This window comes from Chryseobacterium rhizosphaerae, from assembly GCF_003385455.1.
GTDB classification, from domain to species: Bacteria; Bacteroidota; Bacteroidia; order Flavobacteriales; family Weeksellaceae; genus Chryseobacterium; species Chryseobacterium rhizosphaerae.
This window is the reverse complement of the sequence record NZ_QNUF01000024.1, coordinates 1-85,891: the sequence shown is the minus strand read 5'-3', so window position 1 is coordinate 85,891 and position 85,891 is coordinate 1. Positions and strand designations below refer to the sequence as shown.

Below are 85,891 nucleotides of genomic sequence, written 5' to 3'. Positions count from 1 at the left end.
ATAATAAATTCTATGTAAATTTTTTATAAGAACAATCAGTCAGATTACATTATTTATTGACAGCATTGAATACTCCTCTAAATAATGAGCCCTGATATTTTTATTATCAGGGCACTAACCAACTAATCAACCAACCTATTTAAACATTTGTGCTATTCAGGCATCTTTAATAATATAATTTATACTTGCTTACATCACTTATTGTGGCTAACTTTTATCTGATTCTAAAAGCTTTGCATAATAGGCATTTTTTTCAAGTAGCTCCTCATGAGTACCTTTCTCCACAACCCGTCCCCGGTTCATTACCACAATTTGGTCTGCATGGCGGACAGTGGATAATCGATGGGCAATTGTTATGGTAGTAACATTATTTATGGATTCATTTAAGGCGATTGAAAGATTACGTTCAGTAATTGTATCTAATGCACTTGTAGCTTCGTCCATAATGATAATAGAAGGTTTTCTTAACAAAGTTCTTGTCAGAGAAAGTCTTTGCTTTTCACCTCCTGAAAAACGATATCCATGCTCACCAATTGGTGTATCATACTGCAGTGGAAGACTAACAATAAAGTCATGCAGCTTAGTAATTTTAGCAGTAGTAACCAACTCCTGGTCAGTAGCCTGGGGATTGGCAAAAAGCAAATTTTCCTTTATCGTTCCATTAAGCAGATAAGGATCTTGTGATACTACACCCAGAATATCAGTACGTGAATGAGAACTTAACTTCCTTATATCAACACTATCAACATAAATAGCTCCTTTATCTACTTCATAAAGTCCTGCAATAAGATATCCCACCGTCGTCTTCCCGGAACCTGTCGCCCCAACAATAGCAACATGGCTGCCACCTGGAATGTCAATTGTTATATCCGACAACAGCAGGGATCCTCCCTCGTATGAAAAACTAACATTTTCAAGTTTTACCTGCCCTCTTACAGTTTTTTTATTTAAAACAATGGCTCCTGAGATCTTCTTAATCTGAGAAGGCATATCCAGATACTCAAATATACGGGAAAACAATACACGCGTCTTACGCACTTCAATACTTGTACGAAGTAATTCCTGCAACGGAAAAGTCAATTGTTCCTGCAATGCAATTAAAGCCATAAGCGTACCAATTGAAACCTGATTTCCGCCTTGTGTTCTAAGCCCCCCAGCAGTAAAGTCAATGCGGGAAGAATGGTCAACAATAAATAAATGATTTGCCACTGCCATTCATTGGAAGTATGTGATCGGATCTCCAAATTTGCAACATCTTTCGATGTTTTTGAAAATTTATTAATCAGAAATCCTGACTTCCCCATTGTACGGGCAAGGATCATACCTGGCACAGATAGTGTTTCATTTATTTCCGATGATAAATCAGCCAACCTCTGCTGCTGTTTATCAGCAATTTTTTCCCGTAATGCTCCCACCCAATTACTCAATAATAAAGTCAGGGGAACAACTGTTAATGAAAATAATGAAAGTTTCCAATCCAAAAGAAACATTGCGATAACCGTCATGAGTACTACACTGATATTCTTAGATGCTTCATGTGCTGTATTGGAGACCAATTCCTGAAGTGAGCCGATATCCTGCGTAATTCGGGATTGTATTTCACCACCACGGGTATCAGTGAAAAATTTTAGCGACAGTGTATGTAAATGTGAATACAGTTTAACCCGGAGATCATGAAGTACAGATTGCCCGATTTTAGCTGAAAATATGGTCTGAATCATATTGATAACTGCAGAAACGATGGTCACTAAAATCATGATAACAACTAAAGTAACCAATAACTGCATGTTAGCATGTGGAAGCGCATCATCAATAATGTGACGTAATAAAAATGGCATCGCCATACCTGCTCCTGCTCCAATAAGGATAAGCGCTATCGATCCAAGTAACTGCCATCTGTAGGGTTTAATAAATCCATAAATACGATATAATGAAACATGTTTTTCCACGTTTTTAGTTGTATTTTTTGTGCGTTTTTGAGCAAATATTCCCATCATTTTTTTTTATTTCATACATGGAGTAATTTCTAATATCACACTATTTAAATTATAGTTCTCCACTTCAATTTGAGAACAAAATTGAGGAAAAGGTCATCTCTAGGAAAAAAAATATGTCGAATGTGCGATAATCCATGACAAAAGCCGTTGATCCTCTTTAGACACAAATAAATAATGGCCGCTTCATTAAAGAACTGAAACGGCCACCTGTAAAAAATAATTGATACAAAGAACCTTCGCTATTCCATACATATCAATTTCGATTCAAAAAAAGGTAAAAGAAGAATGCATAGAAAAATAATATGACAAAAGCTCGATAATCCATGATAAAAGACTTTCGTCATCATCTTTGTGCCAGCAAGCATAAAAATGGCCGATCATTATAATGAAGCGGCCATAAATACAAATTGAATTGATATGAAGAATCTTCGTATTCTATAATTATAGTAAATCCAACTACTTCCACCTCTATCAAAACTATTCTAAACACGAAGGCTGTTAATCCTTATTTTTGCCTCAATTATTTCATACTTGAATAGCTTTTATGATTTATCTGCATGGAAAATTTCACTTTCTTCTCTTTCTTGGGGATTTGTCATCCGACTGATCAGAAAAATGACTTTCTTTTTCTCTAGAAGCGCGTAATCCGCCAAACTGCCAGCTAAATGTTAACGTGGCCGCTCTGTTATAAAATCTGTTGATCTGGGTACTTTGGAACGTCGGAGCAAAAGCATAAACCGTTTCCTTAAAATTGTTCTGGAATGGATTGATGACCGCTAAAGTAAGACTTGCCTTATTATTCATAAAATCCTTCTTCACCGCAAAACGGTAAGAATAATTCGCTGAATTTTTACCCTGTAATGTGATAAAACCATTCCCATAATCTCCTGAAGCACTGAACTGCAGCCCCTTCATCAGATTAATGGTATTGCTGATGCTTGAATTAAAAAACGTTCCATCGTTTTTCAGTCCTAATGAATTACTACGGAATTTTAAATGGAAAACCTCAGCACCCGCGTTGACAGTCCATATTTTAAAAGGATTAAACACCGCATTGACGTTCACACCCATTCGCGTACTTTCACCGATATTATCCGGCATGGTATAGGAGATTCCTTTTTCATTCACCCTGGCAATCTGTTCCACCGCATTCTTGTTCGAACTATAATAAATGCTGCTCGTCAACAATGTATTTTTGCTTCCAGTATAGGTATGGGACAGTTCCAGTTTTCTGGTAAGCTCAGGATTCAGATACGGATTACCCTGCGTAATATTCATTGGATCTGCAGCATTGGCATAGGGATTCAGGTCCATTATCCAGGGGCGGCGGATTCTTTCGTTATAATCTAATTTCACTTCATGGCGCTCACCTAATTTCTTTACAACGAGCAAATTGGGTACCCAGTTAGAAAACTTTCGTGTGTAAGGGGCATTATTCTGAAATGTCGCATTGATGTCTGTATTTTCAAAGCGGATCCCGGGACGTAATGTCCAGTCGTTTCCAAGATCAAAATTTAAGGTTGCGTATGCAGAAAAAATCTGCTGTCTGTACTGCATACTTCCCGAACGGCTAGGATCTACCGGCAGTGAACTGTTAAGAACTTCATATACGCTTTTGGAATTATTTCCCAGATATTTCACCCCCGTTTCCAGTGAGGTCTTTCCCTCCTGTCCAAAAGGATGTGAATAATCAGCCTGAACGCTCCACTCCTTTTCCTTACTGTTATTGGGTCCCCGTTCTGTAAAAGCGAGCTGACCATCCGGTTTGTACTGCTCAGTCAAATAATTGGAAACATCTGATGCCGTGGAAGCCAGCCCTATGATCTGCAACTCCTGTCCTTCACGGTGAAATTTTTTCTGATAATTCAATACCCATTCAGAGAAATTGAATTTACCACTTTGCTCAGTTTTTTGTCTGTATTCCTGATACTGGTCAGCATTCTTATATCGGTTAAACAATCCTCCCTTTTGCGGCCATGAACCGTTCCAGTAAGAATAACTTGCTTCAAGGGTCTGTAGGGAATCTATTTTATATTGAGCAGAAAGGCTTGCAGAACCACCCTTTGTGGTTTGCAGCATATCAGATTCCTGAAATAGCGATCCGGTCTGTTTTCCGTTATTAAGGTTGGTTCTGTTAAGAGAAGATGTCGTTCTTTCACGTTCTTCACTGTAGTTACCCATAGCGGAAATATTGAACTTTCCCGAACTCATATTAAGAGATAGATTTCCTGTATGCTCCAGATTTCCGCCGGTCATATCCAGAGTTCCGCTGGTTCCTTTTAATTTCTTTTTTGTAATGATGTTCACTACTCCTGCAGCACCTTCCGCTTCATATTTGGAGGACGGATTGGTAATCACTTCCACGGAAACAATGGAACTTGCAGGAATCATCTTTAAGGCTTCCTTCAGGTTTTTTGCCATGATACGGGATGGTATGCCGTTGATAAGTACCTTTATATTGGAGTTACCCCGCAGCTTTAGATCACCGTTTGCTCCTACAGTCAGCATGGGAGCTTTACGTAGTACATCTGCGGCATTTCCTGATTTATTGCTGATATCCGATGCTGCATTATAGATGAGCTTGTCTTTGGTACTTTGGACTAAAGGTTTTTTACGGCTTGCTACGATAGTGACCCCTTCAAGCATAGTGCTTTTTGTATCAAGATATATTCTTCCAAGATCAAGGTCTTCCTGTTTCAGGGTTATAGTACCGGAATTATAGTCATTAAAACCGATATAATTTACAAGAACAGTGATGGCCGTCGAGGACTTCACTTTTAACCTAAATGTCCCATCTTTTTGCGTGTTCGTTGAACCTACTGTTCGACCTCCAGCATCTTTGACTACAACTGTGCTCCCGGCCAAAAGTGCACTTTGGGATGCACTCACAACAGTTCCCTTAACATCAACTTCATTTCCTGCTGTCTGGGCCATGACCAGTGTTGTGCTTAACAATACCGCCAACACCATCATCTGCCTCCATAAGTTTTTCAATAATTCTTTCATTTGCAAAAATTTAGTACTGCAAAACAAGATGATCTATTACGGCATTAAAAATAAAACGGACGAACAGACCATATTAAATGTCAAAAACCGTTGGTCATTTTAATTTTCCGAATTACCTTTATTTTCTGAATTTTGAAAGATAAAAGTGATACAGGATATCTTTGCAATCAGCAATAATGATCAGTGATCTGAAAATGGACTTACATTATGAATACGACGACAATCAGTAGACAAAAAAGGTGGAGGCAGGAGATTATCATCTTCTGTGCAATGTATGTTCTTACGATGCTCCATGAGTGGTTGTTTATCAATTCGCTGGAAAATTTCTTAAAAGGCCTTGTCTTTTTTGTCATCCTTTATATACAGGCTCAAATCCATCGTTTTTTTATCTTCAGGTTTTATCTGCTCAAGAAATATTTCAGCTATATTTTTTATTCCTTAGCTGTTATCCTGGCAGGGGCATCTGTTCTTTTTATTGCGAACATCTACTGGATACAGCCTGATTTTTTTGAACCCGATGAGCTGGCACTCAGTTTCCTATACCATTTTGTAATATGTATCATAAGCACAGCAACCATCATGGCTCTGTCGCTGATGCAGAGTTACGCTTTGGAAGTACAGCGCAGAAGTATGGACCAGATCCTGCTCAATGAAATGAATCTAAAATTTCTCCATGCGCAGCTCAACCCACACTTCTTCTTCAATATGCTCAATAATCTGTATGGGGTAAGCTTAACCGAACCGGACCGTACTCCCGGACTTATTGTCAAACTATCTGAGCTGATGCGCTATCAGATAGAAAATGGTAATGTGCCGAAAGTTTCCCTAGCAGACGAGATTAATTTTATAAGGAATTACGTTGACCTGGAAAGGGAAAGGATCGGTAAAAGATGTGACATAAAGTTTATATGCAATCACTCATTAGAGGAAATGAATGTTTGGCAGATATCACCCCTGCTTCTTATTATCCTGGTTGAAAACAGCTTTAAACACAGTCAGAATCTATCCGATTGGTTTGTTCATATTCACATTGAGCTAAAATCAGATGAGTTACTAATGACCATTGCGAATTCGCTTGCAGATGATAAACTTAAAAAACCTTCTACTCAAGTAGGGCTAAACAATCTTAAACAGCGATTATCTTTTATTTATAATGGGAAGTTCAGACTTGATGAAAAGCAGTCTGAAATCAGCTATGAGACAACACTTTTAATCCCACTTCAAAAACAGATTATATGAATCAATTAAATTGTATTATTATTGATGATGAAGAAGGTGCCCACCGCGTACTTGAGCATTTTATCAGCCAGCTAAAACAACTTCATCTCAACGGATCGTTCTACACCGCTGTAGAGGCGATGGAATATGTGTATAACAATCAGGTGGATATTATGTTCCTTGATATTAACATGCCGGGCTTAACAGGGATGGAAATGCTGGAAGCGATGTCTAATAAACCTTTTGTTATTCTTACCACGGCCTACAAGGAGTATGCGCTGGAATCCTACAAATATGATGTGGTGGATTACCTGGTCAAGCCATTTGATTTTAAGACATTTCTTTCGTCAATTGATAAAGTAATTAACCGATTGGGAAGCTCCAAAAGAAATCTAGAGCAGAATAATTCCGATGCCTACCAGCCTATAGCAAAAACGGACCATCTTGTCTTAAAAGTCGACAATGAAATCGTAAAACTGGATTTCAAAACTATATACTATACGCAGAGCTATGGCAATTATGTGAAATTTTTCACGGCCGAGAAAATGTATATGAGCCAGATCACAACACAGGAAGTTGAAAACAAACTGGATCCCGAACTTTTTGTCAGGATTCATAAATCTTATCTGGTTGCATCGAAGGAAATTTCCAAAATTGCAGGTGGTGAACTCTCTTTAAAAAACGGAACGGTTCTTCCGATAGGAAAGTTCTACAAAAAGAATGTAATTGAGCGAATGAAAACTTAGTCCCATTCTTTTTTTAATATTGCAAACTACAGGGTATTCTCATATCTTGGCGTTCCGTCATCATTTCCAGCAAAAGAAATATACTCAAGAACAATCCTTCCTGACGCATGCCAAGGCGTTTACACAATTGCTGTGAACGTGTGTTGTAATCATCTACATAGCAATATATTCTTCTTGCATTTTTGCGATGAATGATAATCAAATAAACCTTTTGTTGCCTCAGTTGCATAATGGTTATTACATGAGGTTTTATTTCTAAAAATTTCCGTATTTATAACTTCGAAAATCTTTGAGATCTCCTATTAGACAGTTTGGCTGATCATCTTTCGATAGTGAAAAACAATCGAAGTAAATTGAAGACTAGCAAGGTCTATTTTGCTTGTTTCAGATGCTTAAAATTATATTGCAAAAAGTTAGCTTGTAATAAAACTTAAAGACAAGATAAGCTTTGCAATTCTTGTTTAATTTTACTCAATCTAATTAAATCAGCGATAAAAGTGTTTAAATATACGCTCGTTAAGGGTCACCAACAGCCAAATGGCGCCAACTAAAGACAGTTGGTGCCATTTTTTATTTTTTTCTGATTACTTAAGCTAGATTATCTTTTTATTTTCTTGAGCAAGAAAATAATGACATTCAAGAATAGAGAAAAGATGGTAAAAGTAAGGAAGTACCCCTTTAGAGTTGTAATAGATGAAGAAAAATAAATATTTTTTGAACCGATAACAGGATAAGTTAGTAGCAGCTTTATAACCGAAACATCTTCCAGACAATCAAATATTCCCGCTAAAAGCGGCAAAAAAACAATTAAGAATAAAATCCGGGATTTAAAATTATTTTTTTCAAGCAGCCTTACAATTAAAATTGTAAATGTGATGGCATAAAGAATGATAAAAGGCAAATCTCCGAAAAGCTCAAGATAAAGATAAGTAGATCTTCCTGACTCACCCAGCTGTTCCATTAAACTATTAACATCATTTAAGTTGTAACCGTTGAATCTTGTATCCAACAGCTCTCCTCCGCCTATTTGTTGTTGCAGATTCGGGATAATAAAAAAAGTCATGATGCTGAAGATGGACAACAACGGAATTAAAAATATCCAGAAATTAGTGGTAAGACAAAAGTTCACCAATTTTTGTTTCATATTGTTCATTGCTAAAAATTATAAGGATAAATAATTAAATTACCACAGATTTAGTAATTTTGACAAAGGTAAACAGACCTTAAACTTAAAAAAATAGTGAAAAATGACCATTTTTTCAGTAATTGATAATCAGGCTCCACATACTCTTCTTGACCAGACGTTTAAAGGAGAACTTGATCCGAAAATGTCATTGGAAAAATACAGACATGTTGCCTTTATATTTTCAGTACTGCAAAACTCTTTGGCAGTTCTTACTGATTTAAAATCAAAAGAAAAATATGTTTATCACGGAGGGCTGTCTTTATATTTTGGTATTGCTGAAGAAAAATCCAGTTCCATCCAAAGTTCAGTTGGAGCCGACAGTATTCTATCGCTTATTCATCCTGATGATCTTAGGACAAGACATCTTTTGGAGCTTAAATTATTCCATTTTATAAAGGATAAAAATTCAAAAGACAGACTGGATTTCCATATCATTCTCGGTATAAGAGTGTTAAATAAAGACCAACAGTATATTCCGATTGAACTGAAAATATTCTTCGGATCCTCTACAGACAGCATCCAACTCATTTTATATCAGTACAGTTTTAGCAGCGGTATGAATCATACTTCTGTACCTGTAATCATCAATTCAAGTAATGGTCAAATTCTTTCTGATCATAATTTCAATACCAAAAAGATCCTTACCAAAAGAGAGGTAGAAATTTTAAAAGAAATATCAGTCGGCAGGGCCAGCAAAGAAATTTCTCAAAGACTTTTTATTAGCAAAAACACCGTTGATCGTCACAGGCAGAACATTATGGAGAAACTTCGAGTAAAAAGTGCGCTTGAAGCATGTCATATAGCAAATATAATGGGGATTATTTAGAATTTCGTCTTCACAAATTAAATTCATCCAGATAAATACATTTCACACATGAGCCAGATAGAAAAGTAATTTTGAGCCGAATAGAAAACCAACTATTTAAAAATCCGACTAATTTTGCTTTATAATTTCAAGGAAATGGCAACAACCGAACAGGCTCAGGTATTCTTTTACTGTACTGAACAAAATAATTCAGCGATCGAATCTTTTATGGTAGAACATAAGATATGGCATATCCAAAAAGGATATATATTATTTTATGAAGATGGTAAGACATACCGGGCAGATGCGGGCCAAACCATCCTACTCCGAAGAAACCAGCTGGTAAAAGCTTCATTGATGGACAGTGAAAATGGGGAAAAGTTTGAGATGGTCAAAATTTTGCTTACACGCGATTTTTTAAATAGTCTTATACTGGAAGATCCACATGCAGCAAATACAGATTCAGACTCTTCCAAAGAATATATGGAAAGATTTCTTATAGCTAAAAATGATCTTATGTCAGGTTTTTTTGAGTCGCTAAAGCCTTATATCAATTCAGGGCAGAATATTCCAGGACAACTAAGTACTAACAAGACAAAAGAGATTTTTTTGTTGCTGGAAATACTTTGGCCCGGTATCAAAAAAAGTCTTTTTGATTTTACTGAACCGATAAAACTTGAATTGGGTGAGTTTATGAGCAAGAACTATATTTACAATATTACCTTAGAACGATTTGCTTACCTTTCTGGTCGGAGTTTAGCCACATTTAAAAGAGACTTTAAGAAAATCTATAATCTGCCTCCGCATAAATGGCTAATGAAAATGCGCCTTGAAGAAGCCAAAAGGCTTATTTTTGAAGAAAAGAAAGCCCCCTCTTCCATATACCTGCAGGTTGGCTTTGAAAATCTTTCACATTTTTCCACCGCATTTAAAAAATACTATGGCTTCAATGCCTCCTCTGAAAAGATTTCCACGTGAATTCAATTATCATTTACTTTATAAACAACCAAACAGATTACAATGAGAAAAGTACTTATTACAGGTGCCAATAAAGGCCTTGGCTTTGAGCTTGCCAAATATCTTCTTCAGAAAGGATATTTTGTTTACCTCGGATGCCGAAATATTGAAATAGGCCAGGAAGCAATTAATGATTTAAAAAGTTCAGGTTTAGAAAATTGCATGCTATTAGAAATCAACATATCAGATGAAGAATCTGTAAAGAAAGCTGCAAAGGAATTCGGAAAGGATAGCGATGTTCTTGATATCTTGATCAACAATGCCGGCATTCTAGGTAGAAGACAAAGTAAGGACAACCCTTTAAATCTTTCTGATGTGCGGGAAGTTTTTGAAACAAACTTTTTCGGGACCATTGCCGTAACAGAAGCATTCCTGCCATATTTAAAAAAATCACCTCTGCCTGTGATTGAAAATATTACAAGCGATCTATCGTCATTAACAAAGCACCAGGACCCGCAATGGCTTCTATATAATGCTAAATCTATCAGTTATGGTCCTTCTAAAACAGCTTTAAACGCTTATACGGTTGCCTTAGCATATGAATATAAAGATCTTGGTTTTAAAATAAATTGTGTTACTCCGGGATGGACTTCCACAGACTTTAATGGTAACAGTGGTGGAAAATCTGCAGCAGAAAACTGTATAAACCTTGCTAAATATGCAATGCTTGACAAGAATGGGCCTACTGGAAAGTTTTTTGGAGAAGAGGGTGAGTTACCGTGGTAATCGGAACAATGCAGACCGTTAAATGTTCTACACTATATCTTAGAATTTTAAGTGATTTTATTTTAAGCTTCTAACCTTGTGGAAAGTAAGGAATTTGTTAATGTCAATTTCAACTATGTATGCTTTCATAGAAACTGAATTTGCGCAAACATATTCTTCATCAAAAAGTAGGTATTCCATCTGCATTAGTAGTAAGAAGGCATACTTCATAGTAGTTGCTTTGTGTAATTTCTCTAAGTTTTACTATCATTTTGAGATTATTTAATAAATCATTCAAGCCATTGTTGATTTTTCTGGCAGCTATACTCCATAATATTTGCGACATATCTAAATAATTCTAGCTGGAGCCGTATAGTTGAAAAGAAATTTGTATTTCATTTTTCTGAAAAACATAATTAGTCATCGTATGTTCAAAAATTATAAATTAAAGTAATTTAACGCGCAATTTACAATGTAATGTTGTTATTACTCTAAAAATTTAATAAATAACATCCAGACATTAGTATTAGTTTTTAGTCACCAACGGCCATCAATCCTTGAGCAGACAGAATTTTAGACGCTTTAGAAATCATTAACACAAAATAAATTATGTTACTAGAGCCCAACGTCAGTTACTATAAAAAACACTTAAATAGTTCCAAAAAACAATGACAAATAACGCCAAAACAAGCTGATAAATCCAGTAAACAAAATATATTGAATAATCTGTACTAATTTGACATAATAAAATTGAATTCTATGGAAAATATAACAAAACAGGACTTAAACGATTTAAAGAATCAAATTATTTCGGAAATAAAATTTCTTATAACAAACAGTTCTATTCAAAATGAAAAAAAGAATATGAATGGGGAATGGTTACGAAGTAAAGCAGTTAGAAAAATTTTAGAAATCTCTCCTGCTACTTTGCAGAATTTACGAATAAGCAGTAAAATAAGATCAAAGAAAATAATGGGATCTTATTATTACAACAGTTCAGATCTAAAACACCTATTTGAAAACGATTGATTATGAATGAACACTGGATAAATTTAATTGAAAAAATTTCATCAGACGAGAGGTTGACTACTATTCACACAGCTCTACTGACAGCAATAATGTATCTCGGACTAGCACAAAGAAAGAAGAAAAAAATATTGGTTAGCAGAAGCAGACTAATGAGGTATTCCCATGTCAAAACTATTCCTACCTACCATAAGTATTTTAAAGAACTACAAGAATTTGGTTATTTCAAATATACTCCATCCTATCATCCTGGCGTTAAAAGTTATGTAATAATAAAGTGAAAGGAAATTATATATAATTTCCTTTCACTTTATTATTGTACTAGCTCATTACTCCCAAAATCTTATTTTTTAATTTTTCATAATCTTTCAATAATTGCATTTCACGGTCGTCAAGAATAGTTTTTAGATCAATATTGGGTAAACTATCTTCAGTATTATTCTGCAACTTAGCCTTAAGATTATTCATTTCACTATTAATTAACGCCTGAGTTGTTAAGGCATATTCTTCAGTTTGGGTTACCGAATGATGTCCCATTAATTCTTTAACCACGTTTATAGGAACACCATTCTTAAGGGTAACAGTACTCGCAAAAGTTCTTCTCGCCTTATGAGTATTAAGTTCAGAATTAATTCCACACAAGATAGCAATCTCTTTTAGATACTCATTCATTTTTTGATTTGAAAAGTATAAATGGATCTTTTGGAATAATATCTTTTGCAATAGCTCTAAGTACAATTTTCTTAAAATTGGCAATATATTTAAGTGTTGTATTATTTGAACATCTACGAATAGTCTTTAAATAAAATTCATAATCTGTTACAAAACTATAATTAAGTTCCCGAAACTCATAGTCATCACGATTATATTGAAATTGTATAAATTCTTCTACATGTGATCTTGCAGTCACATACCTCTCGTGAGTTCCTTTAGCAAAATCTCCTGTTGTGACCAAAGCAAGCATTTCGTCATTATGCTTTTGAAATTCTTCCAAAACTTTAGCTTTCTGAAAAGATTTACCTTGGATATATTCGATAAGTTTAAGAGCTGTTATAGACTCATAATTGTTACTTAATTTATTTTTAAAGTTATTCAATCCTACAATTAGAGAATCTAAAAAATGATTTAAGGACTTAGCATCTTCTTTTGTTCCTACAGCCCTTTCTATTTTCTGATTCCAACGTTCATCACTCCATTTTCTCTTGGTTGAAGTTTCCCTCGAAATACCATCTACAGTAATTCGCAAATAAACAAATCTAAGATGATCACCCTTCTTCCACGGCGTTTTTAAGAAAAAATTCACGCCAAAACTACTTTCTAACATAATTCGATTTTTAAGGTTAATAAATTTCGAATTAAATCACTCAAAAATCAAGATATAAACTCATTTTACATGTTAATAATCAAACCGTTAATCTTTTTTCATGGCAGTTATTTTTTTTAAAATAAAACTGCCACAATTCTGCCACAAAAATTATGAGCATTTTTGAAAATTTCACCACACGATAAAATGCAAAAAGAGCTGTAATTAATTAAATTACAGCTCTTTTAATAGATTTTAAGTGTTTTTGAAAACTTTACTTTTCATACTCTGCGGAGAGTGAGGGATTCGAACCCCCGGACCTGTTACAGTCAACAGTTTTCAAGACTGCCGCAATCGACCACTCTGCCAACTCTCCTTAAACTCCGGCTATGCCGTTGTTTTCAGTGGTGCAAATATAGAAAAATTTATATTAATTCACCAAATAAAAAATAGCCCATTGCCTATATAAAGGGCTATCAGTAGTTTTTTCCATCTTTAATGAATTGAATTTCAGTTTTCAGAGAATCTAACAAAATCTGCTTCCACAAACAATTTTAGCTTTATTAAAGTCATAGCAGGAAAAATTACCGGAATTCTCATTTAGTTTCTTAGTATGGAAATTTTCACAAAGCTGTCATTATGCCATTTCACTTTTAAGGGTTCCTTTGCATCTTGTATAGTTTCTTCAGAGACTGTTTTTCCTGTTCCATAATTTAATTCGGAAAATGGATTTTTATTAAATAGTGGATTGAAGTATGACCGGCTTAGGGGTTTCATCAAATGTCATTGGCTTCAGTTATTCTTTTACTTATGATGTAACTTGCTATCTATAGGTGCTTCCTCTCTATCAATCATTCCATAATCTCTGACAACTTGTGCTATTCGTAAATGATAATCTTTAAAAATATATGCTCTTCCCTTTGATTGGGCGACCCGATGAACTTCTAAAGCCCGCCACTCCAGTATCGCTTCTTCATTTTCCCAAAAGGATAATGATAATATTTTCTCCGGATCATAAATACTCTGAAACCGCTCTATCGAGATAAACCCCTTAATTTTATCCAGTTCTGATCTTAAACTTGAAGCAATGCTCAAATATTCATCTTTAAATCCTTTAGTGGGAATTACCTCAAATAGTACCGCAATAGCATGTTTATTTATTTCTTTCATATTTTATCTTAGATTTTAAAAAGTGTAGTGTTTCCTCATATAATTGGTAACGACTTTTTTCAAGGTGCATGACATGTGTAGCCTTTTCAATAACAACATATTTTTTGTATGGTGTGTTTTCCAATGATCTAAAGAGTTTTTCACTGTCAGTGTTATTTGGATAACCATCCCACTCACCTCTTATTATTAAAACAGGTACTTTTATAGCAGCAGGATTATAGTATGGCTTATTATGCAGCAGGTCTTCCATATCTGCGGCATAACCTTTGGGAAAGCGCACACTTTCTACTTTAAATTTTGCAGCCAGTGGATCCGATTGCAACCAAACACGCCCCCACGTTTTAAAGATCTCAGGGGCTAACTGGCAATCTTTACCTTCTGGAGTCAAGTTTTTCATTGAGGTAATTCTCTGCTCTGGTGTCATCTCCTCATATGAGCCTTCAATTTTTTCAATATCCGATGGATCCTGTCTCTGGGTAATTGTAGAAAATAAAATTAGTTTTTCAACCTTGTCGGAAAACTCAGATGCGTACAGAGCTGCAACTGTACCACCCCAGGAGTGCCCAACTAAATAAACCTTTGCTTTTCCCGTGGCTCGCATAATGAACTCAACAGCTTTATCCACATCTTTATAAACATCCAAAGCCCTCCCAATAGGCGCCCCTCCCTTTATAGCTGTTTCCATCTCAGGATAGCGGTCTGCATTTCCATAACCTAAAAAATCAAGTGCATATACATCGTATCCGTTTTCGGCAAGGTTATCCATCCACGAATAATTATTCATCTTGAAGCCAAAAGCTAATGCAGACGGAAATGAAGAACCATGCAGAAATAATATAGCATAATCTTCTGTGGTAATGATCGGCTTTTTATGTGTCAGTGCGATGCGTAGGCCAGAAATATGGCTCTCGGTTTTTATTATTTCGTAGTTATCCATCATGGTAAATTTTAAAGTATTATTGGCTGTTTGGCCATAGGCTGCTGTCACAAACAACAGGAAGAAAAAGAAATTTGGTACATGGTATTTCATTTGTAATGATTTTTTAGAAATACAAAGTTGGGGAATGATTATCTTTAACACTTCATTTTATACTTAACTATAAATGTCATCAAATGGAAAAAGAAATTGGATATATAACCTCACTCATTGGCGATCCTATCCGGACAACTATTTTGTGGTCGCTTCTTGACAACAAAGCCTATACCGCTACCGAATTGGCAATACACGCAGATACATCGCCTCAGAACATAAGTATGCATCTTAATAAATTGGTACAAGCAGATTTGCTGACCGTTGAACGACAGGGAAGGCATAAATATTATAGATTTTCAAAGCCCGAAGTTCCTTACGCTATAGAAGCCATAGGTAATCTTATTCCTAACGACAGACATAAAAAAATTGTCAGCAATACTGACAATTCTTCAATTAAATATTGCAGAACTTGCTACGACCATCTAGCTGGCAAGGTGGGTGTACTACTTACAGAGGCATTATTAACACACAAAATAATTGACTTCGATGTAAATACTTATATCGTGACCAAATCAGGAACAAGATTTTTTGCAGAACTTGAAGTAAATATTGAGGATCTTAAAAAGCAGCGCAGAGCCTTTGCCAGACCTTGCCTGGACTGGAGCGAAAGAAAGCATCACCTTGCAGGTTCCCTTGGCGCCGCCTTGCTTGACAAAATGTTATCCCTTGACTATGTCAGGAGGACAAAAAATTCAAGAGCAATACTCCTTACGTCAAAAGGAAAACAGTATCTGTATGAAAGGTTTAAAATTTCTGTTTGACTGTCGTATACTTTAAAATGAAGTACCCTATTTTATCACGCATGAAAATGAAGCCAAACTAACATAAAAACACCTTCTCTATCAATTGCTGAGTTCGCTTTTGAACTCTATTTTCATAGTATATTTATCGATTCCCTCAGCAAAGCCATCCGGTACAATATCCATTATGGTAAAACCATTCTTTTTATAAAATTCTGCCGTATGCTGTGAGGTTTCAATTTTTAAGTTTTTATCAGGGTACATTTTTTTCAATAGACCTAACCTAAACTGAGTTAATAACTTACCCATCCCCTGCCCATGGTATCCGGCATGTATCATACCCCAGGATAGCCCTGTCTCATTCTTCTTTTCATCTAAAAAAATCCCGCCACAGCCTACTAGTCTTAATTATATAGTAATTTTCTTCAGTCTCATGATCCAAAAAATGTTCAAAGAGCTGCAGTTCCTCAGCAGCAAAAAACTTAGGGAGATTACTTTTAAAGATTTCGATACAATTCTCTCTGAAAGAGGCTGTGTATTTGATGATTTGCATACCTGTTTCGTAATTGTCCCTAAGTTACAACAAAAATAACCTCCATAAAAAAGTACGAACCAGTTAAATATCGAATCTATTCCGATGGTTATTCAATAAGGGTTATCAGCCATACAGCAGCATTCATAGTCCTAGAAGAATATCTATTATTTACAACTTGGCACAATATTCTAATCAATTAAGAAAAAAAACATTATGAAAGCAATTAAAAAAATAGGACTTGCAATTCTTCTCGGATCGTTTGTTTTTTCATGCGCACCCAGACTGAAGCCCAATGGAAATCATGGACTTCCTCCTGGACAGGTAAAAAAGGTGACTGGTGCTAAATCAGCAAAACAATACGCTCCCGGACAATATAAAAAGTAATTTGATACATTTCAGCTTGCCCTAAAGTTTAATATATGGCCAGCTAAAAATTCAATCGGAGTTGATACGGAAAGTAAACAACATGATTACCATGACCAATAAAGAAATTTTAGAAAAAGCAAATTCTGCTATTGCTAAAGGAGATTATGAAGGTTTTTTGACTTTTTGTGCTGATGACGTGATATGGATTTTTGTCGGAGATCAGACTTTACATGGAAAAGAAGAAGTCCGGCAGTATATGGCAAAAGTCTATCTTGAACCCCCTAATTTCAGAGTGGAAACGATAGTGGCTGAAGGAGAATTTGTAACAGCGGTTGGGAAAATACAGATAAAAGATGAAGACGGTCAATCTTCAGATGGCTCTTATTGTGATGTCTGGAGATTTCAAAATCAAAAAATGGTGGAGCTCAAGGCCTTTGTCATCCCTGACTAATTGAATAGTTTAGCTTTCTTGAACGTGCTCTGACTCTTACTTCGGAAAACCAGTACACATTAGCAAAAGTTAATGCCGAATGGTGTAATACAATCCAGAATAAAGAAAGTTGGAGCTGATTTAATGCGGTTTAAAATAGGGTACATGACCGTTGTTTTAATAATAGATCTGCCGGTCTTTAATATCAACCAACTTATCTTTCTCCATTTTTTTCACTGCACGGATTACTGTTTCCACCCTCAATCCTGTCAGGTTTGCAATCTGCTGTCTGGTTAATGGGATTCTGTACCTGTCTTTATCTTTTCTGCAATGATATTCTTTATAATAATCCATCAAAGCTTTGATCTTGGCTTGTGGATCTATGGCTGAATTATTAAACAGCATGATATATTTATAGAAAAGCCTATCCGAAAGATGCTCAAATAGTTTAAACATCACTTCCTGGTTTTTAGACAGCAGCTGAAGGAAGCTGGATTTTTCCAACTTAAGCACCCTGGTATCAGTCTTTGCCACCGCATTCATCGGATACTTCTTATTACCAAAAAGTAAGGACTCCCCTATACTCTGCCCTTCGGAAAGAATGTTTAAGGTAAACTCTTTACCATCTTCGTGATAGTTATTCAATTCTACTGTCCCGTTTATGATCTGGAAATAATAATGCGGTGTACCTCCATTTTCGTAAATAGTTTCCCTTGCGGAATACTCCTCATATACTGCTCCATTGTCGAGCAAAAGATTTTCATCGATTATCATATCTTCAATTATATTTTGTTATGGTTACAATGTAGATCTTAGTAAAAATTGGAATGAAACCGAATGCAAAATTCAGACCACAGCTACTTAGCCGCTTGCTCTATAAAAAGAATAAGAACCAATATCTTTCAATGATTTATCCTAATCTTATAAGGAAATGCTTTTTTAAACATCCATAAAATAAAAGGTCTTACCTCTAAAATAAGGGACCTCAACAAAATTTTTGCATTGATATTTGGATATATAAAACATACATCGTAATATTGCAATATTAAAATACAACAGTATGGGACTTACCAAGACAGAAATTTTTGCAGATAAGCACAATAAGCTTGCTACGGCATTTAAAGTGTTGGGGCATCCTGCACGCGTCGCTATACTTCAATATATCATTGACAAAAAAGCCTGTATCTGTAATGATCTGGTTGATGAATTAGGCCTGGCACAGGCTACCATTTCACAACATCTTAAGGAGCTGAAAAATACCGGCATTATCCAGGGAACTATCGAAGGCAAATCAGTATGCTACTGTATTAATGAGGAAATCTGGAAACAGTTTCAAAGTGAATTCAATAGCTTTTTTAACCAGGATGTTAAAGTATCAAGTTGCTGTTCGTAACTCTTTTTTCGTCTTTTATAATCGTCATATTGCAATATATAATTATAACATTTAAAATTAAAAAATATGAAACTATCAGAAATCAAGGAAATTTTATCCACATTAGAAAATGTTGAATTTCAATTGGAAAACGGGACATTTGTTCCGGAACACTTCCATGTAACGGAAGTAGGACAGATCACGAAAAGCTTTATTGATTGTGGTGGTGTCATCCGTCATGAGAAAACAGTCAACTTTCAGCTGTGGAATGCAGATGATTATGAGCACCGCCTAAAACCCGGAAAACTGCTACATATTATCAGACTTTCCGAAGAAAAACTGGCAATTGAAGATGCTGAGATCGAAGTGGAGTATCAGAGCGATACAATCGGCAAATATGATCTGGCGTTCAATGGAAAGAATTTTATACTAAAAAACAAAACAACAGCTTGCCTTGCTCAGGACGCTTGTGGTATTCCATCTGAAAAACAAAAGAAAAATCTGTCCGAATTGGCAGCAAGCCAGACTTCTTGCTGTGCTCCAGATTCCGGATGCTGTTAACTATTTATCAGCTCAGTTATGTATAAGAAAATCAAAGAAACGGTCAGCACTCTCATTGATGTGCAGAATCTCACGGAGGAACGTAGAGCGGCATTAATTCCATTGATCCAATTTATTCAGGATAAAGTAAATAAGGGGCTGGATATTAATTTAAACTTCATCTGTACACACAATTCACGGAGAAGCCATCTTTCACAGATTTGGGCACAGACAGCTGCATCCTACTACAATATCACTCGTGTATACTGTTATTCGGGAGGTACAGAAGAAACAGCATTATTTCCCAAAGTGGCTGAAACACTGATTCATCAGGGATTTGAAGTTTTTAAGATTGCTGACACTGACAATCCGGTCTATGTGATAAAATATGACGACAATGCCTTACCTGTTATAGGCTTTTCAAAGAAATATGACAGTGCGTTCAACCCTGTTTCGGAATTTGCAGCGATCATGACCTGTTCGCAAGCAGATGAGGGATGCCCTTTTATTCCCGGTGCTGAAAAAAGGATACCGATCACATTTGAAGACCCTAAGGTTTCAGATGGTACACCGGAACAGACCTCTGTATATGCTGCAAGGAGTTTAGAGATAGCGGCTGCCCTATTTTATGTTTTTTCAACTATTAAAAAATAACCCATGCCATCTAAATTAAAATTTCTTGACCGATATCTCACCTTATGGATTTTTCTGGCAATGGTCCTTGGTATTTCATTAGGTAATTTCTTTCCTTCTTCTGCGGTATGGATTAATAGCTATAGCAGCGGTACAACCAATATACCGCTTGCTGCCGGGCTGATCCTGATGATGTATCCACCTTTAGCCAAGGTACGTTACGAACACGTTGGAAAGGTGTTTCGCAATATCAGGGTTCTGGGCACTTCACTGGTTCTGAACTGGATTATAGGACCCGTCTTAATGTTCATATTAGCGCTTTTATTTCTTAATGGCTATCCGGAGTATATGACAGGACTAATTCTGATAGGTCTTGCGCGATGTATTGCTATGGTCGTCGTATGGAATGAACTCGCAGATGGCAACAGAGAATATGCTGCAGGTTTAATTGCTTTGAATAGCATCTTCCAGGTTTTGCTTTATAGTCTGTATGCCTATGTATTTATTACGGTATTACCTCCTTTCTTTGGGGTGACCGGACTTTCAGTGGACATTTCTATTGGTGAGATTGCAAAAAGCGTCGCTATTTATCTTGGTATTCCTTTCCTTGCCGGTATAGTAAGCAGGTACGGATTGATCGCCATACAGGGTGAAAGCTGGTATCAGGATCGTTTTATTCCTTTAATTTCCCCTATTACTTTGATAGCCCTGTTGTTTACCATTGTGGTGATGTTTAGTCTCAAAGGAGAAATGATCCTGCAATTACCAATGGACGTATTCCGTATTGCAATCCCTCTGGTTATCTATTTTACACTGATGTTTATCGTAAGTTTTTTTGCCGGCAAGACTGTGGGTGCCGATTACTCACAAAGCACCGCCATCGCTTTTACAGCTGCAGGGAATAATTTTGAACTGGCAATTGCTGTGGCAATAGGTGTATTCGGTATTAATAGCGGGCAAGCCTTTGTCGGGGTAATCGGACCGTTGGTTGAAGTTCCTGCGCTGATTGCTCTGGTCAACCTTGCTTTCTGGTTCAGAAAGAAATACTTTACAAAAGAATTGACTGTTTAAAAAATCAATACCTCAAAACTCCAGGCCATGTTTCTTACATGTTTTTTTTTATGAAGTATTTACTTTATCATCTGGTGTTGTTTGATTGTTCATTATTACAATATTTGATTGTTGTTTAAGATGTTATGACAAGAAAAATGATCTCAAAAAATATTTTTTCACTCCTCCTATCATTTGGTTAAACTCTTGTTATCTGTACTTTATTTATTTCAGGACGGTATCATAAATTTTATTCAACAGGTCTTGTCTCATTTTTGAATTTCTCTGATCAAGCAATATGATAATCCCCCATTTCTTATTCCTGTTGTAGCATATGATGGAAGACTGTCCCATAGAATCTCCTGATTTCATATATATTGTATTTTTCTCATCGGTCACAATATTGAGACCTAATCCCATTTCTTTTTTTTCATCCTTATACACTATTTTCTCCGTAATAATGGCAGCTTTCCCAACTGTTGTGTCTTTATTTAAAACAGCTTTTAAAAAGGTAACCATATCAGTAGCATTAGATTTTACCAATCCGGCAGGTGCTGTAATATTCCATTTGAAGAATTCCTGAATACCCCCATCAGGATTGTGAGCCGTTGTTCTGTTTTTTACATTAAAATCCTTAGTTAACGTATTCCTCATATGCAAAGGCTTTATCATTCCGGCTCTTATAATGTCATCATAACTCTTACCATAGACCTTCTCCAATATTTGCCCTAATAAAGTGTATCCAATCGTAGAATAACGATATTTACCGTAATCTTTTAGTTCACTGCAATTATTAATTATAGCAGCTAATGTTTGTGCAGTCACGCTATTTACAGGTTGCTGCGGATCCTGTTCAATTAATTTTGCAAAATCTATATCAGGTAAACCTGATTGATGTGATGCCAGATCAGAAATTCTAATTTTATTTTTAAGATTTTCCTGAAGGATATATTCTTTGGGAAGGAAACCATCTATATAATCATCTAATTTTATTTTATGATCCATAACTGCCTGAGCAACTAAATTTGACGTTAAAATTTTAGTGATAGATGCAATTTCAAATATGGAATTCTCATTAATTTTCATCGGGCTTTCTGCATTCAAATTACCGTATGATGTATAAGATTCTTTATTATTATTGATAAAACCAACACTGATCCCTACCTCAGGATTTTTTTTATAATTATCATGTATGATGGAATCAATTTTTTGGGAAATGTCCTGTCCAAAAGAAAAGCTACTGATGAATAATAGGGCCGCTAAAAGTTTTGATGAAGTTTTCATTGTATCGTTATTTTATATTAAAAAATTATTTCAATACAAAGATGTGGGAGAAATCAAAATTAGGCGACCGAGTAAAAGTATTCGATCACATTTGTGTAGAAAAATAAGTACGAATCTTTACAAAAAAGAGTACGAATAATTACAAAATACTGACTTGCAGATTTTTACGATAATAAGTTGGAGTAGTACCCGTATGTTTTTTAAAGGCAGTATTAAAAGAAGATTTTGAATTAAAACCCACTTCATACAGGATTTCAAGAATAGTTACCTTCGTTTTTGTAGTATCTTTTAAAATATCCATAGCATTCTCTATACGATACGATACGTATTTACAAAATCATAAAAATGTTGCCCTAATTGATGGTTAATTAGTACGGATAATTCCCGGGTAGGAATTTCAATATCTTTAGAAATATCCTGAATCGTCAGCGAAGGATTAAGAAAGGGTTTTTCCTCGATCATATATTTCTTTAATTTTATAATCTCTGAGCTTAACGTCTCTTCGTTTTCAGTTGGTGACTCATTCTTTTTTTCTTCTGAAATAATATCAGAAACAAGTTTTAATTTCGAATCAACATTTCTAAATAAACCGGGATTGTTCAATGCTTTAAATAAATACCAGCAAACGATAAACAATACCAGTACCATAATACCAATTTTTATCCATTCAGAAATATAGGGATAGTCGGAAAATTTAAAAATATTTTTTAAAAAGACAAACAAATATAGAAAAGTCAGTACGCTTGTAAACTGAAACAACCAATTATACGAATTGATGCTGGCACCTGCATAATTTTCAAGATATAGTTTTTTTGTTTTTCTTAATATCCTAAAAACAGCAATAAGATAGACAACAATCTGAAGGTGAAAAAGAATATGGGTAAACTGCAGCTCTATCATATGCTGACGATTCACAAGAAAATCAATTTTAGAAGCACTATCAACCGCATAAAACCGAGGCAGTAAAACTAAATTGACAATTAAATAGGGAAGCACATGTAGTATATACTTGAATGTAAGCTTAAAATCGGAATAACAGACAGATAATACATACAGATAAAAAACAGGAATTTGTAAGAAAGCAAATGTATTTCTTAGCATTCCCAGGTTGGAAGGACTATCAACGGTTAGATTAAACAAAGGTTCACAACTATCTATTGCAGTGATGAGAAGAAAAGCAGCAAACAGAACATTGCTTATTTTATATTTTGTTTTAACGGTGAGCAAAAAGAATACAAGAAATAATGAAATAAACAAAGAGATTACAGTCACAACAATTAACAAGTCAATCTTACCCATTCTTTATTCTTTTGGTTTTCAGTTTTTTTAGTTTTTTAGCGATTGAAACAGTGTTTTGAGATTCAAACTGTCCCCTGCAAATATAAAAATTAGATTGGATTTGCCTCTGTTTTTCTTATGGAAAAGCTAAAACCTTATATTATTGTCTTAAAAATGGGCTCCAGGGTCTATAATGTTGATATTTTCAAGAAGCCTATCCATTTCCGTTCTCTACAATAAACAGAATATATGTGATCGCTGCATCGAAAACAGGTCTCCATACAATACGGATGAAGCTACCGGATTAATTTCTTTGGTAATGACTTTAGCATAAAGCGTAGTATTTTATACAAGTACTCTGCTTTCAAGCCTGATCCCAACTGATCATGAAGTGCTTAAAATAAAAAAGGGTTAAATCAATAGATTTAACCCTTTTTCTGCGGAGAGAGAGGGATTCGAACCCCCGGACCTGTTACAGTCAATAGTTTTCAAGACTATCGCAATCGACCACTCTGCCATCTCTCCTTAAACCCCGGCTATACCGTTGTTTTCAGTGGTGCAAATATAGAACGATTTTTAATTTCTGCAAAACTTTTACTGCACAAATTATAGCAAAAATGAATAAGAAGCTTAAAATCAGGTGAATTATTTTCACTCCCTGTATCTATAAATTCCCGTTCCTTACATTCTACCACTAAAAACATAGCCTTTAAAACGATTTTCAGACCTTATTTTGTATAGAGTGCCCCACCCTATTCACGGTCTACGATGGCGATGAAACTATTCTTGATAAAATCCGACGGATATACAAACTGATCTCCATCTTCCCCCTTTACGACAATTGCTGCCTGTTCATCATTTAGGCATTTATCCAGCTGGGCTTTCATTTCATTAAGTCTTCCTTCGGCAATCTTAATAATATACGTCCCTGTGACGTGGGTAATTTTTATAATCTTTTTGTCCATAGTTATATTTTAAAGTTTGAAAGCCAAATCTAGGTATTTTACTTTACGTAGGAAGTATTTTTACTCTTTATCATCATTATTTTGGCAGGTGGATAAAAACAGGAAGTCAGCAGTCTGATTACCGCTCCCGAGTCCTTGAAAATTCAGTACACAGAACTAAAAATGTACTTATGGGTTTATTATAGCTTTGCTGGAAGAATATATTATATTTGCAGAATTCATATATTTATGAAATCAGAACTAAAAAACAATAACCCTATTTTCAGATGTTTAATCAATCATTTATTAAAAAATCGGTTCTTACCGCATCCGTATTTCTATACTCATCTGTTATCTTAGCACAAAAAACGCCTCTCAACATATTACCTTCCGGACATCTTCTTGTACAGGCTGAAGTGGAAGGTAAGAAAGGAAATTTCATTTTTGATACCGGAGGAGGAATTAATCTGTTTTTGGGAAACTTTTCCAAAAACTTAGCCCCAAAAGAGTCTTATAATTTCTTAACAGCTTTTCGCGCTACGGGTGAAAAAATGACAGTCCCACTATTCAAATCAAAAGAGGTTATTGTTAACGGTAAAAAATTTAAAGATACCTGGTATGCCACTCATGACATGGAAATAAAGGGAATTGACGGTTTACTTTCTCTGCCCATGTTTTATGATACGGAATTCATTATAGATTTTACAAACAAAGAGCTTATATTCCCGAAGGAAAAATTAAGCGGTAATAAAGTATTGGATATCCAGCTTTCTACCAATGCTGATCAGTCACTGGACATTAGCACCTATGTACTTTTGAACAATACATATCGGATCAATGTTCTTTTAGACTCCGGAGCCGGTAATGATTCATTTTGGCTGAGCGATCGTTTGATGGGGACTTTAGGCATAAAAAAAGAAAGTCTGCAGCTAATTGAAAAGAAGAGCGAATTTGATCCTGCAATCATCAATAAGTTTTACAAAGGAAGTGTAGATGCTGTTTCCAATTCATTTGTAAAGGTGGATAAGCCTAATGTGCTTTTTGTGGAAGGATTGATTTACGAAGGTAAAACAAGTATCAACTGGCTGGGCAAAAAGCTGGGTTTTAATCTTAAAGAAAAGAAGATCTATATTTTAGACTAATTACTTTTCGCATATAAATAAGCGAAAACGGCTTCTTTGAGAAGCCGTTTTTTTATGTTGCAGAAGATCAATCAGACTTTATACTTTCACATCAATATTATTGATCCAAACCTAAGGCTGGAATACAATTACAACTCTATATACTTTCCCGGATTGTTTTACATGAAGAACTTTGTCCCGGATGGGCGTAAAAATCTGAAATGGTTTTGCCGTTTCATCATAAACCATCTCTCCGCTTTCTAATCGGATATGGGATTGGTAAAGAGAGATTACATTATTGAAGTGCGGAAAACATTTAAACTCATTACTGATATTGTCCATTTTAATATCCAGATAATAATAATCAACATATTTTCTGACAATAGAACTTGTTGGTCTGAATGTTTTAAAGATTTCCTGCATTATCTTTCTACAACGATTTTTTTCGTGAAATTTCACCTAACAACCCAATATACGTAATGGCTTTCTATTCAACAAACCTATTTAGAATATAAAAATAAAAGAAGCTGTATCAGATCAGGTAAAACCACCCCGTCAAAAATTCCTAGAATTTTCGCCACCCCTCCAGAGGAGGGGAATCATCACCCTTTTAATATGTAATTTGCCAATAAAACAGCATCAATCTCAAAATCCTAATCAATCAAACGGGATTCCTACGGAATGATAAATCAGAAAAGGCTACTCCCCTGCCGGTTCGAACAATTCAATTTTATTTCCTTCAGGATCCAGGATGTGTACAAATTTTCCATATTCATAGGTGGCCACCTCATCCAGAACAGTTACCCCTTCTTTTTTCAGCTCTTCTACCAATGCTTCAATATTTTCCACATGATAATTGATCATAAATTCTTTTGTTGAAGGCTCAAAATATTGGGTAGACTCTTTAAAAGGGCTCCATAGCGTATACCCTTTTTTATCCGAATCCACTTCTTTCCAGTCGAATTTGGTTCCGTAAGGGCTCGTTTCCAATCCCAGATGGGTCTTATACCATTCGTTTACTTGTTCCGGTTCTTTACATTTAAAGAAGATTCCTCCGATGGCTGTTACTCTTTTCATTTTTATTCGTTTTGTTAAGTACTATTCAATAGAATGCAAACTCAGGTCGTTTTGCAATTTCACAAATATATCAATGTTTTTATTACCTATTTCATTATTCAATTGATTTTTTGATATTAATTACAAAGTGATTATTAGGATGCATAAAGGCGCAAAGATTGTATCTCAGCTACAATTGATAATGCTATATCCTTACGTAAATCTCTGATTTTCCTGCGTCTTAAATCGTACATAAAAATTAAAAACTTTGCACCTTTGCGATATTCCAACAAACAATATAAACACTGTATTATTTTACACTTTCTATATTGAAAAAATCCATATATAAACAAAAAAGCGCACCTGATGGTACGCTTTGTATTTTATAAACTAAATAACATAAACGATCACTTGCTGAAAATCTCTGATTTTCTTGCGCCTTAAATCGTACATAAAAAGTAAAAACCTTGCGCCTTTGCGATATTCCAACAAACAATATAAACATTGTATTATTTTACACTTTCTACATTGAAAAATCCATATATAAACAATCACTTGCTGAAAATCTCTGATTTTATTGCGCCTTAAATCGTACATAAAAATTAAAAACCTTGCGCCTTTGCGATATTCCAACAAACAATATAAACACTGTATTATTTTACACTTTCTATATTGAAAAATCCATATATAAATAAAAAAGCGCACCTGACGGTACGCTTTGTATTTTATAAACTGAATACTATTAATGTAACTCAGCTAGATATTTCTCTGCATCCATTGCAGACATACATCCACTTCCTGCAGCGGTAATAGCCTGTCTGTAGATATGGTCCTGAACATCTCCTGCAGCAAATACTCCTGGAAGATTCGTTCTTGAAGAACCTTTTTCAGTAACAATATATCCGTTTTCATCAAGATCTATCTGGCCTACAAAGATATCTGTATTCGGTTTGTGACCAATCGCGATGAAGATTCCTTCAACCTCAACTTTAGAAGTTTCCTGAGTCTGGTTATTAATGATTACAGCTCTTTCTACCAAACTGTTTTCTCCTTCAATCCCGATTAACTCATGGTGGAACTTCACTTCGATATTCGGAGTGTTCTCTACTCTGTGAACCATCGCTTTTGAAGCTCTGAAAACATCTTTTCTCACCAATAAAGTTACCTTTTTACATAATTTGGCAAGGTAAGTCGCTTCTTCAGCTGCTGTATCTCCTGCTCCTACTACTACAACGTCTTTTCCTCTGTAGAAGAATCCGTCACATGTGGCACAAGCGGAAACTCCACCTCCTGCATATTTTTTCTCGTCATCAAGACCTAAATATTTTGCGGTAGCTCCTGTAGAGATGATTACTGTTTTGGCAAGAATTTCTTTGTTTCCTGCATATAATTTGTGAACACCGCCTACTTCCTTAGAAAACTCGGCCTTAGTGATCATTTCATAATGAACTTTGGTATCAAATCTTTCTGCCTGTTTTTGCAGATCCATCATCATTTCAGGACCTGTAATCCCGGCTGGATACCCTGGAAAGTTATCAACTTCTGTAGTGGTTGTTAATTGTCCGCCCGGCTCCAAACCTGTATACAATTCAGGTTTCAAGTCTGCTCTTGCTGCATATATAGCAGCGGTGAAGCCAGAAGGCCCAGATCCAACGATCACACAATCTAAAATGTTTTGCTCCATAATTTACTTGTTCGAAAAGATTTAATTAAATTAAGACTGCTAATTTCGGAATTTTTATGGTCTTTTTAAAGTTATTTTAATGATACTTGTCAATAACAGATATATCGACTGTCAATTGATAGTTGATAGTTGATAGTTGATAGTGCAAAATTAAAATACAGAATGTCCGGTACCTATTTTTATTGAAAAATATCATTTGGATTCCATTCTCTATTTTTCAACTTTCTATTTCCAACTCACGGCATCATCCATCTCACCAGCTCTCCACGTTCCACAAGATTCCAGGAATGAGGATGTTTTTTTCCGTTAGCTCTTATTCCTCGGTTTTTGGTTTCTATATATTCTGACTTTTCACTTCCCAGATTGAGTAAAGACTCATTAGCTTTTTTCAGGGCAAAAGCATTAAGGTTTTCCCATTTTCTGCCTTTGTTTTGCTGTTGCCATTCCAGGTCCGGTTCACAGTAGAACCTTGTTTTAATCCCTTTTACATATTGAATATTTTCAATTGAAGGAGAGGACATCAGATAAGGTGAAGCTATTTTATATTTTTCCTGATTTTCAGATGGTTTACCCAGTTCTTTTTCAAAAAGTGCCATCAGAAATTTCCCTTCTTCTACTGCATCAGCATCTATATTAGCTGAAACATCCTTTTGGGCATTATCATACAGCTTTTCCAGATCAATAGGAGAATCTATTAAGAACATGCCTTTGGGCTGAACAGAATTATTACTTTTTATTAAATAACTGGAGAGTAAAAATGCGACATTCCCCCCACTGGAAAAGCCCCCGATAAAAACATTATTCTTATCAACGTCATGTTGATCCAATATAGAAAGTAAAGTTTTTGAGTATTCTTCCTTTTCGGCGTCCGTTAAAAAGAGTCTTTGATTATAGTCTAAAAGTAATGTTGTAATTCCTTCTTGTTCTATATTTTTCAGGAAGCCTGCTTCAGTCTTTGTATGCTCAATATCACAGGGAAAACAAGGAAATAAAACCAGAACAGCTTTTTGATTGTCTGATTTTTTTAATTCATAGTGGTCTCCCTTTACGAGTTGGCTTTCAGCCTTCTTTGCTGCACAGCTCAGGAAAAATACAGGTAATAGAGCCAAAAAAATAAATTTCCTCATCGATTCATACATTTTAAAATCAAAAAATACCCTGTAGCATCCCAATATCCCTACTTCTTAAAACTTAGACTTTCATCTTAATTTTATCTACATTAATGATCTTATACACCAGTTCCTTAATGAGTTCTGCTTCTCCCATATTCACGGCACCAAGACCTTTTCCTTTCATATCAAACTCTCGTAAAATAGAGATTACTCTTGTGGCATGTTTTAAAGGATATAACCTGGCACTCTCCGCATAATCTTTAACAAAATACGGGTTTACCCCCATTTGTGAAGCAATAGTTTGCGGAGGCTGTCCAGCCATGGTCTGATAGATAATAACGTTAGAAAAATAATTATAAAGGCTTGCAAGCAGCATTACGAAAGGGTTATTCTTGGGATTCTTCCCCATAAAATGGGCAATTTTAAAGGCTGCATTGGCATTTTTTGTTCCTAACGCCTTCTGAAGTTCAAAAACATTGTATTCTTTACTGATTCCAATATGATTTTCAACAATTGTCCCGTCCAGTACTTCCCCTTCTTTAAGGATGATCTTTAATTTATTCAGCTCGTTGGCAATTCTCGAAAGATCATTTCCCAGATATTCAGCCAGAAGATGCGAGATATTGGGAGCTGTTTTTATTTTAAGTTTTGTACACTCATCTGCAATCCATTTCGGAAGATTATTTTCCTTTACCGATTCACTGAGGAAAAGAGCATTGGCTTTATCTAAAGCTTTAGCCGCTTTTTTCCGGCTGTCCAGTTTCTTATGTTTATGAGCGAAAACCAATACGGTAGAAGGTATCGGATTTTCAACATATGATTCCAGAATTCTGTTTTCATCTTCATTTAATTTCAGATCCTGAGCTTCTTTAACGATGATCACCTGTTTATCTCCCATCATCGGAAACTGCCTAGCCAAGGAAAGAACCTCCTGGTAAGAAGTATCTTTTCCATAAGTAACCGTTTGGTTGAAAGCTTTTTCATCTTCCTCCAAAAAGTTGTGCTCAAGGGCTTTTACAGCAACATCAATAAAGTAGGCTTCTTCTCCGTGGAAAAAATAAATAGGTAAAACTTCTTTATTTTTAATATTTTTGAGGATTAAATCTAATTCTTTCATCTTATTAATGGAACTTCCAAAACTGAATTTTCAGGAAACTTTTGATTTTAAATTCAAGAAAGACAAAGATAAGTTTTTTATTTATGATTTGATTCGTAAAACTTATCTTCTCCTTACTCCTGAAGAATGGGTAAGACAGCACTGGGTACATTATTATCTCACCGTAAAAGCCTATTCTGCATCGGCCCTTATTACAGAAAAAAAGATCGTTTTAAATGGCCTGACGAAGAGAATTGACCTTCTTATTACAGAAAAAACGGAACCTGTTATCTTAATAGAATGTAAGGCTCCTCATATCAAACTGACGGAAAAAACATTTGAGCAAACTGCCCGGTACAATTCCGTTATTGGAGCCAAAGAAATTATCCTGACCAATGGACTTCAGCATATCAATGCCTATTATGAAGACGGGCAGTATAGGTTTTATAAACCGGAATAGACAAAAGCTAAGATTGATACCAATAATGAATAAAAAACAATAATACCACTCCCATCTCACGAATATTACAGCTGCAGTCATGAGAGTCTCCTCTTTCTGGAGGGATGGCAAAAATCCAAAGAATTTTTGACGGGGTGGTTCACAACACTATTAATTCATATGAAAATAAAAAACATCATATTCGATTTCGGAGGCGTACTGATGGATTGGAATCCCAGGTATTTCTTCAAAGACTATTTCAAAGACGATGAAAAAATGGAATATTTCCTTGAAAACATCGCTCAGGACGAGTGGAATATCGAACAGGACCGCGGAAGAAGTCTTTCTGAAGGAACAGATATCCAGGTAAAGAAATTTCCGGAATGGGAAAAAGAAATCAGAGCATTTTATGATAACTGGACAGTCATGCTGAAGAGTGATATCCCTCAGAACGTAGAAATACTGAGAAAGCTCAAGAATACGGACTATCAGCTTTTCGGACTGACCAACTGGTCTGAAGAAACTTTTCCTTACGCATTGGAAAACTATGATTTCTTTCAAATTTTTGAGGGAAAAATTGTGGTTTCCGGAACGGAAAAACTGATTAAACCAGATCCTAAAATATGGCATGTTTTATTGGAAAGGTATAACATTCATGCAGAAGAATCGGTTTTCATTGATGATAATTCTAAGAACATCGAAATGGCAAAAACCTTAGGTTTTATGACCATTCATGTAACTCCGGAAACCAATCTGGAACTGGAACTTGCAGGTTTAGGAGTTAAAATATAAGGTATTTCAGCATAAAATATAAATCTCCTCAATTAAGTTATTTTAAGTAATTTAGTTGAGGATTTTTTATTGATATGAAAATATTTTATCTTTTACTGATCTTCACAGGCTCTTTTTTTTCAGGCGTAGAACATTGAGGATAAAAAAGATACCTCTGAGACGAAGATAAAGACAGCATTTTATTTTATCTCGATAAATGCCCGAATGAAGAAGGTACTGTAGAAAATAATGGATGCATATGGCTGGATACAGACCAGAATGGAATCCCTGATAAAGATGACGCATGTCCTAATGCTCCCGGAATTCCCAATTGGAATGGCTGCCCAACATGGAAATAAACATAAAGAAATAAAATCCAGAATATATTGGTCAATAACAAAATAAAAAAATATGATACGTTCAATCTTATTAACCACATTGATTATGGCTTCAGGAACACTTTTCAGTCAAAAACTTAAAACCGTTTCCTATCAGGACGGTTCCCAAAAACTGAATGGTTTAATCACTTCCAATGCAGGAAAAAAACTTCCCGGAGTTTTAATTCTTCCGGCCTGGAAAGGTATTGATGAAGAAGCTAAAACAGCAGCTTTAGAACTTGAGAAACAGGGATACATTGCTTTCATCGCCGATATTTATGGTGAAGGAAAGATTCCTGCTGACAACGACGCTGCTGCTAAAAGCTCAGGATATTACAAACAGAACTATAAGGAATATCAAAAACGAATTGAATTGGCCCTGGATCAGTTGAAGAAAAACGGAGCTATTTCCGACAAGACAGCGGTGATTGGCTATTGTTTTGGAGGAACAGGAGCTTTAGAAGCGGCCAGAGGTAATTTACCTGTTGCAGGAGCTGTTTCTATTCATGGAAGTTTGGGAAGAGATCAGACCAGAAAAAATGAAAAGCTAACAGCTAAAATTCTGGTAGAAAATCCGGCAGATGATAGAAGTGTAACACCCGATGATTATAATAACCTGATCAAAGAAATGAACGAAGGAAATGCCGATTGGCAGATCATCACTTATGCCCATTCAAAACATACTTTTACAGATCCTAAATCCCCGGATTACAATGAAGTGATGGCCAAAAGAGCCTGGAATCACACACTGATGTTTCTGAAAGAGATTCTGAAATAAACCCTAAGCTGGAGATTCTATAAGATCAATATAAAAGGCAAATTCGCAAGCGAATTTGCCTTTTTGGTATTTTATTTTAACTCAGTGGATTGAGCTTCCAGCTCAACGTCATATTTTTTAGGAGAATATTTGGTCAAAGAACCTGTTGCTGCATCGATTCCAACCCCTATAGCCCCTCCAAAAAGGATATTCAGCAAAGTGACAGGGTTAAAAGTTTTCGTTAGTTTTACCTCCTTAGTATTAAAACCTTCTTTTTCAAATGTTACGGTCTGCTTACTCAATGCTCTTGAGATTTCAGCAGTACACGGAGTAATACATTTTTCTACACCTTTATGGAATACTTTAGCTCCTTCAGGACTGGAATTGAAAGTAATTTTATCTTTAGTACCGGTAAACATACTTGCACATGAAGTGGTAGAAAGGGCAATACCCATTAATAATACAATTGATAAATTGTTTTTCATATATTTTAAATAGTTATTATTTTTTTAAGTCCGCGAACTTACAAAATAATTGGAAATAACAAGCATGAATATTGTGAAAAATCCAGTATTAATAGGCATTTAAATAAACAAAGCAATCTCAAAATTGAGATTGCTTTGTTTATTTAAAGTATATACTATTCTAATCTACTCCTTCCACTTCCCTATTGACCAGTTCCATAGAAAATGCAGGAAGGCAAATAGCCAGATATTCACAAGGTTCTGAAAAGGGATTGCTGTAGCGTATTCTTGCTCCTTTTTCGATAAGAATGCTTTGCCCTTTTTCCAGTTCTACAATTTCACCATCAATTTCAAATTGTTTCTTTCCTGAAATAATATAGGTAAATTCATCAAACTCCGGAGTCTGATGAGGCTCACTCCAATCCGGAGGTGCCACCATATGAGCAATGGAAACATTAGAATTTCCAGTTGAGTTTCCCCAGTGCTCTTCAATCAGCTTTCCATCCGTAGTAGGAACTATAAATGGCGATTGCTGGATTTTATATTTTTTCATGCCCAATCTTCTTTTTTGATTTCGTATACAAAGTTGGTTCTTGTAGGCTCAGCATAATAGGCAACTTCCTCTTCTGCTATTTTATTACCACCAAGTTTTTCTAATGCCTTTTGTGAACGGAAATTTTCTTTTCCAATATGGAAATGAACTTTATCTACATATTGGAAAATATAATCCAGCATCAGTTTTTTAACCTGCGGATTGATTCCTTTTCCCCAAGATTTTGTTCCATAGAAAGTATATCCTACAAAAATATGACTGTCATTTTCATCAAAGTTGTAGTAGCGGCTGCTTCCCAACACATCTCCGGTAGCTTTTTCAATGATTTTAAAAGCACCCTTACTTTCCATAGCCCCAAGAAAAAAGCTTTCAAAAACTTCTCTTCGGTACCGGTCTTTGTTGGGGTGCTGCTCCCAAACTTTAGGATCGGAAGCTACTTCATATAAAGATTCAAAATCCCCTTGCTGTAAGGGGATTAATTGAAGTTCTTCATTCTCTAAAACAGGCTGAACAGAAAAATTCATAGCTTAGCTTTTTTTAGTAGAGTCTGATTCTATTTTCTTGATTTCCTTCAGTTTATCAGAAATCTTAATCACGGTATCCAGCTTAGATGGCTTCAATGGAACTTCTGCCTGAGCCATATCCCATTTGATCACCAAATTTCCTGAGTTTTCATCTGTAGGATTCAGGGTAATTTCAAACCACTCCTGTTTATCTGCTAATTTATTCACAGGTACGGTAACATCTACTACATCCTGTTTAGGATCGTAAGTATAGGCGCCCCACTGTTGGAAATCCTTATTTAAGATTACTTTCCACTCTTTTTCTGTAGGAACGATGAACAATCCGTAAGTTCCTGCCGGAACTGTTTTTCCACCAAAATTAACGGCCTGTCCGAATGTAATTTTTGTAGACGAGTTAGCTCCTGCTCTCCAAACCTGACCGTAAGGAACCAATTCTCCGAAGATCTTACGTCCTTTCACTCCTGGTCTTCCGTAGTCGATAGAGATCTTAGACATTGAAAACTGCTGTTCTACCTTCTGACGCGGACTTGCTGCCGGTACGGAATAATCCTGTGCAAAACTGAATGCTGAAACAGAGATGCAAAGTGCAACTAATAACTTTTTCACGTGTAAATTTTTGCTTAAAATTACAAAAATCAAAACAAAATAGCTTTCTCTAATTCCAATAATTTTTGTTTTCTCCAGATTCCGCCACCATAGCCCGTTAATTGACCATTGCTTCCAATTACACGGTGACAGGGTATGATAATGGATATTTTATTAAAACCATTGGCATTGGCTACAGCCCTCACAGACTTAGGATTTCCCAAAATATCGGCCTGGTCCTGATAACTCCTTGTCGTTCCATAAGGAATGGCCTGAAGGATATCCCATACCTGCTTCTGAAAAGACGTCCCGACCGGAGAAAGAGGAACTGTAAATGTGGTTCTTCTTCCTTCAAAATATTCCGAAAGTTCTTTTTCCAGGGTGATAAAATGAGGATTTTCTCCCTGTACAATATTGGCATTAAGATCTTTGGAAATACTTTTCAGCTCTGTGGGAAGTGCTTTTCTATCAGAAAACTCCAGGAGGCAGATTCCATTCTCATCAGCACAGGCGATCATAGTTCCCAGCATTGTTTCAATTCTTTTAAGATCAATAATCTTTTCTATTCTGTTATTTTTAGGAGATACTCCGAAAATATTTTTAAAGCTTTCATTGAAACCGCTAAGACTCTCATACCCTGTTTCAAACGCCACTTCTGTAACTGATTCCCCCTGTTGAAGTTTTTTAAATGCGGTATTCAGCTTGGACATTCTTTGAAAGGTGTGAAAAGTAATTCCATGGTGTTTCAAAAACCACCGGCGAACTGTTGCAGGCTCCAGCCCTCTTTTTACCAGATCATAATCCTTAAGTTTCAACGAGGGATCTTCAGCAATTTCCTGTAATAGTTTTTTTATATGCTCAGGGGTTACATCAGGATTTTCCAGTGGTTTACATACTTTACACGGACGGTATCCCTTTAATATAGGGTCTTTTGTATTGGAAAAAAACTCTACATTTTCAAATTTGGGTTTACGTGCCGTACAGGTCGGTCGACAGAAAATTCCAGTGGTCTTTACCGCCATCCAGAAGATTCCTTCAAATGAAGAGTCTTTATTAAAAGAAGCTTCATACATTATTTGGTCACTTATTTCCATGATTAAGCAAAAAGAGAGGTAAAACTTTTATTATTCGTAATATCTTCACTCATTACTTCCAGTTGTTTGTAAATGTATCTGTTTAAAAAAGCACCGGAAGTCATTCTTCTTACTCCCAATTTTTTAAGGACGCTAAAATCCGGAAGTCCCGGTACTGCCATAACATTTAAAGGAAGCCGGGTAGCGCTTACCACTGTTTTTATATCATTTTCATCACTTATGCATGGTACAAAAACTCCGTCAGCCTTAAGCTCTTCGAAGAGCTTCACTCTCTTTAAAGTTTCTTCCAATGCATTTTCCATTCCCAATAAAAAGGGATCAGTTCTTATATTGATAAAAACATTACCTCTTCTTTCTTTCAGTGTTGAGAAAATATCTTTCAGTTTTTCAGCAAATGCCTCTCTATCCAAAAGCTGTCTTATACCATCCACAACATACGTATCTTCCAGGTTAATTCCTGCAATTCCTATATCCAAAAGCTTTAGTATGTTAGAGGTAACAATCCCGGCTGTATTTCCGTATCCGGATTCAAGATCCACAGATAAAGGAATAGAAACGGATTCTTTGATTCTTTTAATAATATAAAAATACTCTTCGAAGCTCATCTCCTCCCCATCCTCGTACCCTAAGCTAAGAGCCACAGCCGAGCTTGAGGTCGCCAGTGCTTTATAGCCCAATTTCTCGTATATCCTGGCACTTTGTACATTCCATACATTGCCTAATAACAAAGGTTCTTCACCCTGATGTAAATCTTTAAAACTGATCATTATTATTTTTCTTCAAATGTATCAACATTGACAGGCGGTATGCAACCGAAAAATGGACAGGTATTTTTGAAGTACGGAAAATATATGAGTTTGACAGTGTTAAGCAGGAAATACCGATATTAATATCCCCCTTTATTCTTTATTCTTTTATTCTTAAAACAAAATAGCTTTCTCCAGCTCCAATAATTTCTGTTTTCTCCAGATTCCTCCCGCATAGCCTACCAGCTCCCCATTGGAGCCAATCACACGGTGACACGGAATTAAAATGGCAATTTTATTAATACCATTGGCTGTTCCTACTGCACGGATCGCCTTCGGATTTCCTAAAAATTCGGATTGCTGTTTATAGGTTCTTATTTCTCCCATTGGAATTTCACAGAGGAGCTGCCATACTTTTTCCTGAAATTCCGTTCCTGTGGTGAATAATGGAACATCAAAACGTTGTCTCTTTCCTTCAAAATATTCTTTAAGTTCTTTCTCCAGCTGTATGAAATGGGGATGTTCCTTTTCTACTATTTCAGCATTCAGCACTTTAGACAGAGATTTAAACTGCTTTTCAATATTCTTCCGGTCTGTGAATTCAAGTAAACAGATTCCCTGATCTGCTGCACAGGCGATCATTTCTCCAAGCGGAGTTTGTATGGTTTTTTGACAGATGATTTCCATTAGTTTAAAATTACTACTTTTTTAGAATTCATCAATCAATGTTTCAAATGTTCTTCAAAACTCCTCTTACCTGCATCATATGTCTTTCGTTGTGATAAATAACAAATCGCAAGGTATCTCCTAATTTCAGACTGATCCATTTTGAAATACTGATTCCTGTTTTTGTTTTCTCCAGATCAATATGTCCGGCTTTTTTCAAGAGCTCAAGCATCTCTTTTTGCTGCCTGATAAACTCATCAATAACGCTTTTATTCAGTTGACTACGAATAGGATTCATTGCCTTAAATGTTCTCATCTTATTGAGTTTTTCTTTAGGAAGCATCGTCCTCGCAAAATAGTTTCCGAGAATACCCGGTTTAAAAGTAGAATTGGAAGAAGTGGCAGAGGAAGCAATTTTACGACTGATTTCTGGAATATAAAATTCTCCATAACGGTTGAGATGTTCCAGGCATTCCAGGACACTCCAGCTATCTGCTGACATTCTGAAATTTAAGTCCCCTTCAGGTTTCCCTAAGAGTGTTTCTGCGTACTGCAGATGTTGCTGGGTCTTATTTTTCAGTTCATCCAAGAGTTGTGAGGTCGAAATTTTCATAGTCCATTTTTTATGCAAATATCCAGATCGTTTACTTCTTAAATCTTGATTGAACTCAAGATTTTTTAAGTCTGGATAATGTTTCCGGTGACATCCTGAGATAGTTTGCAATATATTTATTGGGAATCTCCTGGAACAGTTTAGGGCTTCTTCTTAACACCCTTTCATAACGTTCCCGCGGAGAACTAATCAGCAGATCCTTTTCTCTTTCCAGCTGTTGCAATACCAGCTCTTCCAGGACCTGTATCCACATCTTCATATGCTCTTCATCCGACTGAATAACTTCATAAAAATCCTTTTTTGAGGCTTGTTTCACCTTGGTCTTTTTAAGGGCCTGAATATAAAAGTCGGATGGTTTTCCGGAAAGAAAAGAATCCAGGGAAACAATAATATTACCGGTATATCCGAAACGGATAATCCTTTCTTCATTTTCATCTGTCATAAAGATCCGGACACTCCCATTTTCTATATAATAGATATGGGTATCTGTACTTCCTGCAATTTTCAGGAACTCATTCCTCCTGAATTCTTTCTTTTCCCAGTGAAGTCCGCTTTGAAGTAATTTTTCAACCATTTCACAATATTATTTGCCGATCCAAAGATAATGGGTAAATTTAGAGTTTTAACACCAATCACTACTAACAATGCTCAAAAAAACAAATCTCCTATTATTCCTTTTTGCCAGCTATCTTGGCATTCAGGCACAGCAGACCATCCCTTTCAGAATTACAAAATACAATAATATCATTGTAAAGTCCCAAGTCAACAAAAAAGACTCACTGGACCTGATGTTTCAGATTGCCATGAAAGATGGCTCTATTTCTCCGGAACGGCAGAGAAAAGCAGACCATATTATTTTCAATAAAGAAGAAATAAGTGATCATAATACGGTGGATATTGGCCCGGTAACCCTGAAAGATGTCCGATTTTTTGACAACCAGCTCTCAGGCTATGAATCGGACGGAAAAATAGGAACCAGTCTATTTGAAGGAAAGACTTTTAAAATTGATTATGACAACAGTCAATTTGTAATCTATGACAAAAACCCTGATCTTACAGGTTATCAACCTCTTAAAATTATGCTGGATCAGGGTGTATTCATCGTGGCTGCCGATAATGTGGTTGATGGTGAGAAACAACAGGAGTCTTATTTTGCTCTTCAATCCGGATACTCAGGTGGGGTATTATATAGTAATGAGTTTACTGAAGAGAAAGAACTGGAAAAAAAATTAAAAATAATAGGAGAAAAAACACTTAAAAATTCCAATGCACAAAATTTAGCTATCAAACAGGGAATTCTTCCTTTTTTAAAATTAGGAGACTTTGTTTTCAAAGATATTTCCGTGGCTTTTTTCTCGGGAAATCTTAAAACACAAAATGTCAGCTATTTTGGTGCTGATATGCTGCGCAGATTTATATGGATCTTTGACGCAGACAGAAACACAGCTTATATCAAGCCAAGTAAGTATTATTCAGAACCTTATTATAAAATAAATTAAAACATGTGTTTTTCTAACGCAAAGCTTTAGCTTCATTATCTATATTTTTAGGGAGCAAAGGATAGAATCAACTTCGTTGATTCGTCGAAGCGTATGGATAAGCATACATCTTCATCAGCGACGAAGCCGCATCACTTTGCCCACTTAAAATAAAGTGGAATTATTCATAAGCTTTACGTTCATCTTTTTAATCAAAAAATAATTTCAAACTGACCTATTGAGTCTTGTCAACAAAATATATAAGAATTCCTGAATAAAATGTAAACAGGATCTAAAACATTACAAATAAAAAATTATGAAGAAGATTAGGATTTTCGCGGCACTTTTATTATCCCAACTGGCGATTATCAGCTGCAAAAAGGATGAAAAGAAGCCCACCGAAACAGCAATTACTGCTACTAATGATTCTGTAAAAACTCCAAAAGCAACGGAAGAAAAAATAGATTATAAAAACTTTAATATTTACAGTGTCACTGTAATTTCCTCCGGACAGAAAGATGCGCTGTCAGATATTTTTATTTCTGTATCAGATATTTATACCGATCCCCAGCCTATACAGAAAGAGGCTTTAAGCAATCAGAAAAATGTTTCTCCTGAGCAGCTTCAGTATATTGAGCTTGATTCAAAGCACAGAAGTAAAATACTGAACGGACTTCATCTTACAGAGAATGATTCACTTTACCTTTACAACTATCAATTCAACAAACTGGAAAAACTTCCATTAAACAAGCTTAAAGCAGTTGCTTATTTAGATTTCTATTCTATGGAAGGTGAAGAAGTAGATGGTACTTCATACATGGTAGGATTTCAGATTGAAGCTCATAAAGAACCGGATATCAGAAATAAATATGAGAATGCTGTTGCCTATTTCGGGAATAAAAACCCTTTTATTGAAAATAAAATGAAGCCTGTTCAATGGAAGAAAGCGAGTGCTGACATTTCGAAGAAATACTTTACGTCTTCCAAGCTTACACCTGGAGATACCTATCAGGCGAAATATGAAGATCTCACCTATTATCTGCAGGACTATCTTCAGGATGAAATGGTTCAGGAGCGCAAATTGGTAGTAGTCAATGACCGTAATGAAAAAACATTTGAAAAAACGATTACCACAGCCGGTGGCGACGGGGCTGAATTTACTCCCCTTAATGGAATCAGTAATGATGAAAGCAATACTTCTCAATGGACCGGTTATCTGTTCAAAGGGAAACCTCCTGTAATTTTTGGATTTGTTGCACAGTCTTTTGGCTGCCCTTCCATTACATTTTTAGATAAAAATCAGAAAGACTTCACAATCAACTGTGATAACAGACATTAGTAATTTACTCAGCAGCATTTATGAGAAATTCTGTCATTACAGCATATTTATCAATTGGAACGGGCTTTAGCCCGCTTTATATTTTATTAATCATCCATCGGCTTTAGCCAAAACTTATTATAATTATCTAATAATAATGACAAAACCATAAACACGAGTGCTTATGGTTTTGTTTTTACAATTATTTAAACTCAATTGATGATCCGGTAAGCATTATTTTACTTTAGGATAAAGTCTGTTTTTCATATGTATAAAGTAAGTTTCAGATTCTTTGAACTCGTTACTTTTCATAAATTTAAGCACTACATTCAGATAAGATTCTGATGGTACGAAGTCTGCTCCTGTTTTCTCAGAAAGCTTTTTATATTCTCCCTCCAACAATTCCGGATTTTTGGCAAGTTGTTTAATATCTGTTCTGAAGCCTTTAAATATAAACTTCAGGGCTTCATAATTTGCAGGATAAGAAACAGTACCATGCACTTCTCCTTCAAAGAAACGGTGTTTGTAGTTCAGTGAACCATTGCTTTCCACTATTCCTTTAAACTCTTCTATGGTCTGCGTCATATCAGAATTCCAGTTTTTCTGCTGTTCCTCATTATCTGCCTGGGAAACAAACAGAGACTTTTTCGCAGGAAACTTTTTATGCTTTTCAATATAATCTTTAGTTTTGGAAATCAACACCTTATTATCCCACCATAAGCTGGGGTCATTGGCAACATAGGCATTGAAATAATCAGGGTGGGTAAGAAAAGTATTAATGGCAAACAGCCCTCCAAAAGAATGCCCTACCAGCAAAGAATACTCCTGAGTTCTGTACTTTTTATTGATAAACGGTTTCAGTTCTTCCTGCATGAATTTTATGAAATTCTCACTTCCTCCACTGTCGGCAAAAAGGGTAAGATTAGGGTTTACCGGACTTTTCTTTTGAGCCTTTGTGGGGGTAAGGTCTCTTGTCCGTTCTGTATTTTTAATTCCTACCACAATACATTCCGGAATATCAGCATAAGGTGTCCGGGCAAGAAAATCAGTCATCCCGACATAATACTCAAAATTGATTTCACCATCCAAAAGATAGATTACAGGATATTTTGCCGGATTAATCGTAGTGTCGTCATAGGTTTTAGGAAGATGAATCCAAACTTCTCTGTTTTCATTTAAAATTTTTGAAAATAAAACCTGCTTCTCTCCCACTATTACTTTTTCCTGAGCATTGGCTTTTGAAGTAAGCATTAAAAATAGGGAAAGGTATAAAAATTTAAACCAGTTGTTCATGATGTTCGTCTTTTCTGTGTTGATGAATAGTTTTGATTTCCTTTGTCTTTTTCGTTGATTTATTTTTCCTTCCCCACCAGATCAGGAATCCGGTTACCGGAAGGCTTGTACAGATGATCCCGATAACGAAAGTGAAGATTTTTCCAAACATTCCGCCCCAATAGCCGACATGCAGATCAAAATTCATATGTTCAATCACTTCATGCATCAGAACTTCTTTCGGATAGATGATTTCATTTCCTGTATATTTATTGATTTCCCTGCTTTTACCGTTTGTAATACTTTTTAAGCCGATAAATTGGGCTGCCACTACATTATAAACAGTCGCTGAGTCATTTCTTGGAACACTCATCCTGATCTGTTTTGCTTCAGGAATTTCTTTAAAATTTCTCTCTATAAAAGCCGTAAAAGGCAATGCTTTTTTTTCAGGATCAAACTTAGGATCAAATTTTTCGGCAATTTTATGGGCATCTGCTACGCCACCAAAAGCAGTTTGTGTAAGATCTGTAAGGACTTTATAAGCCATAATAAGCCCCGTGATTGTAATAAATACTGCCGGGAGCAATGAATAAAAACCGAATACATTGTGGAAGTCATAATTTTTCCTGCGCCACTTCGTTCCCGATTTTATTTTGAATGCCGTTGTCCTGGTGGTTTTATTCCATTTTTTTGGCCACCAAAGGATAAGCCCGCCGATAAGCTGGATGAAAAATATAATGGAAGCAACTCCTACCACCGTTTTCCCAAACTTTCCTGCCAACAGCTGGGCATGAATATGGGCAACAACATAGAAAAACTCATAACTCTTTGTAGAGCCCATCACTTTTCCGGTATAAGGGTCAAGGTAATGATAGGCAAATACTCCCCTCGGACCACGGCCCTTTCCTTTTGGTTTTTCTGCTTTTCCTGTATTCTTATCTTTAGGAGGTTTGGTAGCAGAAGCTACTCTAAAGCTTCGGTCCGCTTCTTTATAGGTGTCAAAATAAAATGCTTTACGATCCGGAACCTGCTGATGAAATTGAGCAAGGAGTTCTTCAGGAGATCTTTTCTTTGCATTGGCAGGAACCTGAACATATTTGGCACTTCCACCACACAGATCTATAATTTCGTCACAGAAGACAAATACTGTTCCTGAAAGTGTCACAGTCAGTACAATGATTCCGGAAACAAGTCCCAGCCAAAGATGCAGCCAACCTGTAATCCGTTTGGTCAGGGATTTTCCCTGTTTTTTCTTGGGGTTAGTTTTTTTATTATCCATATCTAATTATCCTGTTATCTATAATATAATTGTTGGAAAACGGAAAGACGCAGGGATTACCATACATACAGCTTTTAAGGCGCTTGAAAATCAAGATTTCCAGAAAGAATAGATAATTCCACCTCCTATAGAAAACCGCCATTGCGTTTTCCAACAAACTATATCTTTTAAATAATTTTTATTTTTAATTAAAATTTAAATGCGAAGTTGGCAAGAACTTCTCTTGGCTTCTGTGGCTGGCCATAAAAGTTCCAATAGGTCTCATTCAGGGCATTATTCATTTTCAGACCAATTCTGTATTTCTTCTTATCATAGAAAATAGTAGCACCTACAGAGGTGTATGAAGGGGCAAGAAAGTGATTGGTAATATTGATATAAGTTTTATCTACAAAATTGAACCCGGCTCCGAAACCTAAGCCTTCATAAGCACCATCCATAATTTTATAACTGGTCCATAAATTGGCGACATGTTTAGGTGTCCACGCAATTCTTTTTCCGGCATCTTTACCTCTGTCATCATAACGGTTATCGTTATACCCGTATCCTCCTACGATATTCCATCCTTTCACCGGGTTTATGACCACGTCCATTTCAAACCCCTGATTTTTAATATTTCCGTCCTGTCTGCTTCCCAAACCGCCCGGATCAGCAATTACTCTGTTTTTAACCTTCATATTGTAATAGGTAATGGTTGAAAGTAATTTCTTACCGAATAGATCCAGTTTAAAACCGGCCTCAAACTGATTCCCTTGCTCAGGATCCCATTTCGTAAGAATTCCATCCTGGTTAGCTGAAGGAGCTATGTTTTTAAATCCATTTACGTAGTTGGCAAAGAATGAAATTTCATCTTTTTTAATTTCATAGACTAATCCAAATTTTGGAGAAAACTGGGTCTGATTGTACCCATCATTTCCGGGAACCCCGTTTCTTTTGATATCATCATTCTTATAATGATCCATTCTTAAACTTGCCATTACAAGGAAATTATCCGTAATATTTAAAACATCAGAAACATATGCACTGTACGTACTGTATTGTGATATTTCGTATTTGGTCCCATTTCTTGGAAGTGCCTTCACGACATCCCGGGAAATTGAAGTCCAGTCAGAAGTTCCATTCAGTAAAACGACGTCTGTAGGCTGAGGCTGATCTTTGTCTACAATGACTCCGTTTAAAGGATATGGAACGAATACGGAAGAATCATTCTTACCCACTTTATAAACAGGATATTGATTTTTACTGTTCTGGTGGAAATAATCAAATCCTACCACCAGACGGTTTCTCAGTTTTCCTATTTTAAAGTCTCCGATAAAGTTCTGCTGGATGTTATCTGTGGTTATTTTATAATTATCAAAAGGGCGGATGCTTCGGCTTACAGAATTATCATTTAAATAGTTCAATACCAAAAATATAGATTCATTTTCGTTAGCTTCTCCTCTCTGGTAAGACGTTCTGGAAGTCCATTGATCATTAAATTTATGGGTGACTTCAGCCATGGTAACGAAATTGGTTCTTTTTGATCCTATGTCATTGCTTGTAAATGATCTGCCATGAATGGCTGCAAGGTCTTTCATAGAGTGAAGGGTCAGCTTTTCAGACTGTCTCACATAGGCATTCAGTGTTTTTTCCGGCGAATGGAATTCAGTATCCAATGTTACGGTAGTTTTATCACTGACTTTGTATAAAATGCTTCCAGAGAAAAACAAGCCTTTATTGTAGCCTGCATCCTGGAAAGAATCCTGAGAATAGGCAGCCACATTAAATCTTGCCAAAGCTGTTTTTTCTTTATTCAACGGAGTATTGATATCTGCCGTGATTCTGTTCATTCCCCAGCTTCCGGTGGTATAATTGATGATTCCTCCAAAATTTTCCTGTGGCTTTTTAGTCACTACATTGACTATCCCTCCATAATTGGCTAATGTTCCTCCAAACAAAGTTCCTGAAGGCCCTTTGATTACTTCTATTCTTTCTACGTTAGCAATTTCAGACTGTACTCTCGGGTTTTGGATTAAACCGTTTCTAAAATTTGCAGAAGAACTGAAACCTCTCAGGAAAATATCATTTCCACTGTCGTTTACACTGTTATTCACGACCACTCCCGGAGCTGAAGCCATTGCCGTATTGAAGTCCACAGCACTCATTTCACTGATGATTTCCTTGGGAACAAGGTTATAAACAGTGGGATTTTCAAGGTTTTCCAATGGAAGTCTTGCTACTGATTCTGATTTCTTGGTTCTGTAATTGTGAGTCCCTTGTAGGGATACTGCCTGAATTTCAGCTATTTTAACCGTATCTTTTTCCTGGGCACTCAGTATAGATACGGCTAATAAAGCCGCAGAAATAATTGTCCTTTTCATTGTATAATTAAGTTTAGTTTTGCAAAATTATTCTATTTTTATTAATTCTAAATAAAAATATTACACAAATCATAAAATTAACTTATTAAAAAAGGCCGTAAATAAAGGGTTTCTGAAATTTCAGAAACCCTTTGTATCATCTGTTGATGATATTTTAATTCTATATTTTCTTTGTTTGTTCCATAATGAATGGGCTAATCTTGGTATACTATCTTCAGCAGGGATTTATTATAGCTATGTCGCTATATGATGGCAGACATCATCATCGACATATAATAATTGGCACAGTGTAAGGCATTGATCAGCACAATTTCTTTATCCGGAAATGTTTCAAAGGCATCAGAGGTTGTGATATCATATTCATAATTCAAGGTACTCCACTTGAGGTTGGGTTTCATCACTAAAAGCTCAATTCCCTCCTGATCAGTCAATACAAATGACTCTTTAAAAATACCTCTGTGTTTAAAAAGAAATCCATTTTTTATCCCATTAAAATAAGTTTGGACTACAATTTCTCCATTCCAGTTCATTCTGAACTTTAAGAGTACTTTTTCATGATCTTTCAGCTCAATAGTGGTCCCCCAAAAACCCTTAGGCTCAATCTGATAGGTTACGTTTGCAATTTCTGCTATCGCATTAAAATTAAACCAGCTTCCGTACGTAAGCTTCCCTATCAATTGGTCACCCTGTGTCACCTCAAAGGATAAAGAATTATTTGATTTTGCAAGATATTCTGCCATGGTTATTTCTGATTTGGTGGAGTTTTTATTAATTTCTAAAATATATTTAAAAACAAACGATTTATGACCCCCTAATTTACAACCTCTTACATAAATCAGCAAAAAAAATATAAGATGTTTTATATACCTGAAGACATATTTTTATATAAACACAAAAAAATGGAGATCCAGACCTGATTTCAACAAGCCAACGACCTTACAATCGAAAAACCCTGCAAGAAAACTTACAGGATTTATCTGAATTGAATTAACTGTATTGTACATCCGGTACAGTCTTTTATTTATGTTTTTTAAACAACCATTTTGGAATTTCTTCTGTCAGCAAAAATGGGATAACAATATTATTGTGATTGAGATGTGTGAAAGTGGTGAAAACTAAGTTAGGGTCTGAAGAAAGTTTATTAAATAATTCTACACTTCCGATATATGGATTATCAGTATCCTTTTCTCCGTGAATCAACCAGATATTTTTCTTACTTATCTTTCTAAGATTGGAAAAATCAGGAACAGCAGCTACAGATACCAGAGCCGCAAATTGGTCAGGCTGAATATTCATCAGGTTTTGTGCTGTTGATGCTCCCATAGAGTACCCTATCAAATAAATCCTGCCTTTATCAATATCCGGATATTCTTTTTCTACATTTTTAATCAATTCCAACAAAGCAAAAACGTCATGGGAAGGTTTTGAAATTTGGATATTCTCACTGTTATTTTCATAATTTGAAGAACGCTTACTGAATTGTGGCGCTATCACATAACATTGATATTTACTGTAAATCTCATTCCTTAACCACATTTTGGCAAACAGTTCAAGCTGGTTTTCATTATCACTGCCAATTCTGGTTGAATTATGAAAAGTGATGACTAACGGGTATTTCTTTCCCTTAGCAGTATTTTGGGGAGTTAAAAGTCTGTAAGGAATCTGAATACTATCTTTTGAGAATATTTTTTTCTTGAAAACCTCAGTATTCAAACTGTTTACAACTTTCCGGTTATTTAAAAAAGTCAGGCTATCCACCTGAGTATCCCGGAATTCTTTCTTCTGTCCAGCAATAAAATTTGTGGTTAAAATCAGGGAAAGAATGATTAAAATAGGTTGTAAAATTTGTCTTTGCATGGTGTTTTTAAAAATCATTTTATTTTATAAATATAATCGTGTTTAACTTCCTCAGAATTTTTCCTTAGTTCTTGAATGTCATAAGGTTGACCGTCTATTTCAATATAACCAATCATATGGGTCCACCAATAATTATGAGTTTTTTCAATTCTTACAGTTGAATGTGGCTCAATTTCTAACGAAATGCTACAGCTATCAATACTTATTTTTTCAAGATGCTTTAGGTTCTTATTGACATGAAAAAATCTCGGCTCCACAATATTATTTTCATAATTGAAACTAAAACTACCATACAAACTGTCTTTTAATAATTTTGAAATTTTCCTGTTGTAATTGATTTTTACAGTCTTTTTTGTCTGACTTAAATTTTGGATGTAAAAATCTGTTGGGATTGAACAACCCAATAGAAAAAAGAGAAAAATAATTCCAAACAAAATCTTAGATCTTTCCATTATATTCATATCATTTTAATTTACATGGTTTTTATCATATCAGAGATGCCTTAATTTCAACAAATTAAGAAAACAATCTTTTTAATGCAGTCCAAAGGCCTGGTTTAACTGATGTTTTTTTATTTTCAGGTTCAGCCGTCACCTTATCAGAGTCACTCTTAGCCGTATTATTTTTGTATTTTCCCAATTCTTCAAGGGCAGTTCTTTCGTTTGCAGGACTGAAGTAAGCATTAAATGTTTTGTATAATTCAAGAACAAAAGGATTGTCCGTATGGGTTTCCCTGATCCGATTTTTTAATTTTAAATTGGCTCCAAACCACTTCAGGTATCTATCTCTCACAATATTTTCATTTTTCTTAGTCTCTTCCGATGTGACCCAGTGGAATCCGGCAGTTTGATTACTCAAAGCCTGACTGAAAAAATCTAATATCATCTGAACAAATGTCTGTCGTGAGTTTTGGGTATGTCTACCGTCTTCTGGATATTCATCGAAAAACCATATTTCAGGATTATCTGACTCATTTAAATAGAAAAACCTAAAAAAATCATATCTTCTGTGAGATATGGGAAAAACTTCTCTTTCAAATGTAAAACCTGTTTCCGTTAAAGTATTTGTGACATATTCATTGATATCATCATAATCTTCAAATGACATTTGTTCCGCATCAAAAAATTCAAAAAGAAATTTCTTTCCTACGCTTTTAAGGTATTCTTTATAAGCTTCCGGTAATGCCGTTCCTATTCTACTTTCTATCGATGCTATCTCATGATCAGAACATCCAACAATTTTTCCATGGTCTATTCCCAATTCAATGATGAAATATTTTAATTCTGAAAAGAAATCATGATACCTATTCTCAGTCATGGTTAGTTTAATTATGCTTGTTTAGAGGGGTTGTATATGGTTCTCAAAATTACGTATTTCAACAATCAAATTTTAATAGTTTACAGGAGATTATTTTAATTAAAAGTAAAAATTAGGTAAGGTAGAACCCTTGCGAGCCCAACATTGCTATAGAATTGATTGAGATAAAAAAACCTCATAGACTTTTGAAATCTATGAGGTTTATAGGGTTATATTTTTTTTGAAAATTACATGGTTTCCATTTTGAAACTCATGCTTTCAATTACTTTCAGAATAGCTTCTACCGTATCCATTGACGTTAAACAAGGAACACCGTTCTCCACACTCATTCTTCTGATCTGGAATCCGTCTCTTTCAGCCTGCTTACCTTTTGTAGTGGTATTCACAACATACTGAACTTTTCCTTTCTGGATCAGGTCGATAAGGTTGACACTTTCTTCTCCGATCTTATATCCTATTTTGCAAGGAATACCTTTTTCTCCGAAGAACTTCGCGGTACCTTCTGTAGCCCAGATTCTGAATCCTACCTCATGGAATCTTGCTGCCAGAGCTGCAGCTTCTTCTTTATGTTTATCTGCTACTGTAAATAGGATAGAACCATGCATAGGAACTTTTCTTCCTGCTGCAACAAGACCCTTGTAAAGTGCTTTTTCAAGCGTTGTATCTTTCCCCATAACCTCTCCTGTAGACTTCATTTCAGGTCCTAAAGAGATATCAACTTTCGTCAGCTTAGAGAAAGAGAAAACAGGAACTTTTACAAAAACACCTTCTTTGTTTGGAACCAGCCCGTCTTTGTAACCAAGGTCTTTCAGTTTTTGTCCTAAAATTGCTTTTGTAGCAAGGTTAGCCATAGGTACCTCTGTAATTTTAGATAAGAAAGGAACTGTTCTTGAAGAACGTGGGTTCACTTCAATTACATATACATTTCCTTCGAAAAGTACGTACTGGATATTCATTAATCCGATAACTTTCAGTCCTTTTGCCAGTCTTTTTGTATAGTCTACTAACGTATCAATCTCGCTTTGTGAAATATTTTGTGGTGGATACACTGCAATAGAGTCTCCGGAGTGAACTCCTGCTCTTTCGATGTGTTCCATAATTCCAGGAATGATTACTGTTTCACCGTCACAGATTGCATCTACTTCAATCTCTTTTCCTACCATATACTTGTCAACCAAAATTGGATGCTCAGGGCTTGCCTCAACCGCAAATTCCATATAGTGCGCCAATTCTGCTTCTGTGTATACAATCTCCATCGCTCTACCTCCTAAAACATAACTTGGACGTACCAATACCGGATAACCGATTTCGTTGGCAATTTCTATCGCTTCTTCTTTTGAGGTTGAAGTCCTTCCTTTTGGCTGAGGAATTCCAAGCTCTTGTAGTGCTTTTTCGAATTTATCTCTGTTTTCAGCTCTGTCAAGATCTTCCAGTGAAGTTCCTAAGATCTGTACTCCGTGAGCTGCTAATTTATCTGCAAGGTTGATCGCGGTCTGTCCTCCGAACTGAACCACTACCCCTTTAGGTTTTTCAAGATCAATGATGTTCATTACATCTTCTTCCGTAAGAGGTTCGAAGTATAATTTATCCGAAATCGAGAAGTCTGTAGAAACCGTTTCAGGGTTATTATTGATAATGATCGCTTCGTAACCCATTTCTTTGATTGCCCAAACCGAGTGAACAGTAGCATAATCAAATTCTACTCCCTGTCCGATTCTGATAGGTCCTGAACCCAGAACGATGATCTTCTCTTTATTGGAAACAACACTTTCATTTTCTTCTTCATAGGTTCCGTAGAAATAGGGAGTTTCACTTTCAAATTCTGCTGCACAGGTATCTACCATTTTGTATACCGGCATCACTCCGTTTTCTTTTCTGAAATTGAAAACTTCACGTTCCGTTACATCCCAAAGAACAGCAATATTGATATCTGCAAAACCTAGTTTCTTAGCCTGAATTAAAGTTTCTTTATCAAATTTATGATCAGCGATCACTTTTTCAAAATCAACTAATTTTTTCAGTTTCCAGATGAAGAACTTATCTATTTTGCTCCATTCTACAATCTGCTCCCAGTCATACCCTCTTCTTAAAGCATCTCCGATGATGAACAATCTTTCGTCATCACAAACTCTGATTCTTCTTTCAATTTCTTCTGCTGTAAGAGCCTCTGCCTGTTTTGTTTTTAATCCAAGGTGTTTGATTCCTGTTTCCAGTGAACGGATCGCTTTCTGTAAAGACTCCTCAAAATTTCTTCCGATAGCCATTACTTCACCCGTTGCTTTCATCTGAGTAGAAAGTCTTCTGTCAGCAGTTTCGAACTTATCAAATGGGAATCTTGGGAATTTCGTTACTACATAATCCAACGCCGGCTCGAAACATGCATATGTTTTTCCGGTCACTGGGTTCATAATTTCATCAAGTGTCAATCCTACTGCAATTTTTGCAGCAATCTTTGCAATAGGATATCCTGTTGCTTTACTTGCAAGTGCTGAGGAACGGGAAACCCTTGGGTTTACCTCAATGATATAATATTCGAAAGAATGTGGATCCAACGCTAATTGTACGTTACATCCTCCTTCAATTCCTAATGCTCTGATGATTTTTAAAGAAGCATTTCTCAATAACTGATACTCTCTGTCTGAAAGTGTCTGAGAAGGTGCTACTACGATTGAATCTCCGGTATGAACTCCCACCGGATCTATATTTTCCATGTTACAAACCACAATCGCATTGTCGTTTGCATCACGCATTACTTCATATTCAATTTCTTTGAAACCAGCAATTGATTTCTCAATAAGACACTGTGTTACAGGGCTATATTTCAATCCCAGTTCAGCAATCTCCTTCAATTCAGCTTCTGTGGAAGCAATACCACCTCCTGTTCCTCCCATGGTAAAGGCAGGACGAACAATTACAGGATATCCGATTTGATCAGCAAAAGCGATTGCTCCTTCTACTGTATTAACGATATCAGATTCTGGAACCGGTTCGTTCAGCTCTCTCATCAACTCACGGAAAAGGTCTCTGTCTTCCGCTCTGTTAATTGCAGAAAGTGTAGTTCCCAATACTTCCACCTTACATTCTTCAAGAATTCCTGATTTCTCCAGTTCTACCGCCATATTCAGTCCTGTCTGACCTCCCAATGTTGGCAACAATGCATCCGGACGTTCTTTTCTGATGATGTGGCTTACAAACTGTAATGAAATCGGCTCGATATATACTTTATCTGCGATCTCCACATCCGTCATAATCGTTGCAGGGTTTGAGTTGATCAAAATTACCTTGTAGCCTTCTTCTCTCAAAGACAAACAAGCCTGCGTTCCTGCGTAATCAAATTCAGCTGCCTGACCAATGATAATAGGTCCTGAACCGATTACTAAAATTGTTTTTATATCTGTACGTTTTGCCATTTTTCTTTTTTTATTAGAGTCAAGAATCCAGAGCCAGGAGCCAAGATTTTCTAGACTTTATTTTAAATTATTTTTGAATGAGTAAATCATTTTTTGAATTTCGGATACTTCATTAAGTAAAGTATTTACCATCTCTTCAGGTAAAAGATATAGCTCCCTTACCAAAATCAACTGGGTTTGCAATTCAAATGCAGAACCTAAAGCAATAGCAAGAAAATGATTAAATTCTTTAGTGCTATTTCTTCCAGAACCTTCAGCTATGTTAGACGGAATGGAAACAGTACATCTTTTAATCTGAGAAATTAACCCATACTTTTCGTCATTGTTAATCTCTTGACAAACAATATAAATATTCTTTGCCAGTACAATGGACTTTTGCCAGAAAAGTAGTTTTTCAAAGTTGTGCATTAGTACTCTATTTCGTCTTGATTCTTGGTTCTCGGCTCTTGATTCCTACTTTTTAAAGTTCTCCATCATTTCGATAAACTCATCAAACAGGTAGTTTGCATCTTCCGGGCCTGGGCTCGCTTCAGGGTGGTACTGAACGGAGAAACAAGGATGGATTTTGTGTTTTAATCCTTCATTTGTTCTGTCGTTCAACGCGATGTGGGTTTCAATCAGATCTGTTCCTTTTAAACTTTCCTGATCTACTGCATACCCATGGTTTTGAGAAGTAATAGCCACTTTGTTTTTCTCCAGATCCAATACCGGGTGATTTCCTCCTCTGTGTCCGAATTTTAGTTTGAAGGTTTTTGCTCCGCAAGCTAATCCGATCAGCTGGTGTCCTAAACAGATTCCAAAGATCGGAACTTTCCCTAGTAATCCGCGGATCATATCCAATGCGTGAGGTACATCTTCCGGGTCTCCAGGACCGTTTGACAGCATAATTCCGTCAGGATTCATCAATAAGATCTCTTCTGCTGTCGTATCCTGAGAAACAACGATAATATCGCAATTTCTTTGAGACAGTTCTCTGATGATCCCCAGTTTAGCTCCAAAATCTACTAAGACTACCTTGAACCCACGGTTAGGGTTAGCATAAGGTGTTTTTGTAGAAACTGTTTCCACCTGGTTGATAGGGAAACTTGTAGTTTTTAGTTCTGCAGCAACTGCACTTTCATCAGCATCAGCATTCACAATTTTACCTTTCACTACTCCATAGTTACGAAGAATTCTTGTCAGTCTTCTGGTGTCAATTCCAGAGATTCCTGAAAGGTTTTTCTTTTTAAATAATTCATCTAAAGTAATCTGAGTACGGAAATTAGAAGGAAGATCGCAAAGTTCTTTTACGATAAGTCCTTTAATTGCAGGCTCGATACTTTCATAATCATCACGGTTAATACCATAATTTCCGATAAGCGGATAGGTCATACAAACTATCTGACCGCAATACGATGGGTCAGAAATCAATTCCTGATACCCTGTCATTCCGGTATTGAAAACTACCTCTCCTGCAGTTTCCAACTCTGCTCCGAAACCTTCTCCATGAAACACTTCACCGGACTCCAGTATTAATTTTTTCTTCATTTTTAAAAATTAGATATTAGATTTTAGAAGTTGGAAGTTAGACTTCCTTGTTCTATATTATTTTTTCTTTATTCTTTAATATAATGTCGGGTGTACAATGTATAATGTACTTCACCCCGACTTATATTTTGTACATTATACTTTTTACCATTTACTTAAACGTAAATCCTTTTTCTTCCAGCGCCTCCTTCAGGATCGCCATTCTTGCGAAAACTCCGTTCTGCATTTGTTTAAAAACTCTTGAACGTTCGCATTCTACAAGATCTGAATCTATTTCTACCCCTCTGTTGATAGGTGCAGGATGCATAATAATTGCTTCTTTTTTCATCGCCTGCTCTCTTTCTTTGGTAAGGCCATATCTTTTATGATAATCCGAAGCTGTAAAACTCATCGCATCATCATGCCTTTCGTGTTGTATTCTTAACAGCATCAGAACATCTACATCAGCAATCAGTTCGTCTACGGAAAGGTAGGTTCCGTTGATTAAAGCTCCCTCATCAAACCATTGTTCCGGTCCTGAGAAATATACTTTAGCTCCTAATCTTCTTAAAGCTTCAGCATTGGAATTGGCCACCCGGCTGTGTTTTACATCTCCTACAATCCCTACTTTTAATCCTTCGAACTTTCCAAATTCCTGATAGATCGTCATCAGATCCAGCATACACTGTGAAGGGTGATTTCCTGTTCCGTCTCCTCCATTGATCACAGGAATTTTAATATTTTGTAATTCCTCAAAGTACCTGTCCTTTTTATCGCGGATCACTACTAAGTTTACCCCTATACTTTCAATGGTTTTCACCGTATCATAAAGACTCTCGCCTTTGTTTACCGAACTGTGTGAAGCATCAAAAGGAACAACCTGAAGTCCCAGTTTTCTTTCTGCAATATCAAAGCTCGTCTTTGTTCTTGTACTGTCTTCAAAAAAAAGGTTTGAGCAAAAAACTTCTCCTTCAATTTTAGCAGTTTTTCCATTCGCAAAAGCCATTGCTTCTGTCAGTATACTGTTGATTCTCTCGGTGCTTAGTTCTGTAATCGTAAACATAATTCTTAATTTTTGAGCATAAAAAAAGCGAAGACAAGATCTTCGCTTAATAACAATAAATATCGTAAAGGGCGTTTTCGCCCGGTAAATCTAATGATATAAATGCTTTTTTATTCATTAGGTGCAAAGATACAGTATTTTTACGAATCTACAAAAACAAAGTTTTAAAAAAATTTAAAACCTCAGTATTTTCCTATTCTCATTTAAAATTAATATTTTTGTTACAACTCAAATTAGTTTATGGATTTAAAAGACAAAATGATTCTCAGCATTATTCAGGAAGACTCTACTCTATCTGTTAAGGAAATTTCAGAAAAGATAGGCCTTACCTTTACTCCAACCTATGAGCGGATCAAACAGCTGGAGAAGCACGGAATTATTGAGAAATATGTAGGTCTTTTAAACCGTGAAAAACTGGGTTTGAATATCATAGTTTATTGTAATGTCCGTCTTAAAGAGCAATCCAAGAAAGTATTGGAAACCTTTGAGAAAAACATCGGAAAATATGATGAAGTACAGGAAATCACCAGCCTTTCCGGAGAATATGACTATATGCTAAAAATTATTGCAAAAGACATTAATTCTTATAACGAATTTGCAGTCAATGTCATCTCAAACCTTCCCAATATCGGACAATACCATAGCTCCATCGTTCTTCATGAGGTGAAAAAATCCACTAAATTCAAGATTGACCTGGAATAGTTCTTTATTGTAAATCGCTAAGAAATTGTAAGTGATTTACAAACATCCAAGAATTCACTACATCTTTGTTCTTACCACTACCTTTTCGGAATACAATAAAACCATTAAGATACCCTAAGCAGCTAAGATTTATTAAGATTAAAGATTCACAAACGAGTGTAAGGCAGTATGCTAAAAAAATAATTTTTAGAAATTATACTGGTTCTGCTTAAGTGTTTCTATGACCTTAATGGTTTATATTATATTCTAACCCAATAATTTATTTTTCAGCTTATTAAACTGGTATTCTATTTTATCCAGACAGAGGTTTCCTATACTCCCCTGATGGGTATGATCCAGATTTCCCGGTTCAAAATCGAATGCATTATTTTCAATCTCCTGTCCTACTTTCACATAGGCGTCGCGGAAAGAACTTCCGTTTTTCACTTCTTCATTGATCTTTTCTACGCTGAAAAGATATTTATATTTTTCATCTTCCAGAATCCCGTCTTTTACCTGGATATTAGGTAAGGTATAGCTTAAAATCTCCAGACATTCTTTCAGAGAGTCAATCGCCGGGAAAAGAATTTCCTTAGTCAGCTGTACATCTCTGTGATATCCTGAAGGAAGATTATTCGTTAGCAGGATAAGCTCATTCGGAAGAGACTGGATTCTGTTGCATCTTGCACGAACCAATTCAAAGATATCCGGATTCTTTTTATGGGGCATAATACTGCTTCCTGTCGTAAATTCTTTCGGAAAACTTATAAAATCAAAATTCTGATTTAAATACAGACAGACATCATAAGCAAACTTCCCCAGTGTTCCTGCCAATGTTGCCATTGACATTGCCAGTAATTTCTCTGATTTCCCACGGGTCATCTGTGCATACACGGAGTTATAGTTCATCGACTGAAAGCCTAAATTATACGTCGTACTCTCACGGTTAATCGGGAAAGACGAACCATAGCCTGCAGCAGATCCCAATGGGTTTTTATTGATGATATTTTTCACTGAAAACAGCATTTCAACATCATCTAAAAGTGCTTCTGCATAAGCTCCAAACCAAAGCCCGAAAGACGAAGGCATAGCAATCTGAAGATGGGTATATCCGGGTAACAAAACATTCTTATGCTGATCAGCCAGTTTGATTAAAATCTGGAAAAATTCATCTGTAAGAGCCGTTATTTCACGGATCTCATCCAACAAATACAGCTTGATATCCAGCAACACCTGATCATTTCTTGATCTTGCGGTATGGATTTTCTTTCCTGTATCCCCTAATTCTTCAATGAGAATAGCCTCTACCTGAGAATGGATATCCTCAGCCTCTTTATCAATTTCAAAACTACCTTCTTCAATTTTTTCTAAAATTTCATTCAAAACAAATAACATCTGCTCTGATTCTTCATGGGAAATGATCCCTGTTTCAGCAAGCATTTTACAATGGGCCATAGAGCCTTTTACATCGTATTTTGCTAAACGTTCATCAAAGTCAAGATCTTTTCCTACGGTGAACTGATTGACTAATATATTGGTGGCAAGGTTATCCTTCTGCCATATCTTTTTCATATGTAACTATTTAAAATATTAATTGGTTTTGACATGCCCAGCAGGCATTCCTTAAAATTACTATTAACTATAAAAAAACATTTCCTCAATAAAAGTTTCCATTTTTAATTTTCTTTTTTGCATAAATCCTTATTAAAAACTTAAACTTTCTACCTGCTGAGCGTTGTCAAAACATATATTTTTAGATATTCAGATGTCAGACTCTTTGATTTGTATCTGAGATCTGAGATTTAGTATCTGATATCTTTATAACACTTTTTCCAGAATTTGGATGTAGATCGCAATCCCTTCTTCTATTTCATGAACATAGATGAATTCATCCGCAGTGTGAGAGCGCCTACTGTCTCCAGGGCCTATTTTCGCTGATGTACATGGAATAATGGCCTGATCCGAAGAGGTGGGAGAACCATATGTTGTCCTGCCAATTTCAAGACCTGCCTGTACAAACGGGTGATCCATTTCGATTTTCGAAGAATTGAGTCTGAAAGATCTCGCTGTAAGTGTTGATTTCATTTGAGACTGAATCATTTCAAAAGCTTCTTTATTGGAGTATTCATCTGTCACCCTTACATCCAATGTAAAATGACAGGATTCAGGGACTACATTATGCTGTACTCCGGCATTAATGCCTGATAAAGTCACTTTCACCTCTCCCAGATATTCTGAAACTTTTGGGAATTTAAATTCTAAAATATGCTGCAGATCCTGCATACATTTTATAATCGAGTTATCATTATTAGGATGAGCAGCATGGGAAGGGGTTCCTTTCATTTCTCCATCAATCACAAGCAGTCCTTTTTCAGCAATCGCCAGGTTCATCTGTGTGGGTTCTCCTACAATGGCAAATTCTATGTTGGGTAACTGTGGAAACAAAGCTTCTATTCCATCGAATCCTGAAATCTCCTCCTCTGCAGTTAAAGCAATTACCAGATTATATTTTAAATCTTCTTTATCATAAAAATGCAGGAAAACCTGTGCCATAGAAACCAGAGAAGCTCCGGCATCATTGCTTCCCAAACCATAAAGTTTCCCGTCTTTTTCGATCGGCACAAACGGATCCAAAGTATAGGCCTTATTAGGTTTTACCGTATCGTGATGGGTATTCAGTAAAACAGAAGGTTTAAATACATCAAAATTTTTATTGACTGCCCAGATATTATTTTTAAAACGCTTGGTCGGAATCTGATGCTTTTTGAAGAAATTTTCAATCTCCACCGATGTATTGAATTCATCTTTACTGAATGAAGGAATTTCAATCAGATTTTTCAGCAATTCAACTGCATTTTTCAGCAATTCTTCTTTATTATAAACAGATTTCAGTTCCTGCATGATGATTCTCTATATGATTTTTCAATTGGGTTTCTTTAATCAGAAACACCTTATTTACGTTATTTTTTATCGCTCCAAGAGCATTTTCAAGTTTGGGTAAAATCCCTTTATGCAGCTTTCCTTCTTTTTTCAATACATCAAAGTCTTCACCGTTCATACTTTTGATCAATGATTCCGGATCATTTACATTTTCCAGGACACCTTCTTTATCAAAACAATACAAGAGCTCAACCTCAAATTTCGATGATAAAGCCTGTGCCATCACTGATGCAATGGTGTCTGCATTGGTGTTGAAAAGATTTCCTTTTTTGTCATGAGTAATCGCTGAAAATACAGGAATAAGATCGAGCTTCATGAATTTTGAAACCAATTTCTTATTCACACTTTTTTTATTAATATCCCCTACAAAACCAAAATCAATATCCGGATGTTCTCTTTTTTTAGCTTTAATCAAATTGCCATCCGCACCGGAAAAGCCTATTGCATTACAGTTTTTTTGTTGCAGTTTTTCAACAATATTCTTATTGATCCCTCCCGCATATACCATCGTTACAATATCCAATGTATCTTTATCCGTTATCCGCCTTCCATTAATCATCTTCTGCTCAATTCCCAGTTTATCAGCCAAAGTTGTTGCCAATTTACCACCGCCATGAACAAGGATTTTCTTTTCCTGGATTTCAGAAAATTGTTCTAAGAATTGAGTTAATAATTCCTCATCATCAATTAAAGCTCCTCCAATTTTTATGATGTATAACTTTTCCTTCATTTTGTAAACGTTTTGAGATACTGGCTCTTTTTGATCCTTGTCAAGGTTTAAAACCTTGACAAGGATCATTTGGCTTTTAATTCATCTAAAATTTCGCTGAATACTGCCTGCGCCGAGAAAATACGGTTCTTAGCCTGTTGGTAGATAATAGAATGCTCTCCGTCCATTACTTCATCACTCAGCTCTACGTTACGACGAACAGGGAGACAGTGCATTACTTTTGCCTGATTGGTATTCGCCAGTTTTTCATTCGTCAGCATCCAATCTTCCTGTACTTCCGGCATGGCTGCATAATCATCGAAAGAAGACCAGTTTTTCACATAGATAAAATCAGCATCCTTTAATGCTTCATTCTGATCATGGATTACTTTTACATCTTTTGTGAAATTTTTATCCAGATCATAGCCTTCAGGATTTGCAATCACCAATTCAACATCCATTTCCTGCATCCATTCTGCAAAAGAGTTTCCTACAGCCTGAGCAATTGGTTTGATATGCGGAGCCCATGTAAGCACTACTTTTGGTTTATGATCTTTTTTCCAGTTTTCAGTGATGGTAATACAGTCCGCCAAACTTTGTAACGGATGACGGGTTGCAGATTCCAAAGAGATAACAGGAACTTTGGCATGCTGCTGAAACTGGCTTAAAATACTTTCATTGACGTCATCTTCTTTGTTTTTCATTCCTGCAAAACAACGCACAGCAATAATATCGCAATATTGATTTAATACCTCAATAGCATCTTTGATATGCTCTACTGTATCTCCGTTCATCACCGCTCCATCAGCAAATTCAAGATTCCATGCTTCCTGTGCTGCATTCAGTGTCAAAACATTTAACCCTAAATTTTGCGCTGCAATCTGGCTGCTCAAACGGGTTCTTAAACTTGAATTTAAAAATACAAGTCCTATAGTTTTCCCCTTTCCTTTTTCTGTTTCTGAAAGTGGGTTTGCTTTTATCTCTAAAGCTTTTTTTATGATTTCCTGTAAGTTTTCAACATCACTTACAGAGGTAAAATTCTTCATTGAATGAATGTTTTTAAAAATTGACTGACATATTAATTCTTTAATAAACCACAAAAGGCATAAAAGTTTAACGCCCTGAAAACATTAAAGTTCATATAAGATGAAAATCAAAGATTTTCAAGAACTTAAGTACACTCCTTAAGCGTTTAATATTTTTCTTACAACCACTTAAGTGGTTGTAACTTTTGTAGTTTAAATTTTTTCCAATACTATTTTCAAAGCATTGATGAAAAGGTCGGTTTCCTCTTTCCTGATAGTAAGTGCCGGAAGAATCCTTAAAACACTTTTATCATTTGAGTTTCCTGTAAAAATGTGATGATCATACAGCAGGCTTTTCCTTACTTCCGAACAGTCTCTGTCGAGTTCTATTCCGATCATCAGTCCCTTCCTTCGGATTGATTTAATATGTGGTAAATCCTTAATTTCATTTTCAATATACTCACCCATTTGCTGGGCATTATCGATAAGATTCTCTTCTTTCATGACATCCAGAACCGCAATAGACGCTGCACAAGCCAGGTGATTCCCTCCAAATGTCGTTCCCAGCAAACCATTACTTGCCTGGAATTTAGGATGAATTAAAACACCTCCCACAGGAAAACCATTCCCCATTCCTTTTGCCGTGGTGATGATATCCGGCTCTATTCCGAATTCCTGATGCGCAAAGAAATATCCGCTTCTTCCATATCCGGACTGCACTTCATCTAAAATCAGTACAGTGTTGTACTGATCGCACAATTCCTTAATTTTAGACAGGAATTCTACTGTGGGAATCATGATTCCTCCTACACCCTGAATTCCTTCGATGATCACAGAAGAAATTTCGTTCCCCAATACTTCAAAAGTCTTTTCAAGCTGTTCGATATCATTCCAGTCCGACTTGATAAATCGTTCTGAAAAGTTCACCGGTGCCACAATTTTGGGATTATCTGTCACAGAAACCGCTGCAGAAGTTCTTCCATGAAATGAACCTGAAAAATACAGCACTTTGCTTTTCCCATTATGGAAAGAAGCCAGTTTTAAGGCATTCTCATTAGCCTCAGCTCCGGAATTACATAAAAAAAGGTTGTAATCTTCATAGCCCGAAAGCTTCCCAAGTTTCTCAGCCAGCTCAGTTTGCAATTCATTCTGAACAGAATTAGAATAAAAAGAAATTTTCTCTAACTGCTCTTTTAGTTTTGCATGATAATGAGGATGATTATGTCCAATGGAAATTACCGCATGACCTCCGTAAAAATCAAGATACTGTTCTCCTTTATCATCCCACAGGAAAGATCCCTGAGCTTTAACCGGGTTTATATTAAATAATGGATATACGTTGAATAAATTCATGTCTTGTTATAAATGATAATTGATAAATAATGAATGATACGGAGTCCGAGTTTCTGGCTACGAACCGACATACATTTTACTTTTTACTTTATACCTTAAAATGCGATTGGTTTCAGATTCAGCCCTTCATTTTCTTCCCAGCCCATGGCAATATTCATATTCTGTACTGCCTGTCCTGAAGCACCTTTCAACAAATTGTCAATCGCTGAATGGATCACTACTACATTTCCACATTTTTCGATCTGAATCACACAGCGATTGGTATTGACAACTTGTTTTAAGTCAATTGCTTTTTCACTTACCTTTACAAAAGGCGCTCCTGCATAAAAATCCTGATACAACTGATATAGGTCAGAAAGTTCCAAATCTGTTTTTACCGTAGAACTTGTAAAAATTCCTCTTGCAAAATCCCCTCTCCATGGTACAAAATTCAGGCTGACCTCTTTATGGTTAAACAAAACTATTTGTTGTAAAATTTCGTCCACATGCTGATGAGATAACGTTTTATACGCCGAGACATTATCGTTTCTCCAGGTAAAATGCGTAGTCGCCTGCAAAGACTGTCCTGCTCCTGTAGATCCTGTAATTCCTGTTGTAAAAACCTCATCCAGTACCCCTTTTTCAGCTAATGGTAAAAGAGCTAACTGAATCGCCGTTGCAAAACAACCAGGGTTCGCAATACTCTTTGACCCTGACAGTTGTTTTTTATTGATTTCAGGCAATCCGTAGATAAAATCTCTGTTTCCGAAATCTCCTTGCAAACGGAAGTCATTTCCAAGATCAATCACCAAAGTCTCATCTTTCACAGGATTCTGGGTTAACCAATTCTGGCTTTCCTTATGTGGAAGACACAGAAAAAGAACATCCACCTCTTCAGGCTGATCCGTTAAAACCTGTTCGCAAACCGTCGTCAAATCCGGGTACAAATCCGATATTCTTGTTCCCGAATTCGAACGACTATATAAAAAACTCAATGTCACATGGGGATGAAAAGCCAGTAAGCGTATCAACTCACTTCCTGTATAGCCGTTGGCTCCTACAATTCCTACTGTTTTCTTCATATTGATCGGATAGGATAACCTATCTTTATATTAAATGTCCTTTCGGAACTAGTTGATATTTTGGTTAATTTGGTGGTATATATTTAAAGAGTTGCTTACAATTTTTGTATACCCTTTTACATCTTCCCCTGTCCATGCTCTGTTTGCTTCTCCATAGCTTCCAAATTGATCAGACATTAAATCATGAACAGATTCAATCCCATTTAAAACAAATCTGTAAGGATGAAGGGTAATAAATACTTTTCCACTTACTGTTTTTTGAGAATCCACTAAGAAAGATTCAATATTTCTCATCACAGGATCTAAAAACAATGCTTCATGAAGCCAGTTTCCATACCAATCGGATAACTGAGATTTCATCATCTGCTGGTATTTTGAAAGAGTATGCTTTTCCAATAAATGGTGTGCTTTAATAATTACTGAAGCTGCTGCTGCTTCAAAACCTACTCTTCCTTTTATCCCTACAATGGTATCTCCAACATGGATATCCCGACCAATACCATAAACAGAAGCTAATTTTTCTATTTTCTGAATAGCATATACGGAATGTTCAAAACTTTCCCCATTCACAGCAACCACTTCTCCATTTTTAAATTCGATCTCCAGTTCTGAAGCCTGAGTTTCCTGAATTTGAGAAGGAAATGCTTCTTCCGGCAGGTAATTTCTTGATGTCAAAGTCTCCTTTCCTCCTACAGAAGTTCCCCAAAGCCCTTTATTCACTGAATATTGCGCTTTATGAAACTCCATTTCATAGCCATGGCTTTTCAAAAACTCAATCTCCTCTTCACGGGATAAAGCCATATCCCGGATCGGGGTAATGATCTCCACATCGGGACACATTACCTGAAATATCAAATCAAAACGAACCTGATCATTTCCGGCACCTGTACTTCCATGAGCAATAGCATCTGCCTCAACTTCAATTGCATATTTTGCAATCTCCTGCGCCTGAATAGTACGCTCAGCACTTACAGAAAGAGGATAGGTATTATTTTTCAATACATTCCCAAAAATCAAATACTTCACACAAGAATTATAATAATCTTCCTGAGCATCTACGCACCTGTATGCTTTCACCCCTAGATTAAGGGCTTTTTTCTCCAGTTCCTTTTCTTCTTCTTTAGAAAAACCTCCGGTGTTTACAGTTACTGCATATACATCATACCCTAGTGTTTCACTAAGATATTTCGCACAGTAGGAAGTATCTAAACCTCCGCTAAACGCTAAGATGACCTTCTTTTTCATCTGAATTCTTTTTATTTTTGTTAATGGCCAGATGAAATTCACCAGGAGAATTTTGAGCAGAATACCCCAATCCCGTTTGGCTTATTTCATCATATTTATCTTTAGGCTGATCATTCACAGCCTCATTTTTTGTTATATTTTCCGGAACAAACAACATTGCCGTACACAGGCAGTTTTTACGTTCCTTCTTCATTAAAATTTCGTAATTGACACAGTTTTTACAACCGCTCCAAAATTCCTCATCCTGAGTAAGCTCAGAATAAATGACCGGCTTGTATCCTAAATCACTATTGATTTTCATCACCGCCAGACCTGTAGTCAACCCAAATACTTTAGCCTCCGGGTACTTTTCTCTAGATAATTGGAACACTCTATGCTTGATCTGAGTCGCCACTCCTCCATTCCTGAATTTCGGAGATACAATTAATCCCGAATTGGCAACAAACTTTCCATGTGACCAGGTCTCTATATAGCAGAAACCCACCCACTCACCGTTTTCAGTAGCTACCACAGCATTGCCTTCTGAAATCTTTTTACTTAAATATTCGATGGAACGTTTTGCGATACCCGTTCCTCTGCGCTGTGCAGAATCATACATTTCCTGCTGTATTTCACTCACATACATTAGATGTTCGCATGAGGAAATTTCTATTTCCATTTATTTATCTAATTTTTTTGGCAAATTTAAAATATAATTCCTATAAAAACCAAATAAAAAAGATATTTTTTTTGTTTTAAAAAATTACACAGGTAAAATTATCTTTACGAGAAATTATATATTTGCTAATTTATTATATATTTGCTAAAAAAGTATAGCTATGGAAAATACATGTCCTAAATGCAGTAGTAATAAAGTAGTTAAAAGCGGGATCATCAATGAAAAACAACGGTTCCACTGCAAGAACTGCAAGTATTATTTCACGGTCAAAAAACTGGGAAAGCAGATTGACGACTACTATGTAACCAAAGCTTTACAGCTCTATCTGGAAGGTCTAAGCTACCGTGAAATCGAAAGAATTATCGGGGTTTCCCATGTTACGATCAGCTCATGGATCAAAAAATACAATATTACCAGACCTCCCCATTCTGAATTCCATCCCGTTTATAAAATATTAAAACAGAATGAATTAATTGAATACATCGCCCAGGAAGAAAACATTAAAAACTCGGGAATTATCATTACCCAGTTTGCCGATAAGTACATGCTGATTAAATGGGAGAGATTTAAGAAGTAGAGAGAAGATGTTAGATATCTAGATATCAGATTTTAGACAAAGTCACTTAACTGTATTTCTCGATCTCGCAACACGCATCTCGCACCTCTTATCAAAAAAACTATACTATTACCACTAATATATATTAAATTTTTATAAATAAATTATTAATTCCAATTTGGCATTCACAAAAAACAACGCCAAAAATTGATAATTTATGAAGAAATTACTTACATTCATTGGAGTAGCCTTAATCAGCAGTTCTTTATACTCGCAAGGTTCTCCTGATTACGGCAGCGGATTAAAAGTCAACCTCAACCCGGACGGAGATAAGTTCATCAGATTTATTTTATGGGACCAGCTCTGGTTAAGAAACACTTCTATGAACCCCGGGAGTATGGTGGGAAGTGAACCCACAGACAATTCCTGGAGCATAGGAAACAGAAGATTACGGGCTTTAACGTATGCTCAGATCTCCAAAAGATATATGATCCTCCTTCATTTCGGAATTAACAATCAGACCTTCATCAACGGAGGTGCAACAGGAACTTCAGGAACAGGAGGTTACGGAAACGGAAAGAAAACCCAGCTGTTTTTCCATGATGCATGGAATGAATATGCAGTTATTTTACCTGGAGAAGCGGGAAAATTCAGTTTATCTTTAGGGGCAGGGCTCCATTACTATATGGGACTTTCCCGAATGACGATGGCTTCTACATTGAATTTCCTGACTGTAGACTCCCCTGTTTTTTCATGGCCTCTTATTGACAATTCAGACCAGTTTGCCAGACAGCTTGGAATGTTTGCCAAAGGAAAATATGGAAAACTGGAATATCGCCTCAGCTTAAACAAACCTTTTGCAACAGACCTGACACCAGTGAATGTCACTGATCCTTCGAGAGCGGTAGCGGTGGATAATAATGGAAACCCAAGTTTTTCAAAGGCAGGGTATCTTGAATATCAATTCCTTGATGAAGAGTCCAATACACTACCTTTCAAAGTAGGTTCTTATCTGGGAACAAAGAAAGTTTTCAATGTGGGGGCCGGGTTTTATCATCAGGCAGATGGGACAAGAACTTCCGTTAATTCCAATATTGAAAAACACGACATCACTCTTTTTGCAGTAGATGCTTTTGCAGATATTCCACTGGGAGAAGCCAAAAATAAAATGGCCGTTTCTGCTTATGCGGGATATTACAACTACAATTTCGGACCCAATTATGTAAGAAATCTGGGAACAATGAATATTGCCGCCACAGACCCCAATTTCATAGGTAATAAAGCCATTGCAGGGCCGGGAAACTTACAGCCTACTATTGGAACAGGTAATATTATCTACGCTCAGGCAGGCTTACTTTTACCCAGCCAGGCTGAAAAACCAAAGATCAGAATACAGCCTTTCGCAGCCTACACACATAAGAGTTTTGAGGCGTTCGACAAGTCTTCCTCTCAGTTTGACGTTGGAGCCAACTGGTTTATCGATGGTCATCATGCAAAAATCACCACACAGTATTCAACACGACCGGTTTATACCAGCCCCACTGAAAGTCCTTCTTCAAAAGGCGAATTCATTGTACAGTTTCAGATTTACCTATAATCCACCGTCAACAATACACAGCATTAAGGCAATGAAAACAATATAACCTGATAAAAAATTCAGAGGAATTATTATCATTTTCTACTAATATCAAAAACTAATCAATATGAGCGAAAAGCACTACGAAAGCTACGAAAATATGACCGACAGGCAGAAAAACCGCACCATATGGAGCGTTATTACAGCCTCATCTCTCGGAACTCTGATTGAATGGTATGACTTTTACATTTTCGGAAGTTTAGCCATCGTTTTAGCAACAAAATTTTTCCCTGCGGATAATCCTACCGCTGCCTTTTTATCTACATTGGCAACATTTGCTGCCGGATTTGTAGTAAGGCCTTTCGGTGCTTTATTCTTTGGAAGACTGGGAGATCTTATCGGAAGAAAATATACCTTCCTGGTGACTTTACTGATTATGGGGTTTTCCACTTTCCTTATCGGATGTATTCCAAGTTATGAAACCATTGGATTTATGGCTCCGGTTTTAGTTTTAATCTTAAGACTACTACAGGGTTTAGCGCTTGGAGGTGAATATGGAGGTGCGGCAACGTATGTCGCAGAATACGCACAACCTCATCGAAGAGGTTACTGGACTTCATGGATACAAACCACAGCTACTGCCGGACTTTTCATTTCTTTAATTGTTATTTTGATCACAAGAAAAACTCTTTCTCCTGAAGATTTCGACACCTGGGGATGGAGGGTTCCTTTCTGGATTTCTATTCTCATGGTAGGTGTTTCTTATATCATCAGAAAAAACATGAAAGAATCTCCGCTTTTTGCCAAGGCTAAGAGCGAGGGGAAAACGTCTAAAAATCCTTTAAAAGAAAGTTTTGGCAATAAATTTAACTTCAAATTTGTCCTGCTTGCTTTATTTGGAGCAGCGATGGGACAAGGGGTCATCTGGTACACCGGGCAGTTCTATGCTATGAGCTTTTTACAAAAGGTAATGAATGTGGAATCTTCCCAGGTAGATTTACTAATGGCAACAGCCTTGCTTTTAGGAACTCCTTTCTTTGTGTTTTTCGGTTGGCTCTCTGATAAAATAGGCAGAAAAGCAGTCATGATGACCGGGATGCTGGTCGCTATTTTAGCCTACAGACCAATATATGACAGCATGTTTAAAAGCGTAAATCTTGAAAATAAAACTGTAGCAGCCAATGGAATTACAGAAAAAAGAACAGCCAAAATCCATAATGACATTGCTACAGACAGCTTGGTTACCATTCATAAAGAGACCCTTTTTACAGATGGAACTTTAGTTAAAAAAGACAGTATTGTCCACTGGTCACCGACCGGTCCGGTTATGAAAGACGGAAAAGCTGAGGAAGCAAAAGTATCCCAAACCGTAAAATTAAGTGATGACAAGAAATGGTATCTGGTCTTCCTGGTATTTATCCAGGTAATATTTGTAACCATGGTTTACGGCCCTATTGCCGCATTCCTTGTGGAAATGTTCCCTGTAAGAATCCGTTACACATCCATGTCTCTGCCGTATCACATTGGAAATGGGGTATTTGGAGGTCTTCTTCCGGCAGTTGCCACGTATCTGGTGACTACAGGAAAAGAGGCAGGACATGCAACATGGTACCTTGAAGGTCTTTGGTATCCTATCGGAGTGGCAGCTGTCTGTCTTCTCATCGGATTAATTTATCTTAAAAATAAGAACAATAATCTTCACGATTAGGCATTGAATCACTCAAATTTTTATTAATTTTAAAACTATTAAAATGAACGGACTAAAAAAAATATTAGGCATTCTATGGATCGCAATTGCTGTGATCGTAGGATATTTCGGAACCACGGTAATGGGAATTCCCAAAATCACTTCCGGAAAACAGGAAGATCTGGTTTTTGGCATCATCATTTTGTTTGTACTGATGCCCATTGTCTCGGGTGGAATGGCCGTTTTCGGTTATTATGCGTTAACGGGAGAATATTCGGACGACAAAATTTAAAAAATAATATGGATAATTGATGGATGCAGCATTCATCAATTATCTTTTATCAATCATCATTTATGAAAAAAAGACACGAACAGAAACTCATTATCTTAAGCATCGGGCTGATGATTGCTTTCAGCATTCCCATTTCATTGATTTTCAACAGTGAGAAAAGTGTTTTGGGCTATCCTATGATTCTGGTCTACCTGTTTGCGGTCTGGATGATTTCCATCGTGATATCTTTTGTAATCGTAAAAAAATATGATGAGTAGTTTCGCTTTATTTTCTGTAGTCTTGTTTTATCTGGCCCTTTTGTTCTTAGTTGCCTATCTGGCAGAGAAGAAGAAAAGCAAGGTCTGGATCAACAATCCTTACATTTATGCTTTGTCTCTTGCCGTATACTGTACGGCATGGACTTACTATGGAAGTATTGGTGTAGCAGCTACAAGCGGATTAAACTATTTACCGATCTACATCGGTCCCATCATGATTATTCCTGCATGGATTTATATCAATACACGGATTGTAAGGATTTCAAGAGTCAATAAAATCAGTAGTCTTGCAGATTTCATTTCATTGCGATACGGAAACAGCAGAAGCTTCAGTGCTATTATTACCATAGTATGTCTTTTTGCTATCGTCCCTTATATTGGATTGCAGATTAAAGCGATTTCCGAGACCTTTCATCTGGTTACCGAAACACCGATGTCAAAAGATATCCTTACTGACAATGCTACTTTTGTGGTCGTTTTAATTGCTTTATTTTCCTCTTATTATGGAACGCGATATGTAGACGCTTCGGAAAAGCGACTGGGAATTATTTCAGCCATTGCCCTGGAAAGTTTTTTAAAATTATTCTTCATTATCATTCTTGGCTTTTTTGTCATTTATTATGTATTTGATGGTTTTTCAGATATTTATCAGAAGGCAAGCCAGTTTAAAGATTTTAAAGAAAAAAATACATTCAACGGAACTGAGGGCGCTATGAACTGGATGCTCCTGTGTATGATTTCCGCTACAGCCATCTGTATTTTGCCCAGACAATTCCATACCGCTATTGTGGAGAACAGACAGGAGAAACATATTAAAACAGCTATTTGGTTCTTCCCTCTTTACCTGTTGATTTTCACTGTATTCATCTTTCCTATCGCCTGGGGCGGAAGATTGATTTTCGATGGACAGAAAGTAAATCCGGAGTTCTACTCTATTTTAATTCCACAACATTTTGACAACACGCTGATTACAGTCTTGGTTTTCCTTGGCGGGTTAAGCTCGTGCATTTCAATGATCATTATCTCAGCCATTACTTTATCCATCATGTTATCCAATAACCTGATCATTCCTTATGGCTTGCTTGGAAAGTTCAAATCCGAAAGTGAAGAACAGAACACAAGAAATATTACCAACATCAGAAAATTCAGCATTTTCGCACTGATTATTATGGCTTTTGCCTTCTATAAATATTTTATACTGAAGACCTCTCTTGATTCTGTAGGTTTGATTTCATTTGTTGTCATCGGACAATTAGCTCCTTCATTTTTTGGTGCTCTATTCTGGAGGAGAGGAAGTTATAAAGGGGCTGTCATCGGGCTTATCGCTGGATTGGCAATCTGTTATTTCGGATTGATTATTCCTCAATATTATTTTTCTTACAACCAGGAGTTCAAAGGAGTGTTGAGAGAAATGTATGATGCTTTCGGCTTTTTCACCATCCCTTATTTGGGGAGAATTCCACAGATATTTTTCTGGTCAATTTTGGTGAATACCGGTTTATTTACCATCATTTCCGTGAGTACCAAAGGAAATTACAGAGAAAGAAACTTTGCGGAACTGTATGTAGATATCGACAAATATATTCAAAATCACGAAAACGCTTTTATATGGCGAGGTACAGCTTATATTTCCGATATCCAGAATATCCTCGAAAGGTTTCTAGGTAAAAGTAAAACGGAGCAGGCTCTAAGAATTTTCAACTTAAAATATAATATCGATTCTAATACAGAAACGGCAGACTCAAGGTTTATTAAATTCTCGGAAAACCTTTTAGCAGGAAGAATAGGCACTGCGTCAGCAAAAATTTTGATTGAAGGTGTAACCAAAGAAGATAAAATATCTCTAAAAGAGGTATTGAATATCCTGGAGGAATCCCAGGAAAACATCAGCTTAAATAAAAAATTGACAGAGCAGTCTGAAGAACTCCAAAAACTTTCTGATGATCTGCGTACCGCCAACGAAAACCTGATTGTCAAAGACCGTCAGAAAGATGATTTTCTGGATTCTGTTGCCCACGAACTGAGAACCCCGATTACAGCTATCCGTTCCGCCGGAGAAATTTTAGCGGATGACGACGATATCCCTTTTGATATCAAGCAGGAGTTTTTAAATAATATCATCACAGAATCTGACAGGTTAAGTGAAATCATCAACGATATTCTTTACCTTGACAAGCTTCAACATGGAGAAATCCTACTAAGTATTCAGAAAAACAACATCATTGAAACTTATAAAAAAGCATTGAACCCACTCCTCCACCTGATCCAGCAGAAAAACATTCATTTAAGTGAAGTGAATCTTCTGAATCAGTTTATATTTGAATACGATGAAGCAAGGATGATCCAGCTTTTTCAGAATATTTGGGGAAATGCATTGAAATTCACCGATGAACAAGGTACTATACAAACCAAACTTTTTGAAAAGGAAAGCCAGCTAATCATTTCTATTTTCAACACGGGAAAACATATTCCTGAGGAAGACCTGGAAATGATCTTTGACAAGTTTTACCAATCCAAAAACCAGAATATTTTAAAACCTACAGGAAGCGGACTCGGGCTCGCGATTTCTAAAAAAATCGTACAGGCTCACGGTGGAAGTATCAAAGCTGAAAACAGCGGACTTGGCGTCACTTTCACCATCAGTATTCCTGAGAAAATAATAAAAGAGATTAAAAATGAAGTTGAACATTCTTAAAAAGCACCTATGAGAAAGATAATCATTGCAGACGACGAACACAAAATATTAATGTCGCTGGAATACAGCTTTAAGAAAAACGGATATGACGTCTATATTGCACGCGACGGAACAGAAGTTCTGGAATTCTTAAAAACAATGGTTCCCGATGTAATCCTCCTCGATATCATGATGCCTAATCTTGATGGATACAGCACGCTGGATCTCATCAAACAGGATGACAAAATGAAAGACACAAAAGTCATCTTTCTCAGCGCCAAAAATAACCCGAGAGACATTGAAAAAGGTCTTGAAATGGGAGCTGACGCCTATGTAACAAAACCTTACTCGATTAAGAAACTGATGCAGCAGATTGAGGAAATGTTTGGATAGAGGGGAGATGCCGGATTTCAGATAAGAGATAAGAGATAAGAGACACGAGATATGAGATATGAGACATGAGATGAAAAGAAGGGACTGTTTCGCCTTTAGATCACACTAAAACGACTACTTACCCTTGTCAAGGTTTAAAACCTTGACAAGGGTATTAAACCAAACACACGACTATTGTTATGAAGACAGATACGTTATTTAAACAAAGTATAGAAGATAAAGAAGGCTTCTGGAAAGACCAGGCCGCAGAAATACAATGGTTTGAGTTCCCACAAAAGATCCTTTCCAAAGATGGTAACGGTTACCCTCAATGGTTTTCTGACGGAAAACTTAATATGTGTCATTTATGTATTGACAGGCATATTGAAGATGGTTTTGGGGATCAGAATGCCCTTGTTTATGATTCACCCGTAACCGGTGCGAAGAAAACCTATACTTTCAATCAGGCCAAGGAAGAAATTTCAAAATTTGCGGGAGGATTATCTTCTTTAGGATTAAAAAAAGGAGACACCGCAGTCATCTATATGCCCATGATACCGCAAACCCTTTTTGCCATGCTGGCATGCGCAAGAATTGGAGTTATTCATAATGTGGTTTTTGGCGGTTTTGCCCCTCATGAATTGGTGGTGAGAATTGACGACTGCAAACCGAAAGTATTAATCACCGCTACAGCAGGTATAGAAATCGCTAAAAGAATCCCCTATCTTCCTTTGGTAGAAAAAGCAATTGAACTGGCCCAGGATAAAGTGGACCATATTGTCGTTTACAACAGAAAATTGGTAGATAACCAGCATGAAATGTTTGACGGACTCATTGATTATGAAGAGCTGGTACAGAAGTCAGCACCGGCTGATTGTATTTCAGTGGAATCTACCCACCCTCTTTACCTTCTTTATACATCCGGAACTACGGGAAAACCTAAAGGGATCGTCCGTGATACCGGGGGCTATGCTACAGCCCTACAATTCTCTATGAAATATGTGTATGGAGTTGAACCGGGAGAAACCTACTGGGCAGCTTCTGATTTCGGATGGGCCGTTGGGCATAGTTTTTCTGTGTATGGACCGTTGATCAATAGAAATACGACCGTTATTTTTGAAGGAAAGCCTATCATGACTCCTGATGCGGGAACTTTCTGGAGAATTATTTCAGAATATAAGGTTTCCGTTATGTTTACGGCTCCTACCGCTATCAGGGCCATCAAGAAAGAAGACCCCAATGGAGAATTGGTCAAAAAATATGATCTTTCCCATTTTAAAAAACAGTTTTTAGCAGGCGAGCGCTGTGATGTAGCAACACTGGACTGGTTTGCAGAGCATATCGGAGTTCCGGCTATTGATCATTGGTGGCAAACAGAATCAGGATGGCCCATGCTGGGATTACTGACTTCAGATCAGTATACCATCAAAAGAGCTTCTGCAGGAAAACCTATTCCTGGATATGATATTAAAATTTTTGATGAAAACGGATTAGAACTCGACCCTCATCACGAAGGCTACCTTGTGATCAAACTCCCCCTTCCTCCGGGTGCATTACTTGGAATATGGAAAGACTATGAACGCTTTGAGGACAGCTATCTATCCCAATACAACGGTTATTATTTTTCGGGAGACGGCGCTATCCAGGATGAAGATGGTTACATTTTTATTACCGGAAGAGTGGATGATGTAATCAATGTTGCCGGACACAGGCTTTCCACCTCGGAAATGGAAGAAATTGTCTCATCCCATCCTGATGTCGCAGAATGTGCTGTTGTGGGTATTGATGATGACTTAAAGGGTCAGATTCCTTTTGCAACAGTGGTTTTAAAAAACGGAACACGAGTTTCAGAAGAGGAAATAGAAAAAGAGATCATCAAAATGGTTCGTGAAAAAATTGGTGCGGTAGCCTTTTTAAAAAACGCTATGGTTGTCAAGCGCTTACCCAAAACACGATCCGGAAAGATTTTAAGAAAGCTGATCAGAACATTGCTTGATGGGAAAGATTTTCAGATTCCATCGACCATTGATGATGAGAAAATCATTGAAGAAATCCAGGAAAAAATCGAGGTTTATAAGGCTTAAACGAGAATTTAAACATAAATTTAAAGTATAATAAAATTTCAAAAAAACGAAAGGGATATGAGAAATTACTTAATAGAAGATTTACCACAATATTTTGAAGATTATAAAAAGTCTATCAAAAATCCTAAGAAATTCTGGGATAAAGTAGCGGATCAAAACTTCGTGTGGTATCAGCGATGGAGCAAGGTGGTTAAGTATGATATGAATGAAGCAAAAATCACATGGTTCAAAAATGCCAAACTCAATATTACGAAAAACTGTATCGACAGGCACCTTGCCATAAGAGGAGACAAAACAGCTATTATCTGGGAACCCAATGACCCTAAAGAAGAAGCTCAGCATATATCTTATAACGAACTCTACACCCGCGTCAACAAAACAGCCAATGTTTTACGGGATATGGGCATTGAAAAAGGAGACAGAGTATGTATTTATCTCCCGATGATTCCTGAATTAGCAGTTACGATGCTGGCTTGTGCTAAATTAGGAGCTGTTCACTCTGTTATTTTTGCAGGGTTCTCAGCTGCTGCAGTAGCCTCAAGGGTGAATGACTGTGAAGCTAAAATGGTTATTACTTCAGATGGAAGTTATAGAGGGAATAAAGTTTTGGATTTAAAAAGCATTGTAGATGAGGCCCTGGAAAAAACCCCGACTGTAGAAAATGTACTGGTGGTAAAAAGAACTCATAATGAGATTAAAATGAAGGACGGCAGAGACCATTGGCTGGCTGATCTGTATGAAAAAGCATCTCCTGATTTCGTTACGGTCATTATGGATTCCGAAGATCCTCTTTTCATCCTTTATACTTCCGGATCTACCGGAAAACCGAAAGGAATGCTTCATACCTGCGCCGGTTATATGGTGTATACCGCTTATACTTTCAAAAATGTATTCAACTATAAAGAAAATGATATTTACTGGTGTACAGCAGACATCGGATGGATCACGGGGCATTCTTACATTCTTTACGGACCGTTATTAAACGGTGCTACTACCGTTATCTTTGAAGGAGTTCCTACCTACCCTGAACCGGACCGTTTCTGGGAAGTGATTGAAAAACATAAGATCACGCAGTTCTATACCGCTCCTACCGCGATCCGTTCTTTAGCTAAAGAAAGCGCAGAGTGGGTAGACAAGCATGATTTAAGCTCTTTAAAAGTAATAGGCTCTGTAGGTGAACCTATTAATGATGAAGCATGGCACTGGTTCAATGATCATGTTGGAAAGAAAAAATGTCCGATTGTGGATACGTGGTGGCAAACCGAAACGGGAGGGATTATGATTTCACCTCTTCCATTTGTAACTCCTACAAAACCAACCTATGCTACACTTCCTTTACCTGGAATACAGCCGGTTTTAATGGATGACAAGCGCAACGAAATTACAGGAAACCAGGTGACAGGAAATCTCTGCATCCGCTTCCCATGGCCAGGAATTGCAAGAACAATCTGGGGAGATCATCAAAGGTATAAAGAAACATATTTTACAGCTTTCCCTGGAAAATATTTTACAGGAGATGGAGCTTTAAGAGACGAGGTGGGTTATTACAGAATTACAGGCCGTGTGGATGATGTGATCATTGTTTCGGGACATAATCTAGGAACAGCTCCTATTGAAGACAGTATCAACCAACATCCAGCTGTTGCAGAATCAGCAATCGTAGGATATCCACATGATATTAAAGGAAACGCTTTATACGGGTATGTTATGCTTAAGGAGTCCGGAGAGGGGCGTGATAAGGAAAATCTTAAGAAAGAAATTAACCAGTTGATTTCTGATCAGATCGGACCTATTGCCAAGCTTGATAAGATCCAATTCGTTTCAGGACTTCCTAAAACCCGTTCCGGAAAAATCATGCGTAGAATATTGAGAAAAATTGCGGAAGGCGACTTTAGCAACTTCGGAGACATCAGTACTTTACTGAACCCGGAGATTGTAGAGGAAATTAAGAATGAAAGAATTTAATTACTTCCAGCATGTAAATACAGAGGCCGTTTCAACCATTGAAGCGGTCTCTTTTTATATTACCTGTCATCAAGCAGCATTGATTTTCAGTTTTTCTGAAAGTTAAACACAGTATACAAATACATGGAAAACCTCATAAATCAGCGAGAGATAAATTAGACTTACATCACGGCAATGATTTTCAATCCCTTGGTATCAGAGGAACCTACAGATGTTGTATGAGAAATATTATGATTTACTTTAATCACAATATTAAACATGCGTTCAATAGACATTCTTAAAAATTTTAACATTGTATTATAGATAGAACATTAATAGATAAATTTTATTGTTTTTTATTTAAATAAATCGGAAAATTATTACTAACTTTAATAACAACTTTAAAACCCATTAATTATGTCAAATATATTAGCTGGGCTATTTGAGCACAACAGCGATTACAAAAAGCTTGAAAATGATCTGGAAAACTCAGGATTCGGAAATTCAGATTACATCATATACCTTAATAGCGAAGATAATCACACACAATATCTGGCGAGTGTGGCGGTGAAGGACAGCAGCCAGGCAGAGAGTGCCCGGAACATTTTCAACCAGCATATTGTCTTAAAGACGTATTTGTTTGAAAATATGAGCATCGATCAGGCCAATTACGACACTATTAAAAAATATATCGATGCAAGAAACAGGGCTGAAATCCATAACAGTCCTGACATTAAGATCAAAACGTCAAGTGACGGTATGAATTCTGAAGTAAAGTTCTAATCAATATAAAAACCTAGTAACCGGGAATCCGTAGAAATATTCTACGGATTTTTTATGTTTGAAAAACGTAAAATTTTTCGTATTTTCGTCTAAATATAGGTATTTACACAAATGAGTTACGACTTAGAACAAGAGAATAAAGAAATCCTTGCGAGATATAAAGATCTGATTTCTAACACCTACAGGACTTTGGATGAGGAAAACAACAAACTCATCCGAAAAGCCTTCGATATTGCTTTGGACGCCCATAAGGATCAAAGGAGAAAATCCGGAGAGCCCTATATCTACCATCCTATTGCTGTTGCTAAAATTGTAGCGACTGAAATTGGGCTGGGAGCAACTTCCATTGCCTGTGCTCTTCTTCACGACGTTATTGAAGATTCCGACTATACCTATGAAGATCTGAAGAAAATCTTTGGAGAGAAAATCGCAAGCATCGTGAATGGATTGACCAAAATATCCATCATGAACCACCAGAATATCTCCGTACAGTCTGAAAATTACAGAAAACTTTTACTGACACTGTCTGAAGATTTCAGGGTAATTCTTATCAAAATTGCGGACCGTCTTCACAATATGCGGACTTTGGAGAGTATGGCTCCGGATAAGCAAAAAAAGATCGCTTCAGAAACAGTTTATATTTATGCACCCATGGCTCACCGTTTAGGTTTGTATAATATTAAATCTGAGCTGGAAGATCTTTCATTAAAGTACAACAATCCTGAGGTATATAATGAAATCACGGAAAAGTTGGAATTGGCTAAAGAAAACCGTGAAAGATATATTGAGGAATTCAAAACCGAGGTTTCAGAGAGACTGAAAGAAGAAGGACTGAACTTCACCATCAAAGGCCGAGCAAAAGCTATTTCCTCTATTTACAGGAAAATGCTGAAACAGGGTGTTTCTTTTGAAGAGGTTTTTGATAACTATGCGATCAGAATTATTTATAAATCTGATGCTAAAAACGAAAAATTCCTGGCCTGGAAGATTTATTCTATCGTTACCGACGTATACCACAGTAATCCTTCCAGAATGCGGGACTGGATCACACAACCGCGTTCAACAGGCTACGAAAGTTTACATTTGACTGTTCTGGGGCCTGATAAAAAATGGATCGAAGTACAGATCCGTTCCGAAAGAATGGATGAAATTGCTGAAAAAGGAGTTGCTGCCCACTACAAATACAAAGAGGGCTATAAACAAAGCTCCGATGACAGGAATTTTGAAAAATGGGTAACGGAGATCCGTGATGTGCTTGAACAGCAACAGAACCTTTCTACCTCCGAGCTTTTGGATAATATTAAACTTAATTTATATTCTAAAGAGGTATTTGTATTTACACCTAAAGGAGAAATCAAGATTCTGCCAACCAATGCCACTGCTCTGGATTTTGCTTTTTCCGTTCACTCGGATTTGGGAATGAAGTGCTTAGGAGCGAAGATCAATGGGAAACTGGTTCCTATTTCCTACACGCTTCAAAACGGTGATCAGGTCGACATTCTATCTTCTCAAAATCAGAAACCAAAATCTGACTGGCTGGAATTTGTAGTGACTTCCAAGGCCAAATCCAAGATCAAAAGTTATCTGAATTCGCAGAAAAATCAGCTGGTAGAAGATGGAAAAGAAATTTTACAAAGAAAACTGCGTCATGCAAAGATCAACTTTAATGACGAGGAGATTAATAAACTTCAAAAATTCTTTAATTTAAAATCATCACAAGAGCTCTTCCTTAAATTCCAAAGTAACGAACTGGATGTAAGCAGCTTAAGAAAATACATTGAAAGTAAAAACGTATTCAACAACCTGCTTTCAAGATTCAGAAAATCTCCTACAAAAAATCAACATTTCGAAGAGCCGAAAGAGGAAAACCTGGACATGATTGTTTTTGGTAAGGATGAAGAAAAACTGAACTACAGCTATGCAAAATGCTGTACCGTAATTCCCGGTGACAAAATTTTCGGATTTATTACCATTTCTGATGGGATCAAAGTACACAGTGACAACTGTCCGAATGCCATCAACCTTAGAGCGCAATACGATTATCGCGTCATCCCTGCCAAATGGGTAAATGCAGAAAGCTTCAAAGACAGAGTGAAAATCGAAATTGAAGGACTGGACAGAATGGGAATGATTAATGACATCACGGCCGTCATCAGTGGAAGTATGGGAATGGATATGAAAAGTATGTCTATTGAATCGAACAATGGAGTTTTCACAGGAAACATCAACCTTGAAGTAAAAAATAAGGGTCAACTGGAGGAAACTTTCAAAAAACTTAAAAGTATTAACGGCGTTTCCATTGTAAGACGTCTACAATCATAAATATGAATTTATCTCTTTATTTTAAAAAATTTTTCAACAACAGTCAGGCTTCAGGAATCATTCTTATCTTCTGTGTGCTTATTTCATTGCTGATTGCCAATTCATCAGCTGCTGAAGCATTTCAGCACTTTTTAGACAAGGAAGTAGGGACTCACCTATTTGGATTGGAATATCCTGTCAGCATCTGGATCAATGACGGTCTGATGGCTGTATTTTTTCTTTTGGTAGGTCTTGAAATAAAAAGAGAGCTTGTAGAAGGCGAGCTATCTTCTTTTAAGAATGCTTCGCTGCCTATTTTTGCTGCAGTAGGCGGAATGCTGGTTCCTGCAGTTATCTACAGTATATTCAATTCCGGAACGGAATATGGCAGTGGCTGGGGAATCCCTATGGCTACAGATATTGCTTTCTCACTGGCTATTATTTCAATGCTGGGAAAGAGAATTCCCAATTCAATCAAGATATTTCTTGCTGCCTTAGCAATTGTAGATGATCTGGGAGCGATCTTGGTTATTGCTATCTTCTATACGGAGCAGATCCATTGGAGCTATCTCCTGTTATCACTGGGAGTGGCTGCTCTTCTTTTCCTATTAAATTTTTTAAAGGTTACCCGTATTATATTTTATATTATTCCGGGACTATTTTTGTGGTATTTCCTTCATCATTCAGGTATCCATGCAACAATCGCCGGGGTTTTACTTGCATTTTCAATTCCAACGAATGCTTCTCATGTAGATATTTCGCCTTTGGAAAAGCTTGAACATAAGCTTCACATTCCTGTAAGTTTTCTGATCATGCCTATTTTTGCATTAACCAACACCAATATTACTTTCTCCAGCGAAATGGTTGCAGGTATTACAAGTACGTTGGGACTGGGAATTATCTGTGGGCTTATATTAGGAAAGCTGATTGGAATTAATTTATTTTCCTTTATTGCGATCAAAATGAAATTGAGTTCCTTACCCCAAAACAGTAACTGGGTTCAAATGATCGGTGTAGGTTTACTGGCCGGAATCGGATTTACCATGTCTATTTTTATAGCATTACTGTCCTTTAAAAACGAAATTCCGATCCAGAATGAAGCTAAATTTGCTATTCTGATTGCCTCATTCTTAGCTGCTGTGCTAGGATATACCATATTAAGTATGAGTTCTAAAGAACGTCCGGAGCTGGAAGAAAATTAATCTTTCTTCCGGTTTTCCAGCTTCCATTGATGTTCCTTATTATTCTCAAAATCCGGTTCTGTGATCTGAGTGTGGTAATGAGCGGCCTCTTTTTGAATTTCATCAGACAATAATTTCTCTATTCTAAGCTTTCTGATAGCCATATTCAGTTCGTTTCCAAAGAGAAGAAGATAGACATTCACATTCACCCAAACCATCAGCAGGATCATACTCCCTATGGAACCGTAAAGCACATTATAACGGGCTATATCTTTAACATAAATAGCGAAAATATACGTCGTAAGAACAAATAATATGGTCGTAAGGACTGCTCCCGGCACTGCCTGTCTGAAACGGGTAATTTTCACGGTTCCCAGCCAGTAAAATAAAGTCAGAAGAATAAAGTAAAACAGCGGAAAAGACACAAATCCAATAATACGGGAAAGGTTATCTACCAGCCATGTAACATCATAGGCCGGTGTAAAAAGTTTCATGACAACCTCTACATAGTAAACCCCGAACAGGGCTAAAAATACAATGGTAATAAAGCCAATGGTGATAAAAAATGAAAGAATAAATTCTTTGACATCACTGAGCTTTTCATCTGCATTTTCATTAAATCCATTGATAAGGGAAAATGTACCGTTGGTAGCAAAAACTAATGCCAGCACAATGGTCAGATTACTGATCCCTTTCATATTGGGAATAATATTGGTTTCTATATATCCTCTGACATCTCCCTCCATATTGGAAGGGAAAACATTATGCATCAACACTTCGAAAATATAAAACTGAAGCTTATCATAATGGGGCATATAAGGCAAAACGGAAAGTAAAAACAGAAGAAACGGAAATAAACTGATGGTAAAGCTCCAGGAAATAGCAGCTGCTTTTCTTCCTATTTTTCCTTTAAAAATCCCTGAGATATAAATTTGAAACATCTGCCATAGCGATATTCCCAAAACGGGAATATGAATGTCATCAAAAAACTCTTGAACTTTCAGGATAAATCTGGGAACCTTTATACTCATCTATGTTATAATTTGGCAATTAGGAGAGCAATAAAAATCTGAAAACACCCATTTTAATAAGCATTTCCGTAAATTTTATTCATCTCTCATTACAAATATAAACATTTTCTGCCTCCTGCTTCCAAAGCTGAATTGTATAGAACTGAGGTTGATAGACAAGAATTATAAAAATCCTGAAATATTCGTCGTTATTGATGCAATACTTTTTAAAGCAAACAAAAAGGTTTTAAAATAATTCAAATAACGTTTTAACATCAGGCATTAAACTGTCTTAAATGATGATCCATATGTTTGTACACAAAAATACCGATATCCTCTGTTTTCATTTTGCCAAAAAAATCATGGATAAATTCCGGATTTGAAAAATTTTCATAAGCAGCCATCTGCGCAAGCCATATCTTTTTCTCATCCTGTATATCTCCATTTTGTTCTTTGATCGTAAAGATACCGGCTGGAGCATTCTTTTTCATCGGCTTATCATCTTTTACCATACCTTTTAAAACCATTTTTCCAAACAGCTTCCCCAGAAACTCCTGCCTGTAAGAATGCCCTCCGTTTCCCAATACCCAATCATTCCATCGGGTACAATGTTTCATCATCTGATACAGGTTCATTTTACCCCATTGGGCCATATTATGGGAATTCAGTGTATTGATCCTTTCAATCAGCTCTTCCCTTTCTGCTTTGTTAAATATAGTTTTCATAACCAATCTTTTTGTAAAATTACGCCAGCTGTTACAGACTGTCCCTACGTTAAAATGACATTCTGTAGTGTATTTTGTGCCAAAATTTGCTTATTTTTAAGATCCCTAGCCTCCATATCATGAAACATATTTCAATTATAGTGTATGATCATATCATGTCTACTGCTGTATCCACCACTGCAGCATTATTGTCCAGTGCGAATGAAGCTGCGGTAAAAAGAGGTATGCCTATTCCTTTTTGTATAGAGCTAATTGGAGTTCATCAGAAAACGGTACAATCTAATCTTCCCATACAATTTCAGTGTACAAAAACAATATCGGATAAATTTGATACTGATGTTATCATTATTCCTCCAACAAGTATGGACCTTCTGCTAATAGATGTATTACTTAAAGAAAATCATGCATTGATTGACTGGATAAAGGAAAAATATCAGGAAAAAGCCGAAATTATCAGCTTATGTACCGGTGCTTATTTTTTGGCAGAGTGCGGTTTGCTCGACGGGATGCCGGCTACTTCACATTGGGGAGCTATGGAAGATTTACAAAAGAGATATCCACAGATAGATTTTAAACCCGATCATGTAGTTACTCACTCCAAAGCAATCATTACCGGCGGCGGAGGCTTCTCTTCATTAAATGCCCTGTTATATTTCATCGAAAAAAACTGCAGCAAAGAAATTTCCATCGAACTCAGTAAGTATTATGCTTTGGACTACGGACGGACATCTCAAAGCATTTTTACCGTTTTTTCAGGGCAACGTCTTCATAATGACCATGAAATCCACCAGGCGCAAACCTATATCGAAAAAAAATTCAAAACAGACATTTCTGTTGAGCACATTGCCCGCCAGGTGAATATGAGCAAACGGAACTTTATCCGACGATTTAAGACCGCTACTACATTGAACCCCATAGAATACATTCAACGGATAAAAGTAGAAGCAGCAAAAAAAGCATTGGAATCCGGTGAAGGCAATATTGCTGATGTCACCTACAGTATCGGATATAATGATTTGAAAACATTCAGGACCTTGTTTAAAAAAGTTACAGGATTAACCCCTGCAGATTACAGGAACAGATATAAAAGCCGTGTTATGGATTAATGCGGAATAAGATTGGAGACAGAGAGCTATGAGAGTAGAGACATGAGATGTTGAGATCGGAGACTGGAGATGTTGAGATGTGAGAAAGGAAATATAAGATTGGTTGGATGGCTCATATGGGCTTACAGTCTAAATATGGATCGGTCCTGATAAATTAAAAAGGCTTATCTTTGCGGCCTCAAACTTCTTATAATGCGAATCAGTTTACTTTGTATCGGCAAGACGGACGATAAAGAAATTACTTCCCTGATCAATTACTATCTCAATCGCCTGCCCAAGCACTGGAATTTTGAAATTACAGAAATCCCGGATGTCAAAAATGCAAAAAACTTATCTGCAGATCTTCTAAAAAAAGAAGAGGCTAAGCTATTCTTCAATCATATTGACAAAAACGATCTTGTTGTCATCCTGGATGAAAAAGGAAAACAGTTTACCAGCCGTGAATTTTCTCAGAAAATTGACAATTGGATGAACTCTTCTGTAAAAAAAGTACATATCCTGATTGGTGGTGCATATGGTTTTTCAGAAGAAATGTACAGCAGGGCCAATGAAAAAATGTCATTATCTAAAATGACATTTACCCACCAGATGATCCGGTTATTTATTGTTGAACAGCTTTACAGAGCTGATCAAATCCTGCAGGGAAAGCCCTATCATAATGATTAACTATAAAAACAAAAGAACTATCCAAAATTTTAGATAGCTCTAGTTATAATAAACAATAATCTTTATTATCCATTACTGCTTGATAAGGATGATGCCTTTTGCATCGGGTATTACTGTTTTATATCCATTAGGACAACTTGCAATAATATCCATATCCTGCATGAAAACCAGCTTCATTTGGTTTAGGTTACTGGGATCAGGGAATGATAGATAAACATAGCCTTTATCATTGCACTCTGCATTTCCAGAATAGTACATTTGATACTTTATTAAATTTTTATCAAAATAATAACCACTCATAGAATTCAAGTCGTTATTATTCATAGAGCTATATATAATATTTCCAACATTATCCTTCGCTATAAACCTTCCAATAATTCTGTCCCAAAATTTTTCATTGAACCAGCCTCCATCATTTTCCTTTTTTATAAAATGAAATTCGTATGTTCTACCATCAGTATAGGCTCCTTTCCATATTCCTACAAATTTATTAAGCCTGTTATTTGTATCTTTAAGATAAACATAATCAGGGCAATCAGGTTTATTTTCACACTGCGATAATTGATCTAAAGAGATTGTCTGAGCTCTACAGGAAACAATACCCAAAATCAATAAAGTATAAACTATTTTATTTTTCATATTTAAATTAAAGCCTCTTCCATCAGAGGCTTTAGATTATTGTTTTGTAAGCATTATGGCTTTTGCATCGGGTATTACTGTTTTATATCCATTAGGACAACTTGCAATAATATCCATATCCTGCATGAAAACCAGCTTCATTTGGTTTAAATTATTAGAATCCGGAAAGGACAGATAAACATACCCTCCATCATTACAATCCGCATTAGCTGTATAAGACATTTGATATTTTTTTAGTTCTTTATCAAAATAAAATCCTCCTATACTATTTAGATCATTATTATTTAATGAATTATATAAAACATTTCCATTACTAGTTTTGACTACCATTTTACCAATTAAAATATCCCATTTACGTTCATTGGGTTCTCCATCGTCACTTTTTTTAGTAAAACGAAATTCATACGTTCTGCCATCTGTATATGTACCTTTCCAAATTCCTACAAATTTCTCTAATAAATTATCTGTATCTTTTGCATTGGTATAGCTTGGACAAGGGTATAAACCATTTTGGCATTCTGATAATTGTTTCAGTGTAATTGTTTGTGCTTTGCAGGAAACTATACCCAAAATCAATAAAGTGTAAATTATTCTATTTTTCATTTTTTTATTTTTTTATTATGAACAAGGTGAATTCGTTACACCGCTTTTATCTGTATTTAATGTTTTTTTTGTAATTGTTCCATCTTTCTCTATTTTTACAAGATTTACTCCTTTTACATACATTTTTTCCTCCATAAATTTAAGAAAATTCATTTCGTCAGATCTATCTTTATATTTTTCGAAGTATTTCTTATACATTTCCCTATATTCTGTTTTTGTATTTGTATAAGTAGTTTTGATTTGATTTGCATTTCCTGTAAAACGGATCTGATAATTTCCTTTTCCAGAAACCATTACAGCATAGATATCATCTAATGGTGTACCATTAGCTTGTGCATTACTGATCATCTGGTTAAAATAGATGACATCTGCCGGAGAAAATATTTTAAACCCAATTCTCATATTCCCTTCAGAATCTTCAAAGTCATTAGGATGCGTATGCATATAGCCTTTCATGTCAGGAGTTGGATCACCTAAAGTTAATGAATTGGTATCTTCAGTTGCAGAGGCATTATCTTTATACTCGAAGCTTCCATTTGTTTTTTCCACATATCCGGTTTCCTTTTTCTTATCTAAATTTGACTCCAATGTATTAATTTTAGCCTTAAAATTAGGGTTTAGAGCCTGACTTTTAAGCTTCTCACAAGGATCTTTAGTTGAAACCGGCGGAGTATTTACAATACCACCTCCTCCATTGCTGCTACACCCTCCATATTTGGGACACTCTCCCGAAGGTGATCCTTGATCTGGTGGGCAGGCTGTACATCCACCTCCACCGTCGTAAGGAGGGAAATACATTCCTCCCCCACCTCTCGGAGGTCCAACTATAATTTCAGGGATATCAGTATTACTACCACTGCCTAC

Annotated in this window: 87 protein-coding genes, 2 tRNA genes and 2 pseudogenes; 35 read left to right on the top strand and 56 right to left on the bottom strand. The window is 36.3% G+C overall.

All coding sequences use genetic code 11. The features are described 5' to 3' along the window. Window positions 1-207: 207 nt before the first annotated feature. From DRF57_RS24005 to DRF57_RS17945, 3 genes are all read right to left on the bottom strand, one after another. Window positions 208-1,215, bottom strand: coding sequence for an ABC transporter ATP-binding protein (locus DRF57_RS24005; RefSeq protein WP_206607202.1), 1,008 nt, complete (start codon window positions 1,213-1,215; stop codon window positions 208-210). After that, on the bottom strand, window positions 1,098-1,997 hold the full coding sequence (locus tag DRF57_RS24000) for an ABC transporter ATP-binding protein (RefSeq protein WP_206607201.1): 900 nt from the start codon (window positions 1,995-1,997) through the stop codon (window positions 1,098-1,100). The genes DRF57_RS24005 and DRF57_RS24000 overlap by 118 nt, the downstream gene beginning before the upstream one ends. A 567-nt stretch (window positions 1,998-2,564) precedes the next feature. Next, window positions 2,565-5,003 carry a TonB-dependent receptor domain-containing protein gene (locus DRF57_RS17945; protein ID WP_228450249.1) on the bottom strand — a complete coding sequence of 813 codons (2,439 nt, stop codon included), beginning with the start codon at window positions 5,001-5,003 and terminating at the stop codon, window positions 2,565-2,567. A 207-nt stretch (window positions 5,004-5,210) separates the two neighbouring features. On the opposite strand from DRF57_RS17945, the gene DRF57_RS17940 reads away from it, so the two are divergent. Together DRF57_RS17940 and DRF57_RS17935 are read left to right on the top strand one after the other, a co-directional pair. Beyond that, window positions 5,211-6,242 (top strand): sensor histidine kinase, encoded by a 1,032-nt coding sequence (locus DRF57_RS17940; RefSeq protein WP_115919984.1) that lies wholly within the window; start codon window positions 5,211-5,213, stop codon window positions 6,240-6,242. Next, window positions 6,239-6,967, top strand: coding sequence for a LytR/AlgR family response regulator transcription factor (locus DRF57_RS17935; protein ID WP_115919982.1), 729 nt, complete (start codon window positions 6,239-6,241; stop codon window positions 6,965-6,967). The genes DRF57_RS17940 and DRF57_RS17935 overlap by 4 nt, the downstream gene beginning before the upstream one ends. Before the next feature lie 598 nt (window positions 6,968-7,565). On the opposite strand, the gene DRF57_RS17925 is transcribed toward DRF57_RS17935, so the two are convergent. Next, window positions 7,566-8,111, bottom strand: a complete 546-nt coding sequence (locus DRF57_RS17925; protein ID WP_146894348.1) for a hypothetical protein — start codon at window positions 8,109-8,111, stop codon at window positions 7,566-7,568. 103 nt (window positions 8,112-8,214) lie between these two features. Between DRF57_RS17925 and DRF57_RS17920 the strand changes: the two genes are divergently transcribed. The 3 genes from DRF57_RS17920 (at window position 8,215) to DRF57_RS17910 (ending at window position 10,701) form a co-directional block, all read left to right on the top strand. After that, window positions 8,215-8,979 carry a response regulator transcription factor gene (locus DRF57_RS17920; protein ID WP_115919978.1) on the top strand — a complete coding sequence of 255 codons (765 nt, stop codon included), beginning with the start codon at window positions 8,215-8,217 and terminating at the stop codon, window positions 8,977-8,979. Between the two features lie 135 nt (window positions 8,980-9,114). After that, window positions 9,115-9,936: a helix-turn-helix domain-containing protein gene (locus DRF57_RS17915; RefSeq protein WP_115919976.1), complete on the top strand. Its 822-nt coding sequence runs from the start codon at window positions 9,115-9,117 to the stop codon at window positions 9,934-9,936. A gap of 42 nt (window positions 9,937-9,978) precedes the next feature. Further along, window positions 9,979-10,701: an SDR family NAD(P)-dependent oxidoreductase gene (locus DRF57_RS17910; RefSeq protein WP_115919975.1), complete on the top strand. Its 723-nt coding sequence runs from the start codon at window positions 9,979-9,981 to the stop codon at window positions 10,699-10,701. A 160-nt stretch (window positions 10,702-10,861) separates the two neighbouring features. On the opposite strand, the gene DRF57_RS23695 is transcribed toward DRF57_RS17910, so the two are convergent. Then, window positions 10,862-11,026 carry a hypothetical protein gene (locus DRF57_RS23695; RefSeq protein WP_157969911.1) on the bottom strand — a complete coding sequence of 55 codons (165 nt, stop codon included), beginning with the start codon at window positions 11,024-11,026 and terminating at the stop codon, window positions 10,862-10,864. Between the two features lie 413 nt (window positions 11,027-11,439). Between DRF57_RS23695 and DRF57_RS17905 the strand changes: the two genes are divergently transcribed. Then, window positions 11,440-11,709: a helix-turn-helix domain-containing protein gene (locus DRF57_RS17905; RefSeq protein WP_115919973.1), complete on the top strand. Its 270-nt coding sequence runs from the start codon at window positions 11,440-11,442 to the stop codon at window positions 11,707-11,709. 2 nt (window positions 11,710-11,711) lie between these two features. After that, window positions 11,712-11,987, top strand: a complete 276-nt coding sequence (locus DRF57_RS23995) for a hypothetical protein (protein WP_115919971.1) — start codon at window positions 11,712-11,714, stop codon at window positions 11,985-11,987. Between the two features lie 40 nt (window positions 11,988-12,027). On the opposite strand, the gene DRF57_RS24270 is transcribed toward DRF57_RS23995, so the two are convergent. The 5 genes from DRF57_RS24270 to DRF57_RS17880 all read right to left on the bottom strand — a co-directional run bounded on the left by DRF57_RS24270 (window position 12,028) and on the right by DRF57_RS17880 (window position 15,209). Further along, window positions 12,028-12,378 carry a tyrosine-type recombinase/integrase gene (locus DRF57_RS24270; RefSeq protein WP_455550096.1) on the bottom strand — a complete coding sequence of 117 codons (351 nt, stop codon included), beginning with the start codon at window positions 12,376-12,378 and terminating at the stop codon, window positions 12,028-12,030. After that, window positions 12,371-13,030, bottom strand: coding sequence for a phage integrase SAM-like domain and Arm DNA-binding domain-containing protein (locus DRF57_RS17895; RefSeq protein WP_455550095.1), 660 nt, complete (start codon window positions 13,028-13,030; stop codon window positions 12,371-12,373). The genes DRF57_RS24270 and DRF57_RS17895 overlap by 8 nt, the downstream gene beginning before the upstream one ends. 270 nt (window positions 13,031-13,300) lie before the next feature. Then, window positions 13,301-13,385, bottom strand: a tRNA-Ser gene (locus tag DRF57_RS17890). A gap of 428 nt (window positions 13,386-13,813) precedes the next feature. Continuing rightward, complete coding sequence (locus DRF57_RS17885) at window positions 13,814-14,179, bottom strand: antibiotic biosynthesis monooxygenase family protein (protein ID WP_047490795.1); 366 nt, start codon at window positions 14,177-14,179, stop codon at window positions 13,814-13,816. Then, window positions 14,163-15,209 (bottom strand): alpha/beta hydrolase, encoded by a 1,047-nt coding sequence (locus tag DRF57_RS17880; protein ID WP_115919969.1) that lies wholly within the window; start codon window positions 15,207-15,209, stop codon window positions 14,163-14,165. Before DRF57_RS17880 ends, DRF57_RS17885 begins: the two co-directional genes overlap by 17 nt. Window positions 15,210-15,292: 83 nt before the next feature. Between DRF57_RS17880 and DRF57_RS17875 the strand changes: the two genes are divergently transcribed. Next, a complete protein-coding gene (locus tag DRF57_RS17875; RefSeq protein WP_115919967.1) occupies window positions 15,293-15,973 on the top strand; it encodes an ArsR/SmtB family transcription factor in 681 nt (226 codons plus the stop codon). 81 nt (window positions 15,974-16,054) lie between these two features. Here DRF57_RS17875 and DRF57_RS17870 read toward each other — a convergent pair. Continuing rightward, window positions 16,055-16,342: pseudogene (locus tag DRF57_RS17870) on the bottom strand (GNAT family N-acetyltransferase); the annotation flags it as partial. 358 nt (window positions 16,343-16,700) lie between these two features. Between DRF57_RS17870 and DRF57_RS23920 the strand changes: the two are divergent. Beyond that, window positions 16,701-16,871 carry a hypothetical protein gene (locus tag DRF57_RS23920; protein WP_167449383.1) on the top strand — a complete coding sequence of 57 codons (171 nt, stop codon included), beginning with the start codon at window positions 16,701-16,703 and terminating at the stop codon, window positions 16,869-16,871. Between the two features lie 91 nt (window positions 16,872-16,962). Next, complete coding sequence (locus DRF57_RS17860) at window positions 16,963-17,304, top strand: nuclear transport factor 2 family protein (protein ID WP_115919987.1); 342 nt, start codon at window positions 16,963-16,965, stop codon at window positions 17,302-17,304. A 156-nt stretch (window positions 17,305-17,460) separates the two neighbouring features. Here DRF57_RS17860 and DRF57_RS17855 read toward each other — a convergent pair whose 3' ends face one another. Then, window positions 17,461-18,057, bottom strand: coding sequence for a Crp/Fnr family transcriptional regulator (locus tag DRF57_RS17855; RefSeq protein ID WP_115919961.1), 597 nt, complete (start codon window positions 18,055-18,057; stop codon window positions 17,461-17,463). A 286-nt stretch (window positions 18,058-18,343) separates the two neighbouring features. Between DRF57_RS17855 and DRF57_RS17850 the strand changes: the two genes are divergently transcribed. From DRF57_RS17850 to arsB, 4 genes are all read left to right on the top strand, one after another. Continuing rightward, on the top strand, window positions 18,344-18,676 hold the full coding sequence (locus DRF57_RS17850; RefSeq protein ID WP_084085913.1) for an ArsR/SmtB family transcription factor: 333 nt from the start codon (window positions 18,344-18,346) through the stop codon (window positions 18,674-18,676). Window positions 18,677-18,742: 66 nt separating this feature from the next. Then, window positions 18,743-19,216, top strand: coding sequence for a DUF6428 family protein (locus DRF57_RS17845; RefSeq protein ID WP_047490811.1), 474 nt, complete (start codon window positions 18,743-18,745; stop codon window positions 19,214-19,216). Window positions 19,217-19,234: 18 nt separating this feature from the next. Further along, complete coding sequence (locus DRF57_RS17840) at window positions 19,235-19,849, top strand: arsenate-mycothiol transferase ArsC (RefSeq protein ID WP_115919959.1); 615 nt, start codon at window positions 19,235-19,237, stop codon at window positions 19,847-19,849. Between the two features lie 3 nt (window positions 19,850-19,852). After that, window positions 19,853-20,899: an ACR3 family arsenite efflux transporter gene (gene arsB, locus DRF57_RS17835; RefSeq protein WP_115919957.1), complete on the top strand. Its 1,047-nt coding sequence runs from the start codon at window positions 19,853-19,855 to the stop codon at window positions 20,897-20,899. A gap of 204 nt (window positions 20,900-21,103) precedes the next feature. Here arsB and DRF57_RS17830 read toward each other — a convergent pair whose 3' ends face one another. The 5 genes from DRF57_RS17830 to DRF57_RS17815 all read right to left on the bottom strand — a co-directional run bounded on the left by DRF57_RS17830 (window position 21,104) and on the right by DRF57_RS17815 (window position 24,405). After that, window positions 21,104-22,162, bottom strand: a complete 1,059-nt coding sequence (locus tag DRF57_RS17830) for a serine hydrolase domain-containing protein (RefSeq protein WP_115919955.1) — start codon at window positions 22,160-22,162, stop codon at window positions 21,104-21,106. Between the two features lie 139 nt (window positions 22,163-22,301). Continuing rightward, complete coding sequence (locus tag DRF57_RS24230; protein ID WP_206607200.1) at window positions 22,302-22,463, bottom strand: helix-turn-helix domain-containing protein; 162 nt, start codon at window positions 22,461-22,463, stop codon at window positions 22,302-22,304. Window positions 22,464-22,471: 8 nt separating this feature from the next. After that, entirely contained in the window at window positions 22,472-23,461 is a 990-nt protein-coding gene (locus DRF57_RS17825; RefSeq protein WP_206607199.1) for an AraC family transcriptional regulator, read from the bottom strand. A gap of 419 nt (window positions 23,462-23,880) precedes the next feature. Further along, window positions 23,881-23,965: transfer RNA gene (locus tag DRF57_RS17820), tRNA-Ser, on the bottom strand. Between the two features lie 227 nt (window positions 23,966-24,192). Beyond that, complete coding sequence (locus DRF57_RS17815; RefSeq protein WP_047485126.1) at window positions 24,193-24,405, bottom strand: hypothetical protein; 213 nt, start codon at window positions 24,403-24,405, stop codon at window positions 24,193-24,195. Window positions 24,406-24,671: 266 nt separating this feature from the next. Between DRF57_RS17815 and DRF57_RS17810 the strand changes: the two genes are divergently transcribed. Next, complete coding sequence (locus DRF57_RS17810) at window positions 24,672-25,526, top strand: pepsin/retropepsin-like aspartic protease family protein (RefSeq protein ID WP_115919953.1); 855 nt, start codon at window positions 24,672-24,674, stop codon at window positions 25,524-25,526. A 111-nt stretch (window positions 25,527-25,637) separates the two neighbouring features. On the opposite strand, the gene DRF57_RS17805 is transcribed toward DRF57_RS17810, so the two are convergent. The 5 genes from DRF57_RS17805 to holA form a co-directional block, all read right to left on the bottom strand. Beyond that, on the bottom strand, window positions 25,638-25,928 hold the full coding sequence (locus tag DRF57_RS17805; RefSeq protein ID WP_084085920.1) for a hypothetical protein: 291 nt from the start codon (window positions 25,926-25,928) through the stop codon (window positions 25,638-25,640). A gap of 276 nt (window positions 25,929-26,204) precedes the next feature. Continuing rightward, a complete protein-coding gene (locus tag DRF57_RS17800; protein WP_047485130.1) occupies window positions 26,205-26,582 on the bottom strand; it encodes a VOC family protein in 378 nt (125 codons plus the stop codon). 721 nt (window positions 26,583-27,303) lie between these two features. Then, window positions 27,304-28,245, bottom strand: a complete 942-nt coding sequence (gene trxB / locus DRF57_RS17790; protein WP_047485132.1) for a thioredoxin-disulfide reductase — start codon at window positions 28,243-28,245, stop codon at window positions 27,304-27,306. A 236-nt stretch (window positions 28,246-28,481) separates the two neighbouring features. Continuing rightward, on the bottom strand, window positions 28,482-29,372 hold the full coding sequence (locus tag DRF57_RS17785; protein WP_115919949.1) for an alpha/beta hydrolase family protein: 891 nt from the start codon (window positions 29,370-29,372) through the stop codon (window positions 28,482-28,484). A 64-nt stretch (window positions 29,373-29,436) separates the two neighbouring features. Further along, window positions 29,437-30,474 carry a DNA polymerase III subunit delta gene (gene holA, locus DRF57_RS17780; protein WP_047485137.1) on the bottom strand — a complete coding sequence of 346 codons (1,038 nt, stop codon included), beginning with the start codon at window positions 30,472-30,474 and terminating at the stop codon, window positions 29,437-29,439. Window positions 30,475-30,481: 7 nt separating this feature from the next. On the opposite strand from holA, the gene DRF57_RS17775 reads away from it, so the two are divergent. Beyond that, complete coding sequence (locus DRF57_RS17775; RefSeq protein WP_115919947.1) at window positions 30,482-30,913, top strand: type I restriction enzyme HsdR N-terminal domain-containing protein; 432 nt, start codon at window positions 30,482-30,484, stop codon at window positions 30,911-30,913. Between the two features lie 159 nt (window positions 30,914-31,072). Continuing rightward, entirely contained in the window at window positions 31,073-31,684 is a 612-nt protein-coding gene (locus tag DRF57_RS17770) for an HAD family hydrolase (RefSeq protein WP_115919945.1), read from the top strand. Window positions 31,685-31,868: 184 nt separating this feature from the next. Here DRF57_RS17770 and DRF57_RS23535 read toward each other — a convergent pair whose 3' ends face one another. Next, the gene (locus DRF57_RS23535) at window positions 31,869-32,057 is read right to left on the bottom strand and encodes a hypothetical protein (RefSeq protein ID WP_123863345.1); all 189 of its coding nucleotides are present in this window, start codon (window positions 32,055-32,057) and stop codon (window positions 31,869-31,871) included. Between the two features lie 17 nt (window positions 32,058-32,074). On the opposite strand from DRF57_RS23535, the gene DRF57_RS17765 reads away from it, so the two are divergent. Continuing rightward, window positions 32,075-32,818 carry a dienelactone hydrolase family protein gene (locus tag DRF57_RS17765; RefSeq protein WP_084085923.1) on the top strand — a complete coding sequence of 248 codons (744 nt, stop codon included), beginning with the start codon at window positions 32,075-32,077 and terminating at the stop codon, window positions 32,816-32,818. Window positions 32,819-32,889: 71 nt separating this feature from the next. Here DRF57_RS17765 and DRF57_RS17760 read toward each other — a convergent pair whose 3' ends face one another. From DRF57_RS17760 to DRF57_RS17720, 9 genes are all read right to left on the bottom strand, one after another. After that, a complete protein-coding gene (locus tag DRF57_RS17760; RefSeq protein ID WP_084085924.1) occupies window positions 32,890-33,282 on the bottom strand; it encodes a PEGA domain-containing protein in 393 nt (130 codons plus the stop codon). A 160-nt stretch (window positions 33,283-33,442) separates the two neighbouring features. Then, window positions 33,443-33,814, bottom strand: a complete 372-nt coding sequence (locus DRF57_RS17755; RefSeq protein WP_047485144.1) for a cupin domain-containing protein — start codon at window positions 33,812-33,814, stop codon at window positions 33,443-33,445. Further along, the gene (locus DRF57_RS17750) at window positions 33,811-34,338 is read right to left on the bottom strand and encodes a GNAT family N-acetyltransferase (RefSeq protein WP_115919943.1); all 528 of its coding nucleotides are present in this window, start codon (window positions 34,336-34,338) and stop codon (window positions 33,811-33,813) included. Before DRF57_RS17750 ends, DRF57_RS17755 begins: the two co-directional genes overlap by 4 nt. A gap of 3 nt (window positions 34,339-34,341) precedes the next feature. Then, window positions 34,342-34,944, bottom strand: coding sequence for a DUF2911 domain-containing protein (locus tag DRF57_RS17745; protein ID WP_047485699.1), 603 nt, complete (start codon window positions 34,942-34,944; stop codon window positions 34,342-34,344). 29 nt (window positions 34,945-34,973) lie between these two features. Beyond that, a complete protein-coding gene (locus DRF57_RS24190) occupies window positions 34,974-36,017 on the bottom strand; it encodes a bifunctional transcriptional activator/DNA repair enzyme AdaA (protein ID WP_115919941.1) in 1,044 nt (347 codons plus the stop codon). Window positions 36,018-36,019: 2 nt separating this feature from the next. Further along, on the bottom strand, window positions 36,020-36,784 hold the full coding sequence (locus DRF57_RS17735; protein WP_115919939.1) for an isocitrate lyase/PEP mutase family protein: 765 nt from the start codon (window positions 36,782-36,784) through the stop codon (window positions 36,020-36,022). A 153-nt stretch (window positions 36,785-36,937) separates the two neighbouring features. Beyond that, window positions 36,938-37,450, bottom strand: coding sequence for a methylated-DNA--[protein]-cysteine S-methyltransferase (locus DRF57_RS17730; RefSeq protein ID WP_115919937.1), 513 nt, complete (start codon window positions 37,448-37,450; stop codon window positions 36,938-36,940). 43 nt (window positions 37,451-37,493) lie between these two features. Beyond that, complete coding sequence (locus tag DRF57_RS17725; RefSeq protein ID WP_115919935.1) at window positions 37,494-38,042, bottom strand: DinB family protein; 549 nt, start codon at window positions 38,040-38,042, stop codon at window positions 37,494-37,496. Between the two features lie 55 nt (window positions 38,043-38,097). Then, window positions 38,098-38,616, bottom strand: coding sequence for a Crp/Fnr family transcriptional regulator (locus DRF57_RS17720; protein ID WP_115919933.1), 519 nt, complete (start codon window positions 38,614-38,616; stop codon window positions 38,098-38,100). Window positions 38,617-38,686: 70 nt separating this feature from the next. On the opposite strand from DRF57_RS17720, the gene DRF57_RS17715 reads away from it, so the two are divergent. Continuing rightward, a complete protein-coding gene (locus DRF57_RS17715; RefSeq protein WP_115919932.1) occupies window positions 38,687-39,541 on the top strand; it encodes a hypothetical protein in 855 nt (284 codons plus the stop codon). A 295-nt stretch (window positions 39,542-39,836) separates the two neighbouring features. Further along, window positions 39,837-40,859: a hypothetical protein gene (locus tag DRF57_RS17710; protein WP_115919931.1), complete on the top strand. Its 1,023-nt coding sequence runs from the start codon at window positions 39,837-39,839 to the stop codon at window positions 40,857-40,859. 213 nt (window positions 40,860-41,072) lie between these two features. Here DRF57_RS17710 and DRF57_RS17705 read toward each other — a convergent pair whose 3' ends face one another. The 11 genes from DRF57_RS17705 to DRF57_RS17655 all read right to left on the bottom strand — a co-directional run bounded on the left by DRF57_RS17705 (window position 41,073) and on the right by DRF57_RS17655 (window position 54,899). Next, window positions 41,073-42,131: an alpha/beta hydrolase gene (locus tag DRF57_RS17705; RefSeq protein WP_115919930.1), complete on the bottom strand. Its 1,059-nt coding sequence runs from the start codon at window positions 42,129-42,131 to the stop codon at window positions 41,073-41,075. Further along, window positions 42,115-43,389, bottom strand: coding sequence for a PepSY-associated TM helix domain-containing protein (locus DRF57_RS17700; RefSeq protein ID WP_115919929.1), 1,275 nt, complete (start codon window positions 43,387-43,389; stop codon window positions 42,115-42,117). The genes DRF57_RS17705 and DRF57_RS17700 overlap by 17 nt, the downstream gene beginning before the upstream one ends. A 188-nt stretch (window positions 43,390-43,577) precedes the next feature. Continuing rightward, window positions 43,578-45,746, bottom strand: coding sequence for a TonB-dependent siderophore receptor (locus DRF57_RS17695; protein ID WP_115919928.1), 2,169 nt, complete (start codon window positions 45,744-45,746; stop codon window positions 43,578-43,580). 242 nt (window positions 45,747-45,988) lie between these two features. Continuing rightward, on the bottom strand, window positions 45,989-46,486 hold the full coding sequence (locus tag DRF57_RS17690) for a hypothetical protein (RefSeq protein WP_047485705.1): 498 nt from the start codon (window positions 46,484-46,486) through the stop codon (window positions 45,989-45,991). A gap of 277 nt (window positions 46,487-46,763) precedes the next feature. Beyond that, window positions 46,764-47,603 (bottom strand): carboxylesterase family protein, encoded by an 840-nt coding sequence (locus tag DRF57_RS17685; protein ID WP_115919985.1) that lies wholly within the window; start codon window positions 47,601-47,603, stop codon window positions 46,764-46,766. 14 nt (window positions 47,604-47,617) lie between these two features. Then, entirely contained in the window at window positions 47,618-48,064 is a 447-nt protein-coding gene (locus tag DRF57_RS17680; RefSeq protein WP_115919926.1) for a hypothetical protein, read from the bottom strand. A 55-nt stretch (window positions 48,065-48,119) separates the two neighbouring features. After that, on the bottom strand, window positions 48,120-48,920 hold the full coding sequence (locus DRF57_RS17675) for an SMI1/KNR4 family protein (RefSeq protein WP_115919924.1): 801 nt from the start codon (window positions 48,918-48,920) through the stop codon (window positions 48,120-48,122). A 227-nt stretch (window positions 48,921-49,147) separates the two neighbouring features. Further along, a complete protein-coding gene (carB, locus tag DRF57_RS17670; protein WP_047485171.1) occupies window positions 49,148-52,330 on the bottom strand; it encodes a carbamoyl-phosphate synthase large subunit in 3,183 nt (1,060 codons plus the stop codon). Window positions 52,331-52,387: 57 nt separating this feature from the next. Next, window positions 52,388-52,738: a four helix bundle protein gene (locus DRF57_RS17665; protein ID WP_047485172.1), complete on the bottom strand. Its 351-nt coding sequence runs from the start codon at window positions 52,736-52,738 to the stop codon at window positions 52,388-52,390. A 45-nt stretch (window positions 52,739-52,783) separates the two neighbouring features. Further along, the gene (locus DRF57_RS17660) at window positions 52,784-53,857 is read right to left on the bottom strand and encodes a carbamoyl phosphate synthase small subunit (protein ID WP_047485174.1); all 1,074 of its coding nucleotides are present in this window, start codon (window positions 53,855-53,857) and stop codon (window positions 52,784-52,786) included. Window positions 53,858-54,008: 151 nt separating this feature from the next. Further along, the gene (locus DRF57_RS17655; protein ID WP_047485176.1) at window positions 54,009-54,899 is read right to left on the bottom strand and encodes an aspartate carbamoyltransferase catalytic subunit; all 891 of its coding nucleotides are present in this window, start codon (window positions 54,897-54,899) and stop codon (window positions 54,009-54,011) included. 240 nt (window positions 54,900-55,139) lie between these two features. Between DRF57_RS17655 and DRF57_RS17650 the strand changes: the two genes are divergently transcribed. Continuing rightward, entirely contained in the window at window positions 55,140-55,601 is a 462-nt protein-coding gene (locus DRF57_RS17650; RefSeq protein ID WP_047485178.1) for an Lrp/AsnC family transcriptional regulator, read from the top strand. 246 nt (window positions 55,602-55,847) lie between these two features. On the opposite strand, the gene argH is transcribed toward DRF57_RS17650, so the two are convergent. The 8 genes from argH to DRF57_RS17610 all read right to left on the bottom strand — a co-directional run bounded on the left by argH (window position 55,848) and on the right by DRF57_RS17610 (window position 64,571). Then, window positions 55,848-57,152, bottom strand: a complete 1,305-nt coding sequence (argH, locus tag DRF57_RS17645) for an argininosuccinate lyase (protein WP_047485181.1) — start codon at window positions 57,150-57,152, stop codon at window positions 55,848-55,850. Between the two features lie 246 nt (window positions 57,153-57,398). Then, window positions 57,399-58,481: a M20 family metallo-hydrolase gene (locus tag DRF57_RS17640; protein ID WP_115919922.1), complete on the bottom strand. Its 1,083-nt coding sequence runs from the start codon at window positions 58,479-58,481 to the stop codon at window positions 57,399-57,401. Then, window positions 58,456-59,250 carry an acetylglutamate kinase gene (gene argB / locus DRF57_RS17635; RefSeq protein WP_047485186.1) on the bottom strand — a complete coding sequence of 265 codons (795 nt, stop codon included), beginning with the start codon at window positions 59,248-59,250 and terminating at the stop codon, window positions 58,456-58,458. The genes DRF57_RS17640 and argB overlap by 26 nt, the downstream gene beginning before the upstream one ends. Window positions 59,251-59,315: 65 nt before the next feature. Continuing rightward, complete coding sequence (locus DRF57_RS17630; protein WP_115919920.1) at window positions 59,316-60,275, bottom strand: N-acetylornithine carbamoyltransferase; 960 nt, start codon at window positions 60,273-60,275, stop codon at window positions 59,316-59,318. Window positions 60,276-60,467: 192 nt separating this feature from the next. Continuing rightward, window positions 60,468-61,607, bottom strand: a complete 1,140-nt coding sequence (locus DRF57_RS17625; protein ID WP_115919919.1) for an aspartate aminotransferase family protein — start codon at window positions 61,605-61,607, stop codon at window positions 60,468-60,470. A 95-nt stretch (window positions 61,608-61,702) separates the two neighbouring features. Continuing rightward, window positions 61,703-62,668, bottom strand: a complete 966-nt coding sequence (gene argC / locus DRF57_RS17620; protein WP_047485193.1) for an N-acetyl-gamma-glutamyl-phosphate reductase — start codon at window positions 62,666-62,668, stop codon at window positions 61,703-61,705. Between the two features lie 48 nt (window positions 62,669-62,716). Then, entirely contained in the window at window positions 62,717-63,913 is a 1,197-nt protein-coding gene (locus DRF57_RS17615; RefSeq protein WP_084085943.1) for an argininosuccinate synthase, read from the bottom strand. Then, window positions 63,885-64,571 carry a GNAT family N-acetyltransferase gene (locus DRF57_RS17610; protein WP_115919917.1) on the bottom strand — a complete coding sequence of 229 codons (687 nt, stop codon included), beginning with the start codon at window positions 64,569-64,571 and terminating at the stop codon, window positions 63,885-63,887. The genes DRF57_RS17615 and DRF57_RS17610 overlap by 29 nt, the downstream gene beginning before the upstream one ends. A gap of 160 nt (window positions 64,572-64,731) precedes the next feature. Between DRF57_RS17610 and DRF57_RS17605 the strand changes: the two genes are divergently transcribed. The 12 genes from DRF57_RS17605 to nhaA all read left to right on the top strand — a co-directional run bounded on the left by DRF57_RS17605 (window position 64,732) and on the right by nhaA (window position 80,299). Continuing rightward, a complete protein-coding gene (locus DRF57_RS17605; protein WP_115919915.1) occupies window positions 64,732-65,148 on the top strand; it encodes an IS1/IS1595 family N-terminal zinc-binding domain-containing protein in 417 nt (138 codons plus the stop codon). Window positions 65,149-65,344: 196 nt separating this feature from the next. Continuing rightward, on the top strand, window positions 65,345-66,724 hold the full coding sequence (locus tag DRF57_RS17600) for a hypothetical protein (protein WP_047485201.1): 1,380 nt from the start codon (window positions 65,345-65,347) through the stop codon (window positions 66,722-66,724). 106 nt (window positions 66,725-66,830) lie between these two features. After that, window positions 66,831-68,411: an MFS transporter gene (locus tag DRF57_RS17595; RefSeq protein ID WP_115919913.1), complete on the top strand. Its 1,581-nt coding sequence runs from the start codon at window positions 66,831-66,833 to the stop codon at window positions 68,409-68,411. 43 nt (window positions 68,412-68,454) lie between these two features. Next, window positions 68,455-68,682 (top strand): DUF6814 family protein, encoded by a 228-nt coding sequence (locus tag DRF57_RS17590; RefSeq protein WP_047485203.1) that lies wholly within the window; start codon window positions 68,455-68,457, stop codon window positions 68,680-68,682. A gap of 62 nt (window positions 68,683-68,744) precedes the next feature. Continuing rightward, on the top strand, window positions 68,745-68,939 hold the full coding sequence (locus tag DRF57_RS17585; RefSeq protein ID WP_047485206.1) for a hypothetical protein: 195 nt from the start codon (window positions 68,745-68,747) through the stop codon (window positions 68,937-68,939). Next, entirely contained in the window at window positions 68,932-71,634 is a 2,703-nt protein-coding gene (locus DRF57_RS17580; RefSeq protein WP_167449384.1) for an ATP-binding protein, read from the top strand. The genes DRF57_RS17585 and DRF57_RS17580 overlap by 8 nt, the downstream gene beginning before the upstream one ends. Before the next feature lie 9 nt (window positions 71,635-71,643). Continuing rightward, window positions 71,644-72,006 (top strand): response regulator transcription factor, encoded by a 363-nt coding sequence (locus DRF57_RS17575; RefSeq protein ID WP_047485210.1) that lies wholly within the window; start codon window positions 71,644-71,646, stop codon window positions 72,004-72,006. A gap of 179 nt (window positions 72,007-72,185) precedes the next feature. Further along, a complete protein-coding gene (locus DRF57_RS17570) occupies window positions 72,186-74,069 on the top strand; it encodes an AMP-binding protein (RefSeq protein ID WP_115919909.1) in 1,884 nt (627 codons plus the stop codon). A 57-nt stretch (window positions 74,070-74,126) separates the two neighbouring features. Further along, entirely contained in the window at window positions 74,127-76,034 is a 1,908-nt protein-coding gene (gene acs, locus DRF57_RS17565; protein WP_047485215.1) for an acetate--CoA ligase, read from the top strand. A gap of 396 nt (window positions 76,035-76,430) precedes the next feature. Beyond that, complete coding sequence (locus DRF57_RS17560; protein WP_115919907.1) at window positions 76,431-76,796, top strand: hypothetical protein; 366 nt, start codon at window positions 76,431-76,433, stop codon at window positions 76,794-76,796. A gap of 111 nt (window positions 76,797-76,907) precedes the next feature. Beyond that, window positions 76,908-79,118 (top strand): RelA/SpoT family protein, encoded by a 2,211-nt coding sequence (locus tag DRF57_RS17555; RefSeq protein WP_047485221.1) that lies wholly within the window; start codon window positions 76,908-76,910, stop codon window positions 79,116-79,118. Between the two features lie 2 nt (window positions 79,119-79,120). Further along, window positions 79,121-80,299, top strand: coding sequence for a Na+/H+ antiporter NhaA (nhaA, locus tag DRF57_RS17550; RefSeq protein WP_115919905.1), 1,179 nt, complete (start codon window positions 79,121-79,123; stop codon window positions 80,297-80,299). Here the strand turns inward: nhaA and DRF57_RS17545 are convergent. Then, window positions 80,296-81,309 carry a YihY/virulence factor BrkB family protein gene (locus DRF57_RS17545; protein ID WP_047485226.1) on the bottom strand — a complete coding sequence of 338 codons (1,014 nt, stop codon included), beginning with the start codon at window positions 81,307-81,309 and terminating at the stop codon, window positions 80,296-80,298. The genes nhaA and DRF57_RS17545 overlap by 4 nt on opposite strands. A gap of 254 nt (window positions 81,310-81,563) precedes the next feature. Beyond that, complete coding sequence (locus DRF57_RS17540; protein WP_115919903.1) at window positions 81,564-82,013, bottom strand: DUF1569 domain-containing protein; 450 nt, start codon at window positions 82,011-82,013, stop codon at window positions 81,564-81,566. 119 nt (window positions 82,014-82,132) lie between these two features. Here DRF57_RS17540 and DRF57_RS17535 point away from each other — a divergent pair, with 119 nt between their 5' ends. Both DRF57_RS17535 and DRF57_RS17530 read left to right on the top strand, forming a co-directional pair. Continuing rightward, window positions 82,133-83,119, top strand: coding sequence for a GlxA family transcriptional regulator (locus tag DRF57_RS17535; RefSeq protein WP_115919901.1), 987 nt, complete (start codon window positions 82,133-82,135; stop codon window positions 83,117-83,119). A 192-nt stretch (window positions 83,120-83,311) separates the two neighbouring features. Beyond that, complete coding sequence (locus DRF57_RS17530; RefSeq protein ID WP_047485233.1) at window positions 83,312-83,785, top strand: 23S rRNA (pseudouridine(1915)-N(3))-methyltransferase RlmH; 474 nt, start codon at window positions 83,312-83,314, stop codon at window positions 83,783-83,785. A 72-nt stretch (window positions 83,786-83,857) separates the two neighbouring features. On the opposite strand, the gene DRF57_RS17525 is transcribed toward DRF57_RS17530, so the two are convergent. From DRF57_RS17525 to DRF57_RS23690, 3 genes and pseudogenes are all read right to left on the bottom strand, one after another. Further along, the gene (locus tag DRF57_RS17525) at window positions 83,858-84,424 is read right to left on the bottom strand and encodes a DUF6705 family protein (RefSeq protein WP_115919899.1); all 567 of its coding nucleotides are present in this window, start codon (window positions 84,422-84,424) and stop codon (window positions 83,858-83,860) included. Between the two features lie 36 nt (window positions 84,425-84,460). Continuing rightward, on the bottom strand, window positions 84,461-85,027 hold the full coding sequence (locus DRF57_RS17520; protein ID WP_115919897.1) for a DUF6705 family protein: 567 nt from the start codon (window positions 85,025-85,027) through the stop codon (window positions 84,461-84,463). A 15-nt stretch (window positions 85,028-85,042) separates the two neighbouring features. Further along, window positions 85,043-85,891 (bottom strand): annotated as a pseudogene (locus tag DRF57_RS23690) (hypothetical protein); the annotation flags it as partial.

Coding starts and splice junctions, on each gene's coding strand:
- DRF57_RS24005 (WP_206607202.1), bottom strand. CDS start 1,215: ATGGCAGTGGCAAATCATTTATTTATTGTTGACCATTCTTCCCGCATT.
- DRF57_RS24000 (WP_206607201.1), bottom strand. CDS start 1,997: ATGATGGGAATATTTGCTCAAAAACGCACAAAAAATACAACTAAAAAC.
- DRF57_RS17945 (WP_228450249.1), bottom strand. CDS start 5,003: ATGAAAGAATTATTGAAAAACTTATGGAGGCAGATGATGGTGTTGGCG.
- DRF57_RS17940 (WP_115919984.1), top strand. CDS start 5,211: ATGAATACGACGACAATCAGTAGACAAAAAAGGTGGAGGCAGGAGATT.
- DRF57_RS17935 (WP_115919982.1), top strand. CDS start 6,239: ATGAATCAATTAAATTGTATTATTATTGATGATGAAGAAGGTGCCCAC.
- DRF57_RS17925 (WP_146894348.1), bottom strand. CDS start 8,111: ATGAAACAAAAATTGGTGAACTTTTGTCTTACCACTAATTTCTGGATA.
- DRF57_RS17920 (WP_115919978.1), top strand. CDS start 8,215: ATGACCATTTTTTCAGTAATTGATAATCAGGCTCCACATACTCTTCTT.
- DRF57_RS17915 (WP_115919976.1), top strand. CDS start 9,115: ATGGCAACAACCGAACAGGCTCAGGTATTCTTTTACTGTACTGAACAA.
- DRF57_RS17910 (WP_115919975.1), top strand. CDS start 9,979: ATGAGAAAAGTACTTATTACAGGTGCCAATAAAGGCCTTGGCTTTGAG.
- DRF57_RS23695 (WP_157969911.1), bottom strand. CDS start 11,026: ATGTCGCAAATATTATGGAGTATAGCTGCCAGAAAAATCAACAATGGC.
- DRF57_RS17905 (WP_115919973.1), top strand. CDS start 11,440: ATGGAAAATATAACAAAACAGGACTTAAACGATTTAAAGAATCAAATT.
- DRF57_RS23995 (WP_115919971.1), top strand. CDS start 11,712: ATGAATGAACACTGGATAAATTTAATTGAAAAAATTTCATCAGACGAG.
- DRF57_RS24270 (WP_455550096.1), bottom strand. CDS start 12,378: ATGAATGAGTATCTAAAAGAGATTGCTATCTTGTGTGGAATTAATTCT.
- DRF57_RS17895 (WP_455550095.1), bottom strand. CDS start 13,030: ATGTTAGAAAGTAGTTTTGGCGTGAATTTTTTCTTAAAAACGCCGTGG.
- DRF57_RS17885 (WP_047490795.1), bottom strand. CDS start 14,179: ATGAAAGAAATAAATAAACATGCTATTGCGGTACTATTTGAGGTAATT.
- DRF57_RS17880 (WP_115919969.1), bottom strand. CDS start 15,209: ATGAAATACCATGTACCAAATTTCTTTTTCTTCCTGTTGTTTGTGACA.
- DRF57_RS17875 (WP_115919967.1), top strand. CDS start 15,293: ATGGAAAAAGAAATTGGATATATAACCTCACTCATTGGCGATCCTATC.
- DRF57_RS23920 (WP_167449383.1), top strand. CDS start 16,701: ATGAAAGCAATTAAAAAAATAGGACTTGCAATTCTTCTCGGATCGTTT.
- DRF57_RS17860 (WP_115919987.1), top strand. CDS start 16,963: ATGACCAATAAAGAAATTTTAGAAAAAGCAAATTCTGCTATTGCTAAA.
- DRF57_RS17855 (WP_115919961.1), bottom strand. CDS start 18,057: ATGATAATCGATGAAAATCTTTTGCTCGACAATGGAGCAGTATATGAG.
- DRF57_RS17850 (WP_084085913.1), top strand. CDS start 18,344: ATGGGACTTACCAAGACAGAAATTTTTGCAGATAAGCACAATAAGCTT.
- DRF57_RS17845 (WP_047490811.1), top strand. CDS start 18,743: ATGAAACTATCAGAAATCAAGGAAATTTTATCCACATTAGAAAATGTT.
- DRF57_RS17840 (WP_115919959.1), top strand. CDS start 19,235: ATGTATAAGAAAATCAAAGAAACGGTCAGCACTCTCATTGATGTGCAG.
- arsB (WP_115919957.1), top strand. CDS start 19,853: ATGCCATCTAAATTAAAATTTCTTGACCGATATCTCACCTTATGGATT.
- DRF57_RS17830 (WP_115919955.1), bottom strand. CDS start 22,162: ATGAAAACTTCATCAAAACTTTTAGCGGCCCTATTATTCATCAGTAGC.
- DRF57_RS24230 (WP_206607200.1), bottom strand. CDS start 22,463: ATGGATATTTTAAAAGATACTACAAAAACGAAGGTAACTATTCTTGAA.
- DRF57_RS17825 (WP_206607199.1), bottom strand. CDS start 23,461: ATGGGTAAGATTGACTTGTTAATTGTTGTGACTGTAATCTCTTTGTTT.
- DRF57_RS17815 (WP_047485126.1), bottom strand. CDS start 24,405: ATGGACAAAAAGATTATAAAAATTACCCACGTCACAGGGACGTATATT.
- DRF57_RS17810 (WP_115919953.1), top strand. CDS start 24,672: ATGTTTAATCAATCATTTATTAAAAAATCGGTTCTTACCGCATCCGTA.
- DRF57_RS17805 (WP_084085920.1), bottom strand. CDS start 25,928: ATGCAGGAAATCTTTAAAACATTCAGACCAACAAGTTCTATTGTCAGA.
- DRF57_RS17800 (WP_047485130.1), bottom strand. CDS start 26,582: ATGAAAAGAGTAACAGCCATCGGAGGAATCTTCTTTAAATGTAAAGAA.
- trxB (WP_047485132.1), bottom strand. CDS start 28,245: ATGGAGCAAAACATTTTAGATTGTGTGATCGTTGGATCTGGGCCTTCT.
- DRF57_RS17785 (WP_115919949.1), bottom strand. CDS start 29,372: ATGAGGAAATTTATTTTTTTGGCTCTATTACCTGTATTTTTCCTGAGC.
- holA (WP_047485137.1), bottom strand. CDS start 30,474: ATGAAAGAATTAGATTTAATCCTCAAAAATATTAAAAATAAAGAAGTT.
- DRF57_RS17775 (WP_115919947.1), top strand. CDS start 30,482: ATGGAACTTCCAAAACTGAATTTTCAGGAAACTTTTGATTTTAAATTC.
- DRF57_RS17770 (WP_115919945.1), top strand. CDS start 31,073: ATGAAAATAAAAAACATCATATTCGATTTCGGAGGCGTACTGATGGAT.
- DRF57_RS17765 (WP_084085923.1), top strand. CDS start 32,075: ATGATACGTTCAATCTTATTAACCACATTGATTATGGCTTCAGGAACA.
- DRF57_RS17760 (WP_084085924.1), bottom strand. CDS start 33,282: ATGAAAAACAATTTATCAATTGTATTATTAATGGGTATTGCCCTTTCT.
- DRF57_RS17755 (WP_047485144.1), bottom strand. CDS start 33,814: ATGAAAAAATATAAAATCCAGCAATCGCCATTTATAGTTCCTACTACG.
- DRF57_RS17750 (WP_115919943.1), bottom strand. CDS start 34,338: ATGAATTTTTCTGTTCAGCCTGTTTTAGAGAATGAAGAACTTCAATTA.
- DRF57_RS24190 (WP_115919941.1), bottom strand. CDS start 36,017: ATGGAAATAAGTGACCAAATAATGTATGAAGCTTCTTTTAATAAAGAC.
- DRF57_RS17735 (WP_115919939.1), bottom strand. CDS start 36,784: ATGATCAGTTTTAAAGATTTACATCAGGGTGAAGAACCTTTGTTATTA.
- DRF57_RS17730 (WP_115919937.1), bottom strand. CDS start 37,450: ATGGAAATCATCTGTCAAAAAACCATACAAACTCCGCTTGGAGAAATG.
- DRF57_RS17725 (WP_115919935.1), bottom strand. CDS start 38,042: ATGAAAATTTCGACCTCACAACTCTTGGATGAACTGAAAAATAAGACC.
- DRF57_RS17720 (WP_115919933.1), bottom strand. CDS start 38,616: ATGGTTGAAAAATTACTTCAAAGCGGACTTCACTGGGAAAAGAAAGAA.
- DRF57_RS17715 (WP_115919932.1), top strand. CDS start 38,687: ATGCTCAAAAAAACAAATCTCCTATTATTCCTTTTTGCCAGCTATCTT.
- DRF57_RS17710 (WP_115919931.1), top strand. CDS start 39,837: ATGAAGAAGATTAGGATTTTCGCGGCACTTTTATTATCCCAACTGGCG.
- DRF57_RS17705 (WP_115919930.1), bottom strand. CDS start 42,131: ATGAACAACTGGTTTAAATTTTTATACCTTTCCCTATTTTTAATGCTT.
- DRF57_RS17700 (WP_115919929.1), bottom strand. CDS start 43,389: ATGGATAATAAAAAAACTAACCCCAAGAAAAAACAGGGAAAATCCCTG.
- DRF57_RS17695 (WP_115919928.1), bottom strand. CDS start 45,746: ATGAAAAGGACAATTATTTCTGCGGCTTTATTAGCCGTATCTATACTG.
- DRF57_RS17690 (WP_047485705.1), bottom strand. CDS start 46,486: ATGGCAGAATATCTTGCAAAATCAAATAATTCTTTATCCTTTGAGGTG.
- DRF57_RS17685 (WP_115919985.1), bottom strand. CDS start 47,603: ATGCAAAGACAAATTTTACAACCTATTTTAATCATTCTTTCCCTGATT.
- DRF57_RS17680 (WP_115919926.1), bottom strand. CDS start 48,064: ATGAATATAATGGAAAGATCTAAGATTTTGTTTGGAATTATTTTTCTC.
- DRF57_RS17675 (WP_115919924.1), bottom strand. CDS start 48,920: ATGACTGAGAATAGGTATCATGATTTCTTTTCAGAATTAAAATATTTC.
- carB (WP_047485171.1), bottom strand. CDS start 52,330: ATGGCAAAACGTACAGATATAAAAACAATTTTAGTAATCGGTTCAGGA.
- DRF57_RS17665 (WP_047485172.1), bottom strand. CDS start 52,738: ATGCACAACTTTGAAAAACTACTTTTCTGGCAAAAGTCCATTGTACTG.
- DRF57_RS17660 (WP_047485174.1), bottom strand. CDS start 53,857: ATGAAGAAAAAATTAATACTGGAGTCCGGTGAAGTGTTTCATGGAGAA.
- DRF57_RS17655 (WP_047485176.1), bottom strand. CDS start 54,899: ATGTTTACGATTACAGAACTAAGCACCGAGAGAATCAACAGTATACTG.
- DRF57_RS17650 (WP_047485178.1), top strand. CDS start 55,140: ATGGATTTAAAAGACAAAATGATTCTCAGCATTATTCAGGAAGACTCT.
- argH (WP_047485181.1), bottom strand. CDS start 57,152: ATGAAAAAGATATGGCAGAAGGATAACCTTGCCACCAATATATTAGTC.
- DRF57_RS17640 (WP_115919922.1), bottom strand. CDS start 58,481: ATGCAGGAACTGAAATCTGTTTATAATAAAGAAGAATTGCTGAAAAAT.
- argB (WP_047485186.1), bottom strand. CDS start 59,250: ATGAAGGAAAAGTTATACATCATAAAAATTGGAGGAGCTTTAATTGAT.
- DRF57_RS17630 (WP_115919920.1), bottom strand. CDS start 60,275: ATGAAGAATTTTACCTCTGTAAGTGATGTTGAAAACTTACAGGAAATC.
- DRF57_RS17625 (WP_115919919.1), bottom strand. CDS start 61,607: ATGAATTTATTCAACGTATATCCATTATTTAATATAAACCCGGTTAAA.
- argC (WP_047485193.1), bottom strand. CDS start 62,668: ATGAAGAAAACAGTAGGAATTGTAGGAGCCAACGGCTATACAGGAAGT.
- DRF57_RS17615 (WP_084085943.1), bottom strand. CDS start 63,913: ATGAAAAAGAAGGTCATCTTAGCGTTTAGCGGAGGTTTAGATACTTCC.
- DRF57_RS17610 (WP_115919917.1), bottom strand. CDS start 64,571: ATGGAAATAGAAATTTCCTCATGCGAACATCTAATGTATGTGAGTGAA.
- DRF57_RS17605 (WP_115919915.1), top strand. CDS start 64,732: ATGGAAAATACATGTCCTAAATGCAGTAGTAATAAAGTAGTTAAAAGC.
- DRF57_RS17600 (WP_047485201.1), top strand. CDS start 65,345: ATGAAGAAATTACTTACATTCATTGGAGTAGCCTTAATCAGCAGTTCT.
- DRF57_RS17595 (WP_115919913.1), top strand. CDS start 66,831: ATGAGCGAAAAGCACTACGAAAGCTACGAAAATATGACCGACAGGCAG.
- DRF57_RS17590 (WP_047485203.1), top strand. CDS start 68,455: ATGAACGGACTAAAAAAAATATTAGGCATTCTATGGATCGCAATTGCT.
- DRF57_RS17585 (WP_047485206.1), top strand. CDS start 68,745: ATGAAAAAAAGACACGAACAGAAACTCATTATCTTAAGCATCGGGCTG.
- DRF57_RS17580 (WP_167449384.1), top strand. CDS start 68,932: ATGAGTAGTTTCGCTTTATTTTCTGTAGTCTTGTTTTATCTGGCCCTT.
- DRF57_RS17575 (WP_047485210.1), top strand. CDS start 71,644: ATGAGAAAGATAATCATTGCAGACGACGAACACAAAATATTAATGTCG.
- DRF57_RS17570 (WP_115919909.1), top strand. CDS start 72,186: ATGAAGACAGATACGTTATTTAAACAAAGTATAGAAGATAAAGAAGGC.
- acs (WP_047485215.1), top strand. CDS start 74,127: ATGAGAAATTACTTAATAGAAGATTTACCACAATATTTTGAAGATTAT.
- DRF57_RS17560 (WP_115919907.1), top strand. CDS start 76,431: ATGTCAAATATATTAGCTGGGCTATTTGAGCACAACAGCGATTACAAA.
- DRF57_RS17555 (WP_047485221.1), top strand. CDS start 76,908: ATGAGTTACGACTTAGAACAAGAGAATAAAGAAATCCTTGCGAGATAT.
- nhaA (WP_115919905.1), top strand. CDS start 79,121: ATGAATTTATCTCTTTATTTTAAAAAATTTTTCAACAACAGTCAGGCT.
- DRF57_RS17545 (WP_047485226.1), bottom strand. CDS start 81,309: ATGAGTATAAAGGTTCCCAGATTTATCCTGAAAGTTCAAGAGTTTTTT.
- DRF57_RS17540 (WP_115919903.1), bottom strand. CDS start 82,013: ATGAAAACTATATTTAACAAAGCAGAAAGGGAAGAGCTGATTGAAAGG.
- DRF57_RS17535 (WP_115919901.1), top strand. CDS start 82,133: ATGAAACATATTTCAATTATAGTGTATGATCATATCATGTCTACTGCT.
- DRF57_RS17530 (WP_047485233.1), top strand. CDS start 83,312: ATGCGAATCAGTTTACTTTGTATCGGCAAGACGGACGATAAAGAAATT.
- DRF57_RS17525 (WP_115919899.1), bottom strand. CDS start 84,424: ATGAAAAATAAAATAGTTTATACTTTATTGATTTTGGGTATTGTTTCC.
- DRF57_RS17520 (WP_115919897.1), bottom strand. CDS start 85,027: ATGAAAAATAGAATAATTTACACTTTATTGATTTTGGGTATAGTTTCC.